Annotated in this window: 87 protein-coding genes (1 of these 87 running past the window's edge); 37 read left to right on the top strand and 50 right to left on the bottom strand. The window is 66.4% G+C overall.

What is annotated here, in order from left to right; translation table 11 throughout:
* The 17 genes from phnE to L5876_RS07065 all read right to left on the bottom strand — a co-directional run.
* Positions 1-990, bottom strand: partial view of a phosphonate ABC transporter, permease protein PhnE gene (phnE, locus tag L5876_RS07145; protein WP_236955480.1) — the 5' portion only. Its footprint begins 1,020 nt before the window's first position; only the first 990 of its 2,010 coding nucleotides appear in the window; its start codon is at positions 988-990; its stop codon lies off the left edge, out of view.
* Positions 987-1,787, bottom strand: coding sequence for a phosphonate ABC transporter ATP-binding protein (gene phnC, locus L5876_RS07140; RefSeq protein WP_236955479.1), 801 nt, complete (start codon positions 1,785-1,787; stop codon positions 987-989). The genes phnE and phnC overlap by 4 nt, the downstream gene beginning before the upstream one ends.
* Positions 1,788-1,864: 77 nt before the next feature.
* The gene (locus L5876_RS07135; RefSeq protein ID WP_236955478.1) at positions 1,865-2,347 is read right to left on the bottom strand and encodes a hypothetical protein; all 483 of its coding nucleotides are present in this window, start codon (positions 2,345-2,347) and stop codon (positions 1,865-1,867) included.
* Between the two features lie 4 nt (positions 2,348-2,351).
* On the bottom strand, positions 2,352-3,071 hold the full coding sequence (gene gspN / locus L5876_RS07130; protein WP_236955477.1) for a type II secretion system protein N: 720 nt from the start codon (positions 3,069-3,071) through the stop codon (positions 2,352-2,354).
* Complete coding sequence (gene gspM, locus L5876_RS07125; RefSeq protein WP_236955476.1) at positions 3,068-3,562, bottom strand: type II secretion system protein GspM; 495 nt, start codon at positions 3,560-3,562, stop codon at positions 3,068-3,070. Before gspM ends, gspN begins: the two co-directional genes overlap by 4 nt.
* A complete protein-coding gene (gene gspL, locus L5876_RS07120; RefSeq protein ID WP_236955475.1) occupies positions 3,559-4,776 on the bottom strand; it encodes a type II secretion system protein GspL in 1,218 nt (405 codons plus the stop codon). The genes gspM and gspL overlap by 4 nt, the downstream gene beginning before the upstream one ends.
* Positions 4,773-5,750, bottom strand: coding sequence for a type II secretion system minor pseudopilin GspK (gene gspK, locus L5876_RS07115; RefSeq protein WP_236955474.1), 978 nt, complete (start codon positions 5,748-5,750; stop codon positions 4,773-4,775). Before gspK ends, gspL begins: the two co-directional genes overlap by 4 nt.
* Positions 5,747-6,385 carry a type II secretion system minor pseudopilin GspJ gene (gene gspJ / locus L5876_RS07110; RefSeq protein ID WP_236955473.1) on the bottom strand — a complete coding sequence of 213 codons (639 nt, stop codon included), beginning with the start codon at positions 6,383-6,385 and terminating at the stop codon, positions 5,747-5,749. Before gspJ ends, gspK begins: the two co-directional genes overlap by 4 nt.
* The gene (gspI, locus tag L5876_RS07105) at positions 6,382-6,738 is read right to left on the bottom strand and encodes a type II secretion system minor pseudopilin GspI (protein WP_236955471.1); all 357 of its coding nucleotides are present in this window, start codon (positions 6,736-6,738) and stop codon (positions 6,382-6,384) included. The genes gspJ and gspI overlap by 4 nt, the downstream gene beginning before the upstream one ends.
* Positions 6,738-7,199 carry a GspH/FimT family pseudopilin gene (locus L5876_RS07100; protein ID WP_236955469.1) on the bottom strand — a complete coding sequence of 154 codons (462 nt, stop codon included), beginning with the start codon at positions 7,197-7,199 and terminating at the stop codon, positions 6,738-6,740. The genes gspI and L5876_RS07100 overlap by 1 nt, the downstream gene beginning before the upstream one ends.
* A complete protein-coding gene (gene gspG, locus L5876_RS07095; RefSeq protein ID WP_370469063.1) occupies positions 7,196-7,663 on the bottom strand; it encodes a type II secretion system major pseudopilin GspG in 468 nt (155 codons plus the stop codon). Before gspG (L5876_RS07095) ends, L5876_RS07100 begins: the two co-directional genes overlap by 4 nt.
* Positions 7,660-8,877: a type II secretion system inner membrane protein GspF gene (gene gspF / locus L5876_RS07090; protein ID WP_236955467.1), complete on the bottom strand. Its 1,218-nt coding sequence runs from the start codon at positions 8,875-8,877 to the stop codon at positions 7,660-7,662. Before gspF ends, gspG (L5876_RS07095) begins: the two co-directional genes overlap by 4 nt.
* The gene (gene gspE / locus L5876_RS07085; RefSeq protein ID WP_236955466.1) at positions 8,864-10,366 is read right to left on the bottom strand and encodes a type II secretion system ATPase GspE; all 1,503 of its coding nucleotides are present in this window, start codon (positions 10,364-10,366) and stop codon (positions 8,864-8,866) included. Before gspE ends, gspF begins: the two co-directional genes overlap by 14 nt.
* A 5-nt stretch (positions 10,367-10,371) precedes the next feature.
* Positions 10,372-12,318, bottom strand: coding sequence for a type II secretion system secretin GspD (gene gspD, locus L5876_RS07080; protein ID WP_236955465.1), 1,947 nt, complete (start codon positions 12,316-12,318; stop codon positions 10,372-10,374).
* Complete coding sequence (locus tag L5876_RS07075) at positions 12,315-13,097, bottom strand: type II secretion system protein N (protein WP_236955464.1); 783 nt, start codon at positions 13,095-13,097, stop codon at positions 12,315-12,317. The genes gspD (L5876_RS07080) and L5876_RS07075 overlap by 4 nt, the downstream gene beginning before the upstream one ends.
* A gap of 171 nt (positions 13,098-13,268) precedes the next feature.
* Positions 13,269-15,863 carry a TonB-dependent receptor domain-containing protein gene (locus L5876_RS07070; protein WP_236955463.1) on the bottom strand — a complete coding sequence of 865 codons (2,595 nt, stop codon included), beginning with the start codon at positions 15,861-15,863 and terminating at the stop codon, positions 13,269-13,271.
* Positions 15,864-15,943: 80 nt separating this feature from the next.
* A complete protein-coding gene (locus L5876_RS07065) occupies positions 15,944-18,721 on the bottom strand; it encodes a hypothetical protein (RefSeq protein ID WP_236955462.1) in 2,778 nt (925 codons plus the stop codon).
* A gap of 523 nt (positions 18,722-19,244) precedes the next feature.
* Between L5876_RS07065 and L5876_RS07060 the strand changes: the two genes are divergently transcribed.
* The 5 genes from L5876_RS07060 (at position 19,245) to L5876_RS07040 (ending at position 24,898) form a co-directional block, all read left to right on the top strand.
* Entirely contained in the window at positions 19,245-20,483 is a 1,239-nt protein-coding gene (locus tag L5876_RS07060; RefSeq protein WP_236955461.1) for a type III PLP-dependent enzyme, read from the top strand.
* Between the two features lie 120 nt (positions 20,484-20,603).
* Complete coding sequence (locus L5876_RS07055) at positions 20,604-21,650, top strand: deoxyhypusine synthase (RefSeq protein WP_236955459.1); 1,047 nt, start codon at positions 20,604-20,606, stop codon at positions 21,648-21,650.
* 113 nt (positions 21,651-21,763) lie between these two features.
* On the top strand, positions 21,764-22,834 hold the full coding sequence (locus tag L5876_RS07050) for an aromatic ring-hydroxylating dioxygenase subunit alpha (protein ID WP_236955458.1): 1,071 nt from the start codon (positions 21,764-21,766) through the stop codon (positions 22,832-22,834).
* A 19-nt stretch (positions 22,835-22,853) separates the two neighbouring features.
* A complete protein-coding gene (locus L5876_RS07045; RefSeq protein WP_236955457.1) occupies positions 22,854-24,152 on the top strand; it encodes an APC family permease in 1,299 nt (432 codons plus the stop codon).
* A 95-nt stretch (positions 24,153-24,247) separates the two neighbouring features.
* On the top strand, positions 24,248-24,898 hold the full coding sequence (locus tag L5876_RS07040; RefSeq protein ID WP_236955456.1) for a MarC family protein: 651 nt from the start codon (positions 24,248-24,250) through the stop codon (positions 24,896-24,898).
* Positions 24,899-25,108: 210 nt separating this feature from the next.
* Here L5876_RS07040 and L5876_RS07035 read toward each other — a convergent pair whose 3' ends face one another.
* Positions 25,109-25,279, bottom strand: a complete 171-nt coding sequence (locus L5876_RS07035) for a hypothetical protein (protein WP_236955455.1) — start codon at positions 25,277-25,279, stop codon at positions 25,109-25,111.
* A 142-nt stretch (positions 25,280-25,421) separates the two neighbouring features.
* Entirely contained in the window at positions 25,422-25,991 is a 570-nt protein-coding gene (locus tag L5876_RS07030) for a type 1 glutamine amidotransferase domain-containing protein (RefSeq protein ID WP_236955454.1), read from the bottom strand.
* Positions 25,992-26,157: 166 nt separating this feature from the next.
* Between L5876_RS07030 and L5876_RS07025 the strand changes: the two genes are divergently transcribed.
* The gene (locus L5876_RS07025; RefSeq protein WP_236955453.1) at positions 26,158-26,343 is read left to right on the top strand and encodes a hypothetical protein; all 186 of its coding nucleotides are present in this window, start codon (positions 26,158-26,160) and stop codon (positions 26,341-26,343) included.
* Here L5876_RS07025 and L5876_RS07020 read toward each other — a convergent pair.
* The 6 genes from L5876_RS07020 to L5876_RS06995 all read right to left on the bottom strand — a co-directional run bounded on the left by L5876_RS07020 (position 26,340) and on the right by L5876_RS06995 (position 35,966).
* Positions 26,340-27,890, bottom strand: coding sequence for a bifunctional GNAT family N-acetyltransferase/carbon-nitrogen hydrolase family protein (locus tag L5876_RS07020; protein WP_236955451.1), 1,551 nt, complete (start codon positions 27,888-27,890; stop codon positions 26,340-26,342). The genes L5876_RS07025 and L5876_RS07020 overlap by 4 nt on opposite strands.
* Entirely contained in the window at positions 27,887-28,735 is an 849-nt protein-coding gene (aguB, locus tag L5876_RS07015) for an N-carbamoylputrescine amidase (RefSeq protein WP_236955450.1), read from the bottom strand. The genes L5876_RS07020 and aguB overlap by 4 nt, the downstream gene beginning before the upstream one ends.
* A gap of 8 nt (positions 28,736-28,743) precedes the next feature.
* A complete protein-coding gene (locus tag L5876_RS07010) occupies positions 28,744-29,994 on the bottom strand; it encodes a serine hydrolase (RefSeq protein WP_236955449.1) in 1,251 nt (416 codons plus the stop codon).
* Positions 29,995-29,997: 3 nt separating this feature from the next.
* Complete coding sequence (locus L5876_RS07005; RefSeq protein WP_236955448.1) at positions 29,998-31,017, bottom strand: agmatine deiminase family protein; 1,020 nt, start codon at positions 31,015-31,017, stop codon at positions 29,998-30,000.
* Positions 31,018-31,057: 40 nt separating this feature from the next.
* On the bottom strand, positions 31,058-32,626 hold the full coding sequence (locus tag L5876_RS07000) for an alkaline phosphatase (RefSeq protein ID WP_236955447.1): 1,569 nt from the start codon (positions 32,624-32,626) through the stop codon (positions 31,058-31,060).
* 142 nt (positions 32,627-32,768) lie between these two features.
* A complete protein-coding gene (locus tag L5876_RS06995) occupies positions 32,769-35,966 on the bottom strand; it encodes a TonB-dependent receptor (protein ID WP_236955446.1) in 3,198 nt (1,065 codons plus the stop codon).
* A 331-nt stretch (positions 35,967-36,297) separates the two neighbouring features.
* On the opposite strand from L5876_RS06995, the gene L5876_RS06990 reads away from it, so the two are divergent.
* The 15 genes from L5876_RS06990 to L5876_RS06920 all read left to right on the top strand — a co-directional run bounded on the left by L5876_RS06990 (position 36,298) and on the right by L5876_RS06920 (position 51,691).
* A complete protein-coding gene (locus L5876_RS06990) occupies positions 36,298-37,860 on the top strand; it encodes a glycosyltransferase family 39 protein (protein ID WP_236955445.1) in 1,563 nt (520 codons plus the stop codon).
* Between the two features lie 97 nt (positions 37,861-37,957).
* Complete coding sequence (gene gspD, locus L5876_RS06985; protein WP_236955443.1) at positions 37,958-40,012, top strand: type II secretion system secretin GspD; 2,055 nt, start codon at positions 37,958-37,960, stop codon at positions 40,010-40,012.
* Positions 40,009-40,770, top strand: a complete 762-nt coding sequence (locus L5876_RS06980) for an A24 family peptidase (RefSeq protein ID WP_236955441.1) — start codon at positions 40,009-40,011, stop codon at positions 40,768-40,770. The genes gspD (L5876_RS06985) and L5876_RS06980 overlap by 4 nt, the downstream gene beginning before the upstream one ends.
* A 20-nt stretch (positions 40,771-40,790) precedes the next feature.
* Entirely contained in the window at positions 40,791-42,896 is a 2,106-nt protein-coding gene (locus L5876_RS06975) for a class I SAM-dependent methyltransferase (protein ID WP_236955439.1), read from the top strand.
* Positions 42,897-42,931: 35 nt separating this feature from the next.
* Complete coding sequence (locus tag L5876_RS06970) at positions 42,932-43,984, top strand: rhamnan synthesis F family protein (protein ID WP_236955437.1); 1,053 nt, start codon at positions 42,932-42,934, stop codon at positions 43,982-43,984.
* 5 nt (positions 43,985-43,989) lie between these two features.
* Positions 43,990-45,618 carry a GspE/PulE family protein gene (locus L5876_RS06965; RefSeq protein WP_236955435.1) on the top strand — a complete coding sequence of 543 codons (1,629 nt, stop codon included), beginning with the start codon at positions 43,990-43,992 and terminating at the stop codon, positions 45,616-45,618.
* Between the two features lie 3 nt (positions 45,619-45,621).
* A complete protein-coding gene (locus L5876_RS06960; RefSeq protein WP_236955434.1) occupies positions 45,622-46,818 on the top strand; it encodes a type II secretion system F family protein in 1,197 nt (398 codons plus the stop codon).
* A gap of 22 nt (positions 46,819-46,840) precedes the next feature.
* Positions 46,841-47,275 (top strand): type II secretion system major pseudopilin GspG, encoded by a 435-nt coding sequence (gene gspG, locus L5876_RS06955; RefSeq protein WP_236955433.1) that lies wholly within the window; start codon positions 46,841-46,843, stop codon positions 47,273-47,275.
* On the top strand, positions 47,247-47,723 hold the full coding sequence (locus L5876_RS06950) for a GspH/FimT family pseudopilin (RefSeq protein WP_236955432.1): 477 nt from the start codon (positions 47,247-47,249) through the stop codon (positions 47,721-47,723). The genes gspG (L5876_RS06955) and L5876_RS06950 overlap by 29 nt, the downstream gene beginning before the upstream one ends.
* On the top strand, positions 47,716-48,069 hold the full coding sequence (locus tag L5876_RS06945) for a prepilin-type N-terminal cleavage/methylation domain-containing protein (protein WP_236955431.1): 354 nt from the start codon (positions 47,716-47,718) through the stop codon (positions 48,067-48,069). Before L5876_RS06950 ends, L5876_RS06945 begins: the two co-directional genes overlap by 8 nt.
* On the top strand, positions 48,066-48,806 hold the full coding sequence (locus L5876_RS06940) for a prepilin-type N-terminal cleavage/methylation domain-containing protein (RefSeq protein WP_236955430.1): 741 nt from the start codon (positions 48,066-48,068) through the stop codon (positions 48,804-48,806). Before L5876_RS06945 ends, L5876_RS06940 begins: the two co-directional genes overlap by 4 nt.
* Positions 48,803-49,687, top strand: a complete 885-nt coding sequence (locus L5876_RS06935) for a general secretion pathway protein GspK (protein WP_236955429.1) — start codon at positions 48,803-48,805, stop codon at positions 49,685-49,687. The genes L5876_RS06940 and L5876_RS06935 overlap by 4 nt, the downstream gene beginning before the upstream one ends.
* Positions 49,684-50,706, top strand: coding sequence for a PilN domain-containing protein (locus tag L5876_RS06930; protein WP_236955428.1), 1,023 nt, complete (start codon positions 49,684-49,686; stop codon positions 50,704-50,706). Before L5876_RS06935 ends, L5876_RS06930 begins: the two co-directional genes overlap by 4 nt.
* Entirely contained in the window at positions 50,703-51,188 is a 486-nt protein-coding gene (locus L5876_RS06925; RefSeq protein WP_236955427.1) for a GspMb/PilO family protein, read from the top strand. Before L5876_RS06930 ends, L5876_RS06925 begins: the two co-directional genes overlap by 4 nt.
* Positions 51,185-51,691 carry a hypothetical protein gene (locus tag L5876_RS06920; RefSeq protein WP_236955426.1) on the top strand — a complete coding sequence of 169 codons (507 nt, stop codon included), beginning with the start codon at positions 51,185-51,187 and terminating at the stop codon, positions 51,689-51,691. The genes L5876_RS06925 and L5876_RS06920 overlap by 4 nt, the downstream gene beginning before the upstream one ends.
* An 8-nt stretch (positions 51,692-51,699) precedes the next feature.
* Here the strand turns inward: L5876_RS06920 and L5876_RS06915 are convergent, their stop codons facing one another.
* On the bottom strand, positions 51,700-55,047 hold the full coding sequence (locus tag L5876_RS06915) for a S8 family serine peptidase (protein ID WP_236955425.1): 3,348 nt from the start codon (positions 55,045-55,047) through the stop codon (positions 51,700-51,702).
* A gap of 181 nt (positions 55,048-55,228) precedes the next feature.
* On the opposite strand from L5876_RS06915, the gene L5876_RS06910 reads away from it, so the two are divergent.
* The 5 genes from L5876_RS06910 to L5876_RS06890 all read left to right on the top strand — a co-directional run bounded on the left by L5876_RS06910 (position 55,229) and on the right by L5876_RS06890 (position 64,752).
* Entirely contained in the window at positions 55,229-57,331 is a 2,103-nt protein-coding gene (locus L5876_RS06910) for a reprolysin-like metallopeptidase (RefSeq protein WP_236955424.1), read from the top strand.
* Positions 57,332-57,395: 64 nt separating this feature from the next.
* On the top strand, positions 57,396-59,540 hold the full coding sequence (locus L5876_RS06905; RefSeq protein WP_236955423.1) for a reprolysin-like metallopeptidase: 2,145 nt from the start codon (positions 57,396-57,398) through the stop codon (positions 59,538-59,540).
* 148 nt (positions 59,541-59,688) lie between these two features.
* Positions 59,689-61,779: a reprolysin-like metallopeptidase gene (locus tag L5876_RS06900; RefSeq protein WP_236955422.1), complete on the top strand. Its 2,091-nt coding sequence runs from the start codon at positions 59,689-59,691 to the stop codon at positions 61,777-61,779.
* Positions 61,780-61,899: 120 nt separating this feature from the next.
* On the top strand, positions 61,900-64,053 hold the full coding sequence (locus L5876_RS06895) for a reprolysin-like metallopeptidase (RefSeq protein ID WP_236955420.1): 2,154 nt from the start codon (positions 61,900-61,902) through the stop codon (positions 64,051-64,053).
* Between the two features lie 18 nt (positions 64,054-64,071).
* Positions 64,072-64,752: a hypothetical protein gene (locus L5876_RS06890; protein WP_236955419.1), complete on the top strand. Its 681-nt coding sequence runs from the start codon at positions 64,072-64,074 to the stop codon at positions 64,750-64,752.
* Between the two features lie 73 nt (positions 64,753-64,825).
* Here L5876_RS06890 and argC read toward each other — a convergent pair whose 3' ends face one another.
* From argC to L5876_RS06875, 3 genes are read right to left on the bottom strand one after another with little or no spacing between them, the layout of a single operon-like run.
* On the bottom strand, positions 64,826-65,770 hold the full coding sequence (gene argC / locus L5876_RS06885) for an N-acetyl-gamma-glutamyl-phosphate reductase (RefSeq protein WP_236955418.1): 945 nt from the start codon (positions 65,768-65,770) through the stop codon (positions 64,826-64,828).
* Positions 65,767-67,086 (bottom strand): acetylglutamate kinase, encoded by a 1,320-nt coding sequence (locus L5876_RS06880; protein ID WP_236955417.1) that lies wholly within the window; start codon positions 67,084-67,086, stop codon positions 65,767-65,769. The genes argC and L5876_RS06880 overlap by 4 nt, the downstream gene beginning before the upstream one ends.
* Complete coding sequence (locus L5876_RS06875; protein WP_236955416.1) at positions 67,086-68,093, bottom strand: N-acetylornithine carbamoyltransferase; 1,008 nt, start codon at positions 68,091-68,093, stop codon at positions 67,086-67,088. The genes L5876_RS06880 and L5876_RS06875 overlap by 1 nt, the downstream gene beginning before the upstream one ends.
* Positions 68,094-68,237: 144 nt before the next feature.
* On the opposite strand from L5876_RS06875, the gene kdsB reads away from it, so the two are divergent.
* The 4 genes from kdsB to L5876_RS06855 are packed head-to-tail and all read left to right on the top strand — an operon-like array spanning position 68,238 to position 71,989.
* Complete coding sequence (gene kdsB, locus L5876_RS06870; RefSeq protein WP_369281020.1) at positions 68,238-69,020, top strand: 3-deoxy-manno-octulosonate cytidylyltransferase; 783 nt, start codon at positions 68,238-68,240, stop codon at positions 69,018-69,020.
* Entirely contained in the window at positions 69,017-69,634 is a 618-nt protein-coding gene (locus tag L5876_RS06865; RefSeq protein ID WP_236955414.1) for a histidine phosphatase family protein, read from the top strand. Before kdsB ends, L5876_RS06865 begins: the two co-directional genes overlap by 4 nt.
* Before the next feature lie 7 nt (positions 69,635-69,641).
* Complete coding sequence (locus L5876_RS06860; protein WP_236955412.1) at positions 69,642-70,784, top strand: CaiB/BaiF CoA-transferase family protein; 1,143 nt, start codon at positions 69,642-69,644, stop codon at positions 70,782-70,784.
* Positions 70,781-71,989, top strand: a complete 1,209-nt coding sequence (locus L5876_RS06855) for an FAD-dependent oxidoreductase (RefSeq protein ID WP_236955411.1) — start codon at positions 70,781-70,783, stop codon at positions 71,987-71,989. The genes L5876_RS06860 and L5876_RS06855 overlap by 4 nt, the downstream gene beginning before the upstream one ends.
* 154 nt (positions 71,990-72,143) lie before the next feature.
* On the opposite strand, the gene L5876_RS06850 is transcribed toward L5876_RS06855, so the two are convergent.
* The gene (locus L5876_RS06850) at positions 72,144-72,842 is read right to left on the bottom strand and encodes an SDR family NAD(P)-dependent oxidoreductase (RefSeq protein ID WP_236955410.1); all 699 of its coding nucleotides are present in this window, start codon (positions 72,840-72,842) and stop codon (positions 72,144-72,146) included.
* 156 nt (positions 72,843-72,998) lie between these two features.
* On the opposite strand from L5876_RS06850, the gene L5876_RS06845 reads away from it, so the two are divergent.
* On the top strand, positions 72,999-77,876 hold the full coding sequence (locus L5876_RS06845) for an alpha-2-macroglobulin (RefSeq protein WP_236955409.1): 4,878 nt from the start codon (positions 72,999-73,001) through the stop codon (positions 77,874-77,876).
* A gap of 2 nt (positions 77,877-77,878) precedes the next feature.
* Positions 77,879-79,945: a penicillin-binding protein 1C gene (gene pbpC, locus L5876_RS06840; protein ID WP_236955408.1), complete on the top strand. Its 2,067-nt coding sequence runs from the start codon at positions 77,879-77,881 to the stop codon at positions 79,943-79,945.
* An 89-nt stretch (positions 79,946-80,034) separates the two neighbouring features.
* Here the strand turns inward: pbpC and L5876_RS06835 are convergent, their stop codons facing one another.
* The 5 genes from L5876_RS06835 to aceA all read right to left on the bottom strand — a co-directional run bounded on the left by L5876_RS06835 (position 80,035) and on the right by aceA (position 86,665).
* Positions 80,035-81,006, bottom strand: coding sequence for a hypothetical protein (locus L5876_RS06835; RefSeq protein ID WP_236955407.1), 972 nt, complete (start codon positions 81,004-81,006; stop codon positions 80,035-80,037).
* A 139-nt stretch (positions 81,007-81,145) separates the two neighbouring features.
* Positions 81,146-82,009 (bottom strand): alpha/beta fold hydrolase, encoded by an 864-nt coding sequence (locus L5876_RS06830; protein WP_236955405.1) that lies wholly within the window; start codon positions 82,007-82,009, stop codon positions 81,146-81,148.
* Between the two features lie 18 nt (positions 82,010-82,027).
* Positions 82,028-83,434, bottom strand: coding sequence for an MFS transporter (locus tag L5876_RS06825; protein ID WP_236955403.1), 1,407 nt, complete (start codon positions 83,432-83,434; stop codon positions 82,028-82,030).
* Positions 83,435-83,715: 281 nt separating this feature from the next.
* The gene (aceB, locus tag L5876_RS06820) at positions 83,716-85,347 is read right to left on the bottom strand and encodes a malate synthase A (protein WP_236955401.1); all 1,632 of its coding nucleotides are present in this window, start codon (positions 85,345-85,347) and stop codon (positions 83,716-83,718) included.
* A gap of 28 nt (positions 85,348-85,375) precedes the next feature.
* Positions 85,376-86,665, bottom strand: coding sequence for an isocitrate lyase (aceA, locus tag L5876_RS06815; RefSeq protein ID WP_236955400.1), 1,290 nt, complete (start codon positions 86,663-86,665; stop codon positions 85,376-85,378).
* Between the two features lie 146 nt (positions 86,666-86,811).
* Here aceA and L5876_RS06810 point away from each other — a divergent pair, with 146 nt between their 5' ends.
* Positions 86,812-88,236, top strand: a complete 1,425-nt coding sequence (locus tag L5876_RS06810) for a short-chain fatty acyl-CoA regulator family protein (protein WP_236955399.1) — start codon at positions 86,812-86,814, stop codon at positions 88,234-88,236.
* A gap of 129 nt (positions 88,237-88,365) precedes the next feature.
* On the opposite strand, the gene L5876_RS06805 is transcribed toward L5876_RS06810, so the two are convergent.
* Complete coding sequence (locus L5876_RS06805) at positions 88,366-90,048, bottom strand: carboxylesterase/lipase family protein (RefSeq protein WP_236955398.1); 1,683 nt, start codon at positions 90,046-90,048, stop codon at positions 88,366-88,368.
* A gap of 75 nt (positions 90,049-90,123) precedes the next feature.
* The gene (locus L5876_RS06800; protein ID WP_236955397.1) at positions 90,124-91,161 is read right to left on the bottom strand and encodes a helix-turn-helix domain-containing protein; all 1,038 of its coding nucleotides are present in this window, start codon (positions 91,159-91,161) and stop codon (positions 90,124-90,126) included.
* Between the two features lie 121 nt (positions 91,162-91,282).
* Here L5876_RS06800 and L5876_RS06795 point away from each other — a divergent pair, with 121 nt between their 5' ends.
* Positions 91,283-92,365, top strand: coding sequence for a methyltransferase domain-containing protein (locus L5876_RS06795; RefSeq protein WP_236955396.1), 1,083 nt, complete (start codon positions 91,283-91,285; stop codon positions 92,363-92,365).
* 80 nt (positions 92,366-92,445) lie between these two features.
* Positions 92,446-93,198 (top strand): isoprenylcysteine carboxylmethyltransferase family protein, encoded by a 753-nt coding sequence (locus tag L5876_RS06790; RefSeq protein ID WP_236955395.1) that lies wholly within the window; start codon positions 92,446-92,448, stop codon positions 93,196-93,198.
* Positions 93,199-93,270: 72 nt separating this feature from the next.
* Here L5876_RS06790 and L5876_RS06785 read toward each other — a convergent pair whose 3' ends face one another.
* The 4 genes from L5876_RS06785 to glpK form a co-directional block, all read right to left on the bottom strand.
* On the bottom strand, positions 93,271-96,927 hold the full coding sequence (locus tag L5876_RS06785; RefSeq protein WP_236955393.1) for a M1 family aminopeptidase: 3,657 nt from the start codon (positions 96,925-96,927) through the stop codon (positions 93,271-93,273).
* Positions 96,928-96,950: 23 nt separating this feature from the next.
* Positions 96,951-97,838, bottom strand: coding sequence for an ABC transporter ATP-binding protein (locus L5876_RS06780; protein ID WP_236955391.1), 888 nt, complete (start codon positions 97,836-97,838; stop codon positions 96,951-96,953).
* A 422-nt stretch (positions 97,839-98,260) separates the two neighbouring features.
* On the bottom strand, positions 98,261-98,578 hold the full coding sequence (locus tag L5876_RS06775; protein ID WP_236955389.1) for a hypothetical protein: 318 nt from the start codon (positions 98,576-98,578) through the stop codon (positions 98,261-98,263).
* A 93-nt stretch (positions 98,579-98,671) separates the two neighbouring features.
* Positions 98,672-100,153 (bottom strand): glycerol kinase GlpK, encoded by a 1,482-nt coding sequence (glpK, locus tag L5876_RS06770; RefSeq protein WP_236955388.1) that lies wholly within the window; start codon positions 100,151-100,153, stop codon positions 98,672-98,674.
* A 90-nt stretch (positions 100,154-100,243) separates the two neighbouring features.
* On the opposite strand from glpK, the gene L5876_RS06765 reads away from it, so the two are divergent.
* Entirely contained in the window at positions 100,244-101,173 is a 930-nt protein-coding gene (locus tag L5876_RS06765; RefSeq protein ID WP_236955386.1) for an alpha/beta hydrolase, read from the top strand.
* Positions 101,174-101,468: 295 nt separating this feature from the next.
* Here L5876_RS06765 and L5876_RS06760 read toward each other — a convergent pair whose 3' ends face one another.
* The 9 genes from L5876_RS06760 to L5876_RS06720 form a co-directional block, all read right to left on the bottom strand.
* Entirely contained in the window at positions 101,469-101,957 is a 489-nt protein-coding gene (locus L5876_RS06760) for a pyridoxamine 5'-phosphate oxidase family protein (RefSeq protein ID WP_236955384.1), read from the bottom strand.
* Between the two features lie 237 nt (positions 101,958-102,194).
* Positions 102,195-103,397, bottom strand: a complete 1,203-nt coding sequence (locus tag L5876_RS06755) for an acetyl-CoA C-acyltransferase (RefSeq protein WP_236955382.1) — start codon at positions 103,395-103,397, stop codon at positions 102,195-102,197.
* Positions 103,398-103,469: 72 nt separating this feature from the next.
* The gene (locus L5876_RS06750; RefSeq protein WP_236955380.1) at positions 103,470-104,387 is read right to left on the bottom strand and encodes an SDR family NAD(P)-dependent oxidoreductase; all 918 of its coding nucleotides are present in this window, start codon (positions 104,385-104,387) and stop codon (positions 103,470-103,472) included.
* A 255-nt stretch (positions 104,388-104,642) separates the two neighbouring features.
* Positions 104,643-105,323 carry a sulfite oxidase heme-binding subunit YedZ gene (locus L5876_RS06745; RefSeq protein WP_236955378.1) on the bottom strand — a complete coding sequence of 227 codons (681 nt, stop codon included), beginning with the start codon at positions 105,321-105,323 and terminating at the stop codon, positions 104,643-104,645.
* Between the two features lie 5 nt (positions 105,324-105,328).
* On the bottom strand, positions 105,329-106,312 hold the full coding sequence (gene msrP / locus L5876_RS06740) for a protein-methionine-sulfoxide reductase catalytic subunit MsrP (protein WP_236955376.1): 984 nt from the start codon (positions 106,310-106,312) through the stop codon (positions 105,329-105,331).
* Positions 106,313-106,429: 117 nt separating this feature from the next.
* A complete protein-coding gene (locus L5876_RS06735; protein ID WP_236955375.1) occupies positions 106,430-107,620 on the bottom strand; it encodes an efflux RND transporter periplasmic adaptor subunit in 1,191 nt (396 codons plus the stop codon).
* A 9-nt stretch (positions 107,621-107,629) separates the two neighbouring features.
* The gene (locus L5876_RS06730; protein WP_236955374.1) at positions 107,630-110,014 is read right to left on the bottom strand and encodes an FtsX-like permease family protein; all 2,385 of its coding nucleotides are present in this window, start codon (positions 110,012-110,014) and stop codon (positions 107,630-107,632) included.
* Positions 110,011-110,742 carry an ABC transporter ATP-binding protein gene (locus L5876_RS06725; protein ID WP_236955373.1) on the bottom strand — a complete coding sequence of 244 codons (732 nt, stop codon included), beginning with the start codon at positions 110,740-110,742 and terminating at the stop codon, positions 110,011-110,013. The genes L5876_RS06730 and L5876_RS06725 overlap by 4 nt, the downstream gene beginning before the upstream one ends.
* Positions 110,743-110,867: 125 nt before the next feature.
* Entirely contained in the window at positions 110,868-113,105 is a 2,238-nt protein-coding gene (locus L5876_RS06720) for a M3 family metallopeptidase (RefSeq protein WP_236955372.1), read from the bottom strand.
* Positions 113,106-113,270: 165 nt separating this feature from the next.
* Here L5876_RS06720 and L5876_RS06715 point away from each other — a divergent pair, with 165 nt between their 5' ends.
* Positions 113,271-115,082 (top strand): ABC-F family ATP-binding cassette domain-containing protein, encoded by a 1,812-nt coding sequence (locus L5876_RS06715; protein WP_236955371.1) that lies wholly within the window; start codon positions 113,271-113,273, stop codon positions 115,080-115,082.
* Positions 115,083-115,343: the final 261 nt, after the last annotated feature.

The following is a 115,343-nucleotide window of genomic DNA, read 5'->3' as shown; positions in this document are numbered from 1 at the left end:
GGCGACAAGATGTTCGCGCTCGCTCAGTTCGGCCATTTCCGCTTCGATCGCCGCGATGCGTTCGGCGCGCACGGCCTCGTCGAGATCGGGATCGGACCGCGCCTCGGCCAGATCGCGCGTCAGTTCAAGACGCATGATCGGCAGGAAGTGCTCGTTGGTCGCGGGCAGGAAGCCGCCCATTTCCAGCTCGCGCAGCACCGCCTGCTCATGCGCGCGCTGTTCGGCATCGCCGCGCCAGCCATAGGTCAGGAAAAATTCCTGGATCGTCGCCTTGGTCTCCGGCGACAGATCGGTACGCCACATGATCGGGTCGGTCTGGATCAGCGGCGAGCGCCAGATCGTCCGCACCCGTTCCAGCACATCCGGACGGGCGCGCTCCAAGCGGTCGATATTGGTGGTGTTGTTGGTCGCCGCATCCAGCTGACCGTTCGCCACGGCGAGCAGATTCTGCTCGTGGCTGGCGCTGGTGACCTGGTTGAAACAGGTCTGCGGGTCGATGCCGCGATCCGCGAAGATATAGGCCTGCGGGACCAGCGTTCCGGAGGTGGAAAGCGGATCGCCCAGCCCGAAATTGACCGTCCCGTCGCACACCAGCAGGTCTTCGATATCCTGCATCGGGCTGTCTTCCGGCACGATGATGATCGAACGGTAGCCGAGCTGGCCGTCGGGATAGATGAATTTCGCGAACACTTCGGCATTGGCGCGGCGCGAGGCTTCGAGACCGGAGGCATTGGTCAGCCAGGCGACCTGCACCTGGTCGGCACGCATCGCTTCGATCACGCCGGCATAGTCGGTGGCCGAGCGCAGCTCGACATTGAACCCGGTGTCGCGGGCCATGTCCTCGACGAAGGGCTCCCACAGGTGAAGCACATTCTCGGACTGCTCGGTCGCCACGACGCCGAACACGATGGTTTCGCGCTCGTCCTGCGCGGCGGCGAGGCCGGCGAAGGTGACAAGCGCGACTAGTGCGGTGAGGAAACGGGTCATCATGCCGGCACGCCTTCCTCGTCGATCACGTCGCGGTATTCGTCGCCATAGATTTCGATGAGACGGTCGCGGCCCAGCCCGCCGATCGGCCCGTCGTAGATCACCTGCCCGGCCTTCAGCGCCACGGCACGGTCGCAATATTTCATCGCGTAATCGACCTGGTGCAACGTCACCACGACGGTGATGCCGTCCTCCTGGTTGAGGTCGCGCAACAGGCGCATGACGCGCCGCGCCGAGACCGGGTCCAGAGAGGCAATCGGCTCGTCGGCAAAGATCGCTTCGGCGCCCTGCACCATGGCGCGCGCGATCGCGCCGCGCTGCTGCTGACCACCGGACAGGTCGGACGCGCGCTTGCCGGCATGGTCCTTCACGCCGACGCGTTCCAGCGCTTCCATCGCCTTGCGGCGGTCCTCGGTCGAGAAGCTGCCCATCGCGCCCTTCAGCGTCGGCATCCGGCCAAGCGCGCCGAGCAATACGTTCTTGTACAGGCTGATCCGGCGGACGAGGTTGAACTGCTGGAAGATGAAGCCGACGCGGGATCGCGCACGGCGCACCTTGGCCGACAGCTTGCCGCCTTCCTGGACCTTGTCACCGAAAATGGTGATCGGTCCGGACGATTCGTCGGCGACGACGAGACCCGTCGCACAGCGCAGAAGCGTCGATTTGCCCGATCCCGACGGTCCGATGAGGGCGACCATCTCGCCCTTGTTGACCGTCAAATTGACGTTCTCGATGGCGCGCATTGCCCCGTAGGACTTTGTCACGTCACGAATTTCCAGTGCCGGCGCGGTGTCCGTCATGTCCATCCTGGCCCGTTTGCCCGTTTCGGGGTTCTCGCCTAGCCGCGCAACAGTTTCGTGACAAGCTTGGATCGGAGTCAGTTTCCGGCCGGCTGGCACAGCCAGATGCCCGACAGTGGCACGACCGCTTCGGACCCGTCATTCAGTGTACGGTGCATCGTGGCGGCGGGGATCGTCGCACCCGAGCCGTCGGGCGCGACCATCTCGCCGCTGAACAGGATCGTCTCGCCATCGACCGTCACCTGACGCCGGTATTCGGTACCGAGACCCGGCGGATCGCGCCTTGGATCGACTGTGACATGGCGGATCTCGTTGTCGAACCAGACCCGGATCAGGCCGGCGTCGAAATGATCGAACAGGACGAAGACCGGGATGCGCTCGCGCGTGAACAGGAAGACCCCGCAATCACCGGGCGGCAGGGTTTGCGGCGGCAGGCCGCGTTCGGCGCTGCCTTGCGGCGGCAGGCTGACATAGGGCGTGCGGCTTTGCGGGCGCAGCGTTTCCGAACAGGCCGTCAGGGCCAGAAGGCAGATCGCCAGAACCGGTCCGGTCCGCCGCACCGCGTCACGCCCCCGGCAGGGTCAGCGTCCAGATCCCGTCGGCCAGGGTGAAGCCGTTGGTCTGCAGCACGGCGGCGACCTCCGGCGTCTGCGTCTCGACCCGGGCGGTCACGCGCGCCCTGCCTTCGGTCAACAGGATGTCGGCCCTGACGGACGCATCATCCGCTTCGCCCGAAAGAAGGATGGCCAGCGCGCCCTCGCGGCAGGCCAGCACGCCGTCGAGCGCGGGCAGGTCCGCGCCGAGACGCTGGCCCAGCGCATAGAGCGCGTCGCTTCGCACCCGGCCTTCGGCCTCCGCGCATTGCCCGTCCCGCCACACGACCCGCTCGGCGATCACGCTGGCGGCGTCCTGCGGCGATATCAGACCGCCGGGCAGCGACACGAAGGCCGCCGGGGTCAGCGTCAGGCGCACATCGCTCAGGCGCTGCGACCCGAACCCGGCAGATGCCCGGCCACTGCCCCGCAGCGCCGGGTCTTCCACCGTCCAGTCGAACACCGCCTGCCCGGTCAGCAGCCCGGCCGGCCGCATCGACAGATCCGCATTCGCGAGACGGTGCGGCCCGGCCGCCAGACCCTGGGCGTGACCATTCCAGACCGAACCGAACACGGCGGCATCGCGGCCGACACCCGTCACAGCGGAGACGGCGCGAAGCGGCATGAAGACCACCAGTGCGGCAATCAGCAGCAGAAGGAAGACCATTCCGAGTGCCGTGCGGGATATCATGAGGCGCGCTCCAGGATCATCTGCGCGGAAACGAAACCGCCGTCCTCGCGCTCGACCGTGATCCGCGTGGCAGCGATGCCGTATTGCCGGTCGAGATCGGCGAGCCAGTCGATCAGCGCAGCGCTCTCGGCCTGGTCGACCCAGAGATTGAGCCGGCCGTCATCGCCCGGCAGCACCCGCGCAATCGTCACGCCGTGAACGCGGGCGCGCGCGCTGGCGATGGTGCGAACCGGCTGGTCGCCGCCGAGCTGCGCCGTCGCGCCCGCACTGGCCGACTGGTAGCGGGCAATGCCCGCCTCGACACTGCGATAGCGTTCGACCGAGGCGGTGTAGAGGTCCCGGCTTTCGCCGCGCCAGGCGCTGAGCGGTGCGATCAGCCCGTACCAGAGGAGCGCGGCCAGCAGGAGAATACCGAGCCCGGCGACAAGCCCGCGCTCGCGCGAGGTGCGCCCGGCCCAGTACTCGGCGAGAGGTTTGACAAGCCTGTTCATTGCGCCGCCCTCACTCTGAACTCGCCGCGCACGATGGCGCCGTCCTGCCGCGCGCCCTGATCCTCGACGATCAGCCCGGCTTCGAGCGCGCGGTCGCGCAAGGCTTCGAAACTGGCGAAGTCGGGATAGGTCGCGCTGACGCTGAGCGCGCCCGATTGCGCGTCATAGCGCAGCGCCTCGACCGCGAAGGCTTCATCGCCCTCGATCAGCGCGGCAAATCCGGCGGCAAGGCGCAGGAAGTCGGACCCGCTTCCGCCCGACACGCTGGCCAGGCGCTGGCGCAGTTGCGCATCGAGATTCACCACCCGGTTCACGTCCGGGAAGGCGCTGCGGAAAGCAGCTTCGGCGCGCGCATCGAGCGAACTGGCCTGAGAGCGCAGATAGAGCCCCTCCCCCAGGCTGAAGCCGAGGAAGAGGACGAACGCGGCGGCCGCCAGCACGCCCGCCCGGTGGAAGGGCGCGGCCAGCCCGGCCCAATCGGTCGCGGCAGAATGCCGGCTTCCCAGCAGGGCCGGCAGGAATTTGAGGTCCGCATCGTCAAGGCGGCTGGCGGCAATCGCGAAATTCACCGCCGGCAGGGCGTGGATCGTCTTCGGCGTCTCGCCCGCGGGCAGGCCGGGTAGCCGGATCCGCGGCGTGATCGACACCGTTTCGGGCCGGAGCCGGGAGAACAGGGCCGGGAAGAGCAGCGCCGAGGGCTCCGCCTCGATCCGTCCGAAGGCCGGACCGGATCCCGTCCGGTTCAGGAAGACAACATCATTGTCTTCGTCGGCGAGAACGAGATCCCCAGCCTCCGCTTCCAGGCCCATGGCTTCGGGCAGCAGCCAGGCCGGCCGCACATCGATGGCCGTCGCGATCCGGCGCCAGCGTTCGATCAGCGTGCGGTCGGCAGCATGGACGATCCGGGTCCCGTCCGGGCGGCGCGGCCCCACGGCAATCTCGGTGTCTTCCAGCGGACCGGCCAGCTCGTCCTCGATCGCGAACGGGGCGGCCTGCCGCGCCTCGCTGTCGCGCTTTGCCGGCAAGGTCAGCATACGGCAGAGGAGGTCGCTCGACGGCGCGAGATAGAGGGCGCGCGTGACTCCGTCGAGCGGCGGACGGTCGCCGACCAGCAGGCCATCGGCGACAATCTCGCCGCTGTCCCGGTCGACGACCGTCCAGGGCACGCGCGACCCGCCGGGGCGCGGCAAACGGATGATCAGGTCGCGGCTCATCCCGGCAAACTCCCGAAGCGCTGGCTGATGCGGCGGATCTGCCGCGGTCCCGCCTCGACCGTCTCATCGAGCGAGAACCGCCCCTCGGCGAGGATCACGTCGACCCGGACTTCGAACCAGTTCGAAGTCGTGGTCACGCGCGACAAGGCCGACCCCGGTGCGCCGAGCGCGGCGATCACCGGATCGTTCCAGAAGGCACTGATATCCCCGTAGCCACCCGACGGCCGGCGCAGCAGCACGGCTTCCGCCTGCGACAGCGACAACCGGCCCTCGAACAGACCCGCCAGCTGCGGCGCGTCCTGAAGCCTCAGCGTGTTGAGATTGAGCGGCAGCAGCTCCGCTTCCGGGAGAGCGCAGACATGCGGCGCGATCACCGCGAACATCTCCGGCGTCATCGCCGCCAGCGCGCGCATCTCCTCGACCTCGACCATCGCCGTGTTGGCGGCGCGGTAAGGCGAGGCAAGGCCCATATAGAGGCTGTCCTCCGACCCGCCGGCGCGCGGACTGGCATCGGCGTCGATCCAGTCAGCCGTCTGCGCGGCGATCCGCTCCGCCTCGCCGGTCGGCAGGCCAAGCGCGGTCAGAAGGCCGCGGAAGCGTTCTCCGGCATGGCGTTCCGCCTCAGCGTCCTGCGGCTGGACCAGCGCATTGAGGTTGAAGCAGTTGTGCGCATCCCGCAGCTGGGTTTCGAGACGGCCGCCGTCCACGGGAAACACGATGGGTCCGGTCAGCCAGGGCGCGTCAGGCCGGAAGGCACGCGCGTCCTCGGACATGTGGCGCTCGATCAGCGCCTCGGCATAGTCGCGCGCGCCCTGCGCGTACCAGTAGGCGGTGTCGCGCGCCGCCATATTGCCGCTGCGGGCGATGGACACGCGCAGATCGCCGGTCAGCTCGACCGCGACGGCGGACATCGCCGCCACCACCGCCAGCGCGCTGATCAGCGCCGTGCCGCGTCTGGAGCCGAAGGCGTTCATGCGGCCTCCTCCGGCAGGCGGACGATGTGTTCGAGCGGACCCAGCGCCGGGTGGACATAGCGCAGGCGGATCGCGGTTGGCATGACCGGATTGGCCTCGCCCGGGCGCGCCTCGGCGCGCGGCATCCACTGCGTGCCGTAAAGGAAGTCGATGGAAATCCCTTCGCTCTCGCCAATCACGGCGCGGCGCGAAACCGGCGTCGCCGGTGCGGCATCGGGATAGGTCGTCACGCGGCGGTCGAGCCGGGAACCGGCCAGCAAATAGTCGACCCGCTGCAGCGAACTGCGCGCCTGCACCCCGCCGGGATTGGCCCAGCCGCGCCGCGTCAGGGACAGGATGACCGTCTCGCCGCGTGCGGCCTCCGCGCCGGGCACGCCGTCGATCGACCCCGCGAAGGTCACCGGGCTAACCCGGCCATCAGCCCTTCGCACCGGACGCAATACGACCTGCCCCGCATCATCGCGCAAAAGGGTGCGCAGCGTGTCGATCTCGGCCAGCGCACCAATCCGCGTCTCGTTCACTTCGCGCGCATTCAGCGAAGAGATCAGGAGCCCGACCGACACCGCCGCGATCACCGCGAACACGAAGGTCGCGACCAGCACCTCGACGAGGGAGAAACCCGCCCGCGCGCTCATTGCCGCCTCGTGAAGGTGACGAGCCGCGCGGCCTCGCGGCCATCGGCCAGGTCGGTCAGGGTGAGCGTGACCCGAGCGAGCGCCTCGTCCGTCGTTGCCTCGATCTCGAGCGACCAGTCATAGGCCCGCTCGGCGATTTCGTAGGTCCCGCTGTCCTCAGCCAGCGCGCCCGTCCGGGCGAGGCGTTCGTTGAGTATATTGTCCACCGCGATCTGCGCGATACCACGCGATTCCAGCACGGCGGTCGTCCGCGTCGAAGTCTGGACAGCGTTGAGCAGGGCCATTCCGGCGATCGACAGGACGGCCAGCGCGACGAGCAGCTCAATCAGGGAGAAGCCGGCTTTCGACGCCATCACGCGCCCTCGCCTTCGATCCGGACCGCGCCATTGGCGAAAGCCACCGCGACCCGGTGTTCGCCGTCGTCGAGCACGAAGCGCGCGGCGCCATTAACCCCGGTCGGGTCGAACCAGTAGGCCGGCGCCCCTTCCGACTCGGTCAGAAGTCGGACCTCGTCGCCGAGCCTCACCGGACGCAGCCCGCCGGGCTCACCCGACTGCCAAGTCTCGCCATCGAAGCGGGTGAAGGCATACCCCTCCCCCGTGACGGTCAGGCCGATGAAATCGCCGCTTGTGATCGCCGCGCGTTCCGCCCGCATCAGGTCGAGCGCCAGCCGGTCGGCCGCGCGCTGCGCCGCCGGCGTGCCCGACGGCAGCGTCAGCGCCGCCGCTCCGGCGAGCAGCGCGACCACGGCCAGCACGACCATGACCTCGACGAGCGAATAGCCCGCCCTTGGGGAGGCGCGGTGCGGCGTCATTCCATCCAGTTGCCGATATCGGCGTCCTGCCCCTCGCCGCCCGGACGGCCGTCAGCCCCGAGCGTGTAGATGTCGTACGTCCCGTGCTCGCCCGGCTGCAGGTAGAGATAGGGATTGCCCCACGGATCGTTCGGCAGGCGGCGGATATAGCCACCCTCGCGGAAGCGTGCGGCCAAGCGTGGATCGGCCGGCGCCTCGGTCAGCGCTTCGAGCCCCTGATCCGTGGAGGGATAGGTCAGGAGTTCGATCCGGTAGAGTTCGACCGCCTGTTCCAGCGTTGCGATATCGGCGCGGGCCTTCTGGACCATGGCGCGGTCCTGGCTCGGCAGGACGTTGATCACGACGATGGTCGCGAGAAGACCGATGATGACCAGCACCACCATCAGCTCCAGGAGCGAGAAGCCCGCCTTGCGGCGATCGGCTTCGTGTTCGGGAAGACGTGTATTCAAAGGGGCCTCCATCATCCGAGGGCCAGTGTGTTGAGTTGGAGAATGGGCAGGAGGATGGACAGGACGATGCCGGTCACGATCACCCCCATGATGACGATGATCATCGGCTCCAGCAGGTTCAGGAAGACGGTCATCGACCCGTCCAGCTCCTGCTCGACCTGGGCTGCGGCGCGGCCGAACATGTCACCCAGCGTGCCGGAACGTTCGCCCGCCGCGACCATGTAGACGAGGAGCGGCGGAAACCCGCCGGCGGCCCGGAGCGCGTCGGACAGGGCCCGGCCGGACTCGACATCCTTGCCCACCTTGGTGATGCGGTCCGCGATGGCGGCATTGCCTGCGGTTCGACGAGCAGCCTTCAGCGCATCCGGAAGCAGCGCCCCGGATTTCAGAAGGATTTCCATCGTCCGGGCAAAGCGCGCCGCCTCGGACTTGCGGATCGTCGAGCCCAGAACCGGCACACGCAGCACCATCCGGTCGCGTGCCTCGCGCACGGCAGGACGGCGCAACGCCATGAGCACGCCGAGAACCAGAACCGCGATCCCGGCCAGCAGGATCGGCCAGCTCGCCTGCAGGAACCCCGACAGCCCGATCAGGAATCGGGTCAGCGCCGGCAGGGTCACGCCCGTCCCGTCGAACTGTTCGGCCAGCCTCGGGACGATGAAGATCAGGAGGACCGAGACGACCGTGATCGCCGTGACCGACAACGCGGCGGGATAGATCAGCGCCGCCTGCAGCTTGCGGCGTACCGCATCGGCCTGTTCGAGATAGTCCGCGAGCCGGTCGAGCACTGCCCCGAGCCCGCCCGACATCTCGCCGGCCGCGACCATCGCGCGGTAGACGGGCGGGAAGCTGCCGGGATGCGCCGCCATCGCGTCGGACAGGCGCTCGCCCTCCATCACGCGCGAACGCAGATCGGTCAGCACGCGGCGCATCGCCTGCGCATCGACCTGCCCGGCGACGAGACCCACGGCCTCTTCCACCGGCATGCCGGCATCGATCAGGCTCGACAGCTGGCGGGTCACCAGCATCAACTCGCGCTTCGATAGCGCCTTGCGCGACCGCGCTTCGCCGCTCTTGCGCACCGCATCACCGGCGGCGCGGGCGACCTTCAGCGGGGCCAGCTGGCGGCGGCGCAGCTCGCGCCGTGCGGCGACTTCGCTGTCGGCGGTCAGATAGCCCCTGGCCTTCTTCCCGGCCCCGTCGAGCGCTTCATACTCAAAGGCCGGCATGATGCTCTCCGTCCTCGCGGCAGACGCGCAGCACTTCTTCCAGGCTCGTCACCCCGGCGCGCACCTGGTCGAGCCCATGCTGGAACAGCGTCTGGCGGTTGCGGAAGGCATGGGCCGCCATGTCCCGCTCGCGCGCATTGTCGTGGATCATGCCGCGCAGCGTCTCGTCGACCGTGACGATCTCGTAGAGGCCGACCCGGCCAGAATATCCAAGTCCCTTGCAGTGGCCGCAGCCGCGCGGGTGATGGAGCGTGACCGCCTCGGTTCGCGGCAGACCCATGGCGTCGAGCTCGGCTTCGGTGGCCGGGCGCGCCTCACGGCAATGCGGGCAGAGCCGGCGCACGAGGCGCTGCGCGACGATGGCGGTGATCGTCGAACCGAGCAGGAAAGTCTCGACGCCCATATCCTTCAGGCGCGTGATTGCCGCGACCGCGGAATTTGTGTGGACGGTCGACAGGACGAGGTGACCGGTCAGCGAGGCCTGCACCGCGATCTGCGCGGTCTCGCCGTCGCGGATTTCCCCGACCATCACGATGTCCGGATCCTGGCGCAGGATGGCGCGCAGCCCCGCCGCGAACGTCATTCCGACCTTGGTATTCACCTGTGTCTGGCCGATGCCGGGGATGGCGTATTCGACCGGATCCTCGACCGTCAGGATGTTGCGCTCCGGCCCGTTCAAGAGGTTCAGACCGGCATAGAGTGTCGTCGTCTTGCCCGCCCCGGTCGGGCCGGTCACGAGCACAATACCGTTGGGCTGTGCCAGCGCCTTGCGGAGGTCGGCGAGCTGCTGACCGGTCATGCCGAGGTCTTCAAGACCGAGGCGCGCCTGTTCGTTGTCGAGGAGGCGCAGCACCACCCGTTCCCCGAAGCGCGACGGCAGGGTCGCGACGCGCACATCCACCGCCCGCCCGCCGAGCGACAGGGTCAGGCGCCCGTCCTGCGGCACCCGCTTTTCAGCGATGTCGAGCCGCGACATCACCTTGATCCGCGACACCAGCGCCGGGGCGACGCGCGGCGACAGGGAGGCGGTCTCCGACAGCACGCCGTCGATCCGGTAGCGCACCGCCACCCGGTCCTCATAGGGCTCCACATGGATGTCGGATGCATGCGTGCGGATCGCTTCCGCGATCAGCCCGTTGATCAGGCGGATGATCGGGGCGTCGGAGGCTGCATCGAGCAGGTCTTCGGTCTTCGGGATCTCGTCGATGATCCGCGACAGGTCTTCGGCCTCGTTCTCGCTGCCGAGCCCGTCATCCTTGAGTCCCTCATAGGCGTAGATGTCGGTCAGCGCCTTGTCGAAGGCGGCCGCGTCCATCTCGCGCACCGGGAAGGGATAGCCTGCCGCCCGCCGGGCCTCGATCAGCGCGAACGGGTCCGCACCGCGGCGAATCGCAAAGACCGGCGGATTGCCCGGAATGAGCGCGACACCCTTGTCGCGCGCGAAACCGTAGCTGATCCGTCCAGCCTCCGGTTGGGTGGCGGTCTGCATGTTCATCACTGCGCCGGAGTCGCCGTACCCGCCGGGGCCGAGGCGATCATGTCGGCGATGGCTTCCAGTTCGCTGATCTGCGGCGGCACGGCCGACGCGCCGGTGCGCACGCGCGCATAGCTCTCCGCCGTCGCGCCGCGCATGTCGGCCGCGCTGCGGATGATCGTCGGGCGGATGAAAACCATAAGATTGGTGCGGCTTGCCGACCGGCCCTCACTGCGGAACAGGCGGCCCACGCCCGGAAGGCGCGACAGCCCCGGTACACCGCTGACACTTTCCTGCTCGTCGCGCTGGATGAGGCCGCCGAGCACGATGATCTCGCCATTGTCGGCCAGCACCGTGGTTTCGATCTCGCGCTGATTGGTGATCAGCTCGTCGGAATTGTTCGAGACCGTGCCGAACACGCTCGACACTTCCTGACGGATGAAGAGCTGGATCGTGTCGCCGTCATTGATCAGGGGGCGGACTTCCAGCTGCACGCCGACGTCCTGCCGCTCGATCGTGCGGAAGGGATTGTTGTTGTTCGAGCTGAGCACTTCGCCCGTCGTGATCGGGATCTGCTGACCGACGAGGATGGAGGCTTCCTGATTGTCGAGCGTCAGGATGGACGGCGTCGACAATATGTTCGAATTCACGTCCGCCTGCAGCGCGTTGAGGATCAGGCCGAAAATATTGCCATTCCCGTCCTCGCCCGCGAAGCCGGCCGTCACGCCGCCGGCATTGAGCAGCGAGGCGAGCGCCAGATCGCGCAGCGACGGGTTGGCCGGATTGCTCTCGTCATTCTCGCCGACGGTCAGTGCCCCGGCGATCGCCAGAAGGTCCGGATTGACCCCGCGATAACGCGTCATCACGAAAGGCGCGTCGCCATCCGTGTCACCCGACAGGAGGAGCTGAACGCCGAGATCGCGCGCGGCGGTGTCGGAAATTTCCACGATGATCGCTTCGACCAGCACTTGCGGGCGGCGCACGTCGAGCTGACGGATCACCGATTCCAGCTGACGCTGCGCGTCGGGCGGGGCGTTGATGATCAGCGAATTGGTCTGGGCGTGGAAGGCGACCGAGATCGTCGAGGCCGGAGCCCCTTCTCCGCCGGACAGCTGGGCGGATATGCCTTCAAGGATCGGCAAGAGCGTCGCGCCATCGGCATGGCTGAGCGTGACGACGCGGTAGTCCTGTGTCGAGACCGAGACCGCATCGACCTGCTGCGCCAGTTCGCGCATCCGCGCCACCGCATCGCGGTCACCGCGCAGAAGGACGGAGTTCGATGAGGGCACAGGAACCACGGTCACGCCGTAGATCCCGTCCTCGCCCGATCCGCCGCGCGTGCCCATGCCCTCGATGATCTGCGCCATGTCATTGGCACCGACATTGGCGAGCGTCACGACTTCATAGACCGAGGTGTCGCGGTCTAGCCCGGCGATCACGCCGCGTGCCCGGTCGACATTCGCGGCGTAGTCGACCAACATGATGATGTTCGTGCCATCCACGGAATTGACAATGCCCTGCGGGCTCATGATCGGGCGCAGCGCCCCGGCCGCCCCGCGCGCGCTGGCATGATTGAGACGGATCACGGCGGTGACGAACTGGTCGCCATTCGCCGTCCCGCCGACCGGGCCGCCGGCCCGGGCCGCTTCCTGGTCCGGCACGATCTGATACGTGCCCGGCGCGGTTCGCACGGCGGTGAAGCCATTGACCCGCAGCGTCGAGAGGAAGACCGCGAAGAATTCGTCCTGGCTGAGCGGGGTCTGCGACGTGATCGTCACCATGCCCGTCACCGCCGGGTCGACGATGAAGGTATAGCCCGTCACGAGGGAGACATCGTCGATCACCGCGCGGATGTCGGCATCGCGGTAGTTCAGGACCTGCCCGTCCTGCGCCTTGGCGGCCGGGGCAAGAAGGCAGAGCGCGGCCAGCGCCGCGATGATGAGGCGGGGAAAAGCAGACTGTGTCATCTCGGGTCCACGTCGATGGTCTGGGTTGATCCGCCGCGCTCGACCTCGAGCCGGAGGCGGTCGGCACTGCCGACCTCGTTGATGACGCGCCCGATATCGGTGCCGGACGCGAAACTTATGCCGTTGACGGCGGTGATCAGATCGCCGGCCTGGAGCCCGGTGCGCGACAACAGATCGGCGCGGCTGGCCTCGGTCAGGCGGTAGCCGGCGAGTCCGCCGTCCCGGAAGACCGGCACGATCTGGATCGCCGACCAGAATTCAGCCGCTGCGCTACCGTCATCGCTGACGCTCGCGGCGGGCAGGCTGGAATTGCGCCGCGCTTCCTCACGCAGATAGAGCGACTCGGCGATGCCGCGGCGGCGGATGGTGACCCGGTCGGGATAGACCGCTTCCAGCGTCACCCCGTCCTGGATCGCCGCGCCGACCGCATAGCTGCGCTGCTCGATATTGCCGGTGCGGATCACCGCCGACCCGCTCTGCGGATCGGGACCACGGCGCACGCCGAAGAGCGTCAGGTCGAGCGCGGTCTCCGGCGCGATCTCGCCGGTCACGGCCACCGGCCGGTCCGGGCTGGCAAACAGGCGGCCTGACTGCAGGGCGGACAGATCGGCGCTCTGGCGGATGTCCGGCAGGGCGCGGTCCGGCGGCGTGATGTCGAGGTCGGCCGCGCTGGCCCCGAAGATGACCAGCCAGATCAGGCGCGCGGTGAAGACGGCGATGACGGCCAGAAGCGCAAGCTCGACAGCGAGCGCCGACCAGCGCGAGGCTCGCGCCGCCATCTCCCGTCCGCTCCAGCTCTTTGAAACCGGCGTGCCCATACCCGATGCCGAACCTCGTTTGATCGGCGCGGAAAATATGACGCCCGGGCGTCACTCTCGTGACGCCCGGGCCTCAGTTTTTTGACGACTCTTCTTCGGATTTGTGACAACCCCGGAGGGCTGCCACATCGCCTAGAAGTGCGCGGTCAGGCTGACCTGGAAGGTCCGGCCGCGCTCATAGGTGTTGAATTCCGTCTCACCGATGGTCGGGTTGATCTGGAATTCGCGGTGATCCTCGTCGAGAATGTTCCGCGCACCCGCTTCGAGCGTGAAGGACTGCCCGTCGATCTCGAAGTCGCGGCGGTAGTTCAGGTCAAGCTGAACGCCCGGCGATTCGATCACGTCCGGCAGTTCCGCGCCCGGCTGCGTGAGACCACGCTGCAGGATGCGGTCGTCCACCCAGTTCAGAAGCAGCGTCAGCTGTTCGACATCGGTTTCCCAGCCGAACTGCGCGTTGACGATATTCTCCGACGTGCCCTGCAGCTGCGAGCCATCCAGATTGTAGAGGCTGGCCAGACGCTGGGTTCCGGTGATCGGGTCGAACACCAGATCGTTGGCGCCGGCCTGAACTTCAGAGTCGGTGAAGGTGTAGTTGATCGAGAAACGCCAGTCGCGGTTCTGGAACCATTCGATCTCGAACGGCATCTGGAAATAGGTGCGGTATTCAAGTTCCACACCCTGAACCGTGGCTTCCGGCGAGTTGATGAAGGTCGTCTCGAACACGAAGGTCGAGGTCGAGAACTGCACCTCTTCGATCGGATCCTCGAGCTGCTTGTAGAAGCCCGCGACCGTGATGAACTGGTCCCGGCCGAGATAGTATTCGAGGCGCGCATCGTAGTTGCGGATCGTGGAGTCCACGAGGCCGCTATTACCGCGATACAGACGCTCCGATTCAGGATCGAAGAAGGCCGAACGGGCCAGTTCGCGGAATTGCGGACGCGCGATCGTCTCGGAATAGCCGAGGCGAAGCTGGAGATCGTCCGCGAAATTCCAGGTCAGGGTCGCCGCCGGGAGAAGATACTCATTCTCGATCAGCGAGCCCGCACCCAGATTTCCGAAACGGTCGAAGGTCTGGACCGTTTCGGTCGCGTCTTCGTAGCGCACGCCGATCGTGGCGCGGATATAGCTGGTGATGTCGATATTCGCCTGGGCGAAGATCGCATCCACATCCAGCGAGGCCGCATACGAATCGTTCGGCGTGGTGACTTCCTGAAGCACGAAGCGGTTCGGGTCGATATTGTCCGGAGAGAACAGATAGTCCGGACGCGCCAGCTGCACGTCGTCGGGCAGCGAATTGCCGCCGGCGAAACGCAGGGCCGTGAAGTTGTACGAACGATCCGTCGAGGACGTGTCGCCGCCGACCATCAGTTCGACCTGCCGCCCGTCCTGCCAGTTGATCGTGTAGATCGCTTCACCACCGAAGCTGGTGATGTCGTCGGTCAGGTCGGAGAAGGCGATCGAGTAGTTGTTCGCCACCGAATAGCGGATGTCGCCATTCGCATCGATGTATCGGCGAAGCGAGCGCTGATACGGCGCATCGCGGGACGCCTGGGCGGTGGCCCCGCGCCAGCGCAATTCCAGATCGCCGAACGTGTGTTCGCCCGACAGCTGGAACATGGCCAGTTCGCGTTCGTACCAGCCCGAGGATTCGTCCCAGACCAGACCGGTCGCGCCTTGCGCGTTGAAGTCGCGCCCGGTGTCGATCTGCGTCTCTTTCGACGTGGTGTGCACGTAGAAGGTCGTCGCCTGGACTTCGTGATTGGGCGTCGAGGCCGACAGCGAGGCGAGGCCGTTGACGGTGACGTTCAGCGCCGTTTCCGTGGTCGTGAAATCGTTGCCGATGATGTCGCCGAGCACGAACTGCCGGCGGGCCCGCTGGGTTTCCCAGTCCTGGGAATAGCCGGCCGCGGCCACGAAACCGACTTCGAGGTCATCGACATACCAGGCATTGCCGCCATCGATGCCGAAGGAGGAGTTCGGACGCAGATCGCCCGACTGGATCACGCTGATCGGCGAGTTCAGCAGGCTTTCGCCGGCCGCTTCGATCTCGGCGTCAGTGCGGGCGGAAAGCGGCTGCGTGCCACCGAGATAGCCGCGCAGCAGGCGCGGTACTTCACGGAGACCATTGTCCCAGCCGGTCCAGTCCCAATCGGAGCCGTAGTGATAGATGCCGGTGTTCTGCGTCGTATACGTATTGTAGCTCGTCCCGGCCGACACGTTGAGGAAGCCCTCCGCCGGCAGACGCAGCGTCCGCAGGTCGATCAGGCCGCCGCCGAATTCCGCCGGATAGTTGGAGGAATACGTCTTCTGCACGGAGATCGTGTCGAGCACGCCCGACGGGAAGAGGTCGAGCGGAACAGTCCGGCGCAGCGGCTCCGGGCTCGGCAGAGGCGAACCGTTGAGCAGAGCGGCGGAATAGCGGTCGCCGAGACCGCGAACATAGGCGAACCGGCCGCCGACGACGCTGAGACCCGACAGGCGGGTCAGCGCGATCGCGGCATTGGAGTCGCCCGAACGGGTCAGGTCTTCCGGCGTGATGAAGGAGGCCACTTGCGCGGTCTGGCGCTGCGGCTCCGGGATGTATTGGCCGCGGACGACAACGACGTCCTCCGGCTGGGAGGCGGCTTCAGGCGTATCCGCCTGTTCCGCTTCCTGCGCGAGCACGGCGGGCGACAGGAACATCGTCGTCGCCAGCAGAGCCCCGCTGAATGAAAGTGCGCGTCTCATGGGAATTACCCTTTGATCTGATGAGAGATGACCCCGGTATCAGGCGGGCCGGATCGCTCCGGCCCGCCCGCATTCGGGTGTCAGCAAGGGCTCGAGGCTTCGAGACCGCAGGACCAGTCCGCCCACCAGCGATCCTGGTTGTTCTGGACCGCACCGGCATAGGTGGTGGCCTGGAACCAGGTATCGACGGAGTTCGGGTTCATCGCGACAACGGCCGTCTCGTTGGCACCGTTGATGAAGGTGCCGGTCAGGGACGACGCGCCGACGACATTGTTCGGGTCCGCGTTCACCGCGCCATTGGCCGCGGCCGCGTCCGAATTGCCGGTGGCGATGCCGCCGTCGCAATCGAACAGGACCGACTGGAAGCGCGGGTCGAGCGTGGGGCTGTATCCTGCGACGCCGTCACCGGCGGAGCTTTCCCAGCGGAAGCACTGCTTGCCGAAGTCAACCACGCCATTCATGTAGCGGCCGACCGTGCCGGTGTTCAGGCGCCAGGCATTGGTGCGGTTACCCACGAGGGTGAAGTTGGCGACCATCGGGTTCGACGGCAGCACACCCGGAGCGACCGAGGACGCTTCGTTGATGTTGTCGCCGCCATTGGCCCGCTGCGTCACGATCGCGAACTGGATGCGGCCGTTATAGCCGTTGTCCGTGTCGATCGAGTCGTCGTCATTGCCGGTCAGGACCAGGTGGCGGACATTCACGCCGCCGCCGAAGAATTCGACGCCGTCGTCCGAATTGTTGTGCACCTGGATGTGATCGACATTCGTGCCCGAGCCGACGCCGGCGAAAGTGATACCGTTCAGCTCATTGCCCTGGGTGTTGATCGCGAAACCGGCGAACTGGACGCGGGTGTAGGTCAGCGAGCCGGAATTGTCGTTGGCGGTCGCACCGCCGTAGAGCGCGTCCGGATTGGTCACGCCTTCGACGATGTTTTCGCACGCCACAGTGCCCGGCGTCGCCGCGTCGCGGCAACGATTGATCGGCGCGCGGCCGAGGATGACGAGGCCGCCCCACTCGGAGATGGCATCCGTCCGGTCGCCCGGCGCGTTGGTCACGTCGGCTTCCGAGGTCATGATGACCGGGTTGGCGCGCGTGCCGTTCGAGAAGATCTGCGAGCCGCGGTTCACGACGATGTAGTCCGCGCCGCTGTCACCGAAGAGCGTCACGCCCGATTCGATGGTCAGCGAACCGGCGTCGCCGCCCGTGGCCGTACCGTCGGCGCCGACATCGATGCCGACATCCACGCGGTTGACGATCTCGTAGAAATTGCCGCGCGTCAGGCGGATGTCATCGGTGATGACGCCGGTGATGCGGCAAACCGTGGTGCCGTCGATGTCGAAACCGGAGTCCGTTGTGCCGGTCGGGCAGGTCGGAGCCGGGAACAGACCGACGGTCCAGCCGGCGGCCCAGTTCTGTGTCACCGTCTCGGTCGGCGAGAACGCACCGACATAGTTGGCGGCCTGAAAGGAATTGTTGACCGAGGTCGGGTTGATCGCGGTCATGCCGTTCTCGACCGGGCCCGGGAAGAAGGTCGCGGCCAGCGAGTTGGCGCCGACGACATTGTTCGGATCGGCATTGACCGCACCCTGAACCGCCGCGGCGTCGGAGTTGGAGGTGTTGAGCGCCGTGCAATCGAACAGGACCGACTGGAAGCGCGGGTCGGCGGCCTGGTTGAAGCCGGCCTGGCCGTCACCGGCAGAGGCTTCCCAGCGGAAGCACGGATCGCCGAAATCCACCACGCCATTGACGTAGCGGCCGACCGTACCGGTGTTCAGGCGCCAGGCATTCGTGCGGTCGCCGACGAAGGTGAAGTTGGAGAAGGTGGCATTCGACAGCGGGGTGACGCCCGGGCCGACCGAGGAGGCTTCGACGATATTGTCGCCGCCATCGGTACGCTGGCGCACCACGACGAACTGGTTCGTGCCTTGGAAGCCGTTGTCGGTGTCGAGCGAGTCGTCATCCGCACCGGTCACGACCAGGTAGCGGCCGTTCACCGTGCCGCCGAACCATTCGATGCCGTCGTCCGAACCGTTGTGGACCTGGACGTATTCGAACGTCGTACCCGAGCCGACGCCGGCCAGTGTGATGCCGTTCAGCTCATTGCCCTGGGTGTTGATCGCGAAGCCGGCGAAGCGGACCTGCACATAACGCAGGATGCCCGAATTGTCGGTGGTGTCGGCACCGCCGTAGAGTGCGTCCGGATTGGTCACGCCTTCCACGATGTTCTCGCACTGGGCGGTACCCGGCGTCGCCGCGTCGCGGCAGCGATTGATCGGGGCCTGGCCGAGGATGACCATGCCGCCCCATTCGCCGATGTTCGAACCGCCATCGTCATTGGTCGGATCGTTGTCCGCGCGGCGCTCGATATCGTTCTGCGAGGTGAAGATGATCGGGTTGGCGGCGGTGCCGTTGGCCTCGATCTGCGAGCCGCGGTTCACGACGATATAGTCCTGACCGCTCGTGCCGAAGATCGTGACGCCCGGCTCGATCGTCAGGCGGGCGGCCGTGCCGCCGGCCGTGCCGGTCGCGCCGACGTCGGAACCGATGTCCACCCGGCCGTCGATTTCATAGACGACGCCGGTTTCGTTGCGCAGCGTCAGATTGGTCAGAACCGCGCCGGAGACCACGGCAACCGTGTTGCCGCCAACAGCCGCCGTGCGGCAGGTGAAGCCGGTCGGACAGGGCGCGGCACCCGTGCCGCCGCCACCGCCACCGCCACCGCCGCCGCCACCCGGGGGCGTGCCCGGATTGGTGACGCCAGGCGATTCAATGCTGGAGCCCTGCGAGCAGGCTGCGACGAGCAGCCCGGTCGCGCAGGCCAGCGCGAGTCGTTTGTAAGAGAAGGTGTGCGGCATGGGTGTCCCCCGGATTGATGGCGCAAACGGAACGCTCCGCCGGCGGCCATGACGCGCCGCCTGCGAAATCGCCGGGAAACAATCCGAGATTTGCAACGCCGGGATGACGGTTCTGCTTCATCCATGTCACGAACCGGACAAGGAAATGTCACACTGCACGAACCGTCTCGGAGCGGGCGGCTAAGTTATTGGAATTTCTTTATCTATTGAGGCCGTGCCGCCATCGACACAGTGCTGAAAACGGCGATGAATTTTTGGTGTCAGAACCGCGACGCGGACGCGACAGACCGGTTGCGGTTTTGTGTCATCCGGGGCAATTGGGGAACAATCGGACGTTCGGCACATTCCCGTCACATTCCCCTTTATGCATGAAGGGGAGGGAGTACGGCTCCGACCGTGCAGGGACAGGGAAGTACCGCATCGTTTTCCTCTTTACACGGGGTCCGGAAAACCCTATTTCCGCTTTCCCGGCGGAGGTGACGATGCCGGATTGGGTTAACTGCCTCACAGGGGGTCTCGTGCGTTGGAAACGTACCACTCGCCCCTGGACCTGGTCCGCCGTCGGCTTTCCGAGGGTCCGGTCGCGTGCGCGCGCCCTGACCGTCTGGCCGTAGCGGCCCGCTGGTTCCAGGACAATTTCTCCGGAGAGACGCTTTACGCCGTCAAGGCGAACCCGTCTCCATGGGTCATCGACGGCCTTTACGCGGCCGGTATCCGATTCTTCGACGTCGCTTCGCTGGACGAAGTGAGGCTGGTGCGCGAACGGTGCCCCGGTGCGACCGCGGCTTTCCTGCATCCGGTGAAGAGCCGCGATGCGATCCGCAAGGCTTATTTCGACTATAACGTCCGCATCTTCGTGCTCGACTGCGAAGCCGAGCTCGACAAGATCCTGACGGAAACCGAGCACGCCAGGGACCTGACGCTCATCGTGCGCATCGCCGTATCGAATGCCGGCTCTGCCCTGCCGCTGGCCGGCAAGTTCGGCGCCAGCGCCTTCGACGCACCTGACCTGATCCTGAAGGCCCGCGGCGTCGCCGCGGAGCTGGGCATCAGCTTCCATGTCGGCAGCCAGTGCATGGATCCGTCCGCCTATCGCGCCGCGATGATGGAGGCGAGCCGCCTCATCGCGCGGGCCGGCGTGACGGTCGACATCGTCGATGTCGGCGGCGGTTTCCCGTCGATCTATCCGGGCCTGATGCCGCCGCCGCTGGAAGACTATGTCACAGCGATCGAGGCCGCCTTCGAAGAGATGATGGTGCTCGAGAACGCCGATCTGTGGTGCGAGCCGGGCCGCGCGCTGTGCGCGGAGTCGACCTCGATCCTCACCCGGGTCGAACTGCGCAAGGGCGACGCGCTCTATCTCAATGACGGCTCCTATGGCTGCCTGTTCGATATGGCGCACGCCAAATGGCCCTTCCCGATGCGCGTCTGGCGCGAGACCGGCGAAGTGGGCGGCGACATGGCCCCCTTCCGCCTGTTCGGCCCGACCTGCGATTCGATGGATTCCATGCCCGGCCCGTACGACCTGCCGGCAGACATCCGCGAAGGCGACGTCATCGAGATCGGCATGCTGGGCGCCTATGGCACCGCCATGGCGACCCGGTTCAACGGCTTCGGCGATGTCGAGACGGCGGCGGTCCGGGATTTCCCGTGGCAGAGCCTCTATGACGGCAAGCGCAAGCCGCAACACGTCCAGCACAGCGCATCGGTGCTGGCCTTTCCGCGCGCCAAGCGGCGCAAGCAGCGGATGCGCCGGCGCTAGTCCGGCTTCCCGCATCACCCCGCCTTCGTCCCGCCCGGCCATTCCGGGCGGGACGCAGCGGTCTTTTTCATGCTAGGGGGCGGGCCACCCGACCCTCGAAACGACAGGTATTGAACAACCATGACTGAACGGTCGAACGAAAAAGCCAAACTCCTCGACAGCCCCGTCGAGCATATCGACATCGCGTCCTTCGACGGGCGCGTCATCATCGACGCGTGGGAGAAAATGTCCTTCACCTCGCGCGATGCCGCCCGCGCCGCGCGCATCCTGCAGGCCGCGGTCGAGGACCCGGATTGCTCTGTCATCCTGACGCTGGCCGGCTCCACCTCCGCTGGCGGCTGCATGCATGTCTGGCGCGACATGGTGCGTAACAACATGGTCGACGCCATCGTCTCGACCGGCGCCGCCATCGTCGACATGGATTTCTTCGAAGCCATGGGCTTCAAGCACTACCAGGCGAAGGAAATCCCGGACGACCGCATCCTGCGCGACCTCTATATCGACCGCATCTACGACACCTATATCGACGAGGAAGAGCTGCAGGCCTGCGACCACGCCACGCTCGAAATCGCCGACATGCTTGAACCCGGTCCGCGCTCCTCGCGCTCCTACATCAAGGCGATGGGCAAGTGGCTCGCCGACGGCAATGCCAAGAAGCCGGGTTCGCTCGTGCAGGAGTGCTACGAACACGGCGTGCCGATCTTCTGCCCGGCCTTCTCCGACTGCTCGGCCGGCTTCGGCCTGGTGAAGCACCAGGTCCAGCGCATGAAGGCGGGCAAGCCCTATCTGTCGATCGATTCGGTGGCGGACTTCCGCGAACTGACCGACATCAAGATCAAGGCCGGCACGACCGGCCTGTTCATGGTCGGCGGCGGCGTGCCGAAGAACTTCGCGCAGGACACGGTCGTGTGCGCGGAAATCCTCGGCGAGGACGTGCCGATGCACGCCTATGCGGTCCAGATCACCGTCGCCGACGTGCGCGACGGCGCCTGTTCGTCCTCGACGCTCAAGGAAGCCTGCTCCTGGGGCAAGGTCGATGTGGCACTGGAACAGATGGTCTATGCCGAAGCGACCACCGTCGCCCCGGTCATCGTCTCGGATGTCTTCCATCGCGGCGCGTGGAAGACCCGTCCGCGCCACCGCTATGGCGACATGTTCAACGATTAAACCGCGTCTTCCGTAGGCGGATGATCACGGCCGGAGCGCGCGCTCCGGCCGTTTTCGTTTCGGCCCATAAGCTTTTCCTTGCCGTCCGGGTGCCGCGCACCTAGCGTCCGGCCATGGACGATCACGCATCACCGCGGCGCCAGGGCCTGGAACAAAAGCCGCTCGAGCTGGCCTCCGCCCTGCCCGCCGCATTCTATTGTGGCGAGGCCTGGCACCGTTTCGACGCGGACCGCCTGCTGGCACCGGGCTGGCAGGCCGTCGCGCCCGCCTCGGCGCTGGCCGGACCGGGCGACCACATCGTCCGCGAACTGGGTGGCAAGCCGGTCGTCATCGTGCGCAAGCCCGATGGTTCGCTCGCCGGATATTTCAACATCTGCCGTCACCGCGCCGGGCCGCTCGCGCTTTGCGACGGCAAGGGCGCGAAGCGCCTGCGCTGCGCCTATCATGGCTGGATCTATGATCTCGACGGCCGGCTGAAAGTCGCCCCGGAAATGCAGGGCGCGGCGGATTTCGATCACCGCCAGATCGCGCTCTGGCCCATCGAAGTGCGCGAATGGCAGGGCATGGTCTTCGCCAGCGCCGGAAACGGCCCGGACTTCGACGCCGTCATCGGCGATATCGGCGCCCGGCTCGAACCCTACCGGCTGGGTGCGATGCGCCACCATTCGAGCCGCGTCTACACCGTCGAGAGCAATTGGAAAGTCTATGCCGACAATTATCTCGAGGGCTATCACGTCCCGGTCCTGCACCCCGGTCTCAATGCGCTGATCGACTATCGCGACTACCGGATCGAACTGTTCGACTGGGGCTCGATCCAGGTCTCGCCCGTCAGCGGCGAGACGGGACCCTATGCGAAGGGCGAGGCGCTCTACGTCTTCCTCTTCCCCAACACGATGCTGAACATCCTGCCCGGGCGGATGCAGACCAACCGCATCGTCGCCGACGGGCCGGACCGGTGCCGGGTGGAGTTCGACTTCTACTACGCGCCCGGAAACGAGGCGCGCGCGAGCGAGGATGACGCCTTCTCCGACAGCGTCCAGGAAGAGGACCGGCTGATCTGCCAGCACGTCCAGAAGGCGCTCGAAACCGGCGTCTACGAACCGGGCCGCTACTGCCCGGCGCAGGAAACCGCACTCTGGCAATGGCACAATTATCTGCGCGAGGTCTACGCGCAAACCGGCTGAGGGCCGGAAAGGGGGGGAAATGAGCGAAACACCGAAAGAAGCGGCAAAGCCGCTCGGCTTCTGGGGTGTCTGGTCGCTCACCGTCGGTGTGATGATCGGCTCCGGCGTCTTCCTCCTGCCGACGGTCCTCGCACCCTACGGTCTTTTGAGCTTCGGCGGCTGGCTGATCACCGGCGCGGGATCGATCGCCATTGCGCTGATCCTTGGCCGTCTCGCCAGCCGGACGAAACGCACCGGCGGTCCCTACGCCTATGCGCACGACGCCTTCGGCGAGCTGCCCGGCTTCCTCGTCGGCTGGGGCTATTGGGCGTCGGTGTGGACGGCGACGGCCGCGGTGGCGGTCGCCTTCACCGGCTATCTCACCGTCTTCATTCCGGCCTTGTCGGACAACGCCATCCTGCAGGCCGTCACGGCCCTCGCCCTGATCTGGACCCTCACCGGCGTGTCGATCAGCGGCACGCGGGAGGCCGGGATCGTCCAGCTCGTGATGACGATCCTGAAACTCATTCCGCTCGGCGTCATCATTCTCGCCGGCCTGGCGTTCGGCGACAGCGCCAACCTGCCGGAGGTCAACCCGTCCGGTGGTTCGGTCACCGGCGTTCTCGCCGCCTGCGCCCTCCTGACGATGTGGGCGTTTGCGGGCATGGAGGCGGGAACCATTCCGGCGGGCGAAGTCACAGACCCGGAACGGACCATTCCCCGCGCCGTGGTGGCCGGCGTTATCGTGACGACCCTCGTTTATATCGCCGCGACCGCTGCGGTGATGCTGCTCGTTCCGGCTGAAGAACTGGCGGCGTCCACATCGCCCTTCGCCGATGCGGCCCGCAATCTCGGCACCTGGGGGCCGATGATGATCGCCGCCGGCGCTCTGGTCGCCACGGCCGGATCGATGAATGGAAACATCTTCGTGTCGGGCCAGATGCCGATGGCCGTCGCGCTCGACCGGCTGGCCCCGAAAGTCTTTGCCCGGCTGAACCGGCAAGGCGCGCCGGCCTTCTCCCTGATCGCGGCCTCGACCCTGTCTTCCATCCTCCTGATCGCGAACTACACACGCGGCCTCGTCGGTGCCTTCACCTTCATGCTGATGATTTCGACGCTGATGACGCTCGCGCCCTACCTCGTCAGCGCGCTGGCGGAATTCCGGCATTCCTGGCGGTCAGGACGCGCCTGGGCGGCGCTCGCCGCTGCGGCGGCGCTCTACGCCTGTTTTGCCATTCTGGGGTCCGGGCTTGAAGTGATTGCCTGGGGGCTGCTGCTCGTCGTGATCGGCATCCCGGTCTTCTATCTCGGGCGGCAGAAGGCTGAACAGCAGGACTGAGTTAAAGCAAACCCGGAATGCCGGGGCGCGGTGTCGCCAATCGTGCTGTGCCATGATACGCGGCGGCCTCAACACCAGACCCGCAGGATGTCGCCATGACCGGCTTCGAACTTTCGCTTCTGAGCGCCAGCTTCGTCACCTTCTTCGTCGTGATCGACCCGATCGGCGTGGCGCCGATCTTCGCCGCGCTGACCGACCAGTCGAGCCCGAAGCATCGCCGCGCCATGGCCATCAAGTCGGTCCTGATCGCGACCGGCGTCCTGCTCATGTTCGCCTATCTCGGCGAGTGGCTGCTGGGTGCGCTCCACATCAGCCTCGACGCCTTCCGCGCCGCCGGCGGCGTGCTGCTGTTCATGATCGCGCTCGACATGATCTTCGAAAAGCGCACCGAACGCCGCGAGGAGCGGGTCGAGAACATGACCCATGAGGACGGCACGCCGATGACGTCGGAAGAGGACATCTCGGTCTTCCCGATGGCGATCCCGATGCTCGCCGGTCCGGGCGCGATCGCCTCGGTGATGCTGTTCATGTCGGGCGACGGCGAAACCATCGGCGGTCAGCTGGCCGTACTCGCAGGCCTCGGCGCGAACCTCGTTCTCTGCCTTGTCATCTTCCTCGCCGTCGGACCGCTGATGCGTCTGATCGGCGACACGCTGGCCGCGATGATCACCCGCATCCTGGGCGTCATCCTCGCCGCTCTCGCCGCGCAGTTCATTTTCGACGGGATTGCCGGGGCGTTGCTCTAAGTGCTCTTCCCTCCCCTTGAAGGGGAGGGACGCGAGCGGCGACCTTCAGGTCGACGTGAGCGGGGTGGGGTGAGTTCGCAATCAACACACCCCTACCCCGGTCGGCTGGCTGACGCGCAGCCTCCCGGCCCTCCTCCCCTCGAAACGCTCCACTGGAGCGTTTCGCCCTCTGGGACGGATCGAAGCCTCAAGGGGGAGGGCGAAGAACAATTAGCCCGCCACCGGCATGAAATGGGCGCCGAGGAAATACGGCCAGACGAACAGGCCGAGCAGGCCCTGCCAGAAGCCCAGATTGAGATAGCCGATCGAGAACAGCCAGCCGCCGAACCACAGCAGGCCGATGCCGCTATGCTGTTCGATCGAGATCTTGCGTTCGTTCATGAGTCCCTCCTGCTGATCCCGGAAGGCTAACACGAAGCGGCAGGAACCGGTGTGCGGGATCATGCCGCACGCCGTCTCCTGTTCCCGCGCGAAAAGGGCGGCCGCATGGGCCGCCCCTCCCCGTTCGAAGCCGGAGATCCGGTCAGGCGGATTGTGCCTGCGCGGCATGTTTACCCTCGCAGATCTCCTCGACCAGCTTGGAACAGAACGCGTTGAGGTCTTTCGGCGTCCGGCTGGTGATCAGGCCTTCATCGACGACGACTTCCTCGTCGACGACCTTCGCGCCGGCATTGGAGAGATCGGTGCGGATATTCTCGATCGCCGTCATCTTGCGGCCGCTGACGACGTCGGCGTCGATCAGCACCTGCGGCCCGTGGCAGATCGAACCCACCAGCTTCTTCTGGGCGAAGAAGTCGTGGACGAAGTTGCGGACCTTCTCCTCCTTGCGCAGCGCGTCGGGCGAGAACAGCCCGCCGGGCACCATCAGCGCGTCGAATTCGGAGGCGGATACGGCATCGATCGTGGCGTTGACGGCCACGGCCTTGCCTTTCTCGCGATGGCGATTGGCTTCGATCTCGCCGGGTTTCAGCGAAACCACAACGGCTTCACCGCCGGCCTGCTCGATCGCTTCCTTGGGCTGGAACAGTTCCGCTTCCTCGAAACCGTCGGCGGCGAGAATGGCGATGCGTTTGCCTTCGATGCGTTGGGTCATGGGGAGGACTCCTTGAATGTGTGTTCCCCCGTCCCGGTTAGGCAACGTCCCGGCATGGCCCGTGTTCCGCCCCGGAACCGCGAAAATCCCGCCACTTGCAGCCGCTAACCGGATTTTAGCGGAGTCGGGTTAGGGTCTCCGCTCAAGGTGCGGAGACGTGCGCGTAATGCCTGTGCGTTTTGCCTTTCTGACCCTCGCCGGCGCGATCGTGGCCATCGGCCTGTCCGTCGCCGCAGTCAGTCTCACCCAGGGCCTGATCGACCAGGCCATCGCCTTTGCGTGGCCGTCACTCGGGGCCGCCCTGGCGGCTGGCATGGCCTGGCCGGCCGTGCGCAGCTCGACAACGGCCTAGCCGCGATCCTTCCAGGTGACCTTGTAAAGGTCGAAACGCCGGTCGTGCAGATTGCGCACCGTGCCGGAGTGTCGGGCGGAAACCAGCTCGTCGAGCCGGAGGTCCGCGACCGCGATCGTTTCCACATTCTCCGTCGCCACGGCGGCGAGGCCGTCGCGCGCGAAAGGGAAGTCGCACGGCGTGATCACCGCGCTCTCCGCATAGTTGATGTCCATGTTTTCGACGCCGGGCAGATTGCCGACATTGCCGGACGTTACGACATAGACCTGGTTCTCGATCGCCCGGGCGTGCGAGCAATAGCGCACGCGCAGATGCCCGGTCCGGTCATCGGTCGCATAGGGCACGAACAACATGCGCGCGCCCTCGTCGGTCAGACGCCGGGCCAGTTCGGGGAATTCGCTGTCATAGCAGATCAGCACCCCGATCGGACCGCAATCGGTCTGGATCGAATGGACCTCGTCACCGCCCTTGATATTCCACCAGAATTTCTCGTTCGGTGTCGGGTGGATTTTCTCCTGCGCATGCACCGAACCGTCGCGCAGGAAGATATAGGCGACATTCTGGATGTCGCCGTCCTCGGTCCGCGTCGGGTGCGACCCGCCGATGATGTTGATGTTGTAGCCGACCGCGAGCTCGCTCATGAATTCGCGGAAGCGGGCGGTGTGCCGGGTCAGCGCCGCGATCGATTCGGCCGGCGACAGCTTGCGTTTTTCCAGCGCCAGCAACGCGACCGTGAACATCTCCGGGAAGACGCAGAAATCGGCCCGGTAGTCCGAACACACATCGACGAAGTATTCGACATTGCGCTCGAACTCGTCGAGCGTTTCCACCGCCCGGGCCTGGAACTGGATCGTCGCCACCCGCACCGTGTCCTTGGCCGTCTGCCAGGGCTGATCGGTGCTTTCTGCGACATGACCGGGATTGCGCCAGACCATCAGCGAGGCATGCCCGAGGCTGTCCCGGTCCTCGGTATAATAGTTGTGGATCACGCCTTCCGGCTCGAACCCCATGCGCATCTGGAAGGACGCGACCGGGTCGCGCGCCTTCTTGGCCTTGACCGCGTCGAGATAGGCCTCCGGCGAGCCGTATTCCTTGACCTTGCGTTTGAGGCCGGGCAGCCGCCCGCCGAAAACGATACCCTTGAGACCCAGCTCCTCGCACAGCCTCCGCCGCGCGTCGTAGAGCCGCTGTCCGATCCGGATCCGGCGGACATCGGGATCGACCGCGACCTCCGCGCCATAGAGCCAGTCGCCATTGGGATTGTGCCGCGAGAGATAGCCGTGCCCGGTAATTCCGTCGAGCGTGTGGGAATGGTCGAAGGCCGCCGCCTCGTCGATGATGAAGCTCGAACACCAGCCCGCCAGCCTGCCATCCATCTCGATGACGATCTGGCCTTCCGGAAAGCGCGCCAGACGGCCCCGCAGCATGCCGGGCGTATCGGGTTCAAGCCCCCGATAGGCACGTTCCTGCAAGGCTATGATGTCTTCGATATCGCCGGTACCGGCGCTGCGGATGGTGAGTTTGGGCGGTACGTTTCGAGCGTTCATTTGAACCAGGGTCTGTAGAGGTCGGTGCGCCGGTCGCGGAAGAACCCCCAGGCCGCGCGGTGGCGGTCGAGGAAATCCCGGTCGAATTCGGCCGTGATGACGCCGTCGCCGGTGCGTCCCAGTTCCGACACGACCTCTCCGGAATGATCGCAGATGAAAGAAGTTCCGTAGAAGGTCTGACCGTCCTCATCGCCATACCGGTTGGCCGCCACGACCGGCATCACGTTGGACACGGCATGGCCCTGCATCGCCCGGCGCCAGCGCGCGGCAGTATCGAGGCTGTCGTCATGAGGCTCCGACCCGATCGCGGTCGGATACATCAGCACTTCCGCGCCCATCAGCGCCATGATCCGTGCGCTTTCCGGGAACCACTGGTCCCAGCACACGCCGACGCCGACGCGGCCGTGCTTCGTGTTCCAGACCTTGAAGCCGGTATCGCCGGGGCGGAAGTAGTACTTCTCCATATAACCCGGCCCGTCCGGGATATGGCTCTTGCGGTAGGTCCCCATCACCTTGCCGCCCGCATCAATCATCACCAGCGAGTTGTAATAGCGCGGTCCGTCGCGTTCGAAGATCGACACCGGGATCGCGATGTCGAGCTCTTCGGCGAGCGGCTGCAGCGCGGTAACGCACGGGTGCTCCAGCGCCGGATAGGCATGCGCGAACCAGTGCTCTTCCTGCGTCTTGCAGAAATAGTGATTCTGGAAGAGTTCGGGCGGCAGAACGATCTGCGCTCCCTTCCCGGCAGCCTCGCGTATGTGTTCCGATACCGTCCGGATGTTCGCGGCCATATCGGTACCGAAGGCGGCCTGCATCGCCGCAACCTTGATCAGATTTTTTCCCATGAAAGGGGCTAGTCCTCGTCGAGCTGGTCGAGCCAGTCAGCCGGCCCGTCCGCCATCCGCAGATCCATCAGGGTCGGGAACAGCCACCACGGCGCATCCCCGTCCATATTCCACAGACCGACATAGGCGAAGCCGGTCTCGGGTTCCATATAGATCTGCGCCCCGTAACCCGACAGATAGCCAGAATGGGTCAGCAGCGTCTGGCCGTTCCAGTCGTAAACGCGCCAGCCGAGCGCATACCAGGTGCTGTCGATACGCTCGCTCAGGCGGTAGAGCCGCCGGGTCTGTTCCGGGGTTTCGCCCTGCGGCGTGTGCACCCGGTCGAGCACCGATTGCGGCAGCAGACCGGACGTGCCCAGCTGCGCCTGCGCCCAGGCGATCATGTCATCGATCGAGACATTGACGCTCGCGGCAGCCGGGACGCTGTCATAGACTGTGTCGGGATCGCCGGCCCGCGGATTGCCGTCGCCGTCTCGCTCGCGGCGGCGGTGCGGGCGCGCCCAGCTGTCGCTGGCGCGCATCGCGTCGGCGCCGACAGTCGCGGTGCGCATGCCGATGCGGTCGAACAGATAGGCCCGCAGCGCGGTCGAGAAGTCGAGGCCAGCGGCCTGCGCCGCGATCACTTCGAGGCTGGCATAGGCGACATTCTGATAGGTGTAGCACTCGCCCGGTGCACAGGCGGGGCGCAGCGTGTCGAGCCGCTGGCGCAGCAGCGAGACGTTCTGGCCACCCTCCATCTGGCGATCCATGGCGTGGCTGGGCAGGCCCGTGCGCATCGACAGAAGCTGCAGGGCATTGGCCTGCCGCCCGCGCGGCAGCGGCAGAAGCTCGTTCGGGACCGGCTGGCTCAGATCGAGCCGGCCTTCATGTTCGAGGATCGCCAGGAGAGTCGCCGACATGCCCTTGGACACAGACGCGGCGCGGAACAGCGTATCGCGGCGGATCGGACGGCCGGACCCGGCCTCCTCCTCGCCGCCAACATAAACCAGGACCGGCTCGCCCTGTTCGAGAACGGCAACCGCCAGGCCGACCGTCTCCTGACGGGCCATGACCTGTTCAAGGCGCTCGCGGAACGCATCGAGATAAATCGCTTCGCGGGGCAGCGTGCCGAGATAATCGATCTCGGCCGGCGACAGGTAGATGGCACTCGACGCCGTAGTCAGCGGCCCGCTCGCAATCGCCTGCGCGGCATATTGCGCACCGGCCGTTCCGCAAGCCCAGACAGCCGCGATAACACCCAGTACACAACGCGAAAACATGACCTATCCCCTTCCCTCCGGCACGTGGCAGGTCACGCAGTGGAACGACCCGCCACCCGACAGGATATGCGAAGACGGGCTCGCAATCACCTGCCTTTCTGCGATTTGCGCCTGCAAGACGCGGACCGCCTCGTCGCCGGACGGGGTTCCATAGGTCGGCAGGACGATGTTTTTCGGTCCGACGACCCAGTTCATGTGCGAAGCCGGACGCACCTCACCATCCTCGTCGGTGACGAGGCCGGGCGATGGAATCCGGACGACTTTCAGCGGCCGCCCCCTCGCGTCGCGCATGCGGGACAATTGTTCGGCGCAGGCATCGAGCACCTCGGCCTGCGGATCGTCATCCCCTGCCGCTTCCTGGCAGACGATCACGCCCGGCGCGATGAAGCGCGCGACATTGTCGATATGCCCGTCGGTGTGGTCGTGCAGCAGGCCGTCATCGAGCCACAACACCTTCTCAACGCCCAGCGCCTCTTTCAGAAGTGCCGTGACTTTCGCCTCGTCGAGATCGGGATTGCGATTGTCATTGAGCAGGCATTGCCGCGTCGTCAGCACCGTGCCCTGCCCGTCGAATTCCAGCGCGCCGCCCTCGGCGATCATGTCGACGGGACGCAGCACGGCTCCGGCCGCCCTGGCGACCGCCGCGGCGACCTTGTCGTCACCGGGAAGCTCGTATTTCCCGCCCCAGCCGTTGAAGCGGAAGGACACTGCGACCAGCTTGCCGTCGCGCCAACCGAAGACAGGACCGGTATCGCGCGTCCAGACATCGCCATAGGGCGCGCGCAGCACGTCGACGCTGTCGCCCATCGCCGCCCGGATCGACGCCTCGGTTTCGGCATTGGCTGCGAGGACCGTCACGGGCAGGCCGTGCCCGTCCGCATCGGCCTCCATCATCAGCTTCAGGAAGTCGGCGAATTCGGCGCGTGCCGGCTCGAGATTCTCGAGCCAGAGATCGCCGTCCGCCGGCCAGCAGGTGAAGACGCGGGCCTGCCGCGCGGTTTCGATGGGGATGCGTATCGTCATGCCGCGATCCCTAGCATTTCCCCGCACAAGGCGGGAGGGGTCACACGCGTTGCGGACCCGGCCGCCCCGCCTCGACCACCCAGCGCGCCTGGTCGTTGGCATTGCCCTGGTCGCGGCGTGCCACACCGTCGACCACGCGCTGTGCCACCTCGGTCCGGTCGCGGGTGAAATCGACGAGGCCATAGCCGCGCTGGCGGTCATCCATGTGCAGGATATGCGGGTTGATCGGCAGCATCGAGTTGAACGCATTGTAGGCGTAGGAGTGCGACGTGATCGACGTCGTTACGAATTCCGAGGCGATCACCGCGGAGTCCGGATCGAAATAGTCCGCCTTCACATTCGCCGCCCAGTGGCAATGCATGTCGCCGCCCAGGATGATCGTGTTCGGATTGCGTCCGCCGATGATGTCGGTCATCCGCCGCCGCGCGATCGGGAAGCCGTCCCAGCCATCGGTATAGGCCGCCGGCGTGCCGTCCGGCAGGGTCTGGTTGAGGCGCGAGAACAGCGTCGCCTGCACCAGCACGTCCCAGCGTGCCGTGCCGCGTCCGAAATTGCGGCGCAGCCATTCTTCCTGCTCGCGGCCGAAATAGGTCTGGTTCTCGTCCTGGAATCCGGGACAGGTCTGCGGCTCGAGATGCCCGCCGCGGTCTTCCGGGGACGGACAGGGGTCGGGCGTGCGGTACTGGCGGCCATCGGTGAGCCAGAATTCGACCAGATCGCCCCAGACGGACGAGCCCCAGGTCCGCATCTGGCCAGCGGCGGTGACGATCGACCGGCCGCGCAGCGGCAGATGCTCGAAATACGCGCGGTAGGCCGCGATGCGTCGCAGGCGGAATTCGTCGAGCGGAACATGCGGCTCTTCGGACACGTCGCCGGCATAGTCGTTATCAACCTCGTGATCGTCCCAGATGAACAGCCACGGGGCGGCGGCGTGGGCCGCCTGCAGGTCGCGGTCGAGCTTGTAGGCGGCGTGGTGCAGGCGGTAGCCGGCCAGATCCAGCGGTTCCGGCCCCGGGTGGCGGCGCACCTGCGGCCCCCAGCTCGATTCATAGATGTAGTCGCCGGTGTGGATCAGCACGTCCGGATTCTGGGCGACGATATCGCGATACGGCGTGAAGAAGCCCTGCTCATAGTGCTGGCACGACATCCAGGCCGCGCGAAGGCGCTCGAGCGGCGCACCGAATTCCGGGGCCGTCCGTGTACGGCCGGTCGGGCTGTCGGCCCCGCCCGCACGGAAGCGGTAGTGAAACTCGCGGCCCGCCGGCAGGCCATAGATTTCGGCATGGACGGCGTGGGCGCGGTCCGGTCGGCTCATCAGTCGCTGGCTGCGCACGACGCGGCGGAAATTATCGTCCTCGGCGACTTCCAGCAGGACCTCGACCGGCTGGTCCCCGAGCCCGCCCGTGGGGTCGAGCGGCAGCGGTGCGAGGCGGGTCCACAGGACGAAACCGTCCGGGGTCGGATCGCCCGACGCGACGCCGAGGCTGAACGGATCCCCCGGCATCGGCCCGGTCTGCGCCATCGCCGTACCCCGCCAGGGTTGGACGAAACCGGCCGCCGCGGCGGCAAAGGCAGTCTTCAGGGCCAGGCGGCGGCTGATTGGCAGCATCGGAAATCTCCCCGGATATTTCACTCTTGATACCAGTCCTGCCACGCTTGCGCGACAACCCGGCGACAGTGTTTGCACAAAGAAAAGGGGCGGCCCGAAGGCCGCCCCGATCCTGTCTCGTCAGAGACTGCGCTCAGAGTAATTAGAACTCGTAGCGCAGGCCCATGCGAACCGTCCAGAAGGACACGTCGCCAACCACGCGCTCCGGGGTCGGAGCGAAGAAGTCGGTGTAGGTATAGCGGCCGTTCGCGTCGAGCGAGGCATCGACCACGCCGATCCGCTGCGGGAAGCCGGCCTGGGAGATGATGCCCCAGTCTTCGTTGATCAGGTTGCCGATGTTTTCGACGACCAGGAAGGCCGAGGAGGTGTGACCCGGCAGAATGCCGCGGAATTCCTGCTCGAGACGCAGGTCGAACTTGTTCGACCAGCTGCCTTCTTCACCATTGCGCTCCACGATCTGACCGCGGGACAGGCCGTACTGGTCGATGAAGGCGTTGAACGCCGCCTGATCGAAGTTCGGGCCGTAGGTCACGTTCGGGTCGTTCGCCAGCGGCACGTAGAGCAGGTGCACGTATTCCTGGTTGTCACCGAACATGTTGGAGTTGGTGTTGCCACCGAAGGACCAGGAGTACGGGCGGGCCTGGAAGGCCTGACCGAACAGCGTGGCCCGGGTCATGTACTCACCGAAGAAGGCGCGCTGCCACGAGAGACGCATCGTGAAGCGGTGCGGGATCTCGTAGTTGGACGTCGCTTCGCCCGGATTGTTGATGTCGCTGGTCGCGATGTTGACCCAGTTGGAGAACGCCACCGAGGAGGTCATCGGATTGACGTCCGTGGAGTCGGTGTAGGCGTAGCCCAGGTCGAGGTCGATATCGTTGGCAAACTCCTGCGACAGCACCGCGGAGAACACGAACTGGCGGCCGCCTTCGGAGTTGGTCAGCAGCAGGTCGTTGTCGAAACCGCGATAGGTACAGGCCGGGTTCGGAGCCGCGATCGTGCCGGGGTTGGTAACGCAATCGGGGTCCGAACGGTCGATCCGGCGGTAAACCGGACGGCCGTCGGCCGCGGCGGAACCGACTTGCTCGAGCGCGATGTCGCGAACCAGGACGCCGTCACGCGACTGCGAGTAGAGCACGTCGACGAGCAGGCGGGTCTGGTCTTCGAACTGTACGAACGGCATGTCGAAGTCGTAGGTCGCACCGATCGCGAACTTCCACTCCGACGGAGTTTCGAAGTTCGGGTCGATCGCGTTGACCGTCGAGTTCGCCGCACCGTTGGCGACACCATCGAACAGGCCCTGCGGGATGCCCCACAGCGGACGGCCCTGGCCGCCTTCGTCCTGGACGTGGTTCACCGCGTTCAGGTCGACGTTGAACGCCAGCAGCTGGATGTTGGTGATGCCGTCGTTGGAGTAGCTGTTCGACACCCAGACGTTCGGGTTGCCGCCCGAGTACAGGCCGAGACCACCGCGGACCGAGAGGGCGTCATTGACGTCCCATTCGAAGCCGAGGCGCGGCTGCAGCAGGTCGACGCCATCGAGGTTGAACGCGTTGGTGAAACCGTTCCGCGCGATGAAGTTGGCGTTCTCGTTCGGACGGTCGCTGGAGGTATACCACTCGTAGCGCAGACCGGCGGTGATGTTCACGTCCGGGTGCGGACGGAACTCGTCCTGAGCGTAGAGGGTGTGAACGTCGTAGGAGAAGGACGCACCCGCATCGGCCGGATTGTTCGTGCCACGGGCGTTGCCGTAGTAGACGCGCGCCGCGATACCGTTCTGGAAGTCCGTGATGTTGTTGAAACGGAATTCGCCTTCGGTGTGCTGGACGAACAGGTTGAAGATGTCGAACGTCAGACGCTCGTAGCCCGCCGTGATCAGGTGGTCGTTGAAGTCGTACGAACCAGCCAGACGGATCTGCATCGTGTCGTAGTTCAGGGCGTTGGAGTGACGCGAGTCGTCGGCGCCCAGATAGATGGTGTTGGCACCATCACGGATCTGGATTTCACCCACGTCGGTGCCGTTCACGGACGCCTGCTGGAAGTCGACGCTGTTGAAGGCGAGGCGAACTTCCGTCGAGAAATTGTCCGTCCAGTCGGAGAACACCTGGAGGGCGTAGGCTTCGAGCGGAGCCGCACCGCGATCATAGAGGTGGTTCTCGTACTCGAACTCGTTGTTGTCGCCGTCAGACTCGGTGCGGTTCAGACCTTCCGAGTAGTTGTAGGTCAGCGACGCACGGTGGTTGTTGGTGATGTTCCAGTCGAGGCGGATCAGGTACTTCTCGTCGATCGCCGCCGCGGACTGCGGAATGCCGCCCGGATTGAACTGGTAGACGGTCTGGGCGATGTTCAGGATCTGGTCGTATTCGGCCTGGGTGAAACCCGCGACCTCAACCGTGGCACCCGAACCTTCCGGACCGCGGAAGAACTGGTTGATGCCTTCGAAACGCTCGTACGAACCGTAGAAGAACAGACGGTCCTGGATGATCGGGCCGCCGAATGAGAAGCCGTAGCGCTGCTCGTCGAACGGGGCGGCACCGGCAGCACCCTGCAGGTTGTCGTCGGTGTAGTCGTAGAAGGCCGAACCGGTGAACTCGTTCGTACCCGAACGCGTCACGGCGTTGATGTTACAGGCGGTGAAGCCGCCATACTGGACGTCGAACGGCGCGAGCTCGACCGACACCTGGTTGATGGCGTCGTACGGGAAGGGCATGCGCTCGGTCGGGTAACCGTTCGAGTTCAGACCGAAACCGTCATTGAGGCCGATGCCGTCAACGGTCAGCGAGTTGAAGCGCGGGTGCGCGCCGGCGCACTGGATCGAGTCGTTGAACGACTCGTCGAGATAGACGCGCGGGTCGAGGCGGACGATGTCCTTCAGGTCGCGGTTGATCGCGGGGGAGTTCGCGAGGTCCGCGGCGTCGAACACGGTCGACGGACCGACGGCGACGTTGGCGGTCACGAGGCGCGAGCCGGTCACGACGATCGTGTCACCCGCACCGGATTCCAGCGCGATGTTCACCGACAGCGGGCTGCCGAGCTGGGCGTACAGGTCTTCAGCCTGGGCACCCTGATAACCGGCCGCCGTGGCGACGACGATGTAGGGGCCGCCCGGGCGCAGGCCGCGGGCGCTGAACGAGCCCGACGTGCCGGTCGTCGTCGTGGACGACGTTCCGGTCGGCTGGTGGATCACCTGGACGGTGGCTCCGGAAACGGGCGCGCCGGACGCGTCGACGACCGAGCCACGGATTTCCGTGGTGGTCACCTGGGCGTGAACCGCCGCGGCGGACGCCATCGCAACGAGCGCAGCCGTCGCGGTGGTGTAGGAAAGCTTCTTAAGAAGAGACATTACGGGTGGTCCCCCACTCTCGACCAAAATGGACGGGGCGCAGTGCCCCTCGTTTGACGCGGCGGCAATTAGGCCCGGCCCTCAACACTTACGTGACAGGTTTGTGAACGTTTTGCGACGGCGGTCGGGGCGTGTCTGGATAAGGCAATCCGGGCAAACTGAACGCGAAATCGGATTCCGTAATCCACACAATCGGATTCCCCCGAAAGCTGCGTCAGCCCGCCGCACCTTCGCGCCACCGCCAAGCCGGGTTGACGTCCCCCTCCGGAACCGCGATTTCTGCCCTGCTGCGGCGAAAATGCGACACCTGTCCGCAGGCGGGGAGGACGGCGTGACTGAGGCGGGACACCGGACTGATTCCATCGACCGGATCTGGCTGCGCGCCGGACTGGCTTTCATCACCGTCCTGACCCTGACGCGGATCATTCTCCTCTCGCTCAGCCCGGTCGATCTCTATCCGGACGAGGCGCAATACTGGGTCTGGTCGCAGAATCTCGACTGGGGGTATTTCTCGAAGCCGCCCCTGATCGCCTGGGTGATCTCCGCCTCGACCTCGCTGCTCGGCGTCACCGATTTCGCGATCCGCCTGCCCTCGAACATCTTCCACGCCTTTACCGGGCTTTTCCTGCTGCTTGCGGGCAGCCGGCTGGACGCGCCGAAGACCGGCTTCTGGGCGGCCGTCATCTATCTGACCATGCCGGGGGCCTGGCTGTCGGCCGGGATCATCTCCACCGACGCCATTCTTCTGACCTTCTGGTCGGGCGCGCTCTACGCGCTGATCCGCCTTCGGCAGGGCGGCGGCTGGGCCAGCGCGATCGGCCTCGGCGTCGCGGTCGGCCTCGGCTTTCTGGCCAAATACGCCATCATCTATTTCGTGATCGGCACGGGCCTCGCCATCGCCCTCGATCCGCCGGCACGCCGGGCGCTCCTGTCCCTCAAGGGGCTCGTCGCCGGCCTCATCGCCATGACCTTCCTCCTGCCGAACATGCTGTGGAATGCCGCCAACGACTTCGCGACGGTCCAGCACACGGCGGACAATGCGAATTGGGGCGGCAACTACTTCCATTTCGACGAGTTGGCCGATTTCCTCGGCGCGCAATTCATCGGTTACGGACCGGCCCTCTTCGGCACGCTGCTGGCCGGCTTCTGGCTCGCGCTGAAGCGCCCCTTCGCGATGGACGGCAACAACCGGCTCTTCCTCGTTCTCTATTCACTGCCGATCCTGCTGGTCGTCTCGGCACAGGCCTTCATCAGCCGCGCCCACGCGAACTGGGCGGCCGCGACCTATGTCGCCGCGAGCCTTCTCGTCGCCCTCATCCTGATGTCCGGCCGCCCCTGGCGGCGCTGGATGCTCTACGTCTCGGTCGCGGTCAGCTGTATGGTCGGCATCGTCTTCACCAGCGTCGCGATGTCGCCCCCGCTCGCCGAGACGCTCGGATTGTCGAACGCCTTCAAGCGGGTCCGCAACTGGGAAGAAACCGCGACCGCCGTCGCCGACGCTGCCAATGCCGGCGATTATGACGGCGTGGTCTTCGACGACCGCAACGTCTTCCACGAGATGCAGCGCTATGGCAGCAGTATCGAACCGGAACTCTTCATGTGGCAGCGCTTTGCCACACCGCACAATCACGCCGACCAGACTTGGCCGCTGCCGCTCGACTACGCAGGGCGTGTGCTTGTCGTCTCGCACCGCCCGCTCGATACGCACCGCATGCGCGAGGATTTCGAGACATTCGAACCGGCCGGCGAGATCCGCATTCCGGTCGGCGGTGGCCGCGAGCGGGTCTTCACCTTGTGGCGGGCCGAGGGTCACCAGCGTGTCGAACGGACACCCGAATACGAGACGCGCTGGGCCGAGGAAGACGCACTTCGCACCGCGGCAGGCGAAAACTGAATCGCGATTTCACCCGCCATGGCTGTGTAGAACCTTGGGACAGCGAACGCTTTCTGCTTAAAGTGCAAACCGACGGTTGATCGGACGGGGTTTTGGTATGGGTCGGAGTCTTCTCCATCCTGCGCGGCTGGCGGTGGTTTGCCTGGCGCTCATTGCGACAGCCTGCGCCACGGACGGGCCGCGTGACGTGTCGATCGATCCGTTGTCCCGCATCCCGACTTCGCGGGAAGTGCTGACCGTTCCTCCCGCACCGGACACAGCGGGACGGACCATCGCCGAGGGCCCGGCGGGTAATGTCGATGGCTTCGTCCAGTACGGAAACAACCAGCGGGTCGCGCCGCCGCGATCGCGCGGCGACCAGCTCGAAAGCGGGGCCTATACGGTGAACTTCGCCGACGCCCGCATTGACGAGGCGGCCCAGACCCTGTTCGGCGATCTGCTCGACGAACCCTTCATCATCGACCCGCGCGTCCAGGGCCGGGTGACGGCGACCACGCCGCGCCCGCTCTCGCGTGATGCCTTGCTTGCCCTGTTCGAGGCCGCACTGGCCGTGAACAACGCGACGCTGGTTCAGTCCGACGGCATCTATCGCATCATGCCGGCCGGCGAGGCGATGACCTCCGGTCTCGCTCGCATCGCCCAGTCAAGCCAGCCCGGCTGGGGCGTGTCGGTCATTCCGCTGCAATACATTTCCGCCGCGAACATGCGCCAGTTGCTGGAATCGGTGGTCACCCGGCCCGGCTCGCTGCGCGCCGATCCGGCCCGCAACCTTCTGATCATCGTCGGCACCGCGCCGGAGCGCCGCAACGCGGTCGAGGCCGCCGCGGCTTTCGACGTCGACTGGATGTCGGGGATGAGCGTCGCGCTGATGCCGCTCCTCAATGCGACGGCGACCGACATGGTCACCGAGATCAATTCCATCTTCCTCGCCCAGGCCGAAGGCGCCAGTGCCGGCGCGCTGCGCGTTCAGGCGATTGAGCGGCTCAATGCGCTACTGATTATCGCCGCCAGCCCGGGGCTTCTGGAAAACGTCCGCGAATGGGTGACCCGTCTCGACACCGGCGGTCCCGGCGGCGCGACGCTGCGCACCTTCTTTCTTGAGAACGGGGAAGCCGAAGCCACGGCCGAGCTGTTGAACCAGCTCTTCTCCGAAGGGACAGGCGGCGCATCCGGCGTCTCGCCCGACCTGCCCGCAGCCTCGGCAGAAACCGGTGGCGGCAGCGGTGCCTCCGCAGGCGCCACGCGGCCGTCCGGCGCGATCCGCGTTATCGCCGACCCGATCAACAACGCCATCCTCGTCCTCGCGGATCCGGGCGGTCAGGCCCTGGTGCAGCGGGCTCTGGAATCCATCGACCGTGCCCCGGCGCAGGTTCTGATCGATGCGGTGATCGCCGAGGTCCGCCTCAACGATACGCTGCGCTATGGCGTGCAATTCTTCTTCGAAACCAACGGCATCGACGGCGTCGCCGATTCCGGCCGCGGCGGTTTCGGCCTCGACGGCTTCGACGCCAACGGCACCTTCCCCGGCTTCAACTTCCTCCTGGAAAGCGGCGACAATGCCCGTTTCGCGCTCGATGCCCTGTCCAACGTCACCGATCTGACGGTCGTCTCCTCGCCGTCCGTCATGGTGCTGGACAACCGCACGGCCGAGTTCCAGGTCGGCGACGAGGTCCCGATCGTCACCCGCACGTCGAATTCGGTCGTGAACCCGGACTCGCCGGTGGTGAACAATATCGAGTTCCGCGACACCGGCGTCATCCTCACCGTCACGCCGCGCGTCAGCTCGACCGGCCTCGTGACGCTCGAAATCGACCAGGAAGTCTCCGACGTCTCGACGACGGCCTCGACCGGCGACCTGACCCCGACCATCTCGACGCGGCGCATTTCCTCGACCGTCTCGGTGCGCTCGGGCCAGACCATCATTCTCGGCGGTCTGATCGACGAGAGCCGCAATTCCGGCCGCCGTGGCATTCCGGGCGTGGCCAGCATCCCCTATCTCGGCGACCTCCTGTCCTCGACGGAAATCACGACCAACCGGACCGAACTCCTCGTCTTCATCACGCCGCGCGTGGTCTCGAACGACGATGAGGCGGCCGCCGTGACCGACGAAATCCGCCGCCGCATGGAGCTGCTTCAGCCGGACACCGAGTGAGCACAGCCTTCCTCGATATCTTCCTGATCGCCGGCTCGCCCTTCATCGGCAGCTTCGTCACGGCCACAGCCCGGGCCTGGCCGGACTGGAGCCGCGTCGGCGTTTCCCGCTCGTCCTGCGAAGGCTGCGGCCGGACGCTTGGCCTGCGCGATCTCGTCCCCGTCCTCAGCTATATCGTTCAGGGCGGAAAGTGCCGCACCTGCGAGACGAAGATCTGGCCATTGCACCCAGCGGGCGAAGCCGTCGCCATCTTCGTGGCCGTTGCCGCCGTCCTCGCGACTGACGGCTGGACGACGCTGATTGCCGCCCTTCTCGGCTGGTCGCTGCTGTTCGCCTCTCTGGTCGATTTCCGCACCTTCCTTTTGCCGGACGTCATCACGCTCGGCCTGATCCCGGCGGGTCTGGCGGTCAGCTATGGCCTCGGCGGAACGGACGCGCTGGTCTGGGCCGCGGCCGGAGCCGTGACCGGCTATGTGATCCTTGCCGGGATCGCATTCCTTTATCGCCTGCTGCGCGGCCGCGAAGGGCTCGGCATGGGCGATGCCAAACTGCTGGCCGCGGGCGGCGCCTGGTGTGGGCTGGTCGCCCTGCCCTGGATCGTCGCAATCGGCGCGGGCCTGACCCTGTTCGGTGTGGCGATCGCCTCCGTGTTCGGCACCAAGCTCACCCGCGATCTTGCCCTGCCCTTCGGTCCGGGCCTCGCAGCGGGTGTATTCCTCGCCTTCCTTCTCGTGCGTTCGCCCTTGGCGGCAGGCTGATCGCAAGGCAGAAGAGACGAATGCAGGTGTCCTCGCTGACCATACGCCCGCGCCGCAAGGCCGCGAAGAAGCAGAAGAAGAAGGTCTCGCTCGAGCCCTGGGTGGTCTGGCGCGCGAACGGTTACCGCGAACTCACATGCCCGGCCTGCCATGCGCATGGCCTCATGGAAAAGCAGCTCGACGCCTCGCCGCCCTTCGAGCCGAAGAAGCGGTACGCCCTGTTCGAGTGTGCCGACTGCGGCACGCTGCATTACCCGGACGCCCGGCCCTTCAAATACGAGAGCCGCAAGGACGCCGACATCGCCCGCAAATTCTATCTCGAGGTCGGGGCCGGTCTCGACGCGATGATCGCCCCGCTGGCCTGGGCCGAGCCGGAAAAGGTCTCGTCCTATCTCGAGGTCGGCGGCGGCTACGGCTTCTCCGTTGACTTCGCCTCCCGCGCCCTCGGCTGGCGGGCCCGCAATATCGATCCCTCCTTCATTGCCGGGGTCGGTGCGCGCGACCTCGGACATGATCATGTCCCGGAATATCTCAGCGCGGACAATCCGCTGCCCGACGGCCCGTTCGACCGGGTCCTGTCGTCGGAAGTGATCGAGCACGTCAACGATCCCGACCCCTTCCTCGCGGCGCTCGCCTCGGCAGTTGCAACCGATGGCGCGCTGGTCGTGACGACGCCCGATGCGGCGGCGGTGACCCGCGATGCGTCTCTCGATGCGCTCCGCCCCATCATCGTGGCCGGCCACCACCTCGTCATCTTCACCGCCGACGGCCTGACACGCGCGCTCAACCGGGCCGGTTTCCCGCATGTCACTGTGAAGGAGGGCGATTCCACCCTCTATGCCGTGGCGTCGCGCCACCCGGTCGAGGTCGATTTCACCGCCCGCCCCGAACGGACGAAATACCGCGCCTATCTGAAACAGCGGCGCGACTCCCTCGCCCCCGACCCGGCGCTCTTCGCCGGCTTCGCGGTGCGCTATCTGAAGGAATGTGTGCATTCTGGCAGCTGGGACGAGGCGGACGAAGCGCTCGCCGCCCTGACCCGCCGCTGGAAGGCAGACTTCGGCTTCGACATGGGCCGCCCCGGCCAGGTCCGCCCGGCCTATACCGAGCCGGAAACCAATGCCGGCCGGGCGATCCGTGACTACGCGGCCAACTTTCCGTTCAACCTTGCCATCGCCCTGTTCTACGCCGCGCGCCTGCGCGAACAGCAGGGCCGGACGGGCGAGGCGATGGAGCTTTACCGCGCCTGCGTCCGCGCCGCGAAGACGGGCCAGGACGTGTTCGAATCCATGTTCGCCGCCTGCCGCGAAACCGAGGACGCCGCCTTCCGCGCCCGCCTGCACATGGCGATGCTGACGTCGAAGACCGATCCGGAAAGCGCCTCGAAAGACCTGCTCGCCCTGCTCGGCCAGCAAAGCCTGTTGCCTCAGGATCTGTGGGAAGCCGCCCTGTTTCAGGTTTATGCCGAAGGCGCACTGACCGGCCGTCCGCACCTGGTGGACCGCCTCCGCCTGCTGGTCCAGGACCGGCTGGAAACCGCTCGATCGAACGGCACTCCGGTCACCGCGGCAGGAGGCTATGCCGCCGCGGGACTGGCCGAACTGGCCCGAGCGGCGGGACAATCGGATGCCGCGCGTCGCTGGTACGCGATGGCGCGCGATGCCATGACCGATCCGCGCGAATATGAGGTCTTCGCGGCACGGCTGCGCGATCTGGACAGGCCGCCCGCTCCGCCCGATCGATCTTCGGTGAAGCCCTGCCGGGCCCTGATCGACGCCATGCAGGCCGCCGACGGTGAGGCAGCGCGGGCGCCGGCCAACGAGATCCGCACCTGGCCCGAGGACGCCGAGGCACTGAGCGCCTCGGTCGCCTTCGCCATGGGCATCTACTGCCTCAACCATGACGGCAAACCGTCCGAGGCTGCAATCTGGTTCGATCGCGCCGAACGGCGCAGCCAGGGCGAGGAGCGGCTGACGGCGCTCTTCCACAAGGCATTGGCGCACCAGGTGGCCGGCGAAACCGAGGGGCGGGCCATGGCGATCTCCGCCCTGGAGGTCGCGAAATCGGCCGAACCGCATGCTTTCGACACTGCGATAGGCTCGCGTCTTGCAGAGCTTCAGGGCTAGAACTTGTCCGGCCGGATACGAATGAGGGGATGGGCGTGGCGCTGCCGAAATTCTTGAATCCGCTGAAACCGCTTTACTGGGCCTTCTTCGGAGCGCGCCAGCGCAAGGACTACGTCCCGCAGGCGATTTCGGTCGGGATTGCCAGCCTGTTCGGCAATCGCTCCATGGTCAAACAGACATGGGAGGGCGAACAGACACTCTCGGGCGCGAAGGATGTCGCCGTCCTCGTCACCTGGGATGCCGGCGGCCGGGTGCACGACTTCCTCCTCGCCCACATCAAGGGACTGACCGATGCCGGACGCGCCGTCATCGTCGTCTCCAACAGTCCGAAATGCCCGGAAGCCGAAGTCGCCAAGGCCCTGCCCCATTGCGCGCTGTTCGCCTGGCGCAGCAATCGCGGCTATGATTTCGGGGCCTATCGCGACGGTCTGAAACTCGTCCCGGACTATGACGCGCTCGACAGCCTGATCTTCATCAACGACTCCACCTACGGCCCGTTCCAGAAGCTCGGCCCGATCATCAAGAAGATGAAGCCCTCCGAAGCCGATGTCTGGGGCCTGACCGAAAGCTGGGATACGCGCTGGCATCTGCAGAGCTATTTCCTGCTCTTCCACCGCGCTGCGCTCCAGCACGAGGGTGTCCGCGCGCTCTGGGACGACTGGAAGCACGTCAATTCCAAGTCCTGGATCATCAACAAGCTGGAGATCGGCCTGACCGGCCGCCTGACCAAGGCGGGCCTGAAATGCAAGGCGGTCTGGCCCTACCGCCCGATGGTTACGGGCTTCTGCGAAGACGTCCGCAAGCATGACCTGACCAACGAGGAAAGCCTCGCGCAACAACACCGCGAACTCTTGAAATTCATGTGCCACCTCGCTGATCACGGCGCGCCGATGAATCCCTGCCACTTCTTCTGGGACCGGCTGATCACGGACGGCTTCCCCTATCTGAAGCGCGAGGTCCTGACCTCGAATCCGATCGGCATGCCCCGGCTCTATGAATGGAGTGACGTCATTTCCTCCGCCAGCCGCTATGATACCGAAATGATCGTCGACCATCTGCGGGTGATCGCGAAGAACCGGGTGATCTGATCGTCATGGACGGAAATGCCGGAATGGAATGGCTCGACCGGGTCGCGGGATTGTCTCCCGCCGACGCCGCGCGTGCCCGCCGTCTGGCACAGGAGACCGGCGAGCCGCTGACCCGCGCTCTGCGCCGCCTCGGCACCGCGTCCGACCCGGCCATCGCCGACGCCCTCGCCGCCGCACATGGCCTGCCGCAGATCGGTGCGGCCGACTTCCCCGACGCACCCCCGGACGGGGTCGGCGTATCGCCGGACTTCCTGCGCGAATCCTGGGTGGTTCCGGTTGGACAGACCGACGACGCGATCCAGCTCGCCGTGGCCGACCCGACCGACAGTGCGGGACCGGACGGGGTTCGCCTCGCCTCCGGCAAACAGGTCGAGATCGCGATCGCGACCTTCGCCGATATCGAGGCCGCCATCGCGCGCTGGTATGGCGAGGGCGAGAACCGCCTCGCCGCCGCGCTAAGCGGGGAAGCGGGCGAAGGCGATACCGAGAACCTGAAGGACCTCGCCAGCGAGGCCCCGGTCGTCCGGCTCGTGAACGGCATCCTCGCCGACGCGCTGAAGTCGCGCGCCTCCGACATCCATATCGAGCCCTTCCGCGACCGGCTGCGCCTGCGCTTCCGCATCGACGGCGTGCTGCAGGAACGCCCCTCGCCGCCGGCCGCCCTGTCGCGCCTTGTCGCGAGCCGGGTGAAGATTCTCGCCGGTCTGGACATCGCCGAGCGCCGCCGGCCGCAGGATGGCCGCGCCCGCATCGCCGTCGCCGGACGCGCGCTGGACCTGCGCGTCGCGACCGCGCCGACCGCCCATGGCGAGAGCATCACCATCCGCCTCTTGGAAGACCGCGACACGACCGTTTCGCTCGAAAGCGTCGGCCTGTCGGACGCCGACCGCGACCTGCTCCTGCATCATCTCGAAGCGCCCTATGGCCTCGTCCTCGTCACCGGTCCCACCGGCTCGGGCAAGACGACGACACTCGCCGGTGCGCTCTCGAAGCTCAACGCACCAGGGCGCAAGCTGATCTCGATCGAGGACCCGATCGAATACCAGATCGAGGGCGTCAACCAGATCGCGGTGAACCCGGCCATCGGCCTGACCTTTGCCGCCGTGCTTCGTTCGGTGCTGCGCCACGACCCGGATATCATCGTGGTCGGCGAGTTGCGCGATGGTGAAACTGCCGAGATCGCGGTCAATGCCGCGCTGACCGGCCACCTCGTTCTGGCCACCGTCCACACCAACACCGCTGCCGGCGCTGCGCCGCGCCTCATCGACATGGGCGTCGACCCGGCGCTCCTGCGGTCTACCCTGCGCCTCGCCATCGCCCAGCGCCTGGTGCGCATGCTCTGTCCGGAGTGCAAGACGCCGGTCGAGCCCCCCGAAGGTCTGTCGCAGGCTTTCGAGGCGAAGGGCTGCCCCGCCTGCGACGACACCGGCTATCGCGGCCGTTCCGGCGTGTTCGAATTCATCGAGATCGATGGCGCGATTTCCGAGACTCTGCGCGACGGCGTGTCCTCGCACGAGATCGAGAAGAAGGCGCGCAAGACCGGGGCGCCCTCCATTCTCGATGACGCCCGCGCCAAGATCGAGGCGGGTCTGACCAGTCCGTCTGAAGTCCGCCGCGTTCTGGGGGGCGTCTAGGTCATGGCCATCTTCGCCGTCCGCGTGGCCAAGCCCGGCGGCGGGATCGAGACCGCCCGGATCGAAGCCGCCAACGGCGATGCCGCTGCGGCAGCCGCGATGGCACGGGGCCTGACCCCGCTGTCCGTTTCCGCTGCAAGACCCGAGGCCGCGCCGCGCTCAAGCGCGAAGAAGCGCAAGCTCGCCACCCGAGTTGCCCGCGAACTCTCGGTGCTGACCGCCGCGGGTCTCAGCGTGGAACCGGCGCTGGCCGCGCTTGCGAAGCACGCCACCGATGATGACCTGAAAAAGATCGCCGACGGCCTCCTCGAAGACGTGCGCGGCGGGGCCGCCCTGTCGGAGGCCTTTGCCGCCCGGCCCGACACCTTCCCCGCGCCCTTCCCGGAAATCGCCGAGGCGGGCGAGGCCGGGGGCGCACTTGGCCGGGCGCTAGGCGAACTGGCCGACACCCGTGAACGCCGCGAACAGGTCGAGGCGGGCATCCAGGGCGCGATGATCTATCCCGCCTTCCTGCTGGTCGCCGCCGTCGGGGCGGTCACGCTGATCCTGGTTTTCCTGGTTCCGCAGTTCGAGAACACCTTCGCCCAGATCGGTGCGCAGATCCCGCCGCAAGCCGCCTTCGTCTTTGGCCTGTCGCACTGGCTGAAAACCTGGGGCATTTACCTGCTGGCGGGCCTTGTAGCGCTGATCTTCGCGATCGCTGTCGCCGCACGTCAGCCGGCCCTGCACGAACGCATGGACCGCTGGATTCTGCGAGCCCCGCTGGTGGGCGGTGCGACGAAGACGGTGATCGCGGCCCGCTTTTGCCGCGTGCTCGGCCTGCTTTTGAGGAACGGTCTTTCGGCAGCGCCCGCCCTTCGCCTCGCGGCCCGCGCCGCGGGAAACCAGTGGGCGGTCGCCCGCCTGACCGAAGCCCTCGCGCAGGTGCGGACCGGCCGCGGCTTCTCCGATCAGGTCGAGGCCAGCGACGTCCTGCCGCCTCTGGCCGCGGAACTTCTGTCGGTCGGGGAAGAAACCGGCGATCTCGGCGCGGCCGCTGACCGGCTCGCGGATTTCTACGAGGCGCGTTTCGAACGCAACGCCAAGGCGATCAGCCGTGTGGTCGAACCGGCGGTCATCATGATCGCGGGCCTTGTCATCGGCGGCGTGATCCTGTCGATTCTGTCGGCGCTGATGAGCATCAACACGCTGAATTTCTAGTCGGCGCAAAGGGGAGTTGGAGATGGATCAGGATCGTTCGAACCACCGCAAGGCCGGTTACACGCTGGCCGAATTGCTGGTCGTCATGGTCATTCTCGGCCTGCTCGCCGCGATCGCGACTCCCATCGTGCTCAATCAGCTCGGGGGGGCGCGGCATCAGACGGCGCAGACCCAGGTCGAGAATTTCGCAACCGCCCTGTCCTATTACCGCTTGAATGTCGGCCAGTTCCCCGACGCCTCGCAGGGCCTGTCGGCACTGGTCTCGCAACCCTCCGGCGCGACCGGCTGGAACGGTCCCTATCTCGACGCGCAAAATGGCGTGCCGACCGACCCCTGGGGCGAGCCCTTCATCTATGAAGTGGTCGGCCCCGGCCAGGTCGTGGTCCGCTCGCTCGGGCGCGACAAGCAGGAAGGCGGGGAAGGCCAGGATGCCGACATCGTCCGCACGGTCCAGTAGGCGCGCCGGCTATACGCTCGCCGAACTTCTCGTCGTACTCGTCATCATCGGCCTGACGCTGGCGCTGGTCGCGCCACGCCTCTTCTTCACCTCCGACGCGGCCAGGCTCGATCGCGCCGTGCGCAGTTTCGACACCGCCGCGCGCAATGCCCGGTCGAGCGCCCGGCTGACGGGCCGCGATGTGCTGCTGACCGTTCATCTGGACGACGGCGTCCTGCGCATCGAGCCGGACGGGCCGGACTACGAATTGCCCGGCGACCCGGTCCTGCGCGCCACGGTAGCCGAGGCCGAACTCGACCCGCCGCTCGCCGGTATACGCTTCTTCCCGGATGGCTCTTCGACCGGCGGGGACATCGCCATCGTCTATGGCGAACGCGAACGCATCGCGAGCGTGGAATGGATCACCGGACGGGTCACCGCCCGCGCACCGGAGACCGGCGATGAATAGACCGGACCGGAAAGCGGGCTTCACCCTGATCGAATCCATCGTCGCGCTGGCGATCGCGGCGGCGGGGTTTGCGAGCCTCTACCAGCTCTACGCCACCACGGCGAACGCAGAGCGCGCGGCCACGGAGACGGTCTATGCCACGCGTCTGGCCGAGAGCCTGCTTGCCGATGCGGATCCCGACGCCGAGGGTGAAGTCCGCGGCTATGCCTGGGTGATCGCCGCAGCGCCCTCACCGGGCGGCACAACGCTGGAGACCCTGACACTGACGATCACCGCGCCCTCGGGGCGGGAAATCCGCGTCGTCACCGAACGCGCCAGCGCGCGGCGCGAGACGGCCAGCCGATGAACCGCGCCGGTTACACCCTCGCCGAGCTTCTGATCGCGCTGGTGCTCGCCGCGCTGGCCATCGGCATCGTCACGACGGGCGTGCAGCAATCCCTTGCCTTCGAACGGCGGATCGAGGCGGCCCGCATGGAACGGGATGATGTTTCGGCGGCGCTCGCTGCGCTTCGTTCGCGTCTGGAAACTGTGGTGCCGGCCACCGCACCCGGCGATGCACAAGAGGATCCCTCCAACCGCCGTACACCGCGGGGGCAGGCGCAACCGGTGGACAATGCAGCGATCGACTCCGAACGTCCCGCCGCGCCGCAATCGGACGAAGCCGGCCCGGTGCTCTACGCTGGCAATGCATCCAGCCTCGTCTTCCTCGCCGCCGACCCGGGCTATCCGGCGAGGCCCGGCCTTTATGAATACCGGCTTTCGGTCGAACCGGCGGGTGACGAAACCGAACCCGCCTTTGCCCTCGTCCTGTCGCGCCGCGCTCTGCCGGACCTCTCCGCCTTCGGCAATGGCGGTGAGGCGCAAAGCTGGACGCTGATGACGCTGCCTGAGCCGGTCCGCCTCTCCTATGCCAGCGAGCCGGGAAACTGGCGGCCGGAGTGGCGCGACCAGCAGGACCTTCCCGCTCAGGTGCGCCTCGCATTCGGCGAGGAGTCCGGCCAACCGCCCTTTATCGTCTCACTTCCTGCCCTGCCCGAAGAGGACGAAAGGGCCGAGGAAGACGGCGCAGAGATCACGCAATGAACCGGCGCGGCATTGCCTTGCTGATCGTGGTCGCCTTCCTTGGCGCGCTGTCCGTGACGGCGGGCATGTCGGCCCTGTCCGCGCGCGTCTCGACGGCAGGGGCACGGGCCGAACTCGATCAGCTGCGCCTGTCCGCCGCCGTCGACGCCGCCGTCAATCGCGCCGCCGCCGGTCTGTCATCCGCGGACGAGGACACGCGCTGGGTTGCCGATGGCCGCGACTTCAGCTTCGAGATCGACGGGATCGAGGTCACGCTCTGGCCGGTTTCGGAAAAGGGCCGGTTCGACATCAACCGCGGCAGCGCGGAGACGCTCGTCGGCCTCTTGCAGGAACTCGGCGTCTCCCGCCGCGACGCCGAGGCGATCGCCGGAGCCATGGTCGACTGGCGCGACGCGGACAATGACCGCAGCCAGCCCGGCGCCGAAGCCCTCGACTACCGCCGCGACGGCCTGCCCCCGCCCGGCAATCGCGACTTTCTCGCCCGCGAGGAATTCCGCTCGGTTCTGGGCGTGACTGCGGAAATCTATGACGCAGTCGCGCCCTACCTGACCGTCCACGGCGCCGAGGCGGTCGCGCCGGTCTTCGCCCCGCCCGCCCTTCTGGGTGCGCTCGACGTGTCGGCCAGCGACCGCGGCCGCATTCTGCGCGAACGCCGCGCCCGCACCGGTCCGGCCCGGCTGGCGGAGGGCACGGAGTTTGACCGCGATCCGGGCGCACGATATGCGATTTTCGTGGAGGCGCGGACACCGGGAGGCGCCGAAATGCGCCGCGAGGTCGTAATTGCCGCGCCGGCCGAGGGGGCACCCTTCTTGCTTCTTCGACGGTCGCCCCTTGATGCGGATACACTCGAAGCGGTGACGGGAGAGCGTGAGAACGGATGAGCGGTTTCGCGGAACAGGCGCGCCTCGCCTTGCGCCAGTGGACCGCCGACGTCGATGACGCGGCCTCACGCCTGCCGGTCGCCGGCGGGGTTTTCGCGCGCCGCTGGCGCGTCCTGCTCGTCGAACCCGGCCAGATGCGCTACCGCGACGGACGCGGCGGCGAGACCGTTATCCCGTCCGGCATGACGCCTACCGAGGCCGGAGTCGAGATCGCATCGCTGAACCGCTCCGGCCCGCTCGTCGTGCGTTTCGCGTCCTCGCTCGGCCTCCGCCGCAATGCGCGTTTCCCATCGGCCGCCCGGGCCCATCTCGACGAAGCCGCCCGCCTCGCCCTGCCACGCCTGTCGCCGCTCGGCGCTGCGGAAACCGCCCATGCCCTCGAGCGCGACACGCTGCGCGAAGCCGATGGCTGGGTCGATGTCTCGCTCGCCATGGTCCGGCGCACCGATCTTGAAAACGCGCTGGCCCGCGCCGAAGCGCTCGGGCTCAAGGCCTCCGCCTCCGACCTCGCCCGGGCCGACATCGACGCCGCACCGGTCTGCGATCTGCGCGAAGGCCGGCGCGCCCCTTCGGCCGGCCATTCCGCCTTCCGCTGGATCACCGCCGTGTCGGCCGTTCTGGTCCTCGTCTCGGCGGGCCTCCTGCTCGATACCCAATTCCGCCTCGGTCCGCGCCTCGCGGAAGTCGAAACCCCGGCGGACATCGAGGCCTCGCTGCAGGCTGCGATCCGCCAGGCGCGGGCGAAACTGGCGGCCGACCCGCTCACTGTCGCGCTCAACGATTTGTCGCGCCGTCTTCCCGACGGCGCCTATGTGACCGATATCAGCTTCGATCGCGGCGTGTTGCGCGTCTCCGGCCTCGCCTGGGATGCCGCCGCCACGATCAGCGCGCTCGACAGCGCGCCGGAGTTTTCCAACATCACCTTCCCCAGCGCGACGGTGCGCGACGAAGCCACCGGCCGCGAGCGTTTCGACCTGTCGATGCGTCATAGCCCGGTCCAGCCGGAGGCAGGCGAATGACCGAAGACAATCGCCGCGCCCTCTCCCTGGTCGCACTCCTGGTTCTGGTGGCCGGCGTGATCGCGCTGACCGCCTGGTCGGTCACCCAATGGGTCGCCACCGGGAACCGGATCACAATCGCCGAACGCGACGCCGAACTGCCCCCCGCCGCCGATCCGGCGCGTTACCTGCTCACTGCCGCCAGCCGCGCCCAGGCGCGGGCCGATCTCCAGACCCGTCTCAACGAGATGGCGCGTGTGAACGGGGTCACGCTCAGCCGCTTCGACACTGAACCGGCTTTGGACACTGACGCGCTGCTCATGACGTCCGAAGTCGAGGTCAGCGGCGGGATCGGCGAGATCGCCGCTTTCTTGCACGCGATTGAATCGACCGTTCCGGCGCTGATCGTCACCGAGGCCTCGCTGCGTCCGGCCCGGACCGAGGGCGAACTGCGCCTGACCGCCAGCATCGAGGCGCGCCTGTCGCCGGGAGCGGCGCAATGAACCGGCGCCTGGTCATTCTCCTCGGCGTCGCGGTCGTCCTCGGCGGCATCTATGCGGCGACCCAGCTTGGCGGGTCGGGTGACACCGTGCGCGCCATCGCGCCCGGCGGTGCCGCCGCCCCCTCCGGCCCGGTGCGCACCCCGGCCATCGCACAGGAGGAAGGCCCCTTCCTGCCGCCGATGTCGTCCTTCCAGGCGATCGAGAGCCGGCCGCTGTTTCGGGCCGACCGCCGCCGGCCTGCTGTCGTGGTGGAACAACCGGTTCAGACCCCGGTGCAGACGCCTGTCACGAATGACGGTCCGCCCGACCTGATCGTGGTCAGCGTCGTCACCGGTCCCAACGGTCGCAGCGCAGCGACCATCAGGCAGGGGGACGAGACCCGCCGCGTCTATGCCGGTGACACGGTCGACGGCTGGCGGATCGATGCGATCCACCCCGATGGCGTGGAGATTTCGCGCAACCGGGAACGCTGGGCGCTCCCGGTCGGCGAACCCGAGGAATAATCCCCGTATTACTGCGTCCGCGCCGCGACGCTGGTCGCCCCGACCGTCGCCGGGGTCGCATTGGTGAAGGTCACGAACACCCGGTTGGTTGAGGGGGTGAAGGCGACCGCACCGGTCGACCGCACGAAGATGGTGAAGGTGCGGGATTCGTTGGCCGCGAAATTGACCGCCACCGTCGGTGTCCGGCCCGTCAGGCAGACCCCGGTCGCGGGATTGGTCTCGCACATGTCGATGGTCAGGGGCAGCGTTACCCCGCCCGTACCCGGCGTGATCGTGACGGTTTGCGCCGCCCCGATATTCACCGCCGCGACGGAGAAGGCCCGGGCACCGTTGAGCGGAATGTCCAGTATGCCGTTCGCCGTCGGCGTGGCGGCAATCGAGACGATATCCGCCGTCTGCGCCGTCGAGGCGGACAGCGTGACCGTGGTCACACCCGGGATCGGGTCGGTTGCACGAACATCATCGCACAGGAAGACCGGCGCCAGCACGGCCCCGTTCATCGGCGCGCCGGGCGTCATCGACATCACATAGGTCTGGCTCGCACCAGCCGCGAGACTGACAGTGTCCCCATTACTTCCGATCGGAGCATTCGTGCCCGAATCGGTCCGCCGGAAGGTAAAATTGCCATTGAAATTGGCCGGCGGCTCGATGCGGCAGTTCGTACCCCCGGCACCGAAGCTTCCAGGATTGATGACGGTCGCGAAGGCCGTCGCGGTATTGCCCACCGTCACGGATCGCGCATTCGGCAGGACGGCGGCCCGCAGGCGGTGGGCCGGATTGGGCCCCTGGGCCCAGGTCAGGCTGAACAGGCCCTGCGCCCCGCCCGTACCGTCGAGGGCGATATAGTAGGTCGAGCCTGACGCGGCCGTGAAGTCGATCGAACCGGAGGCAGACTGCGCGATCGCAGCGCCGCCGTGGGTATTCGCGCCATAGGCCGCCAGAAGTGCGGCGGAACCGCCGGTCGCGGTGAAGGAAACGGGGCCGCTGGCCGGCGCCTGCCAGGCAAACCAGACCGAGGCGCCGCCTGCCGCACCGCCATGTTGCGACTCCCCGGTTTCGCGCGTCGCGTTGACGTTCGACGCCGAGACCGAGCCGTTCGCCCCGGAGAGCGTCTGCGCGCTTGCCAGATTGTCGTTGGCCGGCGCGGCCAGCATGCTCACCGAGAGGTTGGCGCTGCCGGACGCTCCGTTATAGCCATCGACCGCGATCCGGTAGGTCGTGCCTGCGGTGGCAGTAAAGTCGACGCGGCTCTGCGTGTTCGACGGATAGGCAATGTCGTCATTCTGTCCGACGACGCTCAGCGCATTCACCGCCGTTCCGGTATAGACGCCCATCATCGTGTCGAAGCCGGCGCTCTGGGTTTCGGCGCGCACCTGGCCCGAGACCGGAGCGGTCCAGCTCCACCAGAGCGAGGCCCCGCCGCCGCTGGTGTGGTTGGGTTCGCCGGCTTGCTTCGTCGCCCCGGTGCTGTTGAACGCAACGACCTGGCTGGGTTGGGTCAGAACCAGCGCATTCGCGAAATTGTCGTTCACCGGTGCGGTCGCGCCGACCGCAAGCGACGCAGCCACCTGCAGACCGGGCGTGGCACCATTGGCGGTAAAGGTGATCGTGCCGAGATAATTCCCGCCCGACAGACCTGCCGGATTGACGCTGGCGCGGACGACCACGCTGGCCCCGGCCGCGAGCGACCCGGACTCCGTGTCGGACGCAGCGCCGTCAGGCGTGTCGGCGCCCCCGCCGACCGTTGTCAGCACCAGCCAGTCGGCACTGCCGACCGCCTGCCAGGTAATCGTCGATCCGCTGGTATTCGTCAGCGTGTAGTCGCGGCTGCCATAGTTTGATCCGTCGCTGCCGCCGCCCGACGCATTGAACGCAATGAGCGGGCTGACTGTCATCACACCGGCCACCGTGCCGCCGCTATTCGCGGCGAGCTGCGCGTCGGCAAGGTCGACGCGAATGCGCGGCGACGTGACATTGTTATTGCCATTGGTCACCGGGATTCCGGTGGCTTCGAGTGCATTCTCGATCGCATCGATGCTGGCCGTCGGACGGCTGGCGCGAAGGAGCGCGATCGCACCGGCCACGTGCGGCGCCGCCATCGAGGTGCCGTTGAAGGTCGCGGCGCGGCCCGCACCTGCATCATTGATCGTCGGATAGGCCGAGCGGATCGAAGAACCGGGTGCGACCACATCGACCAGCGGGCTGGAGTTGGAGAAGCCGGAGAGCGCATCGGCCTTGGTGGTGGATCCGACCGTGATGGCATCCGGCACGCAGCCCGGCGACGACACACCGTCGGTGAAGCCTTCATTGCCCGACGCGATGACGGTCGCGACACCCGCGGTGCGCAACTGGCCGATGACGGGGGCAAGCGAATTCGACGTGCATCCCGTGGTCGCCTTGCCGCCGCCGAGGCTCATATTGATCGAGGCCAGCGAGAGCGTCGTCCGGTTGGTATAGAGCCATTCGAGCGCGGCAAGCTGGTCGCTGGAATAGCTGAGCACGCACGGCGTGGAAGACCCGCAATCGCTCGTGCTCGTGAAGCGCGAGAACACCTGCACGGCCACGATATTCGCCCCGGGCGCGACCCCGCGCAGCGTGCGCGACGCGTCGCCCTGATCGGTGAACGAACCGCCCGCGGCGATGCCGGCCACGTGCGTGCCGTGCGAACAGCCTTCGGCACCAATCGTGTTGTTGTCGGTATACTCCTCGCAATTGTCACCAGCCCCAGCAGTCGTCGTGTCGGATCCTGCCCCGGCCGGACAGAGGCTCGTCGAGCCGCTCGACGTCGTCGAGAAGCAGGCCGAACCCGTGATCCGTCCCGCGAACATCGGGTGTTCGTGATCGACGCCGGTATCGAGGATCGCGACAGCCACGCCGGCCCCGGTATTGCCGCCATTGTGCAGCGCCGTGGCGCCGATCAGCGGCACGCTCTGGTCGAGGATCGGGCGGGACAATTCGTCGGCTTCGATCCGGCGAACGCCGGCGTCCTGCGACAGGCGCGCGATCTCGTCGCGGCTCAGCTCCATCGCCAGAACGGGCGTGTAGCGGAATTCGCGGGCGATGCGCGGCTCGTCCGCCCCCGGAGCCGCCGCGGCCAGGCGCGCCGCCGGTACGCCGAACACCCGCATCATCACGTCATTGCTGACCTCGCCAATCGTCGCCGACGCCGCATCCGATTCGATGCCCGCCTCCGCGGCCTCGGCGGCGCTCGGCGCGGCCAACCAGACCATGACTCGCGCGCGTTCGCCGGCTTCGAGACGCGCCTGCGCGCGGCCATCGAGCGTCACGGGCGCAGCGAGCGCCGCGGATGCGAAGGTGAAAAACGCGGCAAGCGCGGTGAACAGGAAACGGAACATGGGACCCCCGGAATGGCCGATTGACGGACCGCAACCACTGGGCGGCCCTGGCCCATGTTACGCAAACCGGCTTGTCGGTCCAGCAAATGCGGCGCGTCACGTGTCCGTGAAAAGCGCGGCGGCATGAGACAGTGGCGGCGGTGAGGGTTAGCGTACCGAAATGCTCTGAAGGGGATGCCCGATGCTGCTCTTTCTGACTGCCCTCCTGACAACCGGGCCGGACCCGATTGCCGCCCGCGGTCTGCCGGAAGGCAGTCTGCAGATGACCCAGGGGGCCACAACGGAGTTCGCCGCCCCGGACGGCCGGAACTGGCCGCTGACCGTGATGCGCAGCGAGCTTCAGGCGTCCGGAACCGGGGTCTGGGTCGCGCGGGTCGGCGAGGAGGAATCCCTCCACCGCGCCATTTTCACCTCCGGGCATGGGGTTGTGTTCGGCTGGATATCGACACCCGAGGGCGACTGGCAGATCGCCCCGGTGGAGGCCGGCGGCCCCTCGATCACACAGCGCCCCGTACTCTCCGATGACGAGCCGGCGAATGACGTGCTGCGCGGATTTCCGCTGGCGCGGCGTGCCGCACAAGCAGAAGACCCGGTCGAAGGGCCAGCCGTGCCCGCCGGTTCGAACGGCACGGTCGACATCGCCGTCGTCTACACCGAAGGCATGGAAAGCTTTTACGGCCTCGGCGTCGTGACCCGTGCCCAGCACCTGATCAATGTTCTCGACCAGGCACTGATCGACAGCGACACCGGATTGCGCGTCCGCATGGTCCACGCCCAGCCGCTCGGCGTTCCCTGGGTGGAACAGACCTCGACGCTGGAAACCATCGACGATCTTGTCGCCGGAGCCAGCTTCGGCCACCCGGGAACGTCTGCCGACGCGTTCGGAAGCTGCGAGTCCGCAAGCGGACTTCAGTGCAACAATGACGGCGACCTCTCGCACCTCTTCGCGATGCGCAATGGCAAGGCTGCCGACATCGTGATCATGCTCCGCCGCTACTGGCGCCAGCAGCAGACTTATTGCGGCGTCGCCTACCTGCCCGGCGCCGGTGCGGTCGGTTCGATCGACCCTGCGACCGACGACGTGCTCGGCGTGGCCGTGACGGGCGACGGGCCGGACGCGAACGGGAGCGGCGCGAGTTGCGGCGATCTGACCTTCGCGCACGAGATCGGGCACAATCTCGGCTCGCACCACAATGTCGAGAATGCGGGCGGAAATTTCGGCCTTTTCACCTATTCCTACGGCCACCGGGTCGACTGCAATTTTCGCACGATCATGGCCTATCACTCGTCGCGTTCAGGCGTCAGCTGCCCCAATGGCGGCCTTTACGAGACCTGGATCCCCGCCTTTTCCAATCCGGCACGTGTGGCATGCAACGGACAGGTGTGCGGCGTCGCCGACGGACCGGGGACGGCGCATGCGGACGACAACACGACCCCGGCCGACAATGCCCGCTCGATCCGCACCGAAGGCTGGCGCGTGCGCGAATACCGCGACCCGCCCGCCCCGGCGGTCGTGACGGCGGTCCTGCCCGCCAGCCGCGCGGTCGGGACCGGTGCCGCGGCCACCGCTTTCGTCACCATCGCCAACCCGGCCTCGACGGGCAGCACGGCAACGGCCTGTGGACTGCGTGTCCATGGCGGCAATACCGGGGGCAGCTTCAGCTACCAGACCACGGATCCGGCGACCAATGCCGTGACCGGCGCGCCGAACGCGCCTGTCGACATCCCCGCCGGCGGCAGTCAGAGCTACGTCATCGCGATATCCCGCACCTCGCTGACCAACCAGGCCGATATCCGGATCGACGCCCAGTGCGCCAATCGGATCACGCAGACCGTCATTCCGGGCCTGAACACGCTTCTGTTCACCGCATTGCCGTCGGTTGGGCCCGACATCATCTCCGTGGCCGCCACCAGCGGCTCCCCCGGCCGGCTGACCATCCCGGCGCCGGGAGGAACAGGCGCATTCGCCGTCGCGGTCACCAATGCCGGCGCGCCGGGCGACATCCTGTTCAGTGCCGAGGCAACAACCGGCACTCAGGGGGTCGGACAGATCCAGATCTGCCGCACGGACCCGAACACCGCGCAATGCCTCACACCGCGCCTGTCGGAAGTGCCGCTGACGCTCGCAAACAATGAAACGGCGAGCTTCTCCGTCTTCGTCACGGCAGAAGGAACGATCGCGAACCATCCGGCCGGAAACCGTATCCTGTTCCGGGCCGCGGGGGCCTCGACCGGCCGCATCGTGGGGGCGACCAGCGTCGCGGTCCGGACCGCGCAGAATTAGATTCTTCTATTCAAGTCACCGGATTCAGAATAATTTCTCCCCTTCAAGGGGGAGTCCAATAACCATGAAATCTCTAGTTGCCGCGCTCTGTGCGGGTGTTTCGTTCGCCGGCATGGCGCATGCCGACGACATGTTTTCAGGCCTTGTCGCCGCAGCGTCCGATGACGGTGCCACGACGTTCGAATTCGCGCGCCTCGATCCCAGCGTCATGCTGATGCAGCCGGGCGAGACCGTCACGATGAATTTCGGGGCCGGCTACGAAGCCGAGCTCGACCGGATCGACACCCAGGCGCTCGGCGCGCGAAGCTGGGTCGGCCGCCTCGAGGGCGAAGGCCTGCTCGGCCGCATCATCATCACCGAGACGAACGGAACGGTATTCGGCCGGATCTCGACTCCGGAAGGCCTGTGGTACGTCATTCCTGAAGGCAATGGTCACCGCATCATGCAGCTGCCGGAAGGTCTGGAGCGGCGCTACCGGGTCGATGACACGATCCGGATCACACCGGAAGCCATCGCCGCGGCCATGGCCGAATCCGGCGAGGAACCCCCGGTCGGCGAGGCCGTCCCGGTGGGCTCGAACGGCATCCTCGATCTCGCCGTTTTCTATTCGCAGAGCTTCTCCACGCAATGGGGCATGACGTCCGGCGCACGCGTCCAGCACCTCGTTGCCGTGCTTGATACCGCGCTCGTGGACAGCGACACCGGCATGCGGGCGCGCCTCGTCTATACCGGACCGGTCACGCTGACCGACGACAATGCGGACCAGGCCCAGACACTGACAAACCTGTCGGGGCTGACCAGCGGCGAAGCTCCGAACGTGACGCAGGATCTCAGCGCCCTGCGCGCCTACCGTACCTCGCACGGTGCCGACCTGATCGGCATCATCCAGCTGACCCAGGGCGGTCATGGCGGTTGCGGCATCGCCAATATTCTCGGCGCGCCCGCCTCCAATGGCGACATCAATGCCAGCTGGGCGGCGCAGGGCTATTCGGTCACCGGCGACTGGTATAACGGCGGCAGCTTCTGCTCCGACATCACCTACGCCCACGAAATCGGCCACAATCTCGGCATGGCGCACAATGTGGAAGACGCCGGCGGCGTCGGCACCGGCGTGCGCACCTTCGCCCACGGCCACCGTCAGGACTGCGACTTCATCACCATCATGGCCTATCCGACCGGGCAAGGCGCGACCTGTCCCGGCGGCGCGCCGCGAACGGCGGCCAACGAGATGGAGGCCACATGGTTCTCCAACCCCTCGCTCACTCTCTGCCCGAATGGCCAGTCCTGCGGCATCGCGGCGGCAGGCGAAGTCAGCGGCATCCTGACCAACGACCCGGCCGACAATGCCCGCGCCGCCCGCGAGGAAAGCAAGGACGTCGTCCTGTTCTCCGCCGAAGCGCCGCGTGTGGTGTCGTCCGTCTTGCCGATCACCCGTTCGGTCCAGAACGGGGTCACGGCCACCGCCTTCGCGACCATCATCAACCCGGCTGCTTCGGGTTCGACTGCAACCGGCTGCGGCCTTCGTCTCGGCGGGGCGACCCCGGCGCAATTCTCCTACCAGACCACCAATCCGGCCACGAATGCGGTGACCGGAACGGCCAACACGCCGGTCGACCTGACTGCCGGCGGATCCCAGACCTTCGTTTTCTCCGTCACCAGCGCGGGGACCTTCGACGACAACACCGGGCTGACCAACCCCTCGGCGAACGATGAGCGAAATCTCTATATCGAGGCCTTCTGCACCAATCGGCGCTCTGCGGAGTACACGCTCGGCCTCAACACGCTGACCTTCTCGTCCAGCGTCGCGGCACCGGCTGACGTGATCGCCCTGGCGGCGACGGTCGGCAATACCGGCCGGGTCGACGTGCCCACGACCGGCAACCAGGTCGGTGTCTTCTCGGTGGCGGTCTCGAATATCGGAACCGGCGCCTCGATCACCGCCACGCCGGATCTCGGTGGCCGGACGATTGCGGGCGTGAATGCGCTCGAAATCTGTGTCACCGATCCGGGCACCGGGGCTTGCACAACGGCCCGCGCGGCGTCGCAAACACTGACGATCAACAACAATGCGACAGCAACCTTCGGCGTTTTCGTCCGCGGGAATGGTACGGCCATTTCGAATGATCCCGCACAGAACCGGGTCTTCGTGCGCTTCAATGAAGGCGCAACCGCCCGCGGGGCGACCAGCGTCGCGGTCCGCACGCAGTAACAGAATGACGGAGCCGGCCGGTTCGCCCGCCGGCTCCGTCATCTTTCCCATCTACCAAAAATTGATTGCGGTCAGTCCGATTTCACTCGCCGGGTGAGACCGCATCCCCTATGCTGTCGTGACGGGACATCCAGGGGAGGAAAATCCGATGATGCGTTTTGTAACGGGCACAGCCATTGCGCTGGCCCTGTCCGCCGGTGCCTTGGCCGACGACATGTTCGTCGGAGCGCGCACTGCCGCATCCGATGACGGCTTCGATGTGATCGAATTCGACGCTCTCGCACCCGGCGTGATGCGGATGCAGCCGGGCGAGACGATCGATCTCAATTTCGGCAGCGGCTACGAGGCGGTCCTGAATCGCATCGACACGCAGGAACTCGGCGGTCAGGTCTGGGTCGGCGAACTTCTTTCCGAGGGTGACAACCGCCGCGTCCTGCTGACGGAATTCAACGGTGCCATCTTCGGCCGCGTGAACACGCCTGACGGCGAGTGGTACATTCTGTCTGACGCGGTCGGCCGCCACCAGATCATGCGCATGCCGGACAACGCCTTCCGCATCTACAACGAACACGACGCCATCGTGCCGAACTCGGCCGAAGTCATGCGGGCGCTCGCCGAACGGGAAGCCGCTGAAGGCCCGCAAACCGCTGAAGCGGTCGCGGTCGGTTCGAACGGCACGATCGACATCGCGCTCTTCTACTCGAACAGCTTTGCCGCCCAGTGGGGCATCTCGTCCGGCGGACGGGTGCAATACCTGTTCTCCATCCTGGATCAGGCCCTGATCGATTCCGATACGGGCTTGCGCGCGCGGCTCGTCCAGCTGCAGCCGGTGGCGCTGACCACCGACAATGCCAGCCAGGGAACCACGCTGAACAATCTGTCGAATCTTGATCCGGGGACCGTGACGCAGGACCTGTCGTCCCTGCGCAATACCGGCGCGACCTATGGCGCCGACCTCGTCGGCATCCTGCAGCGCTGCCAGGGCAGCCTCGGCTCGGCTGGCCTCGCCTATCTTCTGGGCGGCAACAGCGACGTGATCAATGCCGGCTCCGCGGTCGCGGCCTATTCGGTGTCCGCCGACTGGATCGACGGTGAAGATGCCAACCTCAATGACGGTTTCGGCGTTTGCGGTGACGTGACCTTCGCACATGAGATCGGTCACAACATGGGCTTTGCCCACGACCGCAACAACTCCACGGCCGGGTCGGCCGTACGTGACTTCGCGCACGGCTTCATCGTCGCGGGCAATTACCGCACCATCATGTCCTATCCGAGCGGTCAGGCCGGCGAACAGCAGATGACCGTGTTTTCCAACCCGGAGATCATGACCTGCCGCAACAATTCGACCTGCGGTTCGGCCACCGAGAATGCGGCGCGCGCAGCCCGCGAGGAATCGCTGAACATCGTCAACTTCCGCGCGGAAATCCCGCGGGTCGTTTCCGCGGTTCTGCCGGTCACGCGCTCCGTTGTGAACGGCGCTCCGGCCACCGCGTTCGCGACGATCATCAACCCCGCCTCGTCCGGCTCGACGGCGACCGGTTGCGGTCTGCGCCTGCCCGGTTCGACAGGGGCTCAGTTCTCCTATCAGACGACCACGCCGGCCAACGCCCTCACCGGCACGGCCAATACGCCGGTCGACATCCCCGCTGGCGGCTCGCAGAACTTCCTGTTCTCGGTCACCAGTGCCTCCACCTTCGCTGACAATACGCCGGCGATCCCGGGCTACCCGTCTGCGAACAACGACACCCAGCTCTTCATCGAGGCCTTCTGCGGCAATCGCCGCTCGGGGGAATACACGCTCGGCCTCAATTCGCTGACCTTCTCTTCGTCCGCGGCGGCAACCGCTGACGTCATCGCGCTCGCGGCGACGATCGGCAACACGGGCCGCGTCGACGTTCCGACCACGGGCAACCAGGTCGGCGTCTTCTCGGTTGCGGTCAGCAATGTCGGCACCGGCGCGTCGATCACGGCGACACCGGATCTCGGCGGCCGCACGATCGCCGGCGTCAATGCGCTGGAAATCTGCGTGACCGACCCGGGCACCGGGGCGTGCACCTCGGCCCGTGCTGCTTCGCAGACGGTGACGATCAACAACAACGCCACTGCCACTTTCGGCGTCTTCGTCCGGGGCAATGGCACGGCGATCAGCAACGATCCGGCGCGCAATCGCGTCTTCGTCCGCTTCACCGAAGGCGGCACGGAGCGCGGTGCAACCAGCGTCGCGGTTCGCACGCAGTAACCGCTTCATCTCAAGCACAAGAAGGCGGGCGGGCATCTATGCCCGCCCGCTTTCGCTTGTTATGGTACCCTCGGTGCACGCGCATACGCGTTCGGGCGTTTTCAATCGGGGAGTATCTTGATGTTCAGAACCACCATCATGGCGGCGGTGTCCGCTCTGGCCCTTTCGGCCGGTGCCCATGCCGACGACATGTTCCGCAGCGTACAACCGGTTGCAGCCGCCGATGACGGCCTGCCCGGCTCGATTGAATTCGGCCAGTTGAATTCCGCTGTCATGGACATGCATGCCGGCGAACGCATCGATCTGAATTTCGGCGCCGGCTACGAAGCCGAGCTTGACCGCGTGACGGTCGGCGATCTCGGTGCCCGGACCTGGGTCGGCCGCATTGCGGGCGAGGACATCCGCAACCGTGTCATCATCACCGAGACGAACGGCTTCGTCTTCGGTCAGATCAATACGCCGGACGGCACCTGGCACATCGTGCCGAACCGCACCGGCGGCCATCGGATTTTCCAGCACCATCCCGATGCCACGGTTCCGGAATGGGGCGATGACGGCATCCCGACCGGCTATATTCCCGAAGACGTGATCGAGGACTCCCCCTTTGTCGCCGAAGATCCGGCGACGGGAGAAGCGGTCGCTGTGGGCTCCAACGGGACGGTCGACATTGCCGTCTACTACACGCAGTCCATGGTTGATCTCTGGGGTCTCGCCGTCGGCGCGCGCGTCCAGTTCCTCGTCGCCCTGCTCGACCAAGCCCATATCGACTCCGACACGGGCATGCGGGCGCGCCTTGTGGACCTCGCGCCGACCCCCGTGGTCGTCAGTGAGACGCTGCGAAACAGCAACTGCACCACGAATTGCGGCACGGCAGGCCCGGGCGATGGCATTCTGGACGATCTGCAGGACGGCGCAGGCGATGGCGTCGCGGGCAATAACGTCGATCTTTCCAGCCTTCTTGCCATTCGCGACGCCAAGGGCGCCGACCTTGTCTCGATCCTTCGCCACTACGACGCGGCCCGTCACGGCAGCTGCGGCGTCGCCTATGTGCTCGGCGGAAGCACCGACAGCATCTCGACAGGCGACGCCCCGTTTGGAGTTAGCATCAACAGCGACTGGATTGACCGCAACTGGTCCGGGACCGGCGGCTACTCCTTCTGCACCGACCAGACCTTCGCGCACGAAGTCGGTCACAATACTGGCTTCGCTCACAACATCCCCGACTCGAGCGCCGGTTCCGGTGTGCGCCCATATGCGCATGGGCACCGCGTGAGTTCGGGGGAAATGTTCCGCACGATCATGTCATACGCAACTGGCGGAGGCATTAGCGAGCCTCGCGTGAACTTCTTCTCGAACCCTGACATCAATCTCTGCCCGTCGGGCGCTGCATGCGGCGTCGCTAACGCGTCTGACAACGCCCGCGCCGCACGCGAGGAAGGCCGTGACATCACCGAATTCCGGGAAATCGCGCCGCGTGTGGTCTCGGCGGTTCTGCCGGTGACCCGTTCGGTTGTGAACGGCACCGCCGCGACGGCATTCGCAACGGTCATCAATCCGGCGGCGAATGCCTCGACGGCGACCGGTTGCGGTCTGCGTCTGGCCGGCGCCTCGGCCTCGCAGTTCAGCTACCAGACGACGACGTCGGCCAATGCCCTGACCGGCACGGCCAACACGCCGGTCGACATTCCGTCGGGTGGGTCGCAGAACTTCGTCTTCTCGGTCACCAGTGCTGCCACCTGGGCCGACAATGGCCGCTCTCCGCGCGCCAGCGATTTCGATGAAACCGACCTCTTCATCGAAGCCTTCTGCGCCAACCGCCGCTCGGCGGAATATACGCTCGGTCTCAATTCGCTGACCTTCTCGTCCTCGGCCACCGCGCCGGCGGACGTGATCGCGCTGGCCGCGACAGCGGGCAATACCGGCCGCGTCGAAGTGCCGACGACCGGGAACCAGGTCGGCGTCTTTTCGGTAGCCGTGACCAATGTCGGCGAAGCCGCGGTGATCAACGTTTCGGCTGACACGGGCGGGCGGGCGCTGAACATCCAGAATATCGAGGTGTGTCAGACCAACCCGACGACCGGTGCCTGCACCACGACACGGGCGCCGACGACCTCGCTGACGATCAACAACAATGCGACCGCCACTTTCGGCATTTTCGTCCGGGGCAATGGCAGCGCGATCGACAACGACCCGGCCCGCAACCGCGTCTTCGTCCGTTTCACCGATGTGGGCGGCGAGCGCGGGGCAACCAGCGTCGCGGTCCGCACGCAATAAGGAGGGTAGATATACCCGATGACCTTGCGCCTCACCCTCGCGTCACTTCTGGCTTCGGCGGCGCTCATTGCGCCCGCCGCCGCAGATGTGAGCGCTGAACGCAATGGCGACACCTGGCAGGTCAGCGCGTCGGGCGAAAGCCTGAGCGAAGTCCTCTCGGCGATCCGCGACGAGGCCGGTTTCCGCCTCGTCGGGCTCGACCGGCTCGAGGAAGACCCGGCAATCGACGCCGATCTCGAAGGCACGCTGGCCGACGTCATATCCCGCCTGCTCCAAGGCTATGACTACGCCGTCGTCTATGGCGAAACGCCGGAAACCGAAGGCGAAATCCAGCGCATCGTCCTGCTTTCAGGCCGCGCCGGAACCGCGCCGGACGATTCCCAGCGGATCGCCCCGCGCCGCCTCGATCCGGAAACGAGCGAGGAGGACGGTGAACGCGTCAGCGCCATGCTGGCCCGTCAGGTCCAGCCGCTCGTTGACGCCGACAACGGCGTCGAAACCACGACCGTGGCGTCGAACACTGTTGCCGCCTCCGGCAATGGTTCGGATGCGCCCTCGGGCGATGGCGGCAATGGCGATGGCGGCGATGAGCTCGATCCCGAGACCCAGGCCCAGCTGGCCGAGGCAACCCGCCGGGCTCAGGCCGATCTCGAAGCGCTGGTGAATTCGCTGCGCGCGCACGAGCAGGGCAACGACTAGCCTGCCGCGCAACCCGAGACATGCGTCAACGCCCCGCCCTCGCCGGCGGGGCGTTTTCGTTTCAGGCGCGAATTCAGATGAGGCCGTCGAATTCCGGCAGACCGGTCGCGATGGCGAGGTTCTGCACTGCCTGCACCGCGGCGCCCTTCAGAAGATTGTCGAGCGCACAGACCGTCACGCCGCGCATCCCGTCCTTCGACACGGCGAAGCCGCCGAGCACGGCACCGTTGAAATGCGCCCCGTCACGGATCTCCGGTATCGCGTCGATCAGCCGGATCAGCGGCTCGCCGCCAAAGGCCGTCTCGTAACGCACCCGGATGTCCTCCACCAATAGCGGGGCGGCAAATTCGAACTGGACGGTCGCCGTCAGCCCCTGAAAGAATTCCGCGACATGCGGGGTAAAGGCCACCGGCACGCCGGTATGCCGCGCCATCTCGCCCTCATGCAGATGCCCGGTCAGGGCATAGGGCATGAGATTGTCCTGCAGCGCCTCGGTGTCGTTCTTCCGCGACGGCGTGGTGCCCGCCCCGGAATAGCCCGAAACACCGAACACGTGCGCCGTCCCGGCCATCACGTCGCGTAGAGGTGCAATGGCAAGCTGCCCCGCCGTCGCATAGCAGCCCGGATTGGCGATCCGCGTTGCGCCCCTGATCCGGTCGCGTCCATAGATTTCCGGCAGGCCGTAAACCCAGTTCTCGTCGAACCGGTAGTCCGCCGAGAGGTCGACGATGACGGTGCCGGGCGACGCCGCATCGATCGCCGCCACATAGGGTGCCGCCGCACCATTCGGCAGGGCGAGGATCACCGCGTCGAGCCCGCGCCCGGCGACATCTTCCGGGGTCAGCGCCTCGAAAATCAGATCGGGATCGGCTTCCGGGGCGAGCGTTGTGACCGCCTGACCGGCAAACTCGCGGGACCCGGCGCAGACCACCCGCATGTCATTGCGGCCGGCCAGAAGCCGGAGCAGGTGACGCCCGGTATGCCCGCGCGCGCCGACAAGCCCGATCGTCACGCTCATGGCGCGACCAGGGTCGGCGGCAGCTTGCCGATCAGCTCCGCGAAATGCGGCACGCGGGAGAGGTCTTCCTCGCCGCGCCAGAACACCACCCATTCACCCTGGCGCACCGCGCCATGACATTCGGAGAAGTAGAAGCTGTTGATCGGGTTCGCCGCCCGCGACCGCCAGTAGAAATAGGGCACCGCCTCGACCAGCTTCGACCACACCGTCTTCGACAGGCCTTCGCCGCGCGCCTCTTCCAGCACCGCAAACTTGTCGAGATAGGCCACACCGCCGACCTCGGTGACCAGCGCCCCGGCGCGGTAATTCTCGGTCACGAATCCGCGTTTCAGGTCGAGCTGGTCCCAATAGCCGGGCACGGTCGCGCGCCCGAAGGATTTCTCGACCAGCGCCACCGTCCGCTCCGCGTCCAGTTCGCGCTTGTCGGTAACCGGGATCACCTGCTCGCCCTTGCGCACCAGCGTGCCGGCACCGGCATGGGTGAACAGCTCCTTGGCCAGTTCTTCCGGGCGGGTGATCGACACAGAAGAGGTCAGCGGCAGATCGTCGAGCAGGCGCTTGATCTCCTCGATCTTCACCCGCATCCCGCCGGACACCCAGTCCGACGCCATCAGCCTGTCGAACTCGGTCGCGAGATTGACCGACGAGATCAGCTGACCCGTCTGGTCGAGCAGCCCGCCCGTCTCGGTCAGGAAGATGATCTTGTAGGGCTGCAGCTTGTGAACCAGCGCCCGCACCGCGAAATCGGCATTGATGTTGACGAGATGCCCGTCCGCCGTGTCGCCGAGACAGGCGAGGATCGGCGCCTCGCCGCCCTTGAGCGCGCTGTCGACGAGGTCGAGGCGGACATTGGTCGGTTCGCCCACCCGGCCATAGGTCTTTTCGTCCAGCATTTCCGCTTCGAACACGCCTTGCGGAATCGCCGCGGCCTGGCCCCCGGCGCGGCGGATCGCCTCGACCAGCGACAGATTGATCCGGGTCAGATTTTCCCGGATCACCGGAATGGCGGCATCCGGTGTGACGCGCAGGCCGTTGATCTTTTCCGAAACGATCCCGGCCTCGCTCAGCGCCGCATCGAGCTGCGGTCCCCCACCATGCACCACGATCGGCAGAAGGCCGACCGACTGGAGGAAGGCGAGCGCCGCGGCGAGCCCCTCAAGGTCGTCGCGGATCACCGCCCCGCCGACCTTCACCACGGCGAAGCGCGACTGGTCGACCTTCGAGAAGCGGTTCAGGTATTCGCGGATCTCCTTGCCGTCGCGCATGTGCGACAGCAGCTGGACGATCGTCTGACGGACGGCGGGGGTCTCCGCCATCAGCGCTCCCCCTGAAGCGCGAGCGCTTCCATCATCGCCTTCTGCACGTGCAGCCGGTTCTCTGCTTCCTCGATACCGAGGAAGGCCGGGCTGTCGACGACCGCGTCGGCGATTTTCACATTCCGGCGCATCGGCAGGCAGTGGCTGACGACGCCGTTATTGGTCATCGCCATCTTGTCCGGCGTGATCATGAAATCCTTGCCCTTGGCGCGATAGGGGGCCTCGCCCTCCCACTTTCCGTAGAAGGGCAGCGCCCCCCAACTCTTCGCGTAGACCGCATCGGCCCCGGAATAGGCGGCCTCGACATCGGTCGTGACGGTGAAGCTGGAACCGGCTTCCGCGCAATAGCGCTCCGCCGCGCCCATATAACGGTCGTCGAGACGATAGACCTCGTCCGGGATCAGCATGCGGACATTCATGCCGAATTTCGACGCGATCAGGATCGCGGAATTCGCTACCGCCGTGTTCAGCGGACGCGGGTGCGGCACCCAGGTCAGCAGGAATTCCTTGCCCTGGACCCCGCCCATTCTCTCCTGCAGCGCCAGCATCAGTGCCAGTTCCTGACAGGGGTGGACGATGGTTTCCATATTGATCACCGGCACGGTGGCGTGCTCCGCAAAGGCCGAAATCAGCGGATCCTTCTTTTCTTCCGCCCAGTTCTGGAATTTCGGGAAGCAGCGGATCGCGATGAGGTCGACATAGCGCGACAGGACGCGCGCGGCCTCGCGCACATGCTCTTCCTCGTCGCCGTCCATCACCGCACCGTCGGCAAATTCCATCGGCCAGGTCGCGCCCTTGGCGTCGAGCACGATGGCGTGACCGCCCAGCTGCGTCGCGCCGATATCAAACGAGGTCCGCGTACGCAGCGACGGGTTGAAGAAGACGAGCGCGATCGACTTGCCGGCCAGCGCATTGGACGAGGCCCCGGCCTTCAGCGCGCGGGCGCGGTCCAGCAGCGCCTGCAGCTCGCCGCGGCTCCAGTCCTCGGTGGTCAGAAAATGGCGCATCGCCCGCAACCCTTCCTTCAAAAACGGCGCGGCCCGGCCATGGCCGGGCACGTGACCCGTCTATAATGCATGATCGCGCGGGTTTGAATGGCTTCGCGCTGGTAAGGCTTCCCTCTTTTGCGGCTCTGTGCCATGCCGCTGATCATGAGTGTTCTCGCCGTCATTCCCGCCCGTTACGGCTCGACCCGTTTTCCCGGCAAACCGCTGGCCCCGATCGCGGGCACGCCGATGATCGAACGCGTCTGGCGGATCGCCAGCGCCGCCGACGGCGTCGACCGCACGGTTGTCGCCACCGATGACGAACGCATCGCCGATGCCGTGCGCGCCTTCGGCGGTGAGGCGGTGATGACACCGGAAACCTGCCGCAACGGCACGGAGCGGGCGCTGGCCGCACTCGATGCGCTGAACCCGGATGCCGACATCGTCGTCAACGTCCAGGGCGATGCCCCGCTGATTCCGCCCTGGGTGATCGGCGCGGTCGCCACCACGCTGAAATCCGATCCGGCGTTGCAGATGGCGACGCCCGCCGTGCGCATGACGCCGGAGACGGAAAAACGCTTCCGCGAGACCAAGGCCGCAGGCGCGGTCGGTGGAACGACTGTCGTCTTCGCGCGCAACATGGACGCGCTCTATTTCTCGAAATCCGTCCTGCCCTTCCAGCGCCACCCGGAAGCCGGCACACCTGTCTTCCAGCATATCGGCCTCTACGGCTACCGGACCGATGCGCTGCGCCGGATCGTGGCGCTCGACCCCAGCCCGCTCGAGAAGGCCGAAAGCCTCGAACAGCTCCGCGCGCTGGAAAACGGCATCCCGATCCGGGTCGTCGAGGTCGATTATCGCGGCCGCTCGGCCTGGTCGGTCGACAGCCGGGACGACGCGAAAGTCGTCGAATCCATCATCGAACGCGAAGGCGAGCTGGTCGGATGACGCGGCTCATCCTCGCCCGGCACGGCAATACTTTCGGTCCCGGTGAAACGCCGGTCTGGGTCGGCGCGAAGGAAGACCTGCCCCTCGTCGAGAAGGGCGAAGCCCAGGCCGAAAGCTTGGGCAAGGCGCTCTCGGACTCCGGCGTGAAGCTCGACCGCGTCATCACCGGTCCGCTGCGCCGTACCCGCCGCGCTGCGGACATCGTGGCAGATGCGCTCGATTTCACCGGCCCGATCGAGATCGACGAGCGCCTGAAGGAAATCGACTACGGCCCGTGGGGCGGCCTCAGCGATGCCGAAATCATCGAGGCGTATGGCGAAGCCCCGCTCGCCGCGTGGCGGGATCGACACGAAGTGCCCGAAGGCGCCGGCTGGTCGCCCTCGCCCGCGACACTCCGGGCCAATGCACTCGCCGTGCTGAACGATGCGCGGCGGTCTAGCGGCACGGTTCTGATCATGACGTCCAACGGCATTCTGCGCTTCTTTCATGCCGCGCTCGGTTTCGACGGCGACGCCAAGGTGAAGACCGGCCATGTCGGCGCCGCCGATCTTACCGCCGACGGGGACAAGCCGCGCTTCTGGAATCTTGACCCGGCGGGCGGGCTTCCGCTCTGATCGGAACATGACAGGTCCGCTTCACGGCATACGTATCATCGAATTGTCCGGCATCGGCCCCGGTCCGCTGGCCGGTCAGCTGCTCGCCGACCTCGGTGCGGAGGTGATCGCGGTCGACCGCACGCCCGAACCGCGTATGCCGGAGCGCCCGAAGGACACCAACCGGCGCGGCAAGAAGTCCATCGCGCTGAACCTGAAGCATCCTGACGCGGTCGAGACAGTCCTGAAACTCTGCGAGAGTGCCGATGCGCTGATCGAGGGCTACCGCCCCGGCGTCACCGAACGGCTCGGCATCGGCCCGGATGCGGCGCTGAAGCGCAATCCGAAACTCGTCTATGGCCGCCTGACCGGCTGGGGCCAGACCGGCCCCCTCGCCGACCGCGCCGGGCATGACATCAACTATATCGCCATCTCCGGTGCGCTCGGCACGATCGGGACGGCGGAGCGGCCGCTGCCGCCGCTCAACCTCGTCGGGGATTATGCCGGCGGTTCGCTGATGCTCTGTCTTGGTGTGCTCGCCGCGATCCTCAACGCCCGCACGACCGGCAAGGGTCAGGTCGTCGATGCCGCGATGACCGACGGGTCGGCCGCGATCATGTCGCTGATCCATTCCCTGCTCGCGTCGGGCATCTGGACCGACCGGCGCGGCGACAATCTGCTCGACGGCGCGACGCCCTTCTACCGCTGCTACGAGACGTCCGACGGCGGCTTCATGGCGGTCGGCGCGATCGAACCGCAATTCTACGCCCAGCTTCTGGCCGGGCTGAACATGCCCGCCGAAGACGCCGCGAAACAGTGGGACAAGTCCGACTGGCCGCGCCTCGAAGCCGAGTTCACGCAGCGCTTTGCATCGAAGACACGCGCCGAATGGACCACCGTCTTTGAGGGCACGGACGCCTGCGTCTCCCCCGTCCTGTCGCTCACCGAAGCCCCGGACCACCCGCACAATGCCGCGCGCGGCACCTTCCTGACGGCGGACGGTCTGACCCAGCCCGCCCCGGCCCCGCGTTTCGCCGGCACGCCGGCGAAAACCGGCCGCGGCCCTTTCTTCGCGGGCGAGGATACGCGTGAAATCCTTATGGGTCTTGGGGTTGAGCCGGGCGAGATCGACCGCATGGTGTCGGAAGGCATTGCGGGAGAAAGCGCGTGAGCGACGCCATCGTCATTCTGGGAGCCGGACAGGCCGGGGTTCAGCTGGCCGACAGCCTGAGGCGCGAAGGCTGCGGCCGCCCGGTCGTTATGATCGGCGAGGAGACCGACCCTCCCTATCAGCGCCCGCCCCTGTCGAAGACCTATCTGCTCGGCAGCTTCGCCGAGGAACGCCTGCCGCTGCGCGCGCCGGACTTCTACGAAGGCCACGGCATCGATCTGCGCCTCGGCGTGAAGGCCGAAGCGATCGACCGCAGCGCGAAAACGGTGCGCCTGTCGACCGGCGAGGATCTGTCCTACGGCACGCTGGTCATCGCCACCGGCACCCGCGTCCGCGTGCCGCCCATTCCAGGCATCGACGGCCCGAAAGTCTTCGCCCTGCGAAGCCTCGCGGACTCGCGCAAGATCAAGGCGGCGCTTGAGACCGCGAAGCATGCCGCCGTGATCGGCGGCGGATTCATCGGTCTCGAAACTGCCAGCGCCATCGCCAAGATGGGCGTGAAGGTCACGGTCGTGGAAATGCTCGACCGGCTTATGCGCCGCGCCGTCGGCCCGCGCGTCTCCAGCTTCTTCCACGAACTCCACGCCGCCCATGATGTCGACATCCGCTACGGCGTCGCGGTCCAGAGCATCGGCGAGGCCGGCACGATCACGCTCGGCACCGGCGAAAAGCTCGACACCGACCTCGTCATCCTCGGCGCCGGCGTGGTGCCGAACTGCGAACTGGCCGTAGAGGCCGGTCTCGCCTGCAACAATGGCATCGATACCGATGAGTATGGCCGCACCGCCGACCCGGACATCTACGCGATCGGCGACTGCGCTCACCACATGAACACCTTCGCGGGGCAGCGTATTCGCCTGGAGTCGATCCAGAACGCCGCCGATCAGGCCCGGGCGCTCGCGAAGACGCTGGCCGGCACGCCGACCGCCTATACCGACGTACCCTGGTTCTGGTCGGATCAGTATGACGCCAAGCTGCAGATGGCCGGCCTGTCAGAGGGCGCGGACGAGAGTGTCGTGCGCGGCGATCCGGTCTCGGGCAGCTTCTCGGTCTTCTATTTCAGGGATGGAAAGGTCATCGCCGCCGACAGCGTCCGCGCCCCGGCCGACCACATGGCGATGCGCCGCATCCTGGCGAAATCCGATCCCGCCCTGACCCCGGACGAAGCGGCAGATACCGGCTTCGATCTGAAGACGCGGATGTGATTCCCCTCCCCTCGAAGGGGAGGGACGCGAGCGGTTTCCGTCTGGAAGACGGGAGCGGGGTGGGGTGAGTTTTCCCGCAAGACACCCCCACCCCGGTCGGCTGGCTGACGCGCAGCCTCCCGGCCCTCCCCTCAAGGGGGAGGGCAAAGAACAGTCAAACCCGCCCGGTCACCGGGACCAGCGCACCCGTCATCGCCTTCGCCGCATCGGAGGCGAGGAAGAGGATCACTTCGGCGAGGTCGGACGGCGCGACCCAGGTCTTCGGGTCGGCGTCGGGCATGTCGGCGCGGTTCTGCGGCGTGTCGATGATCGAGGGCAGGACGGCATTGACCGTCACCGAACTACCGGACTTCAGCTCCTCGGCGAGCGCCTCGGTCAGCCGCATCGTGCCCGACTTCGACGCCGCATAGGCGCCCATGCCCACGCCGGCCTTCACCGCGCCGGCGGCCCCGACATTGACGATCCGGCCCGCCTTTGCGGCCTTCAGCGCCGGCAACGCCGCGCGGCAGGCGACCGCCGCGGTCTTCACATTGAGCTTGTAGAGGAAGTCCCAGGTGTCGATCTTGCCGTCTTCCAGCGTCTCCCAGGCGAAGCCGCCCGCGATGTTGCAGAGCACGTCGAGCCCGCCGAACCGGTCGAACACGGCCTCGATCGCGTCGGCCGCCTGGCGCTCGTCGGTCAGGTCGACACTGCCGAGGCACAGCATGTTGGACCCGGTATCGCACAACCCGTCCGGCGGGGTCGGAGCCCGGTCGATCAGCGCGACTTTCGCGCCGCGCTTCTTCGCCAGTTCGGCCACAGCCGAACCCAGAATGCCGAACCCGCCCGTGATCGCGACGACCTTGCCCTTCATGCATCACTCCTTCTGTTTGAGGTCAGGCTAGCCCGATCTGCCGGACCATCAAGTCCGAAGGCCGCGCCGACGCGCCCTGCCCGCACTTGGCCAAATTTCCCGGCATCAAAATGCCTTAAGGTCGTGTAATGTCGGCGGCGGACAGGGAGGAATTTCATGACACACCGGATTTCACGCGCCGCGGCCTTCGCCATGGCAGCGCTCGCGCTTCTCGTCACAGCCTGCGGTGATCGCGGCAACGGGGGCGAAACGACGAGCGGCAACACCGCCCTCCTGCAGGACCGGGCCGCCGATGCGCCCCGCGCCGAAACCGAAGTCTCCACCCGGTTCGAATACCTGCGCTACCGGGTGAATGTCGAAGACGCCTCCCCCAGCCTCTGCCTGGTCTTCTCCGGCCCGCTCGACCCGGAAACCGACTACGCGCCCTATGTCCGCATCGATCCGGACACGCCGCTCGCCCTGTCCGTCAGCGGCCAGACACTCTGCCTCGGCGGGGTTGATTTCGGCACCTCCTACGATGTCACCCTGCGCGAAGGCCTGCCGGCCGCCGACGGCCGCGAGCTCGGCTATGACCAGACCACCACGCTCGAATTCGGCGACCGCCCCGCCTATGTCGGCTTTGCCGGCGGCGGCGTGATCCTGCCGCGCATCGAGGCCGACGGCATTCCGATCGAGACGGTGAATGTCGACAGCGTCGAGATCACCATCTTCCAGATCACCGACCGCGCGCTCGCCTTCCGCTCGATCTCGCAGGGCTACACGGCCGGCGAGGGCGAGTATGAATGGCTCTATGGCGAGGAAGATCCCAGCGGCGTTTCGCGCCTGATCTGGGAAGGCGAGATGGACACGGGCGGCGAGATCAACGCGCCGAACGTCACCGTCATGCCGCTGACCGACACGATCGGTGAACTGCGCCCCGGCGCCTATTTCATCCGCGTCACCGATGCCGGCGTCGACGAGGACGAGCGCCAGCCCGCGCGCGCCACGCGCTGGTTCGTCATCACCGACCTGGCCCTCACCAGCTATACCGGCACGGACGGAATCGACGTCACCGTCCGGTCGCTGCAGTCGGCGCGCCCGCAGGACGATATCCGCATCGACCTGGTCGCCCGCTCGAACGAGATCCTGGCCAGCCAGACGACCAACAATGACGGCCGCGTCAGCTTCGACGGCCCGATCGTCAACGGCACGGGCGACACCGCGCCGCGCATGGTCTTCGCCTATGGCCCTGAGGGCGATTTCGCCGTCCTCGACCTCGACCGTTCGCCGGTCGATCTGAGCGAGGACGCCGTCGGCGGACGCGACGCGCCCGAAGGCGCCGACGCCTATCTCTATCTCGACCGCGGCATCTACCGCCCGGGCGAGACCGTCCACCTGACCGGCCTCATCCGCGACCGCGAAGCGATGGCGATCACTGACCGGGCCGGCTCGGTCGTGGTCTACGCCCCCAATGGCATCGAGAATCAGCGCTTCCGCTTCGAGAACGCACCGGAAGCCGGCGCAGTCCAGTTCGACTTCGACGTGCCCCGCGCCGCCGCGCGCGGCATCTGGCGCATGGCGCTGGAAGTCGACGGCCTGGGCGTGGTCGGCCGGGTCAGTTTCTCGGTCGAGGATTTCGTGCCGCAACGCATCGCGCTCGAGCTCGAAACCGACGACGACACCCCGGTTCTGGCGGGTGAAACCCGCGCGATCGAGGCCGATGTCCGCTTCCTCTACGGCGCGCCGGGGGCCGGTCTTCCGGTCGAGGGCGAGGTCCGCATCGAAGCGGAATACAACCCCTTCCCAGCCTGGGCAGATTACAGCTTCGGCCGCCATGACGAGGATTTCCGCGAAACCACCTTCGACCTGCCCGACACCATCGCCGATGGCGCAGGTCAGGCGACGCTCGTGATCAACCCCAATGGCGAAGCCGCCGATGCCTCGCGTCCGCTGCGCCTGCGCGCCGTTGTGCGCGCGCTCGAACCCGGCGGCCGCCCGGTCGCCGACGATGTGCGCATCCCCTATCGCCCGCGCCAGCGCTATCTCGGCATCGATCCGCAATTCGACTACCGCTCGGAGCGCGACCAGACGGCGAGCTTCGGCATCGTCGCCCTCGACCCGTTGGGCAATGCGGTCTCGACCGCGGTCGAATGGCGCCTGATCCGGATCGACTACCGCTATGACTGGTACCGCGAAGACAATGGCCCGTGGCGCTGGCGGCGGACCCGCAATGTCGTCACCATCGAGGACGGCGTGCAGCAGATCGGTCCCGACGGCGGCACGATCACCACCCCGGCACTCGACTGGGGCAGCTATCAGCTGATCGTCACCGATCCGCTGACCGGCGTGGAATCCAGCGACGGCTTCTGGGTTGGCTGGGGCTCGCAGCCGGTCGACGGCGTCGAGGCCCCGGACCGCGTCCGCATCGCCACGCCGGAGGACGGCGTGCAGGTCGGCCGGTCGGCCGAACTGACCATTCTCGCCCCCTATGCCGGCATCGCCGAAGTTGTCGTGGCTACCGACCGCGTGCTGGAATCGCGCACCGTCGAAGTGCCGCAGGAAGGCGCCCGCATCTCGCTGCCTGTCACCGAGGACTGGGGCGCCGGTGCGTACGTGATGGTGTCGGTCTACACGCCGCGCGATCCGGTGGCCCAGCCGCGTCCGCGCCGCGCCGTCGGGGTCAGCTACATCCCGGTCGACATGGGCGACCGCACGCTGGATCTGTCACTCGACACGCCGGAAATCGTACGCCCGCGACAGCCGCTGACCGTCACGATCGAGGCCGAGGGCAACACAAGAGAGGCCTATGTCACCCTGGCGGCGGTCGACGAGGGCATCCTGCTTCTCACCCGCTTCCAGTCACCCGATCCGGTGGAGCATTTCTTCGGCCGCAAGCGCCTGGCCGTCGACATGTATGACGATTACGGCCGCCTGCTCGACCCCAATCAGGGCGCGGCAGCAGAAGTCCGCTCCGGCGGCGACCAGATCGGCGGTGCCGGCCTGACCGTCGTGCCGACGCGCACCGTCGCCCTGTTCCAGGGGCCGGTCCGTTTCACCAATGGCGAGGCCGAGATCGAGCTCGACATTCCGGACTTCAACGGCGAATTGCGCCTGATGGCCGTGGCCTGGACCCCGTCCGGCGTCGGCGAGGCCAGCCAGCCGCTGACCGTGCGCGACGAGGTTCCCGCCGAACTGATCCTGCCGCGCTTCCTCGCGCCGGATGATACGGCGGTGGCCACCGCCACGCTCGACAATGTCGAGGGCGAGGCCGGGACCTATACCGTCACCGTCGATGCCGGTTCCGGTCTGACCGTGCCCGATCCGGAGCTTCAGCTTCAGCTGGCCTCCGGGGAACGTCAGGACGCCGGCGTGACCATCGAAGCCGGTGAGACGGGCGTGACCGCGGTCGGCATTACCGTCGCCGGACCCGGCTTCTCGGTCCAGCGCAGCTACCCGATCGAGATCCGCTCCGCCTTCCTTCCGGTCAGCCGGATCGAACGCACGCGGATCGCCGAAGGCGAGAACTACACGCCCGATCCGCGCGTGATCGACGGCTTTACGCCGGGCTCCGGGACCGTTCAGGTCAGCTTCTCGGCCATCCCGATGGATGCCGCGGCGCTTTATGACTCGCTGTCACGCTACCCCTATGGTTGCACCGAACAGCAGGTCTCCCGCGCGCTGCCGCTGCTCTATGCCGACCAGATGGCAGCGCTTGCGGGTGTCGAGACCGACGACGAGATCCGCCGCCGCGTCGCCGATGCGGTCGAGACGATCCTGAACCGCCAGAGCGCGGACGGGGCGATCGGCCAATGGCGCATGGGCGACCGCAATGCCAACCCCTGGCTCGGCGCCTATGCGGTCGACTTCATCGCCCGCGCCCGCGAGCAGGGCTATGCCGTGCCGGACGCGGCGCTCGACCGCGCCTACACCGTGCTCGATGGCGTCTCCCGCCTCGAACTGTGGCGGGCTTCCGGCTACGAGACACAGGTCCAGCGCGGACCCTGGCAGTACGACACCCAGGAACGCCTCAACCACCGCAGCGCCGCCTATGCGCTTTACGTCCTCGCCCGTGCGGGCCGGGTCGACCGCGCCCAGCTGCGCTACATGCACGACCGGCTTCTGACCGATATCGCCAGCCCGCTCGCCCGCGCCCATCTCGGGGCCGGTCTGGCGATGATCGGCGACGAGGCCCGTTCGCGCAGCGCCTTCCAGGCCGCGATGGATGCGCTCGGCTACAACAATGCCGGTGACTGGTATCAGACACCCCGGCGCGACATTGCCGGTGTGCTGGCGCTCGCGGCGGAAGCCGGAAACGAGGACGTCGTCGCGGCGCTGACCGAGCGCGTCGCGGCCGACCTGCCCGAACCCGACCGCCTGACGACGCAGGAGAAGGCCTTCCTCCTCCTCGCCGCCCGGGCACTCGCGGGAGACACGACAGAAGTCAGCGTGACGGTCGAAGGCGAGGCCGACACCGTCACCGCCGGCCGCTCCTTCCGTCTGGACGCCGAGCAGGTCGAAGCCCGCCCGGTCTTCACCAATGAGACGGGCGGCATGGTCTGGATGACCCAGATCGCGCGCGGTGCGCCGGTCGACGCCCCGCCCGCCGTCTCCGAACGGCTGCGGATCGGCAAGTCCGTCCTCACCACAACCGGTCAGCCGGCCGATCTCGCCAACGTCACCCAGGGCGACCGCTTCGTCGTTCTCCTGACGTTGACGGGGATGGAAGAGCGCCGCGTTCCGGCCGTCATCGCCGATCTGCTGCCCGCCGGTTTCGAGATCGAGGCCGTGCTGTCGCCGGACGATGCCGGTTCGAACGGGCCATACGGCTTCCTCGGCGATCTGACGACGCCGGATATTGCCGAGGCCCGCGACGACCGTTTCGTCGCCGCTGTGGATGTGTATGAGCGACGCAGCTACCGCCTCGCCTACATCGTCCGCGCGGTGACGCCCGGCGACTACGTCATCCCCGGCGCCAATGCCGAGGACATGTACCGCACAGACGTCTTCGCCCGCTCCGAGGCCGGCCGCGTGACCATCCGTCCGCGCGCCGACTGACTATGCGGCTGCCGGTCTGGGTCATCGGGGTTCACGCCGCCATCCTCGCGATGGCGGCGTGCCTCCTTGTCCTCGACCGCGCCCTGCCCCCGGACATGGGGCGGGGAACGGAGATGTCCGTCGTCGTGACCGATTCGGGCGGCCGCGCGCTGCGCGTCTTTCCGGTCGAGGACGGGCGCTGGCGGCTCGCCGCCGATATCGACCGGATCGACCCGGCCTTCATCGCCGCGCTGATCGAGGTCGAGGACCAGCGATTCTACGATCATGCCGGGGTCGATCCGCTGGCGGTGGTCCGCGCCACCTTCACGTCCGCACGAGCGGGCCGCGTCGTGTCCGGCGCGTCCACCCTGACCATGCAGACCGCCCGCCTGCTCGAGCCACGGCCGCGCAATCTCGGCTCCAAGGTCGTGGAAAGCTGGCGCGCGCTTCAGCTCGAGCGCCGCCTCACCAAGGACGAGATCCTCGAGCTTTACCTGTCGCTGACGCCCTATGGCGGCAATCTGGAAGGCATCCGCGCGGCCAGCTGGGCGTATTTCGGCCGCGAGCCGGAACGCCTCACCGCCGAGCAGATCGCCCTCCTGATCGCCCTGCCGCAATCCCCCGAAGTCCGCCGCCCGGACCTGCGGCCAGAGCATGCGCGGACCAGCCGCGCGGCCATCCTGACCCGGCTGGCCGAAGCGGATTTGCTGACCGAAACGCGTGCGGAGGAAGCCGCTAGCGAGCCGTTGCCGTCGCGTGCCGACTTCCCGGCCGAGGCCTGGCATGCCGCCGAAGAGGCGCGCCGCCGCGCCCCGGGCGTCACCGAGATCCGCACCTCGATCGATGGCGGGTTGCAGGCCGAGCTTGAAGCCCTCGCCCGCGCCGAGGCCGAGGAAGCCGGGACCGACGTTCAGGTCGCCATCCTCGTGGTCGAGACCGAGAGCCGCGCCGTGCGCGCCGCCGTCGGCTCAGCCAGCCGGGGCCGTCAGGGCGGCTGGATCGACCTGACCGACCGCGCCCGCTCGCCGGGCTCGACACTGAAACCCTTCATCTACGCGCTGGCTTTCGACGACGGTTTCGCCGCCGCCGGAACACGCATGGCCGACGTGCCGCGCGCCTTCAGCGCCTACCAGCCGGAGAATTTTGACCGCACCTTCCGCGGTGATGTGACCGTTGCCGAAGCGCTGCAGCATTCGCTCAACGTGCCCGCCGTGCTGGCGCTCGACGCCGTCGGCGCCCGCCGCTTTGCCGCCTCGCTCGACTTCGCGGGCGCACATGGGCGCATCGCCGATTCCGGCGAGGACGAGGCGGGTCTCGCCATCGCACTCGGCGGTGTCGGCCTGACCGTGCGCGAGGTCGCGACCCTCTATGCCGCGCTCGGCGATGGCGGCTCGGCCCGGCCGCTAAGCTGGCTTGAGGACCGCTCCGATGTCGACGCTGACGCCCCGGCCCAGGCGCTGATGACGCCGGAGACCGCCGACGAGATCGTCTCCATCCTGCGCCGCGCCCCGCATCCGGGAGGCCGCATGCCGGCCGAGCTGTCGCGCGGTGCCCCGCGCATTGCCTTCAAGACCGGCACGTCCTGGGGCTTCCGCGATGCCTGGGCCGCCGGAACGGGCGATGGCTTCACCGTCGTCGTCTGGGTCGGCCGGCCGGACGGCACACCGCGCCCAGGCGTGACCGGCCGGGAAGGCGCGCTGCCCATCCTGTTCGACGTGTTCGACCGTGCGCGCCGCTACGCCCCGGAGACCGATACCGGTTGGGGCCGCGCCGAGACGCCGGACGTCCACGCTCCGCCTGCGCCGCTGCGCCGCTTCGGCGACAGCCTGCCGCCGGAAATCGTCTTTCCGCCCGACGGGTCGGAAGTCTGGGCCAATGAGGAAGGCCGCCCGCTCGTCCTCGCGGGACGCGGCGCGGGCCGGCTCAGCTGGTTTGTGGACGGTACACCGGCGGCACTGAATGGCGCGGGCGATCCGGTCTGGCTGCCGCCCCAGCGCGGCTTCTACACCATCGCCGCCGTGGACGATCAGGGCCGCACCGCGACCGCACGGGTCCGGATCCGCACCTCGGCCGACGGTCCGGCGCGCTAGCCCGGCACAAATCTGTCCTTGAAAAGAGAACGCCCCGCACCGTTTCCGGTGCGGGGCGCTTTTCCCCTCTCACTCAGTCGCTGGCGGGCCTATTGGCGCGCAGCAGCCTGAATGATGCGCGGGCCACCGCGTTGGGTGATCCGGCTGGACGCAAGCGACGCGACCGGCGTTTCGGTCTCGTCATATTGCGGCTCCTGATAGTCGCCGCCGCCCTGGTACTGGTAGGACATGGCGGGCGGATCCTGACGCATGGAGGCCGGCGGGACATAGCCCGGCAGTTCCATTTCGTCGCAATCCATCAGACGCCACTCATAACGCTCTTCGGCGACCAGCTCGTAGCGGGTGACCGATTCGGTGCGGCCGGTGACGGTCTGCGAATCGACCGACGCGGCGCGAACCAGCGTCTGGATCTCGACCTGGTCGTATTCGGCCGGGATCGGGATTTCCTCGACGCGGGCTTCCTGGATCAGCACTTCGCGCTGGATGGTCGCATACTGGGCGTCGACCTGGACTTCCTCGACACGGGCCGGGGTGACCAGCACGTTGCGGGTGACGGTGCGGTATTCGCCCGCCTCTTCAACGAGACACCAGATTTCGCCGGTTTCCGGATCGAAACGGGTCATCTGGGCACCCGGCACGCGGCCGCGCTGCCAGACCATGCGCGGTTCGCGCACCATGATCCGCTCGGTGACTTCCTCGTGCACCGCCGGGATCACCCGGTACTCGACATAGGACGGACGCACCATCACCTGCTCGGTGATCACGTCATAGACCGGCTCGTGCACGATGTAGCGCATGCCGGCTTCGCGGCTGATGAATTCGCGAACGTCATAGCCCAGCTCCGCCGGACGGACGTTGTAGGTTTCGTAGGTGTCGCCGGTGACGATCGTCTCGGTGTAGGGACGATATTCGGCTTCAACGCGGACGCGCGCATAGCACTCGCCCGGCGCTGCACTGGTTGGCGGTTCGGACGGGAACCACGCCATGTCGTCGGCTGCCGCGAAACCCGCGGGAAGCAGAACGGCACTAGCGATTCCAGCCAGATAGGTACGTCGGAGCATGGGTAACCCCCCCTGAAGCTTGGTCTCGGAATGTAAAGCTTAACGCGCTCTTAAGATTCTCCGAAGGGAAAAGTAAATTTTTCTCCCCTGACGCGAATCCGGAAAATCGATCTACCCTGACGGGCGAAGTCTTCGCCTGTCAGTCGACCTTTTGAAGGAAGATTTCGATCGCCGCCCAGGCCGCCGGTTCGGTCATGAAGGGGGCGTGGCCGACATCCGGGACCTCGACGATTTCCAGATCGGGTTTCACCGCCTGCATCTTCGCCGTCGTCTCCCGCGACAACAGGTCGGAGATGCCGCCGCGCACCAGCAGGGTCGGAATCGGCACCATCGCCGCCCAGACCGGCCAGAGATCGGCCGCCGCCTGACCGCCCTTTGACACCGCCGAGGCGATCGCCGGATCGTAGTCCGACCGGATCTTGCCGGTGTCGAGCACACGGTGGGTGCGTTTGGCAAAGGTCAGCCAGAACGCCTCGCCGGTCTCCTTCGGGAAGGCGTGTCCATTGACCTCGCGCGCGCGTTCCGCGGCGCTCGTCCAGTCGTCGTGATCGCCCGACTTGCCGACATAGGAGCGGATCCGCTCGATCCCTTCCGGGGCCAGCTCCGGCCCGACATCATTGATGATCGCGGCCGCGATCCGTTGCGGCGCCATCATGGCGGACACCATGGTCATCAGCCCGCCCATCGACGTGCCCGCAAATACCGCGCGCGGCAGCGACAGGTGGTCGAGCAGGTCCAGCATGTCCTGGGCATAGACGCCGGGATGATAGCGCTCGGTCTGGCTATCCCACTGCGAATCGCCGCGGCCGCGCTGCGACGCGGCGATCACCCGACGCCCGGTGGCCGCGACCCGGGGCGCGAAGTCGTCGAAATCCTTCAGATTGCGCGTCAGCCCATGCAGACACAGGACCGGCAGGCCCGTTTCGCCGCCCGCCGGTGCGTAATCGCGATAGCTGATCTTCAGCCCGTCGCGGCTGGTGAAGAAGGCATCGGTATGGCTCACGCGTCATCCCCCTGCGGATCAGCGCGCGGCCTCCCAGTCCTTCGAAAGGCGGCGCGAAGCGGCATAGAACAGCGCCGCCGCGGGCAGCACCAGTAGCGCGATCACGAGTATGGCGATTCGCAGCGCGTCCGCGCCGTAGGATTCCCGGAAAAAGTCAGAGAGGGCGCCGGTCGCGAACGGCCCGATCCCGAGACCTATGATGTTGATCACGAAGAGCAGAACCGCGGACGACATCGCCCGCATGTCCGGCGGCACGAGATTCTGCACTGTCGCCCACACCGGGCCGTACCAGACCGACAACAGCGCACTGCCGACCGCCAGAACCGCGAACGCTGCGGCCCCGACCGGCAGGGAGAGCGCGACGAAGTGCAGCGGATAGGAGATCACGAGGGCAATCGCCGGAATGGCAAGATAGGCGCCGAGCCATTTCGTTCCGAACTTGTCGGTCAGCCAGCCGCCGAGGAGTGTGCCGACGAATCCGCCGCCGCCGACGACGAAGGCGTAGGGAACCGCAGCGCGTGCGACCGCTTCAGACAGTGGCAGGTCGACCGCGTAGATCCGCACGAAATAGCTGAGTACCCACGGGAAGAGCCCGTATCCGACCAGCGAGGCGATCGCCGCGCCGAGCGCGATCAGCCAGAAGCCCGGCTTGGAGAACAGGACGCTCAGCGTCCGGCTCAGCGCTTTCGACTTGTCGGTCTTCGCCGCCGCAGGGGTCGCGGCGGTTTCCACGGCCGGCGGCGTGTCCTGCCGGCCGCGCTGGGGTTCGCGGATCGTGAACTTCACGACCAGCGCCAGCAGAATTCCCGGTATGCCGACCAGCAGGAAGGCGACGCGCCAGGGTTCGGTCGCTCCGATGGCGTCCAGCCACCCCGGCACGCCATTCTCCGCATACCAGGTCGCGACGGCGTGATAGCCGATCCCGCCGAACAGAATGCCCAGAACGGACCCGATCGGAATTCCCAGCGAATAGACACTCATCGCTCCGGCCCGCTTGTTCGGCGGGAAATAGTCGGAGATCAGCGAGTGCGAGGGCGGCGATCCGCCCGCCTCGCCGATCCCGACGCCGACGCGCATGAGGAGCAGCGTCATGAAGCTGCCCGCCAGCCCGAACAGGGCCGTGAACGCGCTCCAGACGGCCAGCGCGATCGCGATGATGTTCACCCGGTGCCAGCGATCGGCGAGCATGGCGATCGGCAGGCCGAGCACGGCATAGAGCACCGCGAAGGCCGGGCCGGTCAGCAGTCCGAGTTGCCAGTCGGCCAGGTCGAAATGCGCGCGGATCGGCTCCTGCAGGACCGAGACGATCTGACGGTCGATGAAGTTGAACGTGTAGACGACGAACAGGCCGCCCAGAACGTAGGCGCGGTAGGCACCGCTATCCGTGGCCGGCGGCACAGCCGCCGGTTTCGCCGCATCGGCCATACCGTCTCTCCCCGTATCCGGCCGGTTTTCCGGCTCGCTTGTCACGGGAAGTTATCAGCCGCGCGGAACGGGTAAAGAAAAACCGGTATGGTTGGGATGCTGAACCGCCGCCCTTCCCCTCGCCCCCTCTTAGGGGGAGAGGGTGCCGCGCCTGGCCCCGCGAAGGCGGGGCAAGCGCCGGGTGAGGGGGCGCACGCAGTCTTCAATTACGGAGCAGAACCCCTCATCCGCCCTTTCGGGCACCTTCTCCCCTTCAAAAAGGGGAGAAGGGAGAGCCGGCCCTAATCAAACTCCGTCAACCGCATCGAGACCTGGAGGTCTTCCGTCATCCGGTCATAGCCCGGCCCGGTCAGGAATTCGGCGAAGTCGTCCGACAGGACGAGATCCAGGACGAGGCCGGTCGCCGCTTTCACCTCGTTCGGACCCGACAGACGCCAGGTGTCGTCGGCGAGTATGTCCTTTTCGGCCCTGGCGATGGCATCCTTCATCCAGGCCGCGTCGAGCTTGGTGCCCTCTTCGGTCACCGCGCCATGCGTCTTCCACTGCCACAGCTGGGCGCGGGCGATCTCCGCGGTCGCGGCATCTTCCATCAGATTGTTGATCGGCGCCGCGCCGCGCCCGGCCAGCCAGGCCGCGACATAGCGGATGGCGACCTCGGCGTTGTCGCGCGCGCCCGCCTCGGTAATCGTGCCCTCCGGCACCTCGATCAGCTGCGCCGCTGAGCCGGTGACAGCCAGGCGCTTGTCGAGCTGGTTCGGCCCGTTCATCACCTCGTCGAACACCGCCTTCGCGACCGGGACGAGGTCCGGGTGCGCCACCCAGGTGCCGTCATGGCCGTCCGTGGCTTCGCGCAGCTTGTCGGCGCGGACCTTCTCGAACGCCTCGGCATTGGCCTTCTCGTCGCCCTTCACCGGGATGAAGGCCGCCATGCCGCCCATCGCATGGGCGCCGCGGCGGTGACACACCGCGATGACCCGGCGCGAATAGTTGCGCATGAAGGGCACGGTCATCGTGACCTGCGAGCGGTCCGGCAGGATGCGGTCGGACTGTTTCTGCAACCGCTTGATATAGCTGAAGATATAATCCCAGCGGCCGCAATTGAGCCCGACGCAATAGTCACGCAGCTCGTAGAGAATCTCGTCGAGCTCGAACACCGCCGGCAGCGTCTCGATCAGCACCGTCGCGCGGATCGTGCCGCGGTCGAGGCCGAGCATCTCCTCGGCATGCTGGAAGACCAGTGCCCAGAGCCGCGCCTCGCGCGCCGATTCCATCTTCGGCAGGTAGAAATACGGGCCGGTCCCGATCGTCCGCAGCGCATCGTGATTGTGGTAAAGATAGAGGCCGAAATCGAACAGCGAGGCCGACATCGCCTCGCCATTGATGCGCACATGGCGCTCTTCCATGTGCCAGCCGCGAGGCCGCACGATCAGCGTCGCGGCGTCGGACGACACCTTGTAGCGCTTGCCCGACGTCTCGTCGGTGAAGTCGATCGTGCGGCGGATCGCGTCACGCAGATTGATCTGCCCGTCGACCAGATTGGTCCAGACCGGGCTGGTTGCGTCCTCGAAGTCCGCCATGAAGCAGCGGGCCCCGGAATTGAGCGCGTTGACGACCATCTTGCGGTCGACCGGCCCGGTGATCTCCACCCGGCGGTCGCGCAGATCGGCCGGCGCCGCGCGCACCGTCCAGTCCGAAGCGCGGATATCGGCCGTGTCCTTGGGAAAGTCCGGCATCTCCCCGGCATCGAGCCGGGCCTGCCGCTCCTTGCGCTCCTCCAGCAGCGCCAGGCGGCGGCTGTTGAAGCGCCGGTGAATACCGGCCAGGAAGGCGAGGGCGTGGGGCGCGAGAATCGCCCGGTAACCCGGCTCGAGCTTGCCGAGGATTTCCACGCCATTCGGTGAGATATGGGTCATCGCCCTCTCCTTCCCTGCCGCTATCGGCTCAGGCTGCTTCCGTCTTGAACTGGTCGGTTTCGGTCGAGTGCGCCATCGCGGTCGTCGAGGCTTCGCCGCCCGACAGCGTCTGGTTCACCAGGTCGAAGTAACCGGTGCCGACCTCGCGCTGGTGGCGCGTGGCGGTGTAGCCGTCCTTCTCCGAGGCGAATTCGGCCTGCTGCAGCTCGGAATAGGCCCCCATGCCGCGGTCGCGATAGCCGCTCGCCAGCTGGAACATGCCGTGATTGAGCTGGTGGAAGCCGGCCAGGGTCACGAACTGGAACTTATAGCCCATCGCGCCCAGTTCGCGCTGGTAGGTCTCGATCGTCGCCTTGTCGAGATTGGCTTCCCAGTTGAAGGACGGCGAGCAATTGTACGCCATCATCTTGCCGGGGAATTCCTTCTGGATCGCCTCGGCGAAGCGCTTGGCCTCGTCCAGATTCGGCTTCGAGGTTTCCCACCACAGAAGGTCGGCGATCTTCGCATAGGCAAGGCCGCGCTTGATGCAGTGGTCGACGCCCATGCCGGACTTCAGCCGGTAGAAGCCCTCGCTGGTCCGGCCCGCGTCATAGTCGATGAATTCGTGGTCGCGCTCGTCGATGTCGGAATTGATCAGCGTCGCGGATTCCGCATCGGTGCGGGCCACCAGGATGGTCGGCACACCCATCACGTCCGCGGCGAGGCGCGCGGCGTTGAGGTTGCGCACATGCGCCTTGGTCGGGATCAGGACCTTGCCGCCGAGATGGCCGCACTTCTTTTCCGCCGCGACCTGGTCCTCGAAATGGACGCCCGAAGCGCCCGCCTCGATGAAGGCGCGCATGATCTCGTAGCAGTTGAGCGGACCGCCGAAACCGGCTTCCGCGTCGGCAACGATCGGGGCAAACCAGTCACGGCTGACCTTGCCTTCCGCCGCTTCGATCTGGTCGGCGCGCTGAAGCGTGCGGTTGATCTTGCGGCACAGCTCCGGCGCGGAATTGGCCGGGTAGAGCGACTGGTCGGGATACATCGCGCCGGCGACATTGGCGTCGGCCGCCACCTGCCAGCCCGAGAGGTAGATGGCTTTCAGGCCCGCGCGGACCATCTGCATCGCCTGATTGCCCGACAGCGCGCCCAGCGCGTTCACATACGGCTCGGTCTGCAGGAGTTCCCACAGCTTCACCGCGCCGCGTTCGGCCAGCGTGTTCTCGATATGCACGCTGCCGCGCAGCCGCAGGACCTCGTCGGCGGTGTAGTTGCGTTCGATGCCGTCGAAGCGGCCATCGACCGCACCCGGGATCAGTTTGGAAAACTCGGACATATCAGCCCCCTTCGTGTAAATCCGTTGACGGCACAGAAAGGGATCGGCTCCGGAAGGTCCAGAACACTTGCCATATAAAGCGGAAAGCCTGTATACTTATCACAATTGTGTGGATGTAATTCTGTAAATTATTTACCGATCGGCGAATGATGGCGGACGAGACCAGACCCCTCGAAAAGATCTTTGCCGGCGCGCGCCTGAGGCGCCTGCGGCGCGAAAAAGGCCTGACCCAGGCCGAAGCCGCCGAAGCGCTCGGCCTGTCGGCGAGCTATCTCAACCTGCTGGAGCGCAACCAGCGCCCGGTCACCGCGCGCGTCCTCCTCTCCCTCGCCGAGGTGTTCGACCTCGACATGAAAAGCTTCGCGGAAGGCACCGACCGCCAGCTGCTCGCCGACCTGGAGGATGCCGCCGCCGACCCGGTGCTGTCGCCGATCGGCCTCGACCGGGTCGAACTGACCGAGCTGGCCGAGACCCAGCCCCGCGCGGCCGAGGCGCTGACCCAGCTGCACCAGGCCTATCGCCAGCAATCCGGCGCAGCGCAGGAGATGATGTCGCGCATGTCAGACGGCCTGCCGGCCTCCGGCGTCGCGGAAAGCGTGCGCGATGCGCTCGACGCGCGCCGCAATCACTTCCCCGAACTCGAAGACGCCGCCGAAGCCCTCGCCAGCGAACTGAAGCTCGACGTGCGCCGCCGCGCGCAGACGCTCGAGGCGCGGCTTCAGGAAGCCCATGGCATTGTCGTGCGCGTCTTCGAGGAGGCGGTGATGGGCGGGGCGCGCCGCCGGCTCGATTTCCACGCGAGGCGCCTGATGCTGTCGGAAGTCATGCCGATCGAATCGCGCGCCTTCCACATGGCCGCCAGCCTGGCCCTGCTGGAGCAGGGCGAGCTGATCGACCGTCTCGCCGACCAGCCGGGCTTCGCCGCGAAGGAAGCCCGCACCCTCTACCGCATCGCGCTCGCCAACTATTTCGCCAGCGCCCTCCTCATGCCTTATGCCGCCTTTGCCAGGGCTGCGCTCGACCTGCGCCATGACATCGCGAAACTGCAACGCCGATTCGAGGCCGGATACGAGGCGGTCTGCCACCGCCTGACGACGTTGCAGCGTCCGGGCGCGGAGGGCGTGCCCTTCTTCATGGTCCGGGTCGATCCCGCCGGGAATGTCTCGAAACGCTATGGCGGCGGCGTGCTGGCCTTTGCCCGGTCGGGCGGATCCTGCCCGAAATGGGCGCTGCACGAGGCCTTCCGCTCGCCCGAAGGCCTGATCCCCCATGGTTTCGAACTGCCGGACGGCACACGATATGTCTCGGTGGTGAAGGCCGTCACCCGGCCCGGCGCGCCCGGCGAGCCGCCCGTGCTGCAGGCCGTCGCCGTGGGGTGCGAATGGAGCCATGCCGAAGCGGTCGTCTATGCCGACGCGCTCGCCGGCCGGCCGCCCCTTCTGATCGGCCTGTCCTGCCGCATGTGCGAGCGCAGCCCGTGTGCCCACCGGGCCTTCCCGCCCATGGGCCGCAAGCTCGACATCGACCCGTGGAGACGCGGCGCGGGACCGTATTCGCTGGGCGAGGATTGAAGTAGGCCTTCCCACCAAGGGGGAAGGCCAGGTGCTTTCCCCTCCCCTTGAAGGGGAGGGACGCGAGTGGCTTGCGCCAGCAAGACAGGAGCGGGGTGGGGTGAAGGCGCAGCCTTACACTCGAAACCCCTACCCGCAGCCGATCATGCCGGCGATGCCATCGCTTTCGCCGAAATAGCGGTCGCCCAGCGATGCGGCGACCCGGCAACGTTCCTCAGGCGTCAGGCGCTGGTCGGTCTCCAGACGCTCCGCGATGCTCGCCATCGTCTCCGCGCCGCGCACCACTTCCGGACCGCCATCGGCCGGCGTGTCGAACCGCATACGGTTGCCCCGCGCCCCCCAGCGCGGCCAGTCGGCTCCCGGATCACCCGCCGCAGCGAAATTGCCCCAGTGCTGGCCCATGGTGCGGGCCAGCGCCTCGCGGCTGTCCGCATTGCGGTCGTTGAACAGGAAGCGGTCGAGCCGGCCGAACATCTCGAACCGGTTGAACACGAAGGGAATCTCCATGGCGTGCGCGGCACCCAGCATGAAGCCGGTGTCGATGAAGAGATTGCTGCCGCCCTCGTCCCAGTCGAAGCGATAGGCCCAGACGTCCTCGTGCCCGCCCTCGCGCATCAGCGTCGCGACATCGTCGACCGCGCCGACCATCCAGACCCGCGACTGATAGTCCGATAGCGCATCGTAGAAGCTGCGGTCGCGCGGCCGGTAGAACACGCCGAACGTGCGGCTCGCCAGGCGCGGATCGAGCGCGTTGAACAGCTTCATCTCGTCCCGGTTCGTCCCCGTGATCACCGGCACGGCGTTGAACGTCTCTTCCGACGCGAAGGCCGAGCGCAGCCCGTCTTCCGGCAGCACGACCCCGTCCGCGATCATGGTCGGCATGGTCAGGCGGAAGCCGCCACCCGTCTCGTAGGCCGCGAACAGCGTATCGAGATCGACGCCGCGCAGATCGTCGGCGCTGGCGTCGCCGCCGGCCAGTCGTTCGGCGATCGCCAGCGACGGATTGGCGGCCTCGCCGCTGCGCCCCTCGGCCTCAGCGACCGGGTAGGACGCAACCGAACCGGACTGGATGATCGCCCGGTCGAACAGGCCTTCTGCCAGGGGAGAGGCCAGCAAGGCGGCGACGTTGTGACCGCCCGCGCTTTCCCCGAAAATCGTCACCCGCTCCGGATCACCGCCGAAAGCCGCGGCGTTCGCGCGCGTCCAGCGCAGCGCCTCGATCAGGTCGAGAATCGCGAAATCGGCGGCCGCGTCTTCCGGTAGTTGCGCGCCTTCACGCAGCGCCGGGTGCGAAAACCAGCCGAGGGGCCCCAGGCGGTATTGCACCATGATGACGACGACATTCTGGTCGATCGCCAGCTGCGAACCGTCATAGCTCTCGGTCGAGCCCCAGACGTTCGCCCCGCCATGGATCCACACCATGACCGGCAGGTCGACCGCACCCGGCGGCGCATAGACGTCGAGATAGAGACAGTCTTCCGACCCGACGCGCAGCCCGGCTTCGACCCCGCGCCCCTCGTCGAGCGAATTGGTGATTTGCGGACAGCGCTCGGCATGGGTCAGCGCCTCCCGATTGCCGGACCAGCTGGCGGCCGGGCGCGGCGCGCGCCAGCGCAGATCGCCGACCGGCGGTGCGGCATAGGGAATGGCGCGCCAGGCATGCGCCCCTTCCGGCGAGACGAAACCGGTCACCCGGCCCTGGGCGATTTCGGCCGTGGTGGCCGGATCGGCAACGGGTTCGGGCGGTGCGGCGTTGCGCGGGCCGCACGCAGCGGCGAGCAGGCAGGCGGCGGAAACCAGAAGACGGCGCATGAACTCCCCCCAAAGAGTCGCGGAACCGGCCGTGAAGATAGCGCGTCACGGCCGGTCCGCCACTCCCTTCGCGCGTCATGCGGGGGCGCCGAACGCTTCTGCGGCGAGCCCGACGGAGCGGTAGCGCTGCCGGTAGCGTGCCGGGGTCACACCGGTCATGCGCTTGAACAGGCGGCGGAAATAGCTGGGGTCGTCATAACCGACCTGATGCGCGACACCGTCGGTCGCCTCGTCGGTGGTTTCCAGCACATGCTTGGCCTCTTCGATGCGGAGCGCCTGCACATAGTCGATCGGGGTGTAGCCCGTGGCGGCGCGGAAGCGGCGCTTGAACGTCCGCTCCGGCAGACCCGACAGCGCCGACATGGCCGCGACAGGATTGCTCTGCGAGTAGTGGTCGGCCAGCCATTCCTGGCACCGGGCGATCGTGCCGTCTTCGTGACGGGAGGTCCGGCCGAGTACGGCGAATGGCAGCTGTCCCTCGCTCCGGTCGCCGAGCAGAAAGATTTTCGCCACACGCACGGCTTCCGCCGGCTCCGAGAAGCGCGCGATCAGGTAAAGGGCGAGTTCGCTCCAGGCACCGGGGCCACCGCCCGTGATGATGCGGTGCTCCGGACCCGCGGGGCAGAGAATCCGTTCCGGACACAGCTTCACGTGCGGATAACGCTCGGCAAAGAGCCGCGTCACGCTCCAGTGGCTCGTGGCTTCCAGTCCGTCGAGCAGGCCAGCCTCGGCGAGAAACAGCGAACCCGTACAGACCGAACACACGATCACGCCGGCCTCGTGGCGCGCGCGCAGCCAGGCCGCTTCCTCAGACCATCGACCGTCGAGCCGGCAGTCCGGCGACAACGCCAGGTCGGTAACGATAACGACATCGGGATCGGGCGCGTCCGCCAGGGCGGCATTGGGCGTGATCGTGACCCCCGTGGGCGAGACGAAGCTCGCGCCGTCCCGGGAGACGATGTGCACCTCCATCCCGCGCACGGGAATGTCCTCGCCGGTGGCGTCCCGCCACGCATTCCCGACGGACATCAGGACTTCGTGCAAACCGTAGATCGTGGCCGAAGTCGTCTCCGGCAAAGTCAGCAGGCTGACTCTCAGGGGAGCGGTGTCCACAGATGCACGCATGCGGGGCAATTGGCACAAAAGCCCCGTTTTTGTCAAATCCCCCTCTTATGCGTCTTTGCCCGGTCGCCTAAGCCCACGCCTCCCCGAAACGCTGAAAGGAGGCGGACCCATGTCCCCCAATCCCGAAATCGTCCCGTTCGACATGAACCGGGCCGAAGCCTTCGCCGATACGATCGGCGAGATTCTCAATGCCGGCGCCGTGGCGTCGATGATGTCGCTCGGTCACCGGCTCGGCCTGTTCGACGTGCTGGGTAACCTGCCGCCCGCGACAAGCGACGCCATCGCCGGCCGGGCCGCGCTCAGCGAACGCTATGTCCGCGAATGGCTCGCCGTCATGGTGATGGGCGGAATCGTGACCTACGACCCCGACGGCCAGACCTATGCCCTGCCTGCCGAACATGCCGCCTGCCTGACGCGCGAGGCCCCGCTCGGCAATCTCGCCGTCTACGCCCAGGCCGTGGCCATGATCGGACAGATGCAGGACGCCCTGCTCGAACGCTTCGAGACCGGCGAAGGTCTGGCCTATGGCGACTATCCGCACTTCCACGATTTCATGGCCGAGGACAGCGGCCAGACCGTGACCGCACAATTGTTCGATACCATCCTGCCGCTGGCGGACGGGATCGGGGAACGCCTTGAAACCGGCATCGACGTGCTCGACGCAGGCTGCGCGCGCGGCACGGCGCTGCTCGCCCTGGCGCAGCGTTTCCCGAACAGCCGCTTCGCTGGCTATGACCTGTGCGAGGATGCGATTGCGCACGCCACCGACGCCGCGCGCGCGGCGGGCCTGACGAACCTGCGCTTCGAGACCCGCGACCTCACCGGCTACGACGAGAAGAACCGGTTCGACTTCATCACCAGCTTCGACGCGGTCCACGACCAGAAGGATCCCCAGGCCCTGATCGAGAGCCTTCACGGCGCGCTGCGTCCCGGAGGCCTCTACCTGATGCAGGACATCGGCGGCTCGGCTCGGCTGGAGAACAACACCGATTTCCCGATGGCCGCCCTGCTCTATGCCATCTCCTGCATGCATTGCATGCCGGTATCGCTCGGCCAGGGCGGACTTGGTCTGGGCACGATGTGGGGCTGGGAAACCGCCCAGACCATGCTCGGCAAGGCCGGGTTCAAGGACGTGAAGCGGCATGTGCTGCCGCACGACCCGATGAATGTCTGGTTCGTCGCCCGCGCCTGACCCTTCCCTGAAACACCCCGCCTGTCGCCCCTCTCCTCAGCGAGGGGGGCTGCCCCGGCGGCCCGTACCGGACCTCACCCATGAAAAAGACCTTCACCCTGCTCTATGCCGGGATCGCCTATGTGCTCGGCCTGGCGAACATCGCCTATATCGTGGCCTTCCTTGCCGATTTCGGGACGGCCTGGGGCCTCCCGAAGACCATCGCGTCCGGAGATTTGGAAGCCAGTCTCTGGCAGGCCATTCTCATCGATGCCCTTCTCGTCGCCGCGTTCGGCCTGCATCACTCGGTCACGGCGCGCACCGCCTTCAAGGCCTGGTGGACGCGTTTCGTCCCTGCGCATCTTGAACGCGCCACCTATCTCTACATGACAGCGGGCATGACCATGATCCTCGTGGGCTTCTGGCAGCCCATCCCGATCACGATCTGGCAGGTCGAGACCGGCTGGGCCGTCGCCGCGATCATTGCCGCCTACCTGTCGGTCTGGGCGATGATGTTCCTCGCCACCTTCCATTTCGGGCATTTCAGCTTCTTCGGCCTGGCTCAGGCCTGGCGCCGGATCCGCGAAACGCCCCCGCCGGGCGCGTCATTCACCGCGCGCTATCTCTATGCGCTGGTGCGCCACCCGATCAGTCTCGGCTGGATGCTCACGCCGTGGCTGACCCCGCATCTGACCGTCGGGCACGCCGTCTTCGGCCTGTCAGCAATGGCCTACATACTCGTCGCCACGCATTTCGAGGAAGCCGACCTGATCGGCGAATTCGGCGACCGATACCGGCGTTACCGGCGCGAGGTCCCTGCCTTCCTGCCGACCGCGGGAAAGCGCCGGAACTGACCTCGAGAAACCAAGCCGGCCCGGAATCCGCTTCCGGGCCGGTTGGTTCAGTCTCACGCGAAGCGGGGCATCCTACTCCGACGCAGCCTCCTCGCCGCCGCCGGTGTCGTCCGCGGCGTCATCGCCAGCCTCGGCCTCGTCGCGGATCCAGTCCACGCTGACCAGGTTGTCGTTGATGTCGCGGTCGATCAGCTTGTTGTACGGGTCGATGCCGGCATAGAGCGGGCGCTCCCCGCTCGTCCGGATCACGAACTCCATCTCGCTTTCGTTCACCTGCCGGCGTTCGAAATAGAGGATGTGATCCGTGCCCTCGATCGCGCCTTCGAGATTGCGGCGGAACAGGCCGATATCGATGCCGTAATCAATCGGCGCCTCGGTCTCCTCGCCCTGGCCATCGGCATAGAATTTGTACGCCGCGACCTGGATCGTCGTCTCCCACTCGCCCTCGGCCACTTCCCGCGTCTCGGCGCTGGTGACCTCGAGATCGAACAGCGTGATGCGCTCGAAGAAGTCGGCGATGACCTCTTCCCATTCCGGGCCGGCCTCTTCCCGCAGGATGCGCAGGAAGTCGACGGAGCGGGCATAGGGCTCGCTCTGGTACTGGAATTCGGTGATCAGGCGCTGCATCGCCCGGTTCACCACGTCCTCGCCGAGATAGTCCTGCAGCGCGTACATGATCACCGCACCCTTGCGGTAATGGATGTGCGGCTGGTTCTCGACCAGGTAGAGCGGAAGCTCTTCGCGGGTCTCGTTGCTGCGCGCCGACAGGTAGGTATCGAGCTCGTAGCGCAGGAAGCGCCGCATCTGGTCCTCGCCATACTCCTGCTTCATCAGCATCAGCGCGGAGTATTGCGCGAACGTCTCGACCAGCATCGTGCCGCCCTGAACGTTGGCGCTCATCACCTGGTGGGCCCACCACTGGTGCGCCGCCTCGTGTGCGGTGACGTAGTAGACATAGTCGATATTGTCCGCGTCCCGCAGATCGGCGGTGAAGCCGATACTCTCCGAATAGGCGATCGTGTTCGGGAAGGACTGTGCGAAGCTCGCATAGGCCGGGAATTCGAACATCCGGTACTGGCGGTACTGGTACGGGCTGAAGATCTCCGAGAAATAGGCGATCGAGTCCTGTGCCGCCTGCATCATGCGGTCGACATTCCAGTCATGCGGACCGTGATAGAAGACTTGGAACAGAACGCCGTCCTGTTCCGCCTCGAGCAGCGTGTACTCCGCCGACATCCAGTTGAAGAAGTTCAGGATCGGCACGTCCATGACGTATTCGAAATAGCGCCGGTCGCCCTCGGTCCATTCCCGCGCGAGATAGCCGGGCGCGACCGCGATCTGGTCGGCGCTGGTCGACACGGTGGTGCGGAAATTCACGAAATCCGCGTCCTGCCGGATGGCGTTGGCGTCCCAGTGCTCGGCATCCTCGATGTCGAAGGCGCGCTCCAGATCGGGCAGACCCTGACGCCGGCGGACTTCCGGGTCCTGGATCAGGGATCCGCGGCTGAAACCGATCACCGGCGCAAACTCGCCATTGTTGAAGAAGGTACCGTTGTAATTGACCGTGGAGACATTGCCCCCGTTGGCGAAACCGGGCGTGTCGACGACCGTCTCGAAACGAAGTTCGCGGCGTTCGCCGGGTTGCATCGGCACGGTCAGCGTGAAGGCATGGAGATTGGCATAGTCGTCGCGCAATTCCCCGTCCGCGCCTTCCAGCGTGTGCGACACGACATTGTCCGTGCCGTAGGACACCCAGACCACCGGGATTTCGCCATCGGTCTGGTTTTCGAGGACATAGGTGCCGGATGCCGTATAGCTCCGGTCATCGGGGTAGATGTCCACATCGACCGAGACGTCGGTGATCGTCGGCTGGGCCACACCCTCCAGCTGGTCGCGCCATTCCCGCTCGAACGCCGCCGCGCGGCGCTCGCCTTCCGGTCCCGGCACGAATTCGTTGAGGATGGTCGTGTTGTAGAAGATCCAGCCCCCGGTCACGATCGCGACCAGTGCGGACACCGCCGCCAGCCCAGCCGACCCGGCCGAGAACGAACGCGGAAGCGCTGCGAGACGCTGCCAGATCGGCGCGGCAGCGCCGCGATTCCACAGCGCAAAGGCCAGCGCGAACAGGAAGAGCGAGACGCCGCCCCAATACAGGTGCCACCACATCTGGATGCCGAGGAAATGACCGTATCCGTTCATGTCGGTATACGGGCTCGGCGAGATGAAGGGCACGAGATAGAGGCCGTGCGACAGGCCGATATTCGGCAGCACGAAGGCCGTCACGATGAACAGCACGCCCATCGCCAGGATGCCCAGCCATTTGTTGTTGGTCAGGACCTGCAGGAAGATCGCGATCGCCGACAGGAAGGTCAGCGGAATGATCAGGTCGACAAACGACCGGATCACATACTGGTCGAACTCGATGTTGAAGTAGCCGCGAATGACCTGGGTCGCGATCACCGTCAGGACGGCGGCAAAGATCAGACCCGTCAGCACCACGAACATGGCGCTCAGCTTGGCGGTCATGAACACCCAGCTCGGCGTCGGTGCCGCATCGACGATGTCGGAGAAGCGGACCGCCTTCTCGCGCCAGACGACTTCCGAGGCATAGTAGATCACGACGATGATCGGGATGATGGCGAAGGCGCCGATCATCGCGTCGATCATGATGCGGGTCAGCGGATAGCTCGGCGTGCCGTAGAGCGACGCCAGCAGGAAGCTGCCGCCGACCACGTTCAATATGCCAAAGGCCAACAACACCCAGAAGGCGACGTTGAACACCACGCCCTTGACCTCGAACCCGACCCGGGCGCGAAGCTGGCGCCAGGACGCCATGCCGCCCAGCGTCGGCTGCGAGACCGGCAATTCGATATGCGCCGGCACGAAGGGCGCCTCGACGCGCTTGGCCGCCTTGCGGCCCGCGCCGATGGCGCGCCGCTTGCGGAAGGAGAACAGGAAGAGGTTCGCCACGAACAGCACGGCGGACACGCCGAGCCACAGGACACGGTTCCACAGCAATTCATCGCGCAGCGGGACGATCAGCGTATTCTGTTCGGCCGGCGTCCACTCGCGCACGATCTCGCCAAAGGCATTGCCGCCGAACGGATCGGCCAGGGCCACGATGTCGCGGTATTGCGGCTCGTTGGCGAAGACGTTGCCGACGACCCAGAGGATGAACAGGCCGACCAGCGTGACCCAGGTCGCCACCAGCGATTTCGACAGGTTGGCGACCGTGAACATGATCATGCCCGCGATCATCAGGTTGGGCAGACCGATGATCAGATACGGCCAGAAATAGTTCATGAAGCTGTTGGGCCCGAGCGTTTCCGGGTCCAGCCACGGCATCAGCGAACCGATGAAGATGGCCAGCGGGACGCTGGCAAAGGCGAGCGCGGTGATCAGGTATCCGCCGATGAAGCGGCCGACGAGGTAATCGAATTCGCGCACCCGCGTCGTGTAGAACAATTCCTCCGTCTTGAAGCTGGAATCCCGGAGAATCCCCGAGACCAGGAAGACGGTCGGAATGAACATCCCGAACAGCGAGAAGATGAAGATGTTGATCGTGATCGCGAAGGGCGAGTTCACATTGACGAGATTGGTCGACCCGATCTGGATCTGGTCGATCGTCACCCCGCCGAACACCAGCAGGAAATAGATCGCGAAGATCGCGATGAAGGCGGGCGACAGGATCTGATAGCGGATTTCGAATCCGGTGATTTTACCGAGCATGACGTAACTCCTCCGGGCCGGCTCTAGGCCGCCGCCGCTTCGGATTGCCCGGCGGAAATGGTGGAGAAGTAGACGTCTTCGAGATCGGGCGTCACAGCTTCGAAACCGTCACCCGGATCGCTGTCGGCGACCACGTGGATCAGCACCTCTCCCTGCGTCAGCCGGGTGGAGATGACATTGTGGCGCGCCCTGTGCTCTGGCAGGTCGGACTTGCCGATCCGCTTCACCCAGACCCGGCCCTTCAGCCCGGCGACGAGCTCGGAAGGCGAGCCCTGCGCAACGATCTGACCGCGATTCATGATCGCCATCAGCGGGCAGAGGTCGGACACGTCTTCCACGATATGCGTCGACAGGATGACGACGACATTCTCGCCGATTTCCGACAGCAAATTGTGGAAGCGGTTGCGCTCTTCCGGGTCGAGGCCGGCGGTCGGTTCGTCGACGATGATCAGTTGCGGATCGCCGATCAGCGCCTGGGCGATGCCGAAGCGCTGGCGCATGCCGCCGGAATAGCTGGCGACGGACTTGCCGGCGACCTTGGTCAGATTGGTCTGTTCCAGGAGGCCGTCGACGATGCGCTTGCGCTCGCGGCCATGGGTGATCCCCTTCAGGATGGCGAGGTGATCGAGCAGGGCCCGGGCCGACATGCGCGGATAGACACCGAAATCCTGCGGCAGATAGCCCAGCTGGGCTCGCAGGAGCATCGGTTCCTTCAGAACGTCGATATCGCCGAAGGTGATCGACCCGCGGTCGGCATTCTGCAGCGTCGCGATCGTCCGCATCAGACTGGACTTGCCCGCGCCGTTCGGGCCGAGCAGGCCGAACATCCCCTTGGGAATGCTCAGCGAAACGTCGTCGAGCGCACGCACGCCATTGCCATAGGTCTTCGACAGGTTCTGGATTTCCAGCATATTCCCTCGCCGCGGGTCCGTTGACGGCCCGCGCCCCTCATTCGTGTTCGTCCGCCGCGAAGCCTACGCCGCGCGATCCTCACTCACAAATGAAGCTCACGAAAGGATTGGCCGGTAGGGGGACAGTCCGCACGGGCGTCCCGCCTCTGTCCTGCCCCCTCCCCTTGAAGGGGAGGGACGCGAGCGGCGACCTTCAGGTCGACGGGAGCGGGGTGGGGTGACGTTCAGCCCACCTTTGCGAGTGCGAGATCCTGTTTTTCTTCCCCTCGCCCCCTTTAGGGGGAGAGGGGTCAGGGGTGAGGGGGTCAGTGTCCTCACTTTGATTTCGGAGCAGAACCCCTCATCCGCCCTTCGGGCACCTTCTCCCCTTAAAAAAGGGGAGAAGGGAAAGATTTGGCGGTCAGCCTGGATCGATCGCGTCTCTAAAACCCGCTGTTCAGCGCCGGCTTGCGGCCATGGCGGCGGCGGAAGGCCTCGATCAGCTTTTCGGCCTGGTCGTTCGGGAAGGGCGTTTCGGCAAAGGAAAACGCGCTCGCCTTGGCAATGCGCACCTGTGCGTTCACTTCGATTTCACGCTGATACTCGGTCCGCAGATTGTTCGCCGCGCCGATATAGACGACCGAATTCGGGTCGTTGGCGTCGGCCAGCAGCTTGTACACGCCCGCACCGTAGGGAATGCGATTCTCATAAAGCTTCGAAAGCTGGAAGGGTCCCTTCCAGGATAACAGGCTTTGCATCATCGCGGCGTGCGTCTCCCCGTGTCCGGCATGTTCCGGTGCGCGTCCTAGGCCGGAAGAATTAAAAGGAAGTTTGGACGCCTGCCACAGGCAACCTCAGCGCGACCGCACACGCCCCACCGCTTCGGCCCAGACTGCATTGCGGCGCTCCCGCTCAGCGGATGCCATCTCCGGCGCGAACGCCCGGTCGGCGCGCCACAGCGCCCGACCGTCCTCTATGCTTCGGAACATGCCCGCGCCCAGAGCTGCGAGGAAGGCCGCGCCCCAGGCGGTCGTTTCGGTATTGACCGGCCGGACCACTTCCACGCCGGTCAGGTCGGCAAGGCGTTGCAGGAAGCGGTCATTGGCCGCCATGCCGCCATCGACCTTGAGGCTGACCGTCTTCATCCCGTCCCCCGCCATCGCCGTCAGGAGATCGCCGGTCTGGAAGGCAGTCGAATCGAGGGCAGCCTGAGCGATCTCGGCCCGGCCCGCCCCGCGCGTCAGCCCGAGGATCGCGCCGCGCGCGTCCGCGTCCCACCACGGCGCGCCGAGCCCGGTGAAGGCCGGCACCAGGACCACCTCGCTGTCCGGATCCGCGGATCGGGCCAGCGCCTCGATCTCGCTGGCTTTGGAAAACAGCCCCAGCCCGTCGCGCAGCCATTGCACTGTTGCCCCGGCCGACAGGACCGAGCCCTCCATCGCATAGGCCGTCTCACCCCCGATCCGGTAGGCGATGGTGGACAGAAGCCGGTTCTGCGACGCGACCATCTCGGTCCCGGTATTGAGCAGCAGGAAGGCCCCCGTGCCATAGGTCGATTTCGCCTCGCCCGGCGCAAAGCAGGCCTGGCCGATCGCCGCCGCCTGCTGGTCCCCCGCAATGCCGGTGAGCGGAATCTCCTCGCCCAGCACCTTTTTCGAGATCCTGCCGAACGCTCCCGCGCAGTCGCGCACCTCGGGCAGGCCGCGGGCGGGCACGTCGAAGGTCTCCAGCAGCCCCTCGTCCCAGCGCCCGGCTTTCAGGTCGTAGAGCGAGGTCCGGCTGGCATTGGTCGCGTCGGTCGCATGCACCTTGCCGCCAGTCAGCCGCCACAACAGGAAGCTGTCGACCGTGCCGAAGCATAATTCGCCCTTGCGCGCCCGCTCGCGTGCGCCGTCCACCTGGTCCAGAATCCAGGCGAATTTCGTCGCCGAGAAATAGGGGTCAAGCACAAGCCCGGTCTTCGCCGCGACCTCCGGCCTGGCTCCGCACGCTTCGATCTCCCGGCAGCGTTCCGCCGTGCGCCGGTCCTGCCAGACAATGGCATTGTGAATTGCCTGCCCGGACTTGCGGTCCCAGACGATGGCCGTCTCGCGCTGGTTGGTGATGCCGGCACAGGCCGCGCGCCAGCCTGCCTTGCGCCCGGCCTTCAGCGCGTCGCGCGCGGTCGAGATCACCGTCGCCCAGATCACTTCCGCATCGTGTTCCACCCAGCCGGGGCGGGGATAGATTTGCGCAAATTCCTGTTGTGCGAGTGCGATCACATCGCCCTCGGGCGAGAACAGGATCGCGCGCGAACTCGTCGTGCCCTGGTCGATGGCCAGAATACCGTCCTTCACCGCCTTCCTCCCCGCGCGATTTGCGCTAACCTGCCGTCAAAGACCGGGCTTTTCCAGTCCGGCGAGGCGGGGATATCCGGGGGGATCGTCATGGCGGCTGGCTGGCAACGGCAGAATTTCAATTCGCCGACGGGCGCGGTGCTCGCGCTTTACGAAACGCCGCCGGCCGCCCCGGTGAAAGGCATCGTCCACATCAATCACGGCCTTGCCGAGCATGCCGCGCGCTATGCGCCCTTTGCGGAATTCCTCGCCGGGCGCGGTTACCACGTCGCGGCACAGGACCATCGCGGGCATGGCCATACCACCGCGAAGGATGGCGGCGCGCGCCTGTTCGCGAAACGGGATGGCTGGAAGAAGGTCACCCGGGATACGGCGGCGGTGAACGCGCACCTGCGCGCGCAGCATCCCGGCAAGCCGGTCTTCATATTCGGCCACTCCATGGGCGGGACGGTGGCGATGAACCACGTCATGCGCCATCCGGACACGGTCGCCGGCGCGGCGATCTGGAATGCGAACTTCGTGTCCGGCGGTCTCGCCGGCGTGATGAAGCTGGTCCTTTTTTTCAACGGTCTGGGCGGCGCGTCAAAGCCCGCCGGTACGATTGATGCCCTCACCTTCAAGGCGTGGGACAAGGCGTTTCGCAAGGAACGCCCGGCATTCGGCTGGCTGTCGCGCGACCTTTCCGTCGTCGACGCCTATGTCGCCGACCCCTTATGCGGCTGGCCAGCCAGCGTCTCGCTCTGGCGGGATTTCCTCAAGGGCATGGAGTACGCGTCAAACGATGCGAATTTCGCATCCGTCCGCAAGGACATGCCTTTCCACCTGATCGGCGGCGGCGAAGACCCGGCGACCGATGGCGGTAAGGCCACCCTGAAAATGGCGGATCGCCTGCGGAAGGCCAGCTTCACCGATGTCAGCGTCGATGTGCTGGAAGGCTTCCGCCACGAAACCCTCAACGAGATTGGCGCCGAGGCCGAAATGGCCAGATTCACCGATTGGCTGGATGCGCGGGTGGGGTAGAAGCCCTTCCCCTCCCCTTGAAGGGGAGGGACGCGAGCGGCTTCCGTCGGGAAGACGGGAGCGGGGTGGGGTGAGCTTGAAACAAATCTTGCTGGGGTTCCCGCGAAAGCGGGAATCTGAAGCCGGGCGCCAACTTCAGGTCCCCATTTTCATGGGGACCCCAGAACCATCTTGATTGACGTCTCCCGGACGGCGAAGCCGGTCCGGGATCCAGACTGGACCCCGGTCTTCGCTACGCGAAACCGGGGAGCGTCTGAGAAAGGTCGTTGAAATACCCCCACCCGGTCGGCAGGCCTCACATCGCGGTCTCGATATGCTTTTCGCGCGCGTCGTCCTTGTCGATCTCGCCGCCGAAAATCATCTTGAACAGGCCCGCGACATCCATGTCGGCGAGCCACATTTCCGCGTCGATCAGGTCGAATTTCAGCACTTCGAGATGCGGGTCGGTCTTGCCGCCCTCGAACCAGGCGTCGACCGCCTTCGACCAGAACTTGTCGCGGACGTCGTGGTCCTTGATCGGTATCAGACGCCCGCGCAGGCAGGCGAAGAAGTCGTGGCCCTTCGACGCGAACTGCGCCATCGCCTCGACGCCGCCCTGCCCGAGATTTTCCGCCAGGCGATTGTCCTTGGTCGTGAAGAAAAAGAGCTGGTTGGGGTAATCGTCGTCGAACTGCGCCGTCATCGGCACGCTGTGCGCGCCTTGCGCGGGAATGCCGAGCATCACGAAGGGGCTGTCGTCGAGCTCATTCCAGAACTTGGCGATAATGTCGCAACGGTCGGTCATGTCGGCACTCCTCACTGTTTCGGGGGATACCCGGTCAACGCGGAGAGTGCGGGCGGTGTTCCGCTTGAAGACCCCTCACCCTCCCCAACCTTCGCCTTCGACTCAGGCCGGGTCCCCTCCCTTCGACCCGCGGAAAGCTCCACTGGAGCTTTCCGTCTTCGGGCCAAAGCCCTTTCGGGAGAGGGAAAGACGGGCGGCCCTGAAAGGGACGCGCGTCAGGGTGAGGGGGAAGTGAAGCTAGTACACCTCGAACAGACCGGCCGCGCCCATGCCGCCGCCGACGCACATCGTGCACACGACGTATTTCGCGCCGCGGCGCTTGCCCTCGATCAGGGCGTGGCCGACCATGCGCGCGCCCGACATGCCATAGGGGTGACCGACCGAGATCGCGCCGCCATTGACGTTGAGGTTCTCGTTCGGGATGCCCAGCTTGTCGCGGCAATAGAGGACCTGAACCGCGAACGCTTCATTGAGCTCCCACAGGCCGATATCGTCCATCTTCAGGCCGTTGGCCTTGAGGAGTTTCGGCACTGCGAAGACCGGGCCGATGCCCATCTCGTCGGGATCCGTACCGGCCACCGCGATACCGCGATAGGCGCCGAGCGGTTTGAGGCCGCGCTTCTCCGCTTCCTTCGCTTCCATCAGCACGCTGGCCGAAGCGCCGTCCGACAGCTGGCTCGCATTGCCCGCCGTGATGAATTGGCCTGCCTTGATCTTCTGGCCGCCGCCAAAGACCGGCTTCAGGCTCTGCAGGCCTTCGAGCGTCGTTTCCGGCCGGTTGCCCTCGTCCTTCTCAAGCAGCGTGTCGACGATGGAGATTTCCTTCGTCTCCTTGTTCATCACGCCCATTTTCGAGGCGAGCGGCACGATCTCGTCGTCGAACTTGCCCGCCGCCTGCGCCGCCGCCGTCCGCTGCTGGCTTTGCAGCGCATACTCGTCCTGTGCCTCGCGGGAGATGCCATAACGCTCGCCGACAACCTCGGCGGTTTCCAGCATCGACATGTAGATGGCGGGAACATGTTCGTTGAGCCAGGGGTCGAAGGCGCGGTGGATATTCATGTGTTCGTTCTGCACGAGCGAGATGGATTCCAGCCCCCCGCCGACCGTCACCGTCATGCCGTCGGAGATGATCTGCTTGGCCGCGACCGAGATCGCCATCATGCCCGAGGCGCACTGGCGGTCGACCGTCATGCCCGCCACCGTCACCGGCAGCCCGCCACGCACCAGGCATTGCCGCGCCGTGTTCTGGAAGGTCGAGCCCTGCTGCATTGCCGCGCCCATGATGACGTCGTCGATTTCCTTCGGGTCGACGCCTGAACGTTCAACGGCGTGCTTGATGGCGTGACCGCCCAGCTCCTGCGCCTGGGTGTTGTTGAACGCGCCGCGATAGGCGCGGCCGATCGGCGTGCGGGCGGTGGAGACGATGACAGCTTCGCGCATGGCGGGCTCCTTTTGAATATCAGGTATGGCACTTCACCGCCGGGTGGCGCGAAGATCAAGCCACGGATTTGATCAGCCGAGTTTCACGCCGAAATGGTCCGCCGCATAGGCGAGGAATTTCAGCGTCTGGCCCGACCCGTCGGTCAGCTCCTGCTGGCCTTCGGGCGCGGTAATCCGCTCGATATGCTCGGCCACCTTGTCGGGTGTCTGGTCTTCCGGCTTCAGGTAGACGCCCGGCGTTTCGTAGATCTTCGCCGCGGCATAGCCGCCCGCCCCGGCCGCCAGGATGGTCCGCTTCGGCGCGTCCTCACTGACGAGATAGACGAGGCCGGCCGAGACGCTTTCCGGCGTCATCAGTTCGAGCGCGGCTTCCGGGATCAGGCCCTCCGTCATGCGGGTATGGGCGGTCGGCGACAGCGTGTTGACCCGGATGTCGTATTTCGCGCCCTCGATCTGCAGAACATTCATCAGCCCGACGAGTCCCATCTTCGCCGCGCCATAGTTCGACTGGCCGAAATTCCCGTAGATGCCGGACGAGGACGACGTCATCGCGATGCGCCCGTAATTGCGCTCCTTCATGTGATCCCACACCGCCTTGGTGCAGATCATCGAGCCCATCAGGTGCACGTCGACGACGAGGCGGAAATCCTCTTCGGTCATTTTCGAGAACGACTTGTCGCGCAATATGCCGGCATTGTTCACGAGGATGTCGACCGCGCCGAATTTCGCGATCGCTGTCTCGACCATGTCGGCGACCTCATCGGCCTTGGTCACGTTCGCGCCGTGCGCCATCGCCTTGCCGCCCTTGTCCTCGATCTCCTTCACGACCTGCTCGGCCGCAGACAGCGACGCGCCTTCGCCATGCACGCTGCCGCCGAGATCATTGACCACGACATTGCAGCCGCGCTCGGCCAGCATCAGCGCATGGCTGCGCCCCAGACCATTGCCCGCGCCCGTGACGATGGCGGTGCGTCCGTCGAACCGGATCATGACTGTCTCCCCTCGTGAGTTCCGCTGGCGGGAAACCTAGCGGGTCAGGCCGGAGAGGCCAGTGGGTAAATGCGGCTGCTGCCACGACATCCCTTCTCCCCTTTTGAAGGGGAGAAGGTGCCCGCTTGGCCCCGCGAAAGCGGGGCAAGGGCGGATGAGGGGTTCTGCTCCGAAATTGCGGTGAGTGGCTGTCCCCCTCACCCGGCGCTTCGCGCCATCCTCTCCCCCTAAAGGGGGCGAGGGGAAAGGGTCGGCTCAAGCCGTGCCGGTGACCTGCCGGAGCCGCGTGCGGAAGGACGAATCCGGCCGGCTGATCCCCCGCCACGCCCGGTAACCGAGCAGGAGGGCGATCACCGCGCCATGGACCCACGGCCCCATCTGGTTGCCCTTCACCATGAAGCCGTAGTGGAACACCGCCAGCACGGCGATCGGATAGACCAGCGTGTGCAGCCGCCGCCAGGCCAGCGCACCCATGCGCCTGATCATCGCATTGTTCGAAGTGACCGCGAGCGGGATCAGCAACACGAAGGCAGCCATCCCGAGCGTGATGTAGATGCGCTCGACCACGTCCTCCCACAGGCCCGGGAGCGAGCCGCACAGATCGAAGGCGAGATAGGCCGTCACGTGGAGCAACGCGTAGAAGAAGGCGGCGAGCCCGATGCGCCGCCGCACCTGGATGATCGGCGCCCATTTCGTCAGGTCGCGAAAGGGCGTGACCATCAGCGAGACGATCAGCACGCGAAGCGCCGTATCGCCGAGGAAATGGTGCGTGCGTGCCACCGGGTCGAAGCCCAGCGCCGTCGGGTTGAAGGTGAAGACCTGCACCCACAGCCAGATCAGCCACAGCCCGGGGATCAACAGCGCGATCAGGGTGAGCGGCTTCAGCCAGTGCTTGGCGAAGCTTCGCAGGGCGGGCGAACGTTGCGCGGCAGCCATGGCGGTCAGTAGTTTTCCGCCAGATCCATCCCGGCATACATCGACGCCACTTCGTCGGCATAACCGTTGAACATGTCGGTATCGCGCCGCGCGAACGGACCGGCCCCGATCACGCGCTCGCTCGCCTGGCTCCAGCGCGGGTGGTCGACGTTCGGATTGACGTTGGAATAGAAGCCGTACTCGTTCGGCGCCGACCGGTTCCAGCTCGTCGGCGGCTGCTCCGACACGAAGGAAATCCGCACGATCGACTTGATCGACTTGAAGCCGTACTTCCATGGCACGACGAGGCGGATCGGGGCGCCATTCTGGTTCGGCAGCACCCGGTCATAGAGCCCGACCGCCAGGATCGTCAGCGGATTCATCGCCTCGTCCATGCGCAGCCCTTCCACATAGGGCCAGTCGAGCACCGGGAAGGGCCCGATCCGCATTTCCTCGCGGTTGAAATAGGTCTCGAACGCAACGTATCGCGCGTCCGATGTCGGCCGGAAGCTCTCCAGGATCGGCCCCAGCGGCACGCCGATCCACGGGATCACCATCGACCACGCCTCGACGCAGCGCAGGCGGTAGATCCGCTCTTCCAGCGCGTTGAAGTCGATCAGGTCGTCGATCCCGAACCTGCCGGTGCGCTCGGCATGGCCGGTCACCTCGATCGACCACGGGTCGGTCGTCATCCGGTCGGCATAGCGCGCCGGATCGGTCTTCGACGTGCCGAATTCGTAGAAATTGTTGTAGCCGGTCACCGCATCCAGCGAGGTCAGGTCGCCGTCGGGGGGCCGGTAGTCCGTCTCGCGCGCGGTCAGGTTGCCGTCCGCCGGCATCGCGCCGCGCCCGGCACCGGTTTGTGCCTCCTCCGCAGAACACGCGCCCGCCGTCAGGCTGACGGCGGCGGCCCCGCCCGCGGCCATGATGGCGCGGCGGTTGAGATAGAGATGCTCCGGCGTGACGTCGTTCTCGGTCAGGTGCCAGGATTTGCGGGACTTGATCAGCATGGGCGGCCTCGCTGTGTCGCGATTTCGACGGACCCTATACCCATCTAGAGCGTTCGTCCGCCCCGCCAACGCGGGCGTGACCGGGTTTCAAGCCTTCGTGTGCGGGCGTGAGCAATGTCATCGCGCCGTGACACTGATACCGTCACTCACGGTTTCACCGGGATAGAGGACCACCGTTTCCCCGCCCGTGAGACCGGACAGGATTTCCGCGACCTCGCCATTGTCGTGACCGACTTCGACCGGCGTCAGCCGAGCCCGTCCGCCCTCGACGATGAACAGCGCCCAGCCGCCTTCATGGCGGAACAGCGCCGGCACCGGCACCTGCAGCACATCCGCGCCCGACCAGGTCTCGATCGCCGCCTCGACCCGGAAACCATGACCGAGCCGGCGCCACTCCTCCTGCGGATCGACGAGATCGACGATCACATTGACGCGCTGCTCCTCGACACCCAGCGCCGAAATCTTGAGAAAGCCATAGGGTTCGACGCGCCTGACACGGCCGCGCAAGGGCCGGGCCCCATCGCCCCAGTCGGTGATCAGCGCTGCGGCGCCCTCGCTCACCTGCACCGCGTCGGTGGAGAGCAGTTCGACCACAATTTCCAGATCGGCCGGATTGCCGATCTCCATCATCGGCGCTCCCGCAGCGACCGGGCTCTCGCTTTCCTGCAGCACCTGCAGGACGAGCCCGCTTGCCGGCGCCTCGATTTCGACGACCTCGTTCTCCCCGTCGACATGATCGGGCTGCAGGCGGGCCTGAGCCGCCTCCAGTTCGGCGTCGCGCATCCGCACTCCGGCCTGCGCCGAGTTGTAGGCCGCCTGCGCCCGCCTGAAGTCGAGCCGGACCCGGTCGAGCGCGCCTTGCGAGGCGACCCCGCCCGCGTGCAGCGCCTCGATGCGGTTGAAGTCGGCCTGCGCGAAATTCAGTGCGGCGAGCGCGCTCGCCGCTTCCGCGCTGGCAAAGGACAGGGCCGCTTCCGCGGAACGCACCGCCGCACGCGCCTCGGATTCGCTGCGCGCATCGAGCAGCGCCGGCTGGCTCGGCAGAAGCCGCGCCACCGTCTCGCCGGCCTCGACCGCGTCGCCGGACTCGCGTTCCACGCGGAGCAGTCGACCCGATACGGGAGCAGACACGACATAGACGTCGCGCACCCGAGAACGCCCTTCATCGCGCACGGCAACGCTCATCGGCCCGCGCACCACGTCCGCCAGGTCGACCAGCACCGGCCGGGGCCAGAAGGCGAAGACCATGAGCGCTAGGATGACCAGTCCGGCTCCGGCCCAGAACAGATTGCGGAAACGAAGACGCATGACGGATTCCTACTCGCGTGCTTTGAGCACCGCCACAAGGTCGAGGTGATCGAGGCGCGCACGCACGATCAGTCCCGACAGGGCGGTCGTTACGAGAATGACGGCCGCGGCGAAACCATAGGTCGCCGGGTGGATGATGAAGGGCAGACGGAACAGGTCCGAACTCATGGCCTCGGCGAAATACCAGGCCAGCCCGGTGCCGAGCAGACCGCCAGCCGGCAACGCGATCAGGGTCAGAATGCCGATTTCACCGAGCAGGATGTAGGACACCTCCGCCCGGGTGAAGCCGAGCACGCGCAGGGTCGCGAATTCATGCGCGCTTTCCGACAGGGAGATGCGCACGCTGTTGTAGATCACGCCGATCGCGATCAGGCCGGCAAAACCGGTATAGAGCCAGATGGCCACGCCCATGCTTTCGTCCATGAGCGCCCTGAAATTGCGTTCTGCCACACTCTGCAGCGACACGCCCGCGACACCCGGGGCTGACTTCAGGGCGGTGTAGAGCCGGTCGACCGCGTCGCCGTCTGCGACGAGATGCGCCCCGGAAACGACCTCCCCTTCACCCAGCAGTGCATTGAGATCACCCAGTTCCATCTGGACGCCGGAACCGATCAGCGTGGTGACGACTGCGGCCACGGGCAGTTCCAGGACGGGGCGCCGGCCCTCGGTGATTTCGACCCTGATGCGGTCACCGGCTTCCACGCCCAGCGTCGCGGCCAGATCGCCCGAAAGTACCAGCCCGCCCGGTGGGGTCTCCACACCCCGTCCGTCCGCGCCGATCATTCGCGACAGGGCCGCGCCGCGCGTCACCCCCATCATCGCCGCCCGTTCCTCGGCCGGACCATGATACAGCCGGACCGCCACCGAACGGAACGGTTCGGCGGCCAGGACACCCGGGAGCCGCGCCACCTCGTGAAACGCGGAACGCTGGCGCGGTTCGACGAAACTCACGGTCACGTCCTGCCGGTTGGATTGATCGAAATAGCTCGAAACCATCGCCTCCATGGCATCGGTGAAATAGAGCGTCCCGACCAGAAGCGCGCCGGACATCGCCACACCCGCCAGGGTGAAGCCCGCCCGGCCCGGCCACTGGACAAGCCGCCGCAGGATCATGCGCGAGGGCTGGTCGAGCAGCGTCAACCGCGTCAGCCCCATCCCCGCCGTCCGCGAGTAATCCGGTGGCGGAGGCGGTTGCATGGCGACGGCCGGATGCAGGGCCGCGGCACGCCGTGCGGCAAGGATCGCACCGCCGCCGACAGCCGCGACGGTGATCGCCAATGCGAGCAGATAGACGCGCGGATTGGCGGTGAAGACGAGGAAGGGGAAGTGGTAATAGTCCGTATAAAGACCGGCCATCAGCCGGCCGAGCCACACCCCGGCTCCGCCGCCGATCGCGAGACCCAGGACGCCGATCAGCCCGGCGAATTTCAGATAGTGCGCCATCACGTCCCGGTCGCGATAGCCGAACGCCTTCATCAGGCCGATCTCGGCCCGTTCCGTCGCCACGAGGCGCGACAGCACGACATTCACCAGGAAAGCCGCCACGGCGAGAAAGATGGGCGGCAGAATCCGGCCCATCGTCGACAATTGTTCGATCTCGCTCGACACGAAGGCATCCGAAATCTGGTCGTCGCGGCCATAGGCGCCCGGCGCGCCATAAGGGTCGAGCAAGCGATCGAGACGGTCGATCACCGGTGCCGCATCCTGTCCGGGCATCAGCCGCACGATGGCCTCGTTGAACGCGCCGTCCTGATCCACCGCCTCGCCCAGCGCATCGCGGCTCATCCAGATCACGCCATAGAGACGCGGGTCGGGCACGATCTGACCCGGCGCGATCGTGTAGACATGTTCCGGCGACAGAGCCCGGCCGACCACCGTCAGTTCGCTGCGCCCGCCGCGGATCGTCGCGCTCAGCGTGTCGCCGATCTCCAGCCCGTGCGCCGCAGCGAAGCTGTCGATCACGACCGCCTCGCCGCGCTGGCCCGGCCGCGGCAGCCGGCCTTCCATCAGGTAGAGCTGGTTGACCAAGGGTTCGCGCCCGTCCGGCAAGGAGATCGCCTCACCGGAGGCCGGCTCGGACATGCCGGGAATGTCGAACAATAGCGGCGCGCGTATCCGCGTCTCGGCCGCCTGCACCCCCTCGATGCGGCGAATGTCGGCGGCCAGCGCGTCCGGGGCACGGACCACCGGGGCCCAGATGTCGGCAAATCGATAGCGCTCGTAATAGGCACGCCGCGTCTCGGTAAGCGAATCGAGCATGCCCGCAGAAATCAGGAACACTGACACACCGCCGGCAATGACACAGGCAATCGCCAGCGCCTGCCCTTTCATGGCCCACAAGTCCCGCGCCAGCTTGCGGTCGAGCGGGGAGAGAAGGCGCAGCAGCCACGTCACCAGCTGAGCTCCGAGGGATCGACCCTGTGCTCGTTCGTGCGCACCTCGCCGATCCGCCCGTCGGAAAAGGTGATGACGCGGTGGGCCATCGCCGCCACGCCCGCATTGTGCGTGATCACCAGCGTCGTAGCGCCGAGCGTTTCGTTGACCTGTTTCAAGGCCTGCAGCACGCGAATGCCCGTGGCGCTGTCGAGCGCGCCGGTCGGCTCGTCGCAGAGCAGGACGGAAGGGCGTTTCGCGATGGCCCGTGCGATCGCGACGCGCTGCTGTTCACCGCCGGACAATTGCGCCGGGAAATGGTCGAGCCGGTTCTCCAGCCCCACCATGCCGAGCGCTTCCTCGGCCTTCATCGGATTGTCGGCGATCTCGGTCACCAGCTGGACATTCTCCCGCGCCGTGAGGCTGGGCATCAGATTGTAGAACTGGAACACGAAGCCGACATGCCGCCGGCGGTAGAGCGTCAGTGCGGCCGGATTGGCTGCACTCAATTCATGGTCCCGGAACCAGACCTCGCCATCACTGGCCGCGTCGAGCCCGCCGAGAATGTTCAGGAGTGTCGACTTGCCCGATCCCGACGGCCCGAGCAGCACGACCAGTTCGCCTTCCGGCAGATCGAGATCGACACCGCGAAGGGCATGCACGGCATTTTCGCCACTGCCATAGACCTTGGTCAGGCCGCGCGTTCTGAAACAGGGCGCTGTCGACGTCTGCCGTTCAGCCGGGGTCATCCTTCCCTCCACAAGAAAGAGCCTAGCGAAGCCGGTCGCCGCCCGATAGGCGCGCAAGGGTCGCACCGGACACGAAAAGGGGCGCCCGAAGGCGCCCCTGATCCGTTTGAGGAGGGAAGACGGCGTTACTCGCTGTCGCCCTCGCCCTCATTCTGGTTGTCCTCGCCCGGCACCGGGAAGCCGCGGTCGCGCATCAGCGGCGCGATATCGGCATCGCGGCCGCGGAATTCGCGGTAGGCCACGGCCGGATCGATCGCGTTACGCGGGGCGAAGAGATACTGCACCATGCGCTCGGCGATGTCCTGGTCGTAGAAACCGCCCGGCGCTTCGGCGAAAGCCTCCGCCGCGTCCGAGGTCAGCACGTCGGCCCACATATATCCGTAATATCCGGCCGAATAGCCTTCACCGGAGAAGATGTGTCCGAAATGCGGGCTGCGGTGACGCATCGGCAGCTCGTCCGGCATGCCGAGGCGTTCCAGCGTCTCGCGCTCGAACGCGTCCGGGTCGATCCCGGTCGGGTCGGTCGTGTGGTAGTACATGTCGACCAGTGCCGAGGCGAGATACTCGGTCGTCGCGAAGCCCTGATTGAAGGTCGAGGCGGCGCGGATCCGCTCCACCAGCGCGTCCGGGATCGGCTCGCCGGTTTCGGCGTGAACCAGATAATTCTCGATCACCGGATCGGTCAGAACCCAGCGCTCCAGCAGCTGCGACTGGAATTCGGTGTAGTCCCGCACACCGCCATTCAGCGTCGGATAGGCGACGTTGGACGACAGGTAGTGCAGCGCGTGACCCATCTCGTGGAAGAAGGTCGTCGCGTCGTCGAACGAGATCAGCACCGGTTCGCCCGGCGCGCCTTCGACGAAGTTCGAATTGTTGGTCGCGAGGACGTTTTCCGGCCCGTCGAACGTGGTGTGGCCGCGGAAACCGCTGGCCCACGCGCCCGAACGCTTCCCGGTCCGCGCGAACGGATCGAGATACCACAGGCCGATATTCTCGCCCGTGTCCCGGTCGGTCACTTCCCAGACGCGCACGTCTTCGTGCCAGACCGGAACGCTGCCGTCCGTGATCTCGGCGAAGGCAAAGCCGAACAGCTCGCCAGAGACGTAGAACATCGCCTCGCGAAGATTGTCGAGCTGCAGGTATTGCTTCACCTCGTCGCTATCGAGGTCGTAGCGCTCCTGCCGGACCTGCTCCATGTAGAAGCGGTAGTCCCAGGGCTCGATCGTGATGTTCGCACCCTGCGCATCGGCCAGGGCCTGCATCTCGGCGACTTCTTCCTCGACGCGGGCAATGGCCGCCGGCCACACCGCTTCCATCAGCTCCAGCGCGCGCTCCGGCGTCTGGGCCATGCGGTCTTCGAGGCGCCACTGGGCATAATTTTCATAGCCGAGCAGTTCGACGCGCTCGTCGCGCAGTTGCAGGATTTCCGCGATGATCGCGTTGTTGTCGTACTCGTCGGCATTGTCGCCGCGATTGTAGTAGGTCCGCCAGACTTCCTCGCGCAGTTCGCGCTCGTCGGAGAAGGTCAGGAAGGGATCCATCGAGGAGCGGGTGTTGGTGATGGCATACTCGCCCTCACGTCCGCGCTCGGCCGCCGCGGCGGCAGCTGCATTGATGAAGGATTGCGGCAGGCCCGACAGCTGGTCCTCGGTCAGATAGGTGACATAGGCTTCCTCGTCGTGCAGCACGTTGTTGGCGAAGGTCGTGTGCAGTTCTGCCAGGCGCGCATTGATCGCGGCATAGCGTTCCGCCGCCTCGCCTTCCAGCGTCGCGCCATTGCGCGCGAAACCGTCATAGACCAGCGTCACGAGACGCTGCTGGTCGGGGCGCAGATCGGCGACTTCATCCGAATTGCGGACGGCCGCGATGCGCTCGAACAGGGCGGCATTCTGCGTGATTTCCGAATTGTAGGCCGACAGGCGCGGCGCCATGCGCTGTTGGATCGCGCGGAATTCCGGCGACGACATGTTCGACGACCAGATGCCGTAATAGCTGAACACGCGGCCGATCGGATCACCGGCGCGTTCCATCGCCACGATCGTGTTCTCGAAGGTCGGCGGTTCCGGATTGTTGGCGATCGCCTCGATCTCGGCGAGGTGAGCGGCCATGCCGGCTTCGAGCGCGGCTTCGAGATCATCGAGCGAGGCGGCGTTGAAATCCGGAACGCCCTGATAGGGGCCGGTCCATTCGGCGAGCAGCGGGTTGTTTTCCATCTGCGCCTCGACGTCCTCGGCGCTCATCCAGGACAGGCTGGCCTGCGTCATCGCGGCTTCGTCCTCTTGCATCGTGTAGGCCGCCTGCGCTGCCGGAACGGCAACCAGAATGGCGGCAAGGCTCGCGCCTGCGGTCAGAAACTTTTTCATGAGGGCTACTCTTCTCCCCGAGTGGATTGGCTGGCGCGGAGACTATCCGCGCGCATGGACGGGTCAAAGCCGGATCACCCGCCTCTGACCGAAGTTTAATCTTCGAAGTGGGAACGCAGACGCCGGATGACAAGTTCGGCGGCTGACTGTAAGCCTCCGCGCCGCATGGCCCCGCCCCTACTCACGCTGCAGAATATCGCCCTCACCTTCGGGGGGCGCCCGCTGTTGACCGACGCCTCGATGAGTGTCGAGCCGGGCGAACGCCTGTGCCTCGTTGGCCGCAACGGGTCGGGCAAGTCGACGCTCTTGAAGATCGCCGCCGGCCAGATCGAGGCCGATGACGGCGAACGCTTCATCCATCCCGGCGCGACCCTGCGCTATCTGCCCCAGGAACCCGACCTCTCGGCCTGCCGCACCGTCTGGGACTATGCCGCTGCGGGACTGGAGGAAGGCGACGACACCTGGCGCGTCGGCTATCTGCTTGAGCACCTCTCGCTTGACGGCGACCTTTCGACAGCGAACCTCTCGGGGGGCGAAGCCCGCCGCGCGGCGCTCGCGCGGACCCTGGCACCCCAGCCCGACATTCTCCTGCTCGACGAGCCAACCAACCATCTCGACCTGCCGGCCATCGAATGGCTGGAAGGCGAGCTGGCCTCCCTTTCCAGCGCGCTGGTCCTGATCAGCCACGACCGCCGCTTCCTGTCGAACCTGTCGCGCCGCACGCTGTGGATCGACCGCGGCGAGACGCGCCTGCTCGACAAGGGCTTTGCCGCCTTCGAAGCCTGGCGCGACGAAGTCTTCGAACAGGAACAGGTCGACCTTCAGAAGCTCGACCGGAAAATCGTGCGGGAAGAGGACTGGCTGCGCTACGGCGTGACCGCCCGGCGCAAGCGCAATGTCCGCCGCCTTGCTGAACTGCACGACCTCCGCCGCCAGCGCCGCGACCATCGCGGGCCGCAAGGGCAGGCGAAGATCACGGTCACCGACGCCGATGCCTCCGGCAAGCGCGTGATCGAGGCGAAACACATCTCGAAGAGTTATGACGGCCGGCCGATCGTGTCGGATTTTTCCACCCGGATCGCGCGCGGGCATTGTGTCGGCATTGTCGGCCCGAACGGCGCGGGCAAGACGACCCTGCTCAACATGCTGATCGGCGAGCTGAAGCCCGATACGGGCGAGATCATCCTCGGCACCAATCTCGAACTCGCCAGCCTCGATCAGAAGCGCGCCGCGCTGAAACCCGGCTGGACACTCGCCGATGCGCTCACCCAGGGCGGCGGCGACCGGGTCGAGGTCGGCGGCCAGGTCAAGCACGTCATGGCCTATATGCAGGACTTCCTCTTCCGCCCGGAACAGGCCCGCACCCCGGTCGACGTCCTGTCCGGCGGTGAGCGCGCCCGCCTGATGCTTGCCCGCGCGCTGGCCCTGCCCTCGAACCTTCTCGTGCTCGACGAGCCGACCAACGATCTCGATCTCGAAACCCTCGACCTGCTCGAAGGCCTGATCGCCGACTATGCCGGGACGGTCCTGCTCGTCACCCACGACCGGGATTTCCTCGACCGGGTGGCGACCAGCGTCATCATGTCGGAAGGCAATGGCGTCTGGCGCGAATACGCCGGGGGCTATTCCGACATGCTGGCCCAGCGCGGCGCGGGCGTGGAAAGCGTGAAGAAGGACGCGCCCAAAGCTGCGCCGAAGACGGACAAGACCTCGGCCGCGGCCACATCCGGTGCGCCGAAGAAGCGCATGCCGAACAAGGAAAAATACGAGCTCGAAGCGCTGCCCGGCGAGATGGACAAGCTGCAGGCGAAGATCGCGAAGCTCGAACCCGAACTCGCCGATCCGAACCTCTACGCGAAGGATCCGAAACGTTTCAACGCCCTCTCCGCCGAGCTGGCCGACGCACAGGCGCGCCTCTCCGCCGCCGAGGACCGATGGCTGGAACTGGAAGCGCTGCGCGAGGAGCTGGAGGGTTAGAACGTTCTACCCTCCCCTTGAAGGGGAGGGACGCAAGCGGCGACCTTCAGGTCGACGGGCGCGGGGTGGGGTGACGTAGCCGTCGTATTCACCGGGTTTCCTGGGCAGGCAGGAAACCAGACTGGATCCCTGCCTTCGTGTTGTGTCCCGTGAGATTGTTGAGGCGCTGAGCGGGGCTTTCGTAATCGAGACATCGCAGGCGGGTCTGGTTGTAGTTTCGGACGAAGTCGAGGATGTAGCGGTTTCGCTCCTCGTGGGTGT

Source organism: Hyphobacterium sp. SN044, from assembly GCF_021864465.1.
Taxonomy (GTDB): domain Bacteria; phylum Pseudomonadota; class Alphaproteobacteria; order Caulobacterales; family Maricaulaceae; genus Hyphobacterium.
The sequence above is the reverse complement of the archived record's forward strand: the minus strand, read 5'-3'. Positions and strand labels throughout refer to the sequence as shown.

Bases quoted from the DNA above. Each gene is read 5' to 3' on its own strand.
- L5876_RS06930 (WP_236955428.1), top strand. From the start codon at position 49,684: ATGAGCGGTTTCGCGGAACAGGCGCGCCTCGCCTTGCGCCAGTGGACC.
- L5876_RS06875 (WP_236955416.1), bottom strand. From the start codon at position 68,093: ATGCGCCATTTTCTGACCACCGAGGACTGGAGCCGCGGCGAGCTGCAG.
- gspI (WP_236955471.1), bottom strand. From the start codon at position 6,738: ATGGCGTCGAAAGCCGGCTTCTCCCTGATTGAGCTGCTCGTCGCGCTG.
- aceA (WP_236955400.1), bottom strand. From the start codon at position 86,665: ATGTCCGAGTTTTCCAAACTGATCCCGGGTGCGGTCGATGGCCGCTTC.
- L5876_RS06755 (WP_236955382.1), bottom strand. From the start codon at position 103,397: ATGCGCGAAGCTGTCATCGTCTCCACCGCCCGCACGCCGATCGGCCGC.
- L5876_RS06760 (WP_236955384.1), bottom strand. From the start codon at position 101,957: ATGACCGACCGTTGCGACATTATCGCCAAGTTCTGGAATGAGCTCGAC.
- L5876_RS07055 (WP_236955459.1), top strand. From the start codon at position 20,604: ATGACTGAACGGTCGAACGAAAAAGCCAAACTCCTCGACAGCCCCGTC.
- gspD (WP_236955465.1), bottom strand. From the start codon at position 12,318: ATGACACAGTCTGCTTTTCCCCGCCTCATCATCGCGGCGCTGGCCGCG.
- L5876_RS06785 (WP_236955393.1), bottom strand. From the start codon at position 96,927: ATGCTCGGTAAAATCACCGGATTCGAAATCCGCTATCAGATCCTGTCG.
- L5876_RS07025 (WP_236955453.1), top strand. From the start codon at position 26,158: ATGCCTGTGCGTTTTGCCTTTCTGACCCTCGCCGGCGCGATCGTGGCC.
- L5876_RS06920 (WP_236955426.1), top strand. From the start codon at position 51,185: ATGAACCGGCGCCTGGTCATTCTCCTCGGCGTCGCGGTCGTCCTCGGC.
- L5876_RS07010 (WP_236955449.1), bottom strand. From the start codon at position 29,994: ATGTTTTCGCGTTGTGTACTGGGTGTTATCGCGGCTGTCTGGGCTTGC.
- L5876_RS06795 (WP_236955396.1), top strand. From the start codon at position 91,283: ATGTCCCCCAATCCCGAAATCGTCCCGTTCGACATGAACCGGGCCGAA.
- L5876_RS06895 (WP_236955420.1), top strand. From the start codon at position 61,900: ATGTTCAGAACCACCATCATGGCGGCGGTGTCCGCTCTGGCCCTTTCG.
- L5876_RS06790 (WP_236955395.1), top strand. From the start codon at position 92,446: ATGAAAAAGACCTTCACCCTGCTCTATGCCGGGATCGCCTATGTGCTC.
- L5876_RS07065 (WP_236955462.1), bottom strand. From the start codon at position 18,721: ATGCCGCACACCTTCTCTTACAAACGACTCGCGCTGGCCTGCGCGACC.
- L5876_RS06915 (WP_236955425.1), bottom strand. From the start codon at position 55,047: ATGTTCCGTTTCCTGTTCACCGCGCTTGCCGCGTTTTTCACCTTCGCA.
- L5876_RS07030 (WP_236955454.1), bottom strand. From the start codon at position 25,991: ATGACCCAACGCATCGAAGGCAAACGCATCGCCATTCTCGCCGCCGAC.
- aceB (WP_236955401.1), bottom strand. From the start codon at position 85,347: ATGACCCATATCTCACCGAATGGCGTGGAAATCCTCGGCAAGCTCGAG.
- L5876_RS06975 (WP_236955439.1), top strand. From the start codon at position 40,791: ATGCAGGTGTCCTCGCTGACCATACGCCCGCGCCGCAAGGCCGCGAAG.
- L5876_RS07035 (WP_236955455.1), bottom strand. From the start codon at position 25,279: ATGAACGAACGCAAGATCTCGATCGAACAGCATAGCGGCATCGGCCTG.
- gspJ (WP_236955473.1), bottom strand. From the start codon at position 6,385: ATGAGCGCGCGGGCGGGTTTCTCCCTCGTCGAGGTGCTGGTCGCGACC.
- L5876_RS06905 (WP_236955423.1), top strand. From the start codon at position 57,396: ATGAAATCTCTAGTTGCCGCGCTCTGTGCGGGTGTTTCGTTCGCCGGC.
- argC (WP_236955418.1), bottom strand. From the start codon at position 65,770: ATGAGCGTGACGATCGGGCTTGTCGGCGCGCGCGGGCATACCGGGCGT.
- L5876_RS06960 (WP_236955434.1), top strand. From the start codon at position 45,622: ATGGCCATCTTCGCCGTCCGCGTGGCCAAGCCCGGCGGCGGGATCGAG.
- L5876_RS07070 (WP_236955463.1), bottom strand. From the start codon at position 15,863: ATGAGACGCGCACTTTCATTCAGCGGGGCTCTGCTGGCGACGACGATG.
- aguB (WP_236955450.1), bottom strand. From the start codon at position 28,735: ATGGGAAAAAATCTGATCAAGGTTGCGGCGATGCAGGCCGCCTTCGGT.
- L5876_RS06805 (WP_236955398.1), bottom strand. From the start codon at position 90,048: ATGCGCCGTCTTCTGGTTTCCGCCGCCTGCCTGCTCGCCGCTGCGTGC.
- gspM (WP_236955476.1), bottom strand. From the start codon at position 3,562: ATGAACAGGCTTGTCAAACCTCTCGCCGAGTACTGGGCCGGGCGCACC.
- L5876_RS06865 (WP_236955414.1), top strand. From the start codon at position 69,017: ATGACGCGGCTCATCCTCGCCCGGCACGGCAATACTTTCGGTCCCGGT.
- L5876_RS06810 (WP_236955399.1), top strand. From the start codon at position 86,812: ATGATGGCGGACGAGACCAGACCCCTCGAAAAGATCTTTGCCGGCGCG.
- gspD (WP_236955443.1), top strand. From the start codon at position 37,958: ATGGGTCGGAGTCTTCTCCATCCTGCGCGGCTGGCGGTGGTTTGCCTG.
- L5876_RS07050 (WP_236955458.1), top strand. From the start codon at position 21,764: ATGGACGATCACGCATCACCGCGGCGCCAGGGCCTGGAACAAAAGCCG.
- gspF (WP_236955467.1), bottom strand. From the start codon at position 8,877: ATGCCGGCCTTTGAGTATGAAGCGCTCGACGGGGCCGGGAAGAAGGCC.
- gspK (WP_236955474.1), bottom strand. From the start codon at position 5,750: ATGAACGCCTTCGGCTCCAGACGCGGCACGGCGCTGATCAGCGCGCTG.
- L5876_RS07000 (WP_236955447.1), bottom strand. From the start codon at position 32,626: ATGCTGCCAATCAGCCGCCGCCTGGCCCTGAAGACTGCCTTTGCCGCC.
- L5876_RS06880 (WP_236955417.1), bottom strand. From the start codon at position 67,086: ATGGCGGAGACCCCCGCCGTCCGTCAGACGATCGTCCAGCTGCTGTCG.
- gspL (WP_236955475.1), bottom strand. From the start codon at position 4,776: ATGAGCCGCGACCTGATCATCCGTTTGCCGCGCCCCGGCGGGTCGCGC.
- gspN (WP_236955477.1), bottom strand. From the start codon at position 3,071: ATGATATCCCGCACGGCACTCGGAATGGTCTTCCTTCTGCTGCTGATT.
- L5876_RS06950 (WP_236955432.1), top strand. From the start codon at position 47,247: ATGCCGACATCGTCCGCACGGTCCAGTAGGCGCGCCGGCTATACGCTC.
- kdsB (WP_369281020.1), top strand. From the start codon at position 68,238: ATGAGTGTTCTCGCCGTCATTCCCGCCCGTTACGGCTCGACCCGTTTT.
- pbpC (WP_236955408.1), top strand. From the start codon at position 77,879: ATGCGGCTGCCGGTCTGGGTCATCGGGGTTCACGCCGCCATCCTCGCG.
- L5876_RS06765 (WP_236955386.1), top strand. From the start codon at position 100,244: ATGGCGGCTGGCTGGCAACGGCAGAATTTCAATTCGCCGACGGGCGCG.
- L5876_RS06910 (WP_236955424.1), top strand. From the start codon at position 55,229: ATGCTGCTCTTTCTGACTGCCCTCCTGACAACCGGGCCGGACCCGATT.
- L5876_RS06860 (WP_236955412.1), top strand. From the start codon at position 69,642: ATGACAGGTCCGCTTCACGGCATACGTATCATCGAATTGTCCGGCATC.
- gspG (WP_236955433.1), top strand. From the start codon at position 46,841: ATGGATCAGGATCGTTCGAACCACCGCAAGGCCGGTTACACGCTGGCC.
- L5876_RS07045 (WP_236955457.1), top strand. From the start codon at position 22,854: ATGAGCGAAACACCGAAAGAAGCGGCAAAGCCGCTCGGCTTCTGGGGT.
- L5876_RS06775 (WP_236955389.1), bottom strand. From the start codon at position 98,578: ATGATGCAAAGCCTGTTATCCTGGAAGGGACCCTTCCAGCTTTCGAAG.
- L5876_RS06945 (WP_236955431.1), top strand. From the start codon at position 47,716: ATGAATAGACCGGACCGGAAAGCGGGCTTCACCCTGATCGAATCCATC.
- L5876_RS06780 (WP_236955391.1), bottom strand. From the start codon at position 97,838: ATGCTGGAAATCCAGAACCTGTCGAAGACCTATGGCAATGGCGTGCGT.
- L5876_RS06715 (WP_236955371.1), top strand. From the start codon at position 113,271: ATGGCCCCGCCCCTACTCACGCTGCAGAATATCGCCCTCACCTTCGGG.
- L5876_RS07100 (WP_236955469.1), bottom strand. From the start codon at position 7,199: ATGACGCCGCACCGCGCCTCCCCAAGGGCGGGCTATTCGCTCGTCGAG.
- L5876_RS06845 (WP_236955409.1), top strand. From the start codon at position 72,999: ATGACACACCGGATTTCACGCGCCGCGGCCTTCGCCATGGCAGCGCTC.
- phnC (WP_236955479.1), bottom strand. From the start codon at position 1,787: ATGACGGACACCGCGCCGGCACTGGAAATTCGTGACGTGACAAAGTCC.
- L5876_RS06745 (WP_236955378.1), bottom strand. From the start codon at position 105,323: ATGGCTGCCGCGCAACGTTCGCCCGCCCTGCGAAGCTTCGCCAAGCAC.
- L5876_RS06825 (WP_236955403.1), bottom strand. From the start codon at position 83,434: ATGGCCGATGCGGCGAAACCGGCGGCTGTGCCGCCGGCCACGGATAGC.
- L5876_RS06935 (WP_236955429.1), top strand. From the start codon at position 48,803: ATGAACCGGCGCGGCATTGCCTTGCTGATCGTGGTCGCCTTCCTTGGC.
- L5876_RS07020 (WP_236955451.1), bottom strand. From the start codon at position 27,890: ATGAACGCTCGAAACGTACCGCCCAAACTCACCATCCGCAGCGCCGGT.
- L5876_RS07005 (WP_236955448.1), bottom strand. From the start codon at position 31,017: ATGACGATACGCATCCCCATCGAAACCGCGCGGCAGGCCCGCGTCTTC.
- L5876_RS06925 (WP_236955427.1), top strand. From the start codon at position 50,703: ATGACCGAAGACAATCGCCGCGCCCTCTCCCTGGTCGCACTCCTGGTT.
- L5876_RS06995 (WP_236955446.1), bottom strand. From the start codon at position 35,966: ATGTCTCTTCTTAAGAAGCTTTCCTACACCACCGCGACGGCTGCGCTC.
- L5876_RS06750 (WP_236955380.1), bottom strand. From the start codon at position 104,387: ATGATCCGGTTCGACGGACGCACCGCCATCGTCACGGGCGCGGGCAAT.
- msrP (WP_236955376.1), bottom strand. From the start codon at position 106,312: ATGCTGATCAAGTCCCGCAAATCCTGGCACCTGACCGAGAACGACGTC.
- L5876_RS06720 (WP_236955372.1), bottom strand. From the start codon at position 113,105: ATGAAAAAGTTTCTGACCGCAGGCGCGAGCCTTGCCGCCATTCTGGTT.
- L5876_RS06965 (WP_236955435.1), top strand. From the start codon at position 43,990: ATGGACGGAAATGCCGGAATGGAATGGCTCGACCGGGTCGCGGGATTG.
- L5876_RS06835 (WP_236955407.1), bottom strand. From the start codon at position 81,006: ATGCTCCGACGTACCTATCTGGCTGGAATCGCTAGTGCCGTTCTGCTT.
- L5876_RS06890 (WP_236955419.1), top strand. From the start codon at position 64,072: ATGACCTTGCGCCTCACCCTCGCGTCACTTCTGGCTTCGGCGGCGCTC.
- L5876_RS07075 (WP_236955464.1), bottom strand. From the start codon at position 13,097: ATGGCGGCGCGAGCCTCGCGCTGGTCGGCGCTCGCTGTCGAGCTTGCG.
- L5876_RS06940 (WP_236955430.1), top strand. From the start codon at position 48,066: ATGAACCGCGCCGGTTACACCCTCGCCGAGCTTCTGATCGCGCTGGTG.
- L5876_RS06725 (WP_236955373.1), bottom strand. From the start codon at position 110,742: ATGACCCCGGCTGAACGGCAGACGTCGACAGCGCCCTGTTTCAGAACG.
- L5876_RS06735 (WP_236955375.1), bottom strand. From the start codon at position 107,620: ATGCGTCTTCGTTTCCGCAATCTGTTCTGGGCCGGAGCCGGACTGGTC.
- gspE (WP_236955466.1), bottom strand. From the start codon at position 10,366: ATGCAGACCGCCACCCAACCGGAGGCTGGACGGATCAGCTACGGTTTC.
- L5876_RS07040 (WP_236955456.1), top strand. From the start codon at position 24,248: ATGACCGGCTTCGAACTTTCGCTTCTGAGCGCCAGCTTCGTCACCTTC.
- L5876_RS06850 (WP_236955410.1), bottom strand. From the start codon at position 72,842: ATGAAGGGCAAGGTCGTCGCGATCACGGGCGGGTTCGGCATTCTGGGT.
- gspG (WP_370469063.1), bottom strand. From the start codon at position 7,663: ATGATGGAGGCCCCTTTGAATACACGTCTTCCCGAACACGAAGCCGAT.
- L5876_RS06900 (WP_236955422.1), top strand. From the start codon at position 59,689: ATGATGCGTTTTGTAACGGGCACAGCCATTGCGCTGGCCCTGTCCGCC.